Origin of the sequence: Bradyrhizobium sp. Arg237L (assembly GCF_029990105.1) — a bacterium.
Lineage (GTDB): Bacteria > Pseudomonadota > Alphaproteobacteria > Rhizobiales > Xanthobacteraceae > Bradyrhizobium.
The window spans coordinates 114,060-197,582 of sequence record NZ_JAQMIL010000004.1; the positions used below are offsets into that span (position 1 = coordinate 114,060).

79 protein-coding genes and 2 pseudogenes (1 of these 81 cut by a window edge) are annotated in these 83,523 nt (G+C 63.7%); 60 read left to right on the forward strand and 21 right to left on the reverse strand.

Annotated features, from left to right (window positions below):
- The 20 genes from OZ411_RS03615 to OZ411_RS03710 form a co-directional block, all read left to right on the forward strand.
- A protein-coding gene (locus tag OZ411_RS03615) for an SDR family oxidoreductase (RefSeq protein ID WP_282526841.1) crosses the window boundary here: on the forward strand, positions 1 to 148 show its 3' end. The gene continues 626 nt to the left of window position 1, outside the view; 148 of the gene's 774 nt are visible here — the last part of the coding sequence; the start codon falls outside the window, past its left edge; it ends in the stop codon at positions 146 to 148.
- Positions 149 to 176: 28 nt separating this feature from the next.
- Positions 177 to 1,826, forward strand: a complete 1,650-nt coding sequence (locus OZ411_RS03620; protein ID WP_282526842.1) for an FGGY-family carbohydrate kinase — start codon at positions 177 to 179, stop codon at positions 1,824 to 1,826.
- A gap of 19 nt (positions 1,827 to 1,845) precedes the next feature.
- The gene (locus tag OZ411_RS03625) at positions 1,846 to 2,781 is read left to right on the forward strand and encodes a carbohydrate kinase (RefSeq protein ID WP_282526843.1); all 936 of its coding nucleotides are present in this window, start codon (positions 1,846 to 1,848) and stop codon (positions 2,779 to 2,781) included.
- A gap of 508 nt (positions 2,782 to 3,289) precedes the next feature.
- Positions 3,290 to 4,477, forward strand: coding sequence for an ABC transporter substrate-binding protein (locus OZ411_RS03630; RefSeq protein WP_282526844.1), 1,188 nt, complete (start codon positions 3,290 to 3,292; stop codon positions 4,475 to 4,477).
- Between the two features lie 10 nt (positions 4,478 to 4,487).
- Positions 4,488 to 5,354 carry a branched-chain amino acid ABC transporter permease gene (locus OZ411_RS03635; protein ID WP_282526845.1) on the forward strand — a complete coding sequence of 289 codons (867 nt, stop codon included), beginning with the start codon at positions 4,488 to 4,490 and terminating at the stop codon, positions 5,352 to 5,354.
- Between the two features lie 3 nt (positions 5,355 to 5,357).
- Entirely contained in the window at positions 5,358 to 6,398 is a 1,041-nt protein-coding gene (locus OZ411_RS03640; RefSeq protein ID WP_282526846.1) for a branched-chain amino acid ABC transporter permease, read from the forward strand.
- The gene (locus OZ411_RS03645) at positions 6,395 to 7,273 is read left to right on the forward strand and encodes an ABC transporter ATP-binding protein (protein WP_282526847.1); all 879 of its coding nucleotides are present in this window, start codon (positions 6,395 to 6,397) and stop codon (positions 7,271 to 7,273) included. Before OZ411_RS03640 ends, OZ411_RS03645 begins: the two co-directional genes overlap by 4 nt.
- Entirely contained in the window at positions 7,270 to 7,965 is a 696-nt protein-coding gene (locus tag OZ411_RS03650) for an ABC transporter ATP-binding protein (RefSeq protein ID WP_282526848.1), read from the forward strand. Before OZ411_RS03645 ends, OZ411_RS03650 begins: the two co-directional genes overlap by 4 nt.
- On the forward strand, positions 7,965 to 9,353 hold the full coding sequence (locus tag OZ411_RS03655; protein WP_282526849.1) for an MmgE/PrpD family protein: 1,389 nt from the start codon (positions 7,965 to 7,967) through the stop codon (positions 9,351 to 9,353). The genes OZ411_RS03650 and OZ411_RS03655 overlap by 1 nt, the downstream gene beginning before the upstream one ends.
- Complete coding sequence (locus tag OZ411_RS03660) at positions 9,350 to 10,159, forward strand: SDR family NAD(P)-dependent oxidoreductase (RefSeq protein WP_282526850.1); 810 nt, start codon at positions 9,350 to 9,352, stop codon at positions 10,157 to 10,159. Before OZ411_RS03655 ends, OZ411_RS03660 begins: the two co-directional genes overlap by 4 nt.
- Positions 10,160 to 10,235: 76 nt before the next feature.
- Entirely contained in the window at positions 10,236 to 11,402 is a 1,167-nt protein-coding gene (locus tag OZ411_RS03665; protein WP_282526851.1) for a CoA transferase, read from the forward strand.
- Complete coding sequence (locus OZ411_RS03670; protein WP_282526852.1) at positions 11,392 to 12,186, forward strand: enoyl-CoA hydratase-related protein; 795 nt, start codon at positions 11,392 to 11,394, stop codon at positions 12,184 to 12,186. The genes OZ411_RS03665 and OZ411_RS03670 overlap by 11 nt, the downstream gene beginning before the upstream one ends.
- Before the next feature lie 12 nt (positions 12,187 to 12,198).
- A complete protein-coding gene (locus tag OZ411_RS03675) occupies positions 12,199 to 13,134 on the forward strand; it encodes a hydroxymethylglutaryl-CoA lyase (protein ID WP_282526853.1) in 936 nt (311 codons plus the stop codon).
- Positions 13,135 to 13,145: 11 nt separating this feature from the next.
- Positions 13,146 to 14,348, forward strand: a complete 1,203-nt coding sequence (locus OZ411_RS03680) for an acyl-CoA dehydrogenase family protein (RefSeq protein WP_282526854.1) — start codon at positions 13,146 to 13,148, stop codon at positions 14,346 to 14,348.
- A 10-nt stretch (positions 14,349 to 14,358) separates the two neighbouring features.
- Positions 14,359 to 15,732: an MmgE/PrpD family protein gene (locus tag OZ411_RS03685; protein WP_282526855.1), complete on the forward strand. Its 1,374-nt coding sequence runs from the start codon at positions 14,359 to 14,361 to the stop codon at positions 15,730 to 15,732.
- Positions 15,729 to 16,553, forward strand: coding sequence for an aspartate/glutamate racemase family protein (locus OZ411_RS03690; RefSeq protein WP_282526856.1), 825 nt, complete (start codon positions 15,729 to 15,731; stop codon positions 16,551 to 16,553). Before OZ411_RS03685 ends, OZ411_RS03690 begins: the two co-directional genes overlap by 4 nt.
- Positions 16,550 to 17,437: an MBL fold metallo-hydrolase gene (locus OZ411_RS03695; protein ID WP_282526857.1), complete on the forward strand. Its 888-nt coding sequence runs from the start codon at positions 16,550 to 16,552 to the stop codon at positions 17,435 to 17,437. The genes OZ411_RS03690 and OZ411_RS03695 overlap by 4 nt, the downstream gene beginning before the upstream one ends.
- 82 nt (positions 17,438 to 17,519) lie before the next feature.
- Positions 17,520 to 18,566, forward strand: a complete 1,047-nt coding sequence (locus tag OZ411_RS03700) for a LacI family DNA-binding transcriptional regulator (protein ID WP_282526858.1) — start codon at positions 17,520 to 17,522, stop codon at positions 18,564 to 18,566.
- 369 nt (positions 18,567 to 18,935) lie between these two features.
- Positions 18,936 to 20,561, forward strand: coding sequence for a DUF1521 domain-containing protein (locus tag OZ411_RS03705; RefSeq protein WP_282526859.1), 1,626 nt, complete (start codon positions 18,936 to 18,938; stop codon positions 20,559 to 20,561).
- An 82-nt stretch (positions 20,562 to 20,643) separates the two neighbouring features.
- Positions 20,644 to 21,240 (forward strand): hypothetical protein, encoded by a 597-nt coding sequence (locus OZ411_RS03710; RefSeq protein ID WP_282526860.1) that lies wholly within the window; start codon positions 20,644 to 20,646, stop codon positions 21,238 to 21,240.
- Between the two features lie 132 nt (positions 21,241 to 21,372).
- Here the strand turns inward: OZ411_RS03710 and OZ411_RS03715 are convergent, their stop codons facing one another.
- Together OZ411_RS03715 and OZ411_RS03720 are read right to left on the reverse strand one after the other, a co-directional pair.
- A complete protein-coding gene (locus OZ411_RS03715; RefSeq protein WP_282526861.1) occupies positions 21,373 to 24,717 on the reverse strand; it encodes a LysM domain-containing protein in 3,345 nt (1,114 codons plus the stop codon).
- 138 nt (positions 24,718 to 24,855) lie between these two features.
- Positions 24,856 to 25,590 carry a hypothetical protein gene (locus tag OZ411_RS03720; RefSeq protein WP_282526862.1) on the reverse strand — a complete coding sequence of 245 codons (735 nt, stop codon included), beginning with the start codon at positions 25,588 to 25,590 and terminating at the stop codon, positions 24,856 to 24,858.
- Between the two features lie 346 nt (positions 25,591 to 25,936).
- On the opposite strand from OZ411_RS03720, the gene OZ411_RS03725 reads away from it, so the two are divergent.
- The 3 genes from OZ411_RS03725 (at position 25,937) to OZ411_RS03735 (ending at position 28,903) form a co-directional block, all read left to right on the forward strand.
- Positions 25,937 to 26,695 (forward strand): response regulator transcription factor, encoded by a 759-nt coding sequence (locus tag OZ411_RS03725; RefSeq protein ID WP_282526863.1) that lies wholly within the window; start codon positions 25,937 to 25,939, stop codon positions 26,693 to 26,695.
- Between the two features lie 175 nt (positions 26,696 to 26,870).
- On the forward strand, positions 26,871 to 28,214 hold the full coding sequence (locus tag OZ411_RS03730; RefSeq protein WP_282526916.1) for a type II and III secretion system protein family protein: 1,344 nt from the start codon (positions 26,871 to 26,873) through the stop codon (positions 28,212 to 28,214).
- 14 nt (positions 28,215 to 28,228) lie between these two features.
- Positions 28,229 to 28,903, forward strand: a complete 675-nt coding sequence (locus tag OZ411_RS03735; RefSeq protein ID WP_282526864.1) for a CpaD family pilus assembly lipoprotein — start codon at positions 28,229 to 28,231, stop codon at positions 28,901 to 28,903.
- A 3-nt stretch (positions 28,904 to 28,906) separates the two neighbouring features.
- Here OZ411_RS03735 and OZ411_RS03740 read toward each other — a convergent pair whose 3' ends face one another.
- The 11 genes from OZ411_RS03740 to OZ411_RS03790 form a co-directional block, all read right to left on the reverse strand.
- Entirely contained in the window at positions 28,907 to 29,953 is a 1,047-nt protein-coding gene (locus OZ411_RS03740; protein ID WP_282526865.1) for an EscU/YscU/HrcU family type III secretion system export apparatus switch protein, read from the reverse strand.
- Positions 29,950 to 30,777, reverse strand: a complete 828-nt coding sequence (gene sctT / locus OZ411_RS03745; RefSeq protein ID WP_282526866.1) for a type III secretion system export apparatus subunit SctT — start codon at positions 30,775 to 30,777, stop codon at positions 29,950 to 29,952. The genes OZ411_RS03740 and sctT overlap by 4 nt, the downstream gene beginning before the upstream one ends.
- Before the next feature lie 5 nt (positions 30,778 to 30,782).
- Positions 30,783 to 31,058, reverse strand: a complete 276-nt coding sequence (locus tag OZ411_RS03750) for a flagellar biosynthetic protein FliQ (RefSeq protein ID WP_282526867.1) — start codon at positions 31,056 to 31,058, stop codon at positions 30,783 to 30,785.
- Between the two features lie 17 nt (positions 31,059 to 31,075).
- Positions 31,076 to 31,735, reverse strand: coding sequence for a type III secretion system export apparatus subunit SctR (gene sctR, locus OZ411_RS03755; RefSeq protein WP_282526868.1), 660 nt, complete (start codon positions 31,733 to 31,735; stop codon positions 31,076 to 31,078).
- Positions 31,728 to 32,804, reverse strand: a complete 1,077-nt coding sequence (gene sctQ / locus OZ411_RS03760; protein ID WP_282526869.1) for a type III secretion system cytoplasmic ring protein SctQ — start codon at positions 32,802 to 32,804, stop codon at positions 31,728 to 31,730. The genes sctR and sctQ overlap by 8 nt, the downstream gene beginning before the upstream one ends.
- Positions 32,801 to 33,307 carry a hypothetical protein gene (locus OZ411_RS03765; RefSeq protein ID WP_282526870.1) on the reverse strand — a complete coding sequence of 169 codons (507 nt, stop codon included), beginning with the start codon at positions 33,305 to 33,307 and terminating at the stop codon, positions 32,801 to 32,803. The genes sctQ and OZ411_RS03765 overlap by 4 nt, the downstream gene beginning before the upstream one ends.
- Positions 33,283 to 34,644: a type III secretion system ATPase SctN gene (sctN, locus tag OZ411_RS03770; protein WP_282526871.1), complete on the reverse strand. Its 1,362-nt coding sequence runs from the start codon at positions 34,642 to 34,644 to the stop codon at positions 33,283 to 33,285. The genes OZ411_RS03765 and sctN overlap by 25 nt, the downstream gene beginning before the upstream one ends.
- Before the next feature lie 8 nt (positions 34,645 to 34,652).
- The gene (gene sctL / locus OZ411_RS03775; RefSeq protein WP_282526872.1) at positions 34,653 to 35,294 is read right to left on the reverse strand and encodes a type III secretion system stator protein SctL; all 642 of its coding nucleotides are present in this window, start codon (positions 35,292 to 35,294) and stop codon (positions 34,653 to 34,655) included.
- Positions 35,294 to 35,908, reverse strand: coding sequence for a nodulation protein NolU (locus tag OZ411_RS03780; protein ID WP_282526873.1), 615 nt, complete (start codon positions 35,906 to 35,908; stop codon positions 35,294 to 35,296). The genes sctL and OZ411_RS03780 overlap by 1 nt, the downstream gene beginning before the upstream one ends.
- Before the next feature lie 12 nt (positions 35,909 to 35,920).
- On the reverse strand, positions 35,921 to 36,760 hold the full coding sequence (sctJ, locus tag OZ411_RS03785; protein WP_282526874.1) for a type III secretion inner membrane ring lipoprotein SctJ: 840 nt from the start codon (positions 36,758 to 36,760) through the stop codon (positions 35,921 to 35,923).
- A gap of 78 nt (positions 36,761 to 36,838) precedes the next feature.
- Complete coding sequence (locus tag OZ411_RS03790; RefSeq protein WP_282526875.1) at positions 36,839 to 37,378, reverse strand: nodulation protein NolB; 540 nt, start codon at positions 37,376 to 37,378, stop codon at positions 36,839 to 36,841.
- A 195-nt stretch (positions 37,379 to 37,573) separates the two neighbouring features.
- Between OZ411_RS03790 and OZ411_RS03795 the strand changes: the two genes are divergently transcribed.
- From OZ411_RS03795 to OZ411_RS03860, 14 genes are all read left to right on the forward strand, one after another.
- Positions 37,574 to 38,290 (forward strand): nodulation protein NolW, encoded by a 717-nt coding sequence (locus tag OZ411_RS03795; RefSeq protein ID WP_282526876.1) that lies wholly within the window; start codon positions 37,574 to 37,576, stop codon positions 38,288 to 38,290.
- Between the two features lie 102 nt (positions 38,291 to 38,392).
- On the forward strand, positions 38,393 to 38,611 hold the full coding sequence (locus OZ411_RS03800; RefSeq protein ID WP_282526877.1) for a hypothetical protein: 219 nt from the start codon (positions 38,393 to 38,395) through the stop codon (positions 38,609 to 38,611).
- A 127-nt stretch (positions 38,612 to 38,738) separates the two neighbouring features.
- Entirely contained in the window at positions 38,739 to 38,951 is a 213-nt protein-coding gene (locus OZ411_RS03805; RefSeq protein ID WP_282526878.1) for a hypothetical protein, read from the forward strand.
- Between the two features lie 78 nt (positions 38,952 to 39,029).
- Entirely contained in the window at positions 39,030 to 39,980 is a 951-nt protein-coding gene (locus tag OZ411_RS03810) for a hypothetical protein (RefSeq protein ID WP_282526879.1), read from the forward strand.
- A gap of 10 nt (positions 39,981 to 39,990) precedes the next feature.
- Positions 39,991 to 40,524: a hypothetical protein gene (locus OZ411_RS03815; protein ID WP_282526880.1), complete on the forward strand. Its 534-nt coding sequence runs from the start codon at positions 39,991 to 39,993 to the stop codon at positions 40,522 to 40,524.
- A gap of 3 nt (positions 40,525 to 40,527) precedes the next feature.
- Positions 40,528 to 40,950: a histidine kinase gene (locus OZ411_RS03820; protein WP_282526881.1), complete on the forward strand. Its 423-nt coding sequence runs from the start codon at positions 40,528 to 40,530 to the stop codon at positions 40,948 to 40,950.
- The gene (gene sctV, locus OZ411_RS03825) at positions 40,947 to 43,073 is read left to right on the forward strand and encodes a type III secretion system export apparatus subunit SctV (RefSeq protein WP_282526882.1); all 2,127 of its coding nucleotides are present in this window, start codon (positions 40,947 to 40,949) and stop codon (positions 43,071 to 43,073) included. Before OZ411_RS03820 ends, sctV begins: the two co-directional genes overlap by 4 nt.
- Before the next feature lie 21 nt (positions 43,074 to 43,094).
- Positions 43,095 to 43,826, forward strand: a complete 732-nt coding sequence (locus OZ411_RS03830) for a tetratricopeptide repeat protein (RefSeq protein WP_282526917.1) — start codon at positions 43,095 to 43,097, stop codon at positions 43,824 to 43,826.
- A 106-nt stretch (positions 43,827 to 43,932) separates the two neighbouring features.
- Positions 43,933 to 47,166 (forward strand): DUF4781 domain-containing protein, encoded by a 3,234-nt coding sequence (locus tag OZ411_RS03835; RefSeq protein ID WP_282526883.1) that lies wholly within the window; start codon positions 43,933 to 43,935, stop codon positions 47,164 to 47,166.
- 2 nt (positions 47,167 to 47,168) lie between these two features.
- Positions 47,169 to 47,561: a hypothetical protein gene (locus OZ411_RS03840; RefSeq protein WP_282526884.1), complete on the forward strand. Its 393-nt coding sequence runs from the start codon at positions 47,169 to 47,171 to the stop codon at positions 47,559 to 47,561.
- Positions 47,562 to 47,644: 83 nt separating this feature from the next.
- Complete coding sequence (locus OZ411_RS03845; RefSeq protein WP_282526885.1) at positions 47,645 to 48,001, forward strand: sigma factor; 357 nt, start codon at positions 47,645 to 47,647, stop codon at positions 47,999 to 48,001.
- A 4-nt stretch (positions 48,002 to 48,005) separates the two neighbouring features.
- Positions 48,006 to 48,386 carry a hypothetical protein gene (locus OZ411_RS03850; protein ID WP_282526886.1) on the forward strand — a complete coding sequence of 127 codons (381 nt, stop codon included), beginning with the start codon at positions 48,006 to 48,008 and terminating at the stop codon, positions 48,384 to 48,386.
- Between the two features lie 142 nt (positions 48,387 to 48,528).
- Entirely contained in the window at positions 48,529 to 48,984 is a 456-nt protein-coding gene (locus tag OZ411_RS03855) for a type II 3-dehydroquinate dehydratase (RefSeq protein WP_282526887.1), read from the forward strand.
- Complete coding sequence (locus OZ411_RS03860) at positions 48,981 to 49,910, forward strand: glyoxylate/hydroxypyruvate reductase A (RefSeq protein WP_282526888.1); 930 nt, start codon at positions 48,981 to 48,983, stop codon at positions 49,908 to 49,910. Before OZ411_RS03855 ends, OZ411_RS03860 begins: the two co-directional genes overlap by 4 nt.
- On the opposite strand, the gene OZ411_RS03865 is transcribed toward OZ411_RS03860, so the two are convergent.
- Entirely contained in the window at positions 49,878 to 50,825 is a 948-nt protein-coding gene (locus OZ411_RS03865) for a LysR family transcriptional regulator (RefSeq protein WP_130578103.1), read from the reverse strand. The two genes, OZ411_RS03860 and OZ411_RS03865, sit on opposite strands and share 33 nt — an antisense overlap.
- A 91-nt stretch (positions 50,826 to 50,916) precedes the next feature.
- On the opposite strand from OZ411_RS03865, the gene OZ411_RS03870 reads away from it, so the two are divergent.
- From OZ411_RS03870 to OZ411_RS03900, 7 genes are all read left to right on the forward strand, one after another.
- Positions 50,917 to 52,371: a 4-hydroxyphenylacetate 3-hydroxylase family protein gene (locus tag OZ411_RS03870; protein WP_282526889.1), complete on the forward strand. Its 1,455-nt coding sequence runs from the start codon at positions 50,917 to 50,919 to the stop codon at positions 52,369 to 52,371.
- A complete protein-coding gene (locus OZ411_RS03875; protein WP_282526890.1) occupies positions 52,368 to 52,874 on the forward strand; it encodes a flavin reductase family protein in 507 nt (168 codons plus the stop codon). The genes OZ411_RS03870 and OZ411_RS03875 overlap by 4 nt, the downstream gene beginning before the upstream one ends.
- Positions 52,875 to 52,885: 11 nt before the next feature.
- Positions 52,886 to 53,293 carry a RidA family protein gene (locus tag OZ411_RS03880; RefSeq protein ID WP_282526891.1) on the forward strand — a complete coding sequence of 136 codons (408 nt, stop codon included), beginning with the start codon at positions 52,886 to 52,888 and terminating at the stop codon, positions 53,291 to 53,293.
- Between the two features lie 189 nt (positions 53,294 to 53,482).
- Positions 53,483 to 54,508 (forward strand): ABC transporter substrate-binding protein, encoded by a 1,026-nt coding sequence (locus OZ411_RS03885; RefSeq protein ID WP_282526892.1) that lies wholly within the window; start codon positions 53,483 to 53,485, stop codon positions 54,506 to 54,508.
- A 78-nt stretch (positions 54,509 to 54,586) separates the two neighbouring features.
- A complete protein-coding gene (locus OZ411_RS03890) occupies positions 54,587 to 55,441 on the forward strand; it encodes an ABC transporter permease (RefSeq protein ID WP_282526893.1) in 855 nt (284 codons plus the stop codon).
- Positions 55,438 to 56,253 (forward strand): ABC transporter permease, encoded by an 816-nt coding sequence (locus OZ411_RS03895; protein WP_282526894.1) that lies wholly within the window; start codon positions 55,438 to 55,440, stop codon positions 56,251 to 56,253. Before OZ411_RS03890 ends, OZ411_RS03895 begins: the two co-directional genes overlap by 4 nt.
- On the forward strand, positions 56,237 to 57,385 hold the full coding sequence (locus OZ411_RS03900) for an ABC transporter ATP-binding protein (RefSeq protein WP_282526895.1): 1,149 nt from the start codon (positions 56,237 to 56,239) through the stop codon (positions 57,383 to 57,385). Before OZ411_RS03895 ends, OZ411_RS03900 begins: the two co-directional genes overlap by 17 nt.
- Positions 57,386 to 57,396: 11 nt before the next feature.
- Here the strand turns inward: OZ411_RS03900 and OZ411_RS03905 are convergent, their stop codons facing one another.
- Positions 57,397 to 58,050 (reverse strand): DUF1028 domain-containing protein, encoded by a 654-nt coding sequence (locus OZ411_RS03905; protein WP_282526896.1) that lies wholly within the window; start codon positions 58,048 to 58,050, stop codon positions 57,397 to 57,399.
- Positions 58,051 to 58,089: 39 nt separating this feature from the next.
- Between OZ411_RS03905 and argE the strand changes: the two genes are divergently transcribed.
- The 4 genes from argE (at position 58,090) to OZ411_RS03925 (ending at position 61,481) form a co-directional block, all read left to right on the forward strand.
- Positions 58,090 to 59,265 carry an acetylornithine deacetylase gene (gene argE, locus OZ411_RS03910; RefSeq protein WP_282526897.1) on the forward strand — a complete coding sequence of 392 codons (1,176 nt, stop codon included), beginning with the start codon at positions 58,090 to 58,092 and terminating at the stop codon, positions 59,263 to 59,265.
- Positions 59,262 to 60,275 carry an NAD(P)H-quinone oxidoreductase gene (locus tag OZ411_RS03915; protein WP_282526898.1) on the forward strand — a complete coding sequence of 338 codons (1,014 nt, stop codon included), beginning with the start codon at positions 59,262 to 59,264 and terminating at the stop codon, positions 60,273 to 60,275. The genes argE and OZ411_RS03915 overlap by 4 nt, the downstream gene beginning before the upstream one ends.
- Complete coding sequence (locus OZ411_RS03920) at positions 60,268 to 60,888, forward strand: glutathione S-transferase family protein (RefSeq protein ID WP_282526899.1); 621 nt, start codon at positions 60,268 to 60,270, stop codon at positions 60,886 to 60,888. Before OZ411_RS03915 ends, OZ411_RS03920 begins: the two co-directional genes overlap by 8 nt.
- Before the next feature lie 167 nt (positions 60,889 to 61,055).
- A complete protein-coding gene (locus OZ411_RS03925) occupies positions 61,056 to 61,481 on the forward strand; it encodes a heme-binding protein (protein WP_282526900.1) in 426 nt (141 codons plus the stop codon).
- 274 nt (positions 61,482 to 61,755) lie between these two features.
- Here the strand turns inward: OZ411_RS03925 and OZ411_RS03930 are convergent, their stop codons facing one another.
- Together OZ411_RS03930 and OZ411_RS03935 are read right to left on the reverse strand one after the other, a co-directional pair.
- A complete protein-coding gene (locus OZ411_RS03930; protein ID WP_282526901.1) occupies positions 61,756 to 62,130 on the reverse strand; it encodes a LysR substrate-binding domain-containing protein in 375 nt (124 codons plus the stop codon).
- A complete protein-coding gene (locus tag OZ411_RS03935; RefSeq protein WP_282526902.1) occupies positions 62,051 to 62,491 on the reverse strand; it encodes a LysR substrate-binding domain-containing protein in 441 nt (146 codons plus the stop codon). The genes OZ411_RS03930 and OZ411_RS03935 overlap by 80 nt, the downstream gene beginning before the upstream one ends.
- Positions 62,492 to 63,185: 694 nt before the next feature.
- Between OZ411_RS03935 and OZ411_RS03940 the strand changes: the two genes are divergently transcribed.
- The 4 genes from OZ411_RS03940 to OZ411_RS03955 all read left to right on the forward strand — a co-directional run bounded on the left by OZ411_RS03940 (position 63,186) and on the right by OZ411_RS03955 (position 70,941).
- Positions 63,186 to 63,713 (forward strand): STN domain-containing protein, encoded by a 528-nt coding sequence (locus OZ411_RS03940; RefSeq protein WP_282526903.1) that lies wholly within the window; start codon positions 63,186 to 63,188, stop codon positions 63,711 to 63,713.
- A 98-nt stretch (positions 63,714 to 63,811) separates the two neighbouring features.
- Positions 63,812 to 64,426 carry an RNA polymerase sigma factor gene (locus OZ411_RS03945; RefSeq protein WP_282526904.1) on the forward strand — a complete coding sequence of 205 codons (615 nt, stop codon included), beginning with the start codon at positions 63,812 to 63,814 and terminating at the stop codon, positions 64,424 to 64,426.
- Entirely contained in the window at positions 64,423 to 65,454 is a 1,032-nt protein-coding gene (locus OZ411_RS03950) for a FecR domain-containing protein (RefSeq protein ID WP_282526905.1), read from the forward strand. The genes OZ411_RS03945 and OZ411_RS03950 overlap by 4 nt, the downstream gene beginning before the upstream one ends.
- Before the next feature lie 177 nt (positions 65,455 to 65,631).
- Positions 65,632 to 70,941 carry a filamentous hemagglutinin N-terminal domain-containing protein gene (locus OZ411_RS03955; RefSeq protein ID WP_282526906.1) on the forward strand — a complete coding sequence of 1,770 codons (5,310 nt, stop codon included), beginning with the start codon at positions 65,632 to 65,634 and terminating at the stop codon, positions 70,939 to 70,941.
- A gap of 24 nt (positions 70,942 to 70,965) precedes the next feature.
- Here the strand turns inward: OZ411_RS03955 and OZ411_RS03960 are convergent, their stop codons facing one another.
- Positions 70,966 to 71,205, reverse strand: a complete 240-nt coding sequence (locus OZ411_RS03960) for a hypothetical protein (RefSeq protein ID WP_282526907.1) — start codon at positions 71,203 to 71,205, stop codon at positions 70,966 to 70,968.
- Between the two features lie 173 nt (positions 71,206 to 71,378).
- On the opposite strand from OZ411_RS03960, the gene OZ411_RS03965 reads away from it, so the two are divergent.
- The 3 genes from OZ411_RS03965 (at position 71,379) to OZ411_RS03975 (ending at position 77,805) form a co-directional block, all read left to right on the forward strand.
- Positions 71,379 to 74,126, forward strand: coding sequence for a hypothetical protein (locus OZ411_RS03965; RefSeq protein WP_282526908.1), 2,748 nt, complete (start codon positions 71,379 to 71,381; stop codon positions 74,124 to 74,126).
- Entirely contained in the window at positions 74,042 to 75,922 is a 1,881-nt protein-coding gene (locus OZ411_RS03970) for a hypothetical protein (protein ID WP_282526909.1), read from the forward strand. The genes OZ411_RS03965 and OZ411_RS03970 overlap by 85 nt, the downstream gene beginning before the upstream one ends.
- A 1,241-nt stretch (positions 75,923 to 77,163) precedes the next feature.
- Complete coding sequence (locus OZ411_RS03975; protein ID WP_282526918.1) at positions 77,164 to 77,805, forward strand: filamentous haemagglutinin family protein; 642 nt, start codon at positions 77,164 to 77,166, stop codon at positions 77,803 to 77,805.
- 679 nt (positions 77,806 to 78,484) lie between these two features.
- On the opposite strand, the gene OZ411_RS03980 is transcribed toward OZ411_RS03975, so the two are convergent.
- Positions 78,485 to 79,006 carry an integrase core domain-containing protein gene (locus OZ411_RS03980; protein ID WP_282526910.1) on the reverse strand — a complete coding sequence of 174 codons (522 nt, stop codon included), beginning with the start codon at positions 79,004 to 79,006 and terminating at the stop codon, positions 78,485 to 78,487.
- Between the two features lie 169 nt (positions 79,007 to 79,175).
- Positions 79,176 to 79,499, reverse strand: a complete 324-nt coding sequence (locus tag OZ411_RS03985; protein WP_282526911.1) for a hypothetical protein — start codon at positions 79,497 to 79,499, stop codon at positions 79,176 to 79,178.
- Between the two features lie 80 nt (positions 79,500 to 79,579).
- On the opposite strand from OZ411_RS03985, the gene OZ411_RS03990 reads away from it, so the two are divergent.
- The 3 genes and pseudogenes from OZ411_RS03990 to OZ411_RS04000 all read left to right on the forward strand — a co-directional run.
- On the forward strand, positions 79,580 to 80,119 hold the full coding sequence (locus tag OZ411_RS03990; protein ID WP_282526919.1) for a sulfite exporter TauE/SafE family protein: 540 nt from the start codon (positions 79,580 to 79,582) through the stop codon (positions 80,117 to 80,119).
- Positions 80,120 to 80,343: 224 nt separating this feature from the next.
- Complete coding sequence (locus tag OZ411_RS03995; protein WP_282526912.1) at positions 80,344 to 80,871, forward strand: Fe-Mn family superoxide dismutase; 528 nt, start codon at positions 80,344 to 80,346, stop codon at positions 80,869 to 80,871.
- 615 nt (positions 80,872 to 81,486) lie between these two features.
- Positions 81,487 to 81,828, forward strand: a pseudogene (locus OZ411_RS04000) (alpha/beta hydrolase); the annotation flags it as partial.
- A 92-nt stretch (positions 81,829 to 81,920) separates the two neighbouring features.
- On the opposite strand, the gene OZ411_RS04005 reads toward OZ411_RS04000, so the two are convergent.
- The gene (locus tag OZ411_RS04005; protein WP_282526920.1) at positions 81,921 to 82,181 is read right to left on the reverse strand and encodes a hypothetical protein; all 261 of its coding nucleotides are present in this window, start codon (positions 82,179 to 82,181) and stop codon (positions 81,921 to 81,923) included.
- A gap of 119 nt (positions 82,182 to 82,300) precedes the next feature.
- On the opposite strand from OZ411_RS04005, the gene OZ411_RS04010 reads away from it, so the two are divergent.
- Both OZ411_RS04010 and OZ411_RS04015 read left to right on the forward strand, forming a co-directional pair.
- Complete coding sequence (locus OZ411_RS04010; RefSeq protein ID WP_282526913.1) at positions 82,301 to 82,699, forward strand: adenylate/guanylate cyclase domain-containing protein; 399 nt, start codon at positions 82,301 to 82,303, stop codon at positions 82,697 to 82,699.
- A gap of 442 nt (positions 82,700 to 83,141) precedes the next feature.
- Positions 83,142 to 83,523 (forward strand): annotated as a pseudogene (locus OZ411_RS04015) (hypothetical protein); the annotation flags it as partial.

The window sequence follows — 83,523 nt, forward strand, 5'->3', positions numbered from 1 at the left end:
GTACGACGCCTGGATCGGCGGCACCCCGATGGCGCGGATGGGGCAGGTGGAGGAGATCGCCTCGGTGGTCCTGTTCCTGTCATCGGAGGCGGCCAGCCTCATGACGGGAAGCATCGTTCTTGTCGATGGTGGCTATACTTGCTGGTAAGCTTGCGTCAAAACTGACGGGAGCGAACATGCGGCAAGCCTTCATCGGCATCGACGTCGGAACCTCCAGCACGCGCGCGGGCATCTTCGACGAAAACGGAGCCCTGCTCGCAACTGCAAAACAGCCGATCGCGGTCTGGCACGAGGCAGGCGACATTGTCGAGCAGTCGTCGTCGGATATCTGGGCGGCCAGCGTTTCGGCCGTCCGCAGCGCGATGGCGGAAGCCGCGATATCGTCCGAGCTCGTGAAGGGCATCGGCTTCGACGCGACCTGCTCGCTGGTCGCGCTCGATCGGCATGGCGAACCACTGACGGTGAGTACATCCGGCGACAAGCAGCGCAATGTCATCGTCTGGATGGATCATCGCGCGATCGAGGAAGCACGGCTGATCAACGATACGCAGGATGAGGTGCTGCGCTATGTCGGCGGCTCCATCTCGCCCGAGATGGAGATGCCGAAGCTGCTCTGGCTGAAGCGGCACTTGCGCGATAGTTTTGATCGCGCCGGGCATTTCTTCGACCTGGCCGACTTCCTCTCGTGGCGCGCGACAGGGTCGCTCGCGCGCTCGACCTGCACGGTGACTTGCAAGTGGAACTACCTCGCGCATGAGGAGCGCTGGAGCGCGCCATATTTTCAGCGCGTGGGCTTGAAGGAATTCGTCGAGGACGAATATCGCAGGATCGGCACCGAGATCGTCGCCCCTGGAACACCGCTGGGGTTTGGCCTGACGGAACAGGCGGCGCGGGATTTCGGGTTGAGACCGGGGACGCCGGTCGGCGCCTCGCTGATCGATGCACACGCCGGCGGCCTCGGCGCGATCGGCGGTCGGGACGCATCGGGGGCTGAGGTCGATGTCTGCAATCGCCTCGCCTACATCATGGGGACCTCCGCCTGCATCATGGCGACAACGGTCGACCCCTGCTTCGTGCCCGGCGTCTGGGGGCCCTATTACTCCGGCATGGTGCCCGGCTTTTGGCTCAACGAAGGCGGGCAATCGGCGGCAGGTGCTGCGATCGATTATTTGATCCGCTCCCATCCGGCCCACGCCGAGGCGAGCGACGCGGCAAGGCGCAACGGCGTGGAGATCATCCAGGTCCTCGAGGAGCGGATCATGGCCCGTGCGGGGCAGGCGAGCAGGGCGGCGCTGCTGGCGCGCGACGTTCATGTGCTGCCGGAATTCCTCGGCAACCGCTCGCCCTATGCCGATCCCGACACGCGCGCCGTCATTGCCGGCCTCGATCTCGATACGGATATCTGCGCGATGGAGCGTCTGTTCGTGGCGGGATTGTGCGGGCTCGCCTATGGCCTCGCCGACGTCATCGATGCCTTCAGGGCGCAGGGGGTCAACAGCAAGCTGATCGTCATGGGCGGCGGCGCAGGAAGGAGCCCGCTGGTGCGGCAGATCATGGCGGATACGACGGGCCTCACGGTGGCGCTGCCGCAAACGGCGGAGCCGGTCCTGCTCGGGGCGGCCATGCTCGGCGCCGTCGCCGCTGGTGCCTATGCCTCACTCGGCGAGACCATGGCCGCAATGTCGGCGCTCGGTCGCCAGACTGAGCCGGCCGCGCCGGGCATGGAAGAATTCCACCACCGAAAGCGGGAGGTGTACAGGCTGCTGCGTCGGCTTGATCGCGGAAGCCGTGAGGCGATGCGCGGTTTTGAGATCAACCGCGGCTAATCTCGAAAGGCTGAAAACGATGTTGCTGAGCTGTGGCGATGCGCTGATCGACTTCGTGCCCGTTGCGGCCGCGGACGGGCGCGAGGCAGTGCGGCCGGCGGTCGGAGGCTCTTGTCTCAACGTCGCGGTCGGACTGGCGCGGCTTGGTGCGCCGACGGGCTTTGTCGGTGGCGTCTCGACCGACCTGTTCGGCCGCATGATCGCCGACCACGCCGTGGCGTCCGGCGTCGACCTTCGCTATGCCACCCGCAGCGACCGCCAGACCACGCTCGCTTTCGTCCGAATGGTCGCAGGCGAGTCGCAATATGCTTTCTATGACGCGGAAACGGCGACGCGGGAATGGACCTATGCGCAGGGCAAAATTCCGTTCGAGACGATCGAGGCCGTCCACATCGGCTCAACGACGCTGGTCAACCAGAGCGGAGCCGTGGAAACCGCCGCGATGGTCGCCGATGCCAAATCATCGGCGACGATCTCGTTCGACCCGAACTGCAGGCCCAATCTGGTCAAAGACAAGACAGCCTATCTCGCGCGCATGGACAGGTTTATCGACAGCGCGGACATCGTTCGCATGTCGGACGTAGACTTCGACTATCTCTACGGGAAAGAGGCTTACGCCGCGAAGGCGGAAGAGTTCCTGGCTGGCGGTGGCAGCCTGTTTGTCATTACGCGCGGAATGAAAGGAGCCCAGGCCTGGCATCCGGCGGCCGGTGCCATTGAAGTCGGGGCACCCGCGGTCACGGTTGTGGACACGATCGGCGCCGGCGACAGCTTTCAGGCCGCGCTGCTGTTCGCTCTGCATAAGCAGGGCAGGCTCGGCAGGAGCGGTCTGAAGGACACCAAGGCCAACGAGCTTCGCTCCGCGCTATCGTTTGCGTGCAGTTGCGCCGCGCTGACCTGCACGCGGGTTGGGGCAGATCCGCCCCGCAGCAACGAAGTTGCTTGGAAGTGTTAGAGGCATTGGTCGCCGCGACGCTCGACTATTCTTCGCGGTGAAGGCGGAAAAATAAGCGCAGCCAATAATCGACGTTACGCTGACGGTGCGTCGTCTACGACGGCGCCGCCGCGTGCCTTGTTGCCGATTTCAATACGCCGGCTTGCCGGGCCGCATGCCGTCCGTTTGGCGGCAAGCTCGTCCGCGCTCCGCGCATCCGAAACGACACCCTCACGATTTCATTAAATCGTTTCATTGACAGGCCGACCATAACGGCACATAGTCTCTAACCAAGTGCTGAAACAATAATCATAGGGAAGGGACGCCAACGCTCGGGCTAGGTGCGGACTTCGCTCAAGCGGTCCGACTGAATAAATTACAACGTCAAATCAATGTGTTGCTTGCATGTTGCGTCCGCCCTCTGATGGGATGACGCGACCGCGCGAAGCCAGATGTCGCGTGCCTCGCAGCAGGCGTCAACAGTAAGACAATCAAAATAAATGAAACGATCCATAATGGGAGGGTGCGAATGAAGATAACGCGTCGTGATTTGCTGTTGGCCGGCGCCGCAATCAGCGCTTCGAGTGTCGTGTCCGGGCCGTCCGCGCTGGCCGCCGGACCGGAGCTCAAACTCGGCGTCGTCGGCGTGCTTTCCGGGCCGGCTGCGCAGTGGGGGCTCGCGCTCAAGGGCGCGGCGGAGTTCGCCGCTGCAGAGGCCAATCGCGACGGCCTGGTCAAGATCGACGGCGCGCCCTGTCAAGTCAGTGTCGTCGCGATCGATAGCAAATACACGGCAGAGGGCGCCGCCGCGGCAGCAAATACGCTCGCGGCGCAGGGCGTAAAATTCATCATCGGTCCCATCGGTTCACCCGAACTCACCGGGCTGAAGCCCATCGCCAAACGCAATTCGATGTTGGTGATGGGCAATGGTTACGCCAAGGACGCGCTGGGTCCGCAATGGCCCCTGGTGTTCCATGTCGGCCCTGGTCCGTCAGGATGGGCCGATCCGATTATCAAGATCGCCAAGCAAAAATTCGGCATCAAGAGCGTTGTCCTCGTCGCTCCGAACGATCAGGGCGGCACGGATATCGCAAGCGTCGATGCGGACGCCTACAAGAAGAACGGTATCGCTGCGACCGAGGAGTACTACCAGCGCGGCACCACCAATTTTGCGCCGATCGTGACGCGCATCATGAACGCAAAACCGGAGGCTGTGGATCTCGCGTCCTCGCCGCCCGGCGACGCCGGCATCATGGTCAAGCAATTGCGCCAAGCCGGGTTCGAAGGACCGATCGGGCGCCTCGGTGGTCCAGGCTATGGCGAAATCTCCCGGGTTGCCGGCGGCGACGCCGTGCTGAAGGACTTCTATTGGTACGAGCCGGTTCTGGTCGACGAGAAGGTCCAATTGATCGCCGACGAATACAAGAAGCTGTTCGGCACCGAGCGGCCTGAGAACAATCTGTTTTTCCAGTGGGTGTCCGGCGCCCGCATGGTCGTAAAGGCGATCGCAAAAGCGGGCACGACCACCGACACCGAAAAGGTGGCTCAGGCTCTCCGTGCATTGCCCGTGGACGATCCAAATGTCGGTTCAGGACATTGGATCGGCAAGGAATTCTTCGGCATCAACCAGGAGCTATCGTTCCCCTTCGGCGTGGGACTGGTCACCGACGGAAAATTGCAGCCGATCGTTCCGGTCGAAGCGGCCACAGGCAAATAGCGGAGTTCCTGTGGAAGGCATCGTTGCCACCGGCCTCATTGGCATCAGCCTGGGCGCGCAGTATGCGCTGCTCGCCCTCGGCTTCACCCTGATCTTCGGCATTCTCGGCGTGGTCAATTTCGCCCATGGCGGATTCTATGTGCTCGGAGGCTACCTCGCTTATTCGGCGGTGACCTATCTCGGTCTGCCCTATGCGCTGGCAGTGATCGCGGCCGCACTCGGCACGACGGCGCTGGGTTATCTCTTCGAGCGTCTCATCCTCGATCACGTGATCGACGATCACTTGGCGACACTGATGCTGACGCTCGGTCTCTATTTGATGATGTCGAGCGGCCTTCTGGTGATGTTCGGACCGCAGTCGCCTGCATTCAGCTTTCCCCTGACGGGCGTCCTTCGCGGGCACGGCTTCTATGTCCCGATCGAGAATCTCGTGGTCCTTGTCGTCTGTCTGGTGGGTATCCTCTCGATCTATGCCCTGATTTACTACACCGATTTCGGCCGCGCCTTGCGCGCGCTCGCTGACGACCGTGCCGTCGCCACGGCGCAGGGACTGCGTCCAAAGCTTCTGTTCCCGACCGCGTTTGCGCTGGCCACCGGGCTTGCGGGTCTCACTGGCGCGCTGGTCACGCCTATCCTGTCACTTGCACCGCATGTCGGCGACCCCGTGCTGGCGACCTCGTTCCTCATTGTCATTCTTGGTGGCCTCGGAAGCATTGGCGGCGCAACCGTTGCGGCCTTTCTCGTCGGCATGGTGGAAGCGTTCTCGGCGGTCTATCTCGGAGGATCGAAAGGCGCCCTCGCATTGTTCGTGCTCGTCCTGATCATGTTGGTGGTCAGGCCGTCCGGCCTGTTCGGCCATCGAGTACGTGGAGCCTGAGCCATGGCAAGCATTGACCTTGGCGCCACACGTGGCGGCTCCATTGCCGAGACGGCAAGCGTTGTTGTCATCGCCGCAGCCTTCGTCATCCCCTGGATCAGCCAGAACCCCGCAGTCTACTCGCTGGCCAATCAGATCCTGATTGGGGTCACCGCTGCGTTGAGCGTCTACATCATGCTGCGCATGAACCTGATGACGTTTGCGGTGCCCACGTTCATGGCGATCGGAGGCTATACCGCGGCGATCCTCGGTCTCCGCCATGGTGTGACGGACGTTCTGCTGCTCGGCATCGCCAGTTTCGTGGTGCCGGCGCTGTTTGCATTGCCGCTCGGCGCGTTGGTGCTCCGTCTCACCGGCGTCTACTTCGTGCTGGTCACCTTCGTCCTCACCGAGATCACGCAGCTCGTGCTGTTCGAGATGCCGGGCTGGACCGGAGGGGCCAACGGTCTGGTCGGCATGCCCGCAGTGACCATCTTCGGGATCGAACTCGGCGACAATCGCGCGGTGCTCCTGGTCACGACCGGCCTGGCGCTCGCCGGTGCGCTGATCACGGCCGCAGTTACTCGCGGCTTGCGCCAGCATTTTGCGGCGATCGAAGAGAACGAGTTGCTGGCGCAATCTCTCGGGCTTGTTGTCTGGCACTACAAGGCGTTCGGCTTCGCGATCGCCGGCGGTGTTTCCGGGCTCGCTGGCTTTGCGTTGGTCAACATGCTGCTCACCGCGCATCCGACCTCGTTCAGTCCACTCTCATCGGTGAACTACATTGCCTACACGATCATCGGTGGGAAGGGCACCATGCTCGGGCCGCTCGTCGGCGGAGCCTTGCTGATATGGGCGGGAGAAATCTTTGCGCTACGCGGTGAATTTTCCCAGCTCCTGTTCGGATTCCTCATCGTGGTCGTGGTGCTCGCGGCGCGAGAGGGCATCGTTGGCTCCGTCACTCGGTTTCTCCTGTTCCTAAGTTCGCGCGTTCTCCGCCGGTCCACCATCAACCCTGGGTCCGGCGCCCTGGGGGCCCCGGCCGCCACGGAGTCGCAGCCATGACGAGGAGCAGAGAGCCGCTTCCCAGAGAAGCGGCACGGACCGAGAGCAGTTTTGGCGAAGGGTTTGTGATGCCCCCAGGCGACGTCCTCGGTGTCATGGGACCGCGGTTCGACCGACGTGAAGCTGTCGTCGGCATCGCGAACTCATCGATGCGTCTCGAGGTCACCGGTATCTGCAAGCGTTTCGGCGGTCTGCACGTCTTCAATGACGTGAGCTTCTCGATCTCGCCGGGAGAAGTGCTCGGCGTGATCGGCCCCAACGGTGCCGGCAAGACCACCTTGATCAACGTGATCTGCGGCATGCTTGCGCCAACCAGCGGCCGCGTCTTGCTCGGCAGCCGCGACATGACGGGAAAGTCGCTCCACGCCGTGAGCCGCGCGGGCATCGTCCGCAGCTTTCAGCAGACCAATACGTTCCGCACTGCCACGGTGCGCGAGAATATCTCGCGCGCGGTGCGCTTCAGCAATGGCGGAGAGGGCGTGTGGCAGGCCATCACGCCGCTGATCGACGAATTCGAGCTTGCCGCGCACCTCGACGAGCAAAGCGACAAGCTGCCTTACGGATTGCAGAAGATGCTCGGCCTCGTGCTTGCCTGCGCGGTGCGGCCGAAAGTGCTGTTGCTGGATGAGCCGGCGGCTGGCCTTGAACGGCGCGAGCGCCTGCGCGTCGACGCGTTTGTCCGTCACGCCGTGACGGAATTGGGGTGCGGTGTTCTGATCGTTGAGCATGACATGGAGCTCGTGCGTCGGCTCTGCCCAAAGATCCTGGTGCTCGATTCCGGCCGCGTGCTCGCCGAAGGCTCGCCTGCGGAAGTGCTGTCACGCAACGACGTCATCGACGCCTATCTCGGGACGATGGACGAGGCAGAAGCATGATGCTCGTGGTGCAAAATCTCGAAGTCCGCTATGGCGGCATCACCGCCCTGCGGGGTGTCTCGATCGAAGTTGCAGAGGGCGAGACAGTCCTGCTGGTCGGCGCCAACGGGGCAGGCAAATCAAGCCTGATCAATGCCGTCATCGGCCTTGCCGGCGCTGCGCGCGGCACGGTGCGTTTTGCCGGCCGGGACATCAGCGCGCTCGCATGCGACGGCAGGGCGCGGGCCGGCATGGGTTATTCGCCGGAAGGCCGCCACGTGTTTCCGACCATGTCGGTCGCCGACAACGTTCTGAGCGGTGCCTGCGGGCGAGGCCGTGCCCCACAACGCGAAGCCTGGGACTGGCTCTGCAGCCTCTTTCCGATGCTGCGGGAGCGCGCCAGTCAGCCGGCGGGACAGTTGTCCGGCGGTCAGCAGCAGATCGTGGCTCTGGCCCGGGCCATGAGCTCGTTTCCCAAGCTGCTGCTGTTGGATGAGCCTTTCCTCGGGCTTGCCCCGGTGTGGATCGCGCGGATCAGCGAGGCGATCCGCCATATGCAGGCGCGTGGCACCACGATCCTCATGACCGAGCAAATGGCCCGGCCGGCGCTCAAGCTTGCCTCGCGCGGCTATGTGATGCGCGGCGGCGAGATCAGGCGAAGCGGTTCGGTGACTGAAATACGCGATGTCGCGTTGGCCGAGGAGTATCTGTGATGGCTCAAATCAACGCAACAACGCGTCTTGGCGCCTTTGTCGCGGCGGCGGCTGAAGCAGAGCTCGCCGCCGAGATCGCGGTGAAGGCGGCGATCTGTCTGCTCGATTCACTTGGACTTGCGTTAGCGTCACGTGACGAACCGACGGCCACGGCTGCGCGGGCGATGACGACGGATGCCGCTCCGAGCCCGCGAAGTGCGCGGATCTGGGCCAGCGGCACACACGTGCCATTGTCCGAAGCGGTGCTTGCCAATGGCATTGCCGTTCATGCGCATTTCCAGGACGATACCGACCACGATTCATGGACCCATCCCGGATCGTTGATCTCGCCGGTCGTCGTGTGCTTGGGCGAGGCGCGCGACGCGCCGTTGCGCCTCGTCCTCAATGCGCTCGTGGCTGGATATGCCACGCTGAAATGGCTCGGCGCCGGCGAGGCCGTTGCCCGCGGTCTGATCGGGCGAGGCGTGCGCACCAGTCCGACGTTTGGCACCATCGCGGCGGCCGCTGCCGGTGCCGCAGCGCTTGGTCTCGATCCGTCGAAGGCCATGAATGCAGTCGCTATCGCGGCCTCCACGACAGGAGGAACGTTGGAGCCGGTGCGCTGCGGGTCCGACGAATGGCGTGTGCAGAACGGGCGCGCCGCTCACGGCGGGTTCGTCGCCGCTGAGCTCGCTGCGCGCGGCGTGCGAGGGGCGCCCGATGCGCTGGAAGGGCCGAAGGGTTTTCTGCGCTCACTTGCCGGCCTTGACCGCACGCCTGAGACCTGGCTGAAAAATCCCGATCCCGCGACGATGATCGGCATCATGGCCAAACCGTTCGCCACCCTCGGCGACAACATGTCTGCCGTGATTGCAGCCAGCCTGCTCAACCGCGACGGCATCGACCTTGCGCACGTCAAGCGGATCACCGTGACGATCTGGCGTCCCTACACGGAGTATCCCGGAACATCCTTCAAGGGACCATTCACGAGCATCGTCCAGACGCAGGCGAGTACCGCCTTCGCGGTTGCTGCCATGCTTCGCTACGGCCGGCTTGATTACGAGATGGGTGCCGAGCACCAGCGGGATCCAGAGATCCTGGCGCTGGTCGAGAAGACAACGGTGCTGCCCGACGATGTCGGGACGCATCTTGATGCAATCGTCGAGGTCGAGATGGATGACGGCGGCCGCTATCGCCGCACCGCGCGCGAAGCGCCCAGGACACTGGTCTTCCAGGACGAGGCACGCGCCACCGAAGTATTCGAAGCCCGGATGGCGCGATCGGGATCCCCATCCGGTGCCGCAGGCCGGCTGGCTGCGGAGGTGTTCGCCTCCGCGCGCAATGGCGGAACGATGTCGATCCGCGCGCTGCTCGATCGTGTCACCTCGTTTCAGGGAGAAAACAGATGAAACTCGGATTGGAAGGCAAGACGGCCATCGTCACCGGCGGCAGCAAAGGCATCGGACTCGAGACGTGCCGGCTGCTGGCCGAGGAGGGGGTGAAGGTGCTCATCTGTGCACGGCGCGAGGATGCGCTCGCCGAAGCACGCGCCGACATCGAGAGGACCACGGGCGCGAAGGTCGAGACCTTGTCGGTCGACGTGACCGATTTGAAGCAGATCGAGCAACTGCCGATGGTCGCCCGCGACCGTCTCGGCCGCATCGATATCCTCGTCAACAATGCCGGCACCGGCACCTACAAGCCGTTCCTCGAGGTGACCGACGAGGAATTGCAGTACGGCATGGCGATCAACTTCTTCGCCCAGTTTCGCATTTGCCAGCGCATCATTCCGGTCATGATCCAGCAGAAGGGTGGCAGCATCGTCAACGTCTCGGGCGAGACCGGCATCATGGTGACGATGCCGCCCTTCCTGTCGTCCTGTACCGGGCCGGCCAAGTCGGCTGAGATCAGATTCTCCAAGATCCTCGCCAACGAGTTTGGGCCGCACAATATCCGCATCAACTGCGTGGTTCCCGGCTTCGTCAACACGCCGGAGCGCTTCGCGAAATGGGAGCGCGAACTCGCCAAGCGCAATCTGAGCGCCGACGACGCCGAGGCTGAACGGCGGCGCTGGTCCGAGAACAATTCGATGCGCAACACGCGCTGGGGCACGCCACAGGAGCTCGCCAATCTGATCGTGTTCGCGCTGTCGGACCGGGCGAGCTTTGTCAATGGCGCGGTGCTCGTGGCCGACAACGCGATGGATAAGTCCTGAAGCGTGGGTCGGAAAGCTTGGACGGAATGATGACGATGGCGAAACGGGGATGCAGCACCCCATCGAGGAGAATGTAATGGCCGAGATCGACAAGCCGCTGAAAGGCATCACCGTCGTGGAGCTCGGTCACAGCGTGGCCGCGCCCTATGCCGGGCTGATCCTGGCTGATCTCGGTGCGCGCGTGATCAAAGTCGAGAACCCGAAGAGTGGCGACTATGCGCGGGGCTGGGGGCCTCCATTCTGGAACGAGACCGCCAGCGCCTTCCACTGTCTCAACCGCGGCAAGGAGGATGTTACGGTCGACTTTGGCGATGCGCGTGAATGCCGCGAGCTGAAGGCGCTCATTCTTTCGCAAGCCGACGCCGTGATACAGAATCTGCGGCCGGGCATTCTTGGCAAGTTCGGGCTCACGGCCGAGGCGCTGCTTGCCGAGAAGCCTGCGCTGATCTGGTGTGACATTGGGGCGTTCGGCACCAAGGGGCCGCTCGCGAGCAAGCCGGGTTATGATCCGCTGGCGCAGGCCAGCACGGGGATCATGAGTGTCACGGGCGAAGGTGGACGGCCGCCGGTGCGGGTCGGCGTTTCCCTGATCGACATGGGGTCTGGTATGTGGGCCGTGATTGGCTTGCTCGCCTCGCTGGTTGCGCGCAAGAGCGGCGCCGAGGGACGGATCGTCTCGACGTCGCTTTACGAGACCGGCCTTGCCTGGATGACCGTGCCGCTTGCCGGTTACGCGGCATCCGGAGAAGTGCGCAAGCCCTACGGTTCGGGCACGGCGGAGATCGTGCCGTATCAGGCTTTCGAGGCGTCCGATGGCTGGCTGATGATTGCCGCCGGCAACGACAATCTGTTCCGCAAACTCTGCGGCGCATTGAGACTCGAGGCGCTTGCGTCCGATCCGGCCTTCGCCACCAACGCGGCCCGGGTCGTCAACCGCGGGCGGCTCTTGCCGCAGATCGAAGACGCGGTGCGGCAATATACGGGCGAGGCGCTCGGCAAGCTGCTTGACGAGGCCGGGGTGCCCAATGCGCCGCTGCTCGGCATCGATGAAGTCGCCAAGCATCCGCAGACGCGCGCGCTCGATATGACGGTGCGTTGCGATGACGACGACATCGAGCTGGTCGGCATTCCCCTTGCTTTCAACGGGGCGCGCCCCCGGGCGCGCACGCCGGCTCCGACGTTAGGTCAGCACAACGCCATCCTTCGGACATCCGCCAGCAGGGAGACCGCCAATGCGAAGTGATTTCGAGACGATCACCGCGGAACGGCGGGACAATCATATCCTGCTGGTTACCTTAAACCGGCCGGACGCCGCCAATGCCATGAACACCCAGATGGGTCTCGACCTGATGGAGCTGTTCGAGGGGCTCACCATCGATCTCGAAGGCCTCCGCGTTGCGATTCTGACCGGCAGCGGCGCGAAGGCGTTTTGCGCCGGCGGCGATCTCAAGCAGCGCAACGGGATGACCGATGAGGCGTGGCAGGCCCAGCATCTCGTGTTCGAGCGTATGCTGCGCGCGATCCTGGCCTGCCCGATTCCCATCATTGCAGCGGTGAACGGCGCCGCATATGGCGGCGGCTGCGAGATCGCGGCGGCGGCCGATTTCGTCTACGCCGCGACCAACGCACGCTTTGCGCTCACGGAGGTGACGCTCGGCATCATGCCCGGGGCGGGCGGTACGCAGAACCTGCCGCGCGCCATCGGCGAACGCCGCGCCAAGGAAGTCATCCTCTCCGGCCTGCCGTTCTCGGCCGAGGCGGCGGAGCGCTGGGGACTGGTCAATCGCGTGCTGCCGCCGGAGGAACTGCTGGAAGCAACGCTGGCCATCGCCGAGCGGATCGCCGGCAATGGTCCGGTCTCGGTGCGCCAGGCCAAGCAGGCGATCCACCGTGGTCTGCAGATGTCTCTTGCCGACGGCCTTGCGTTCGAAATCGAGGCCTACAACCGGCTGGTCCCGACTTCGGACCGCCGCGAAGGCGTGCTCGCCTTCAACGAGCGTCGCAAGCCGAACTTCCAGGGCAAATAGCGGAGGCGCGAGATGCGTGAGAAAGCTCATGTTCGCGAGGTCGGGCCGAGGGATGGATTGCAGCTCGTGAAGACGATCCTGCCAAGCGCGCGCAAGCTCGCCTGGTGTCGCGGCATGGTCCGGGCGGGCATCAACGACATCGAGGTGACGTCCTTCGTGCCGCCAAAGGTGATTCCCCAGTTTGCCGATGCGGAGGAGGTGGCCCGTGGTGCGGCCGCGATCACCGGCTGCCGGCCTTCGGTGCTGGTGCCGAACCTGCGCGGTGCGGAGCGCGCGTTTGCGCTGGATCTGGCGCAGGTCAACTATGTGCTGTCGGCGAGCGAGGAGCACAACCTCGCCAATGTCCGGCGCAGCACCGAGGAATCGTTGCAGGATTTCGCGCGCATCGTCGCAGCGCGTGATCAACGCGCCGGCGCGCGCATTGCGCTCGGCGCCGGGATTGCCACGGCCTTCGGTTGCACCATTTCCGAATCGGTGTCGGAGGCGCGGGTCGTTGAGATCGCGGTGCGGCTTGCCGAAATGGGAGCCGATGAGATCATCGTCGCCGACACCGTCGGCTACGGCGATCCGGGTCAGGTCCGCCGGTTGATGAAGGCGGTGATCGCCGCCGTCAGTCGCGTTCCCGTCGCGTGCCATTTCCACGATACCCGCGGGCTCGGTCTTGCCAATGTCACCGCCGCGCTTGAAGCCGGCGTTCGCGCCTTCGATGCGTCGCTCGCGGGACTTGGCGGCTGTCCCTTCGCGCCCGGCGCGACCGGCAACATCGACACTGAAGACACCGCGTTCCTGCTGGAGCAACTCGGCTTCGATACCGGCGCCGATGTCGAAGCGCTGATTGCATTGCGCGAGGAGGTCGAAAGTTGGCTGCCGGGCGAGCGGTTCTCCGGCGCCATCGCCCGCGCCGGATTGCCGAAGACCTATCGCGGCGCTGCCCGGGTTGCCGTCTGAAAGGATACTGCATGAACTATCACGACACTTCCCACCAGGCTGAGGCCGACGTCACCGTCGTCGTAGGCGAGGATTTTCCGGAGCTGCGCAGCACGGTCCGAAAAATCTGCGAAAGATTCCCCGGCGAATACTGGCGCGCGCTCGATGAGCGCAGCGGCTATCCGGCCGAATTCGTCGCCGCCCTGACCGAGGCGGGGTTTCTCGGCGCCCTCATTCCGGAGGAATACGGCGGCTCGGGCCTGCCGCTGCGCGCGGCGGCTGTGATCCTCGAAGAGATCAATGCCAATGGCTGCACGGCGAGCCCGGCGCATGCGCAGATGTACATCATGGGCACGCTGTTGCGCCACGGCAGCGAAAAGCAAAAGCGCACCTATCTTCCGGATATCGCCGCCGGAAAGTTACGGCTGCAGGCCTTTGGCGTGACCGAGCCCAATACCGGCTCCGACACCACCCAGCTCAAGACGCGGGCGGAGCGCCAGGGCGACGTCTACGTGATCAATGGCCAAAAGATATGGACTTCGCGTGCGCTCTATTCCGATCTCATGCTGCTGCTCGCACGCACCACGCCGCTCGATCAGGCGAAGCGTCGTACCGAGGGACTTTCGGTGTTCCTCGTCGATCTGCGCGAGGCCAAGGGCAATGGCGTCGAGATCCGCCCGATCAAGGCGATGATCAACCACAACACCACCGAGGTCTTCATCGAGAACCTGCGGGTCCCGGCCGAGAATTTGATCGGCGAGGAGGGACAGGGCTTTCGCTACATCCTCGACGGCATGAACGCCGAGCGCATCCTGGTCGCTTCCGAATGCGTCGGCGATGGACGCTGGCTGCTCAACAAGGGTGTCGCCTACGCCAATCAGCGCAGCGTGTTTGGCCGCCCGATCGGACAGAACCAGGGCGTCCAGTTTCCGCTGGCGCGCGCCTACGCCGAGCTCGAGGCGGCCGACATGATGTGCCGGCGCGCCGCGGCGCTATTCCAGGCCGGACGCCCGTGCGGTGCTGATGCCAATATCGCCAAACTGCTTGCCTCCGAAGCGACGTGGAAGGCGGCCGATACGACGTTCCAGACCCATGGCGGCTTCGCCTTTGCGCAGGAATACGACGTCGAGCGCAAGTGGCGCGAGGTCAGACTTTACCAGACGGCCCCGATCTCGACCAACATGGTGCTCGCCTATGTGGCGCAGCACGTGCTCGGTCTTCCCCGATCCTATTGAGGAGGCGACCATGCTTGATATCACACGCGAGACCGCAAATTTCGTCGCGGGCCTGAGGCCCGCAGACTTGCCTGATCGGTGCAAGGAGGCCGCGCGCACCGGCATCATCGATTGTGTCGGCGTCATGATTGCAGGCGCGGCCGAGCAACCGGTGCGCATCGTCTCGGCGATGCTCGCACCTTCCACACAGAACGACGGGGCGCCAGAAATTCCCTCGGGCCGCAACCTCGCGGCGTCAGATGCCGCGCTCGTCAACGGCGTCGCGGCGCATGTGCTCGACTATGACGACGTGGCGCTTGCCGGTCATCCGAGCGCAGTGCTCGTTCCAGCCATCCTGGCCGAAGGCTGGTCGCTCGATTCGAGTGGCACTGATGCGGTTGCCGCCTATGTTGCAGGATATGAGCTGTGGGCCCAGCTCGCAGATCTCGAACCAGGGCACCTGCACGAGCGTGGCTTCCATCCGACAGCGGTGATGGGTGCGCTCGCAACCGCAGCAGCATGTGCCCGCCTGCGCGGGCTCGGCCCCGAGAAGACGGCGCACGCCGTCGCCATCGCGGCCTCGCTGGCCTCAGGTCTTGTCGCCAATTTCGGTACGATGACGAAATCGCTGCACGCCGGCCGCACGGCGCAATCGGGCGTGCTCGCCGCGCGGCTGGCGGACCAGGGATTCACGGCTTCGCTGGATGTGCTGGAACACCGAACCGGGTTCCTGCGTGCCCATTCCCCGTCCGGCACCCCAAGAATCGAGGACGGTACTCTCGACATCGGCAGGCACTGGCGGCTGGCCGAGCTTGGAATCAACGTGAAGCGCTATCCGACCTGCTATGCCACGCATCGCTCGATCGACGCAATGCTCGGCCTGGTCGACTTGCACAAGCTGAACCCATCTGAAGTCAGCGAGATTCGGGTTCATACCGGCGTCACGCAAAAGCTGATGTTGCGCAACAGCAATCCGCAGACGGGGCTCGAAGCAAAATTCAGCATGGAATTCGCGATGGCCGCCGCACTCATCGCGCGCCGGGTCGGTCTTGCCGAATTGACCGATGAATTCGTCACGCGGCCGGACGTCGGTGCCACCCTCGCGAAGGTGCGCTGCACGACGACCGACGAGATCATGCCCGGCGACCAACCTTTTGCGCCGTCGGACCGGGTGAGCGTTGTGCTCGCGTCAGGCGAGGTGCTGGAACACGCACCCGTAGTGCATGCCAAGGGCAGTTGGCAGACGCCACTCACGCGCGAGGAGCTGAGGGAAAAGTTCCTGGACTGCGGGACGCGCGTGTTCAGCCGCGCCCACGCCAGCGACTTGTTCGAGCAGCTCTGGCGCTTGGAAGAGATCGGCTCTTTGCGCTCGCTTCGCCTGACAAGGGACCGGACCGACGCATGACAGGAGCAGGAGACGGCGGAGGCTCGAAGCCCCGCATCTGGCACCAGTCGGTCAACGAACTCGACCACCTGGCGGTCTACAAGCGTGCGCTGGAAGCGCACGCGGCGGAAATCCTCGGCAATGACGCCGAGCTTATCGTGCATGGTCTTCCCTCGGGGAGCTATGGCGGAGCGTCGGCCACGGCGGTGCTAGGCAATGCCTATGCCTATCACCGCATTCTCGGCCGAGTGATCGATAACGCGATCAAAGCGGAACGGGAGGGCTATGAGGCCTTTGTGATCGGCTCCTTCAGCGAGCCGTTCTTGCGCGAGATCCGTTCGGCTGTCGACATTCCTGTCGCCTCGCTCACGGAGAGCGGCCTTCTCGTCGGTTGCTCGCTCGGACGCTACGTTGCGCTAGTGTCAAATGCGCCGGCGGTGCAATGGATGACGAAGGTTGCGGTCGACAAGCATGGGCTTGCTGCACGTGTGCTTGATGTCGTCGCCCTTGATCCGCCGCTTGATGAGCCGGCGCTGGCCGCCGCCTATGCCGACCCGGCACCTGTGATCGGCAATTTTGCGGCCGCAGCCGAACGCCTGGTGGCGCGCGGCGCCGATGTGATCATTCCGGCTGAAGGCGTGCTTGCCGAGCTTCTCGTCCGTCACGGCGTGCGCGAGATCGCCGGCGCACCGGTGATTGACGTGTTCGCGGTCGCCTGGGCTTACGCGCTCATGGAAGTTCGACTTTGGTCGAGGGCCGGGCTTCGCGTCGGCCGAAGCTGGCATCACAGACGCGACGATCCCGCGGTCGTCGCCCGACTTTGGGAGGAGAGTGTCCGATGAGCAGGTTTCCCGAGACGCAAGTCGCTGGCGTCTACCACCGCAGACTGGGAGACGTGCTGGTCACGGGCTTAAGTGACGGTTACGTCGACATGGGGTACTCGATCTTCCGCAACATTCCGGAGCAGGAGACCAAGGCCATTCTCGCCCGCGATCACCGGATCTCGCCGCCGCGCATTTCAGTAAATGCCTTCGCGTTGCGGGTGGACGGACGGACCTACCTGATCGATTGCGGTTCAGCAGATCTGATGGGACCGACCTGCGGTCGCCTGCCTGACAATCTTGCGGCTGCGGGCATCGAGCCGGCCTCCGTCGATGGCGTGCTGCTCACCCATGTCCATCCCGACCATTCCAACGGGCTGACCGATGCGGCGACCGGCACGAGACTGTTTCCCAACGCCGAGGTCATCGTGCATGAAAACGAGATCAATCATTGGTTCAACGACGAGGCGATGGCGAAGGCAGCGGAGCGACCCCGCCGCCGCTATTTTGAAGCCGGTCGGACTCAGCTCAAGCCTTATATGGCTGCCGACCGCGTCCGCACCTTCCGCAACGGCGAGGTGCTGCCGGGCGTCACCGCGATTCCGATCCCCGGTCATACGCCCGGCCACACCGCTTACGTCGTCTCCTCCGGCGGCCGGTCGATGGTGGTGTGGGGCGACACCGTGCATGTACCGGAAATCCAGGTGGCACTCCCGCATGTCACCATGGAGTTCGACACCGACCCCGAAGCGGCGGCCAAGGCGCGGCAGATGATTTTCGACATGGTGGTGACCGACGACATGCTGATCGGCGGAATGCATTTGCATTTCCCTGGCTTTGGCCGTATGCGACGCGAGGGCGGACATTATAGCTTGGTGGCAGAGCAGTGGGCCTTCGAGATCTGATCGGTGCGTCCGACGGTTGAGGCCGCGGAATTCACTTCAGCGCCGCATGCGCTAAAGTGAATTCGGACCTCAGGTGGAGACGATGACAAATCGGCAGATAGCGGGCCGTGGAAGCAAGCTGACGATCCGCGACGTGGCGACCGCGGCCGGCGTTTCGACAGGCACCGTTTCGCGCGTCCTGAATGCCAATGCCACGGTTCGTCCCGATGTCCGCCGAAAGGTCCAGCGCGCGATCGACGAACTCGGCTATGCGCCGAACGCGGTTGCGCGCAGCATGCGGATCCGCTCGACGCACACGATCGGCTGCATCCTGCGTGAGATCAATATCCCGCAGCTCGCCGGCTTCGTGAAGGCGGCGCACGACGTGCTCGACGATGAGGGATTCTCGTTGGTCATCTCCAACTCGGAGGGCCGGGAGGAGCGCGAGCGCGAACTGCTCAGCCGCCTGTCAAGCCGACAGGCCGACGGCGTCATGATGGGCCCTTACACGCCGATCGAAGGCGAGTTCGAAGCATTCCTGCGCGAGCTCGACATCCCAATCGTGCTGATCGATCGCGCTCAACCGCCGTGGGCCGACGCGGTCATGGCGGATCACGCAGGCGGCATGCGTGCCGCTGTCGGTCATTTGCTCGATCTTGGCCATCGCCGTGTGGCGTTGATCACAGGTGAGCGCGGGCTATATCCGGCCAGTGAACGCATCCGCGGGTATCAGGAGGCCTATGCGGCGCGTGGCCTGCAGCCCGATCCGTCTCTGATCCAGGCAGGCAGTTTCTTACCCGGTGCAGGATTCCGTATCACTTCGGCGCTGCTCGGCCAGCGCAATCCGCCGACCGCGGTGATCTCCGGCGGCATCGACATGCTGTCGGGCGTCCTGCGCGCGGTGCGGGGAAGGGGCTTGCGGATTCCTGAGGATGTCTCGGTAATCGCGTCCGGCCATTCCGAACTCGCGGAGCTTGTCACTCCGCCGATTGCCGTCATCGGATGGGATCAAGGAGAAATCGGCCGGATTGCCGCCGGCATGCTTCTCGATCGAATCCGGAACCGCGACGTGCAGGAGGCCCATCAGGTGCTGGTGCCAAGCGAATTCATTCCTCGTGCGTCGGTCGGGCCGCCGAGACGGGCGCCCTAGGCTGATGTGAAAGTGAGTAGGTAGCCTCGCGCGAGGGATTGGCCTTTAGTCCTTTAAGAAACGCGCGCCGCGGCGACACGGCGATCTGGTCGCGCCGTCAGCTTTTCGAAAGCTACCCTCGATAGGTTTTCTACGCATTCGATAGCGGCAGCATGCGAGCTGTCGGACCGTGGACGAGCAACGATGGAATTGCTTCGCCATCGAGGCCTGTTGTCGTCCTCTCGACAAAGAGCGAGCGCTCGCCAGGGCCGGTGAGCAAGTTGGTTTTGAAGGGCTTCGGCGCGGCGAGCAGCGTGCCAGGGCTCGCGTTGATCATGCGGGCTGGCCTGGCCGGTCTCGCCGTCTTCGAGACAACAGGAGTGAATGGAAATGACGTCTCTTTCCCTGGTAGGCGGGTTTAATTTGTCGCTGAATGGCCTGTCGCCGCAAGGCGCAGTCGATGGTGCTATGTTCAATACGCTGTTCGGCCAGATCGCCGGCGGCGGTTCCTTTGCGAGCGAGGTGCACGCGGCGCCGACATCAGCGGAAAAATGCGCGCTGATCAATGCCTATGCTCAGGGTTTTGCCGCAGCGAGCGGGCAGGGCAGCTCTTCCTCGGCGGTTCCGGCGCAGCTTTACCAGGCCAATCAGGCCCCTGTGCTTTCGGCGAACCTTTCGGCTGGCCTTGCGTATCCGTCGCAGGGTGCCGGGTTGCCCGAGGTGATGCAGGGGTTCGCCTCGCTCGCCAATCTCATCGACCAGTCGCAGTTGCCTGAGCCGATCCAGCGTCAGTCGCTCGACGGCATCGCGAGCCAGATGTCGCAGCTTCAGGGATTGTCGCAATCCTATCCGCCCGCGCCGAGCTGGAGCAATCCTCCTTCAATCTTGCCGGCTTCGGTCAACCAGAGCCCGGCGCAATCGGCGGATCCGGTGTGGACGCACGAGACCGGTGACGGAAAGGCCACAATCCGTCTCGGCGACAAGTACACGATCACCCTCGACGAGAAGGACGCAAGCTGGACCGTTCGCAACAACGAGACCGGCCATGTCACCAGGGTCCATGGCGACCCTCACGTCGATGACGACAACGACGGCAAGAACGATTTCGACTTCAAGAAGGACATGACCTTCCAGCTCGAGGATGGCACCAAGATCACCGTCAACACTGTGCCGTTCGGCAACGGCCAGACCCTGTCGTCGAAGCTGACGATCACCAACGGCAACAACGCCATCACAGTCGAAGGCCTTGGCGACGACAAGGACGGCGCCAACAATCTGAAGGTGACGCAGTCCAACGCCGGTGCGACGCTCGATCAGCTCACCGCGGATGGCGCACAGACCATCTACGAGCGGGGCCAGGATTGGGTCAACGCCTCCGGAGAAAAGGTCAGCCAGGGGCTGATCAACGCCGGCGAGGCCGGAGAGCCGAGCGGCGCCGCGCCCGCCAATCAGAATCCCGGCACGTCGTTCAACATCCCGACCTACATCCTGCCGCCGGCTCCCGTGACTGCCGATGCCTGGTCGCACGAACAGCAGAACGGCCAGGCCACGATCCGTCTCGGCGACAAATACACGATCACGCTTGACGAGAAGGATGCGAGCTGGACCGTCCGCAACAACCAGACCGGCCATACCACCAAGATCAGCGGCGATCCCCATGTCGATGATGACAATGACGGCAAGAACGACTTCGACTTCAAGAAGGACATGACCTTCCAACTCGAGGACGGCACCAAGATCACCGTCAGCACGGTTCCCTACGGGAACGGCGAGACTTTGTCGTCCAAGCTCACGATCACCAACGGCAGCAACGCCATCACCGTCGAAGGTCTCGGTGAGGACAAGGACGGCGCCAATAACCTGAAGGTGACGCAATCCAACGCCGGCGTGACGCTCGATCAGTTGGCTCAGGACGGCGCGCAGACGATCTACGAACGGGGTCAGGATTGGGTCGATCGCTCTGGCCGTGCCATGACTCAGGCGACAATCGACGCCGCCGAGCAGGCCGCGGCCTGAGACCGAACCCGAACTTGGTCTCACAGAACCTCGAAAGCGGGCGCCATGCGCCCGCTTTCTCGTGCTTTGAGGAATGCGGCGAATGATGAAACCAATGCCGATGCTCATGACCGTGACGATCGTCGCCTTGATGCTCGTGGCAATCCCGGCTTACAGCGCTGAGATGGTTAGGGACGAAGCGACAGGGCTCACAGTGACGCCGCCGCATGGCTATGTTGTCGAGCGCGAGACGCCGTCGATCGTGATCCACGCCGGCGCGCGCTTCTCGCTCAGAAAGCCGCTCGATCCGCCGTCGACCGGCTGCACGGTCGAGGCGCAACTCTTGCCGCCGATCGACGAGACGAGCGCAGCGCTGGGACGCGCGCTCTCAGCGCGGTCGCGGGAGGGAACGACCACCTGGCGCGACAAGGCGCTGCTGCAGATCATGTCGGAGGTCGCGGTGCGGTCGAGCCGGCCCTATTCCCGGGACGGGATTGAAGCATTGGAGGTCGAAGGATGGCCGCGCCAGGGCGCGGATGCCGCCGGATCCAGGATCGACCGATCGACACGGATGCGCATTGTCGTGCTGAAACTGGGTAACGGCTACACGAACGTGACGTGCCGCGCCGCGGTGGCCGATTTCCCCGGCAAGCGCGACGAATTCGACGCAGTGGTTCACGGAGTGAAGCTGTCGCGCTGAGCGGACCAGGCACATGACCGGCGCTCGATTAGTCAATTGGCCTTGCTGCGCGATCAAAGAAAACCCCGATCTGTCCTTTCCGGATCAGATCAGGGCTTACGCGACGATCAGACGGAAGGCGCTGAGGCTGTGTTAGCCGAGCACCGGCTGGTCGAACAGCGCGCGTGCATAGTCGCGCAGGGCTGTCAGGCTGTGAACGTTCGGATCCTCGTTCCGATAGACGCCGCCGCTATTGACGCCAAAGCCGCCGCGGTAGCGTGTATCCTGCGGATCGTAGAGATAGTGTCCGCCAAATTGCGGGTCTTTGCTGCCCGGTGCCCAGACGTTTCGATCGTTGGATGCGGTGAGCGGATAGTTGCCGTTCTTGTCGGGCTCGACCGTCCAGGCCGCCTTGATGAGGTCGTGGATCTTGTCCGGATCCTGCTTGTTGAGGCGCTGCATCAGCTCATCGCCGCTGATGCCAAACTGGCGGGCCGCGGCGGCGAGCGCCGGACCGGAGCCGTTGCCGTCGTTGTTGTCATAGTCGGCGAGCTGCTTTGCAATCTCCGGCTTGTAGCCAGCCGCTTCGAGGAATTCGCGGCTCGGCTTTTCGAAACGCGCCTTGTCCTTGGCGTCGTTGTAGAGATAGAGGCCGACGGCGGAAGCCAGCACGACTCCCGCGCCGACCGGGGCGCCGAACGTAGCGAGCCAGCTCTCGCTTGCCGCGACCGATCCGGCCGCCGCAAGAAAGCCGCCGCCTGCGCTGGTGCCGTAGAGCAGCGCCGCCGGCATGTCGCCTTTGGAGGCCGCGTCGACGGCATAGGCCGTGTCGATCAGGCCGCCGCCGACCTTGAAGTACGTGCTGAACTTGACCCACCCCGGCTCGGTCGACAGGCCGGTGCGATTGGCCTTTTCGAGCAGCGTGCCGGACAATTGCTGCGCGTTGGGAATGCGGTCCAGTCCGAGCCAGCCGCGCTGCGCCATCACGGACAGTCCCTCGGCTGTCTCCTTCAGCGTGCCGACGGCGTAGTAGACCGCTTTCGTTTTGTCCAACATCGTGGTGCCGCCCTTGGCGAGCTTCTCGTAGGACAGGTAGGTCTGGTAACCGCTGAAGGCTGCGCCAAGGCCGTTCATGGCGCCGCCGAACATCGACACCTTCTTCGGATCGACCGTGACGGTCTGACGGGTGAAGAGGTCGACGACCTGACGCGGCGTTTCAGTATTGCTGGCGCCGAGCGCGCCGAGCGACGAAGGCTGGCTCTGCATCGCAGCATTGCCGAGCTCCTTGACGAAGTTGCGCGAACCGCCGATCGAGGAGTTCGGATTGGCGTGGGGGCCGCTCGCTACTTCATTGGCGAGCACCTGCCGCAGCACCTCGTCGCTTGCCTTGTCGCTGATCCCGGCGGCGAATTGCCCCTCCTTGCTTTCGCCCAGTTCCTTCTTGGCCTTGCCGAGTTCGTCGGTCTGCTTCAATCCCTGAAGTTGCGGAAGCGCGGCGTTGATCGCAAGGTTGGTGCGCACGATGGCGTAGCCGTCGCCATCGAGCGCATTGTAGCTCTGATCGAATTTCGGCAGGATGTCGGGATTGCGGTTGAGATAGTCGATGGTCGCAGAATCGAGTTTCTCCTTCGACATGATTCCCGACCAGTCGGCCCGGAGGCGGGTGATGTCGCTGGATGCCTCGCTGAATGTCTTGACGTCGTTCTCCACACGGCCTTGCAGTCCCTGGACGCCGACGGAGATTGCGCTGACCAGGCTATCGGCTTCCGATGTCCGGCCCGACGCCTTGAGCTGGGTTGCGGAGGCGAGCTGGAGCGACGCGCCTTTGCCGTCGAGCACGCTCTTCATCACCGCCTGCTGATAGGGCTGCAGCGGATAGGAGGGGCTGTCCTTGAAGTGCGGCTGGAATTTCTCGCTCGGCAAGTGCTTGATCATCGCGGCCGCGACGTCATCGACGACCTTTTGCCCGTCGGTTCCCCGGGCCGCCATGTCGGTGGCCGCCGCGAGATTGCCGTAGACCGAATTGTAGTCCTTGTACGAGATCGGCCCGTCGCCGTTGCGCATGCTCTTGTCGAGGTCGGACGCAATCGCGTCGATGGTCGGCATGCTGGCCGCCACGATCTGCTTGGCCGTCTCCGGCGAGCCGGCAGCCGTCTGCGCATTCAGCGCATCCGCCGCGGCTTTCGCGCCACCCTTTTGGTAGGCGGCCTGAACGGCATCGACGCCCGGCTTCACGGTCTTGTTGTAGGCGGCCTGATCGACCAGCGACGAGAAGCTCGCTTCCTGCGGTCCGTTGTTCTGGATCAGCGCTGCGCGCGCGGCGATTGCGAGCTCGCGCTTTTCTTTCGGAACCTTGCCGGCGACATCGTCGAGCTGACGTTCGATCTCCTGGCGTACCGCGTTCTGCGTGTTTGTCAGGTTCTGCTGCAGTTGTGGAAGATTGGCGGCGCCGGTCTTCTTCGCGTCGTCGACCGCGGACTGCGCTTTGCGGACGTCGTCATATTTGTTGACGACGCCGCCGAGCGTGTCGCGGGTCCATCCCTGATCGTGCCACTCGCCGGTCACCGTCTTATATGCGTCATCCACTTCCGAGGCGACCTTCGGATCCTTGGCGAAGTGCTGCTTGATCTCGTCGAGCTGCGGCTTCACGCGTTCCTCGGGATACGCCTGGCCGTTGCCGAGATCGCGCAGGCGATTCTCGATCGCGCCGCGCACATCCTTCCAGGCCGCGTCGGCCTCTGAACCGGTCGCCTTGTTGGCCTTGTCCACCAGGCCCTGGAAGTGGGACAGGCTGACGCCATCCTTGTCCCATTCGGCTTTGACGGTGGACCGTGCACGGTCGACGGCGCCCTGATAGGCCTGATCCTTCGGCACGCGGCTGCGTATTTCAGAAAGCGCCTGGTTGGCGCCGTCGTCCGGGAAGAACGAGCTCTTCCCCGCATTGCGTAGATCGGTCTCGATGGTCTTCTGTACGTCGTTCCAGCGGCGATCCACCTCGGCACGCGCGCCGGAGAGCTGCGAAGCCGCTACCGAGCGTGACTGGTGAGTGCCCTTCGGATCGTGGGCGAGGCGCTCCAGCGATGCGACAGAATCTTCGGCGCGATGAGCGGCATCGACCTGCTGCTTCGCGGTGACGACACGCTGATCGGCATTCGGTACCGTGACATGGTCGCCGGGATGTACGAGGTTCGGGTTCTTGAGGTCTTTGTTGGCGTTGAGGACGTCCCTGTAAGATGTCCTGTAATATTTCGCAATCCGCGCCAGCGATTCATCCTGCTCGACTTTGTGGTCGACAGTTGTGCGAGGAACGTTGTCCGTTGCTTTCGGATCCGATGTCGGCGCGCCGGAGTTGGGTTGCTTGTCGTGCTCGGTCTTGGCCGCTGCTAGAGACGCATCGAAATCCTTCTTCTCGAGCGTTTTCGGTTGAGCGACCGGCGTATCGGTCGGTTGAATGCGGTTTTTGCGGGACGCGGCATCTGCGACGGCGGCAACGGCCATGACTGTTCCTCTCTCATGGTCGGCGCGGCACATCACACGGACGCCAGGTCCGAGGCGCGTTATCCTGCCCAGCCCGAATGGTCCGCACCTTCAGGCAAAAACTAGAAGTGCAAGCTGATTGAAACCTGACGATGAAGTTTAGAGCCTCGGCGGCTGTACTCCGTGCACCACGTCCAGGAAGGCGGCGCGTCGGTTTTCGAACTGCTCCTTCTCGGCGGTGCAGACGACGGTCGTACGGCCCTTTGGTGTCTCGAGAATGGCCATGAAATTGCGCAAGGCCTTGGCGCGGTCCGGAGCGGCGAATGTCGGCTTCATCTCTGCGATCAGCGACACACCGACGATGCCGGATTGAAGATAAGGCTGCTCTTCACTGACGTCGGAGAAGGTTGCGATCGACCAGCGCGCGCGTTCGCGCCAATCAGGTTCGCTCGCGATCCGATTGATCTCCGCTTGGCTGAGACGCGCATTCTGCGGCAGCGGCTCGAACGCCACCTGACATCCGGTGTCGCGATCGCCAGGTTCCCTGACTGCGACGCGCACCGTGAAAGGTGTGGCCAAGCTCATTGGCTGCACCGCGTAGCCCGGCGGTGGCTTGATGTGTAATCCAGACTCAGCATCCGACCATGGTTCACCTGCGGTGGCCTCGCACGATGCGAAGTGCACGCTGACGAGCATAAGAGCAGCCAGTTGTAAGCGAGCTGAGATCATCAATGACATCCTTGATTGCAGTTCGGATCGAATGCGCGTGTCATGAAAGCGCGTGGTATCGTGGTATATGGAAGGCAGTTCCAGGACTGCGAACAGTCTGCGAATGAACAGACACGCGTGCATGCCTGCTTTGCTGCAGAAGCTGATGTTGCGCGAACGACGCAAGCGGAACACTCAAGCGCGTGAGCCCTGCGCGAGAATCGAATCTTGTTTCCACGTCAGAGCGCCGCGCAGCACGCTTATGAAAATAGATCATGCAAAACATGGGTTTTCGGCGTTGATGCGCTACGGATATAGCGACGCGATGAAAGAGTAGCTCTAAGTGATGATCGCGATCGCCGTGAATGACGTGTGACAGAAGCAAGGAATATGTAAGGAAAGCGCTCGCTTGAGAATTTTTGCTGTAAGAAAACTTTCGCGTGATTTCCGACTTAACCGTCCCTAACGTCTGTCGATACAACGGATAACCAACAGGAAGGCAGGCGCCATTATATTAAGAGGATGGAGCCCTATGCGCATTTTGCTCATTGAAGATATGAAAGTACTTGCATCAATGATGGAGGAGGCCCTGATCAGTGATGGATTTGTGGTGGATGTTGCAGGATCGCTCGAAGAGGCGACAGCCGCAACTGGCTGCGCGCCCTACGACATCGTGCTGCTCGACCGCAAACTTCCGGATGGAGATGGACTGAGCTGGTTGAGAGCGCGCCGTCGCTCCGGCTTTTCGTGCCCCGCAATCATCATGACGGCAGTGGCGGGCGTGAATGATCGTATCGAAGGCTTGAATGCGGGGGCAGATGATTACGTCGCAAAGCCGTTCAGCGTCGAGGAACTGATCGCCCGGATCCGCGCGATCCTGCGCAGGCCGCCGTCAATACAGGATGCGAGTCTTCGCGCCGGCAATATCGAGTTCGACACCGTGAGCCGCCAAGTGTGGGTCGACGGCTGCGAGGTCCGCATTCCGCGTCGCGATCTCTGCCTCTTGGAGGTGTTGATCAGGCGCTTCGAACGAGTGGTCACGCGGGGCGCGCTCGAGGAAAGCCTCTACAGCTTCAATGACGAAGTCTCCTCCAATGCTATCGAGGTGGGCGTCTACCGTTTGCGTGCGCACCTCTCGGAGGCGGGTGCGAACGTCCGCGTCCGCACTGTCCGAGGCGTCGGCTACCTCTTGGAATCGGTGGTTCGCGAGGCAAGCGAGAATGCAGCGAGCGGCGGGCTGGTTGCCCGCCGCGAGACGTCGCGCGGTCTGCTCGATACCGGCGCCGGCTAGGCGAAGGCGGGTCGTCGGTTGGGGATGGCCGATCGCCGCCAGGCGATCGGTGGGAGGAGAAGAACCTTTGATCGCGAGTGGAGCGCGTCAAGCTGCTGCGGCCATTCTCAGTGTTTTCGTAGTACTTGCATCGACGGGGCCGCTCGATGCGCAGACAGTTCAGAGCGGGCGGGGGCTGCCGGCGCAACAGGCCGGTGCGGTCGCGACGGCACGTCCGCGCGCGCCGGCAAATGTTCCAAGCAATGCGCCAGGCAAAATGTCGGGACGACTAGACATCACCATCTCGCGCGGGGAGACCATCCATCTGCCGGGCCCGGCTACCAACATGTTCGTCGCCGATCCGACGATTGCGGATATCCAGACGCCTTCGAACGAAACCATTTTCGTATTCGGCAAGAAGGCTGGCAGGACCAGCCTGTTTGCGCTGGATTCCCGCGGCGAGGCGCTTGCCGAATTCCAGGTCGTCGTGACCCAGCCGATCGAGGATTTACGTGCCTTGTTGCGCGGCGAGGTCGGTGATTATCCGATCTCCGTCAGCTATACGCCAAGCGGCGCCGTGCTGAGCGGGGTCGTGCCGAATGCCGCGGTGGCGGAGAGTGCCAAGTCAGTCGCGCTGCAGTTTCTCGGCAACGGCGCGATCGTCAGCAACCGCCTCAAGGTGGCCGGCGCGACGCAGGTCAATCTCAATGTGCGCGTGGCGGAAGTCTCGCGCAGTGCGATGAAGGCGCTCGGCATCAATCTCAATGCCTTTGTTAGGGCCGGCAACTTCACCTTCGGCCTAGTGAACCCGAGCCCTCCGTCGGGAGGTGGGCAATTCGGTATCGGCTATGTGACCAACGATGTCGGAATCGGCGCGGTGCTCGATGCGCTGGCCCAGGAGAAGCTAGTCACCATCCTTGCCGAGCCGAATCTGACGACCGTCTCCGGCGAGCCCGCGAGTTTCCTCGCGGGCGGCGAGTTTCCGATTCCCGTCTCCCAGGGCCTCAACCAGATCTCGGTCGAATTCCGCAAATTCGGCGCAAGCCTGGAATTCGTGCCGACGGTGCTGTCGGGCAATTTGATTAACATCCGCGTCAAGCCGGAGGTCAGCGAGCTGTCCTCGCAGGGGGCCATCGTCATCAATAACTTTTCGGTTCCCGCACTGTCGACGCGCCGTGCCGAAACGGTGGTCGAACTCGCGAGCGGTCAGAGCTTCGCCATCGGCGGCCTGATCCGGCGCAATTTCAACACCAACATCCAGACCTTCCCCTGGCTTGGCGATGTGCCGATCGTCGGAGCGCTGTTCCGCTCGAGCCAATTCCAGAAGGAAGAGACCGAGCTCGTCATCATCGTCACGCCCTATCTGGTGCGACCGTCTCTCGCGGCGACCGCGATGCAGGCGCCGACCGATCGGGTCGGCCCGCCAAGCGACGCGGGGCGGATCCTGCTCAACACGTTGACCAAGCCGCCCAGGGGACGCGTCGCACCCGCGACCAGCGTGCCGGGCCTGACCGGCGAAGCTGGTTTCCTGATCGAATAATGGGGCTGTTCGTCATGATCGTTATGTCTTCTCGCCTTGTTCCGCTTGTGATTGCAGGCTTCGTACTGTCCGGCTGCTACTCGGCGCCGGTCTTCGTCGAACCGACTGCGCAGGCGATCATGGTGCAGCCGGAGGTGAATGTGCTGGTCCTGCACGGCGGGTCGGCGGGCAGGCTCGCTTCGTCCGAACGCAACCGCCTCGTCGACTTTCTCCGCGTTGCCGGCCACGGCCGGATCGATGCCCTGCATCTGAAAGTGATCGGCCTCAGTCCATATGCGCGCCGCGCGGTGGCAGCTTCCGCCACCTCGGTCGGAGTGCAGCCCTGGAGCATCGTCGAAGTCGCCGAGCCGGCCGATGACCGCGGGCGATACACGGTGCGCGTGCTGGCCGACTATGCCAGTGCGGTCCCTCCGGTCTGCCCCTCGCTCTCGATTGTCGGACCGTCAGGCAACGACAATGATTTCGATCAGACGCTCGGCTGTTCGAACCGAGCCAATCTGGCGCTGATGGTCAATGATGGGCACGACCTGTTCGGCAATCCCGCCGTTGCCGCCAGCGATGGCGAGCGCGCCGCCATACCGATCGAGCGCTACCGCGGCTTCAATACCCAGGGCACTGCAGGACGTGCGCCCCAGCCGGTCGGAGGGCCGGCTCTCACGCGCTCCGTGCTCGGAGGCGCGCCTCAGTAAAGCTCAGCCCGCCAAGCCCGCGGCAAAGATCACTTTGGCGACCCGATTGAAGAGCCGGGAGGGAATGGCGGCGCCAAGCCTGGCGCGGCGCATCAACAGCCTGGCAAGCTCGGGATCCTCGACAATGAGTTTGGCAAGATCTCTTGCCTCAGTAAGGATGCGGTCAGCCGCTGGGCCCGATCCGCGGCAGACGACGACCGGAACGCCGGTCTCGCCCGCGACATAGCGCAGGCCGACGACGGCGCTTCGGCCGCGAATGATGAGTGTTGCCTGCTTCACGCCAAGCCGCGGCTCGCTGGCGCTCTCCCGTCGCAGGCGCTGATGGGCGCTACGTATGTGCGGATTGCCCTCCAGCTCCTGCATTTCGCGTTTTGCCTCTGATGGCGTCATGCGCATTTCGCGCAGGAACAGCCAACGCTGGATGAACAGGTCGGCGATCGCGGCGGCAAGGAAGCAGCCTCCGGCGATCGCGAGCAGGAGCTTCGTCTCCATACCCACCACGAAGCCGAAACAGCCCATGCCGCAAGCCGGCAAGAGCACGAGTGTCTTCCAGGTGCCGAGCATCACCAGCAGGAACACGGCGGTCAGCGCAGACGTCTTGACCAGCGTCTTGGCAAGCTCGATCCAGCCCCTCAGTCCGAACATTCGCGCAAGGCCGCTGAAGGGGTTGATGTTTTGCAGCTTCGGCTTGATCGGCTCGAGTGAAAACAGCACGCCACGGTTGACGGCAACATTGGCGACCAGGCTCGCTCCCACCACCAGGCCGAGAAGCGGGGCGATCGTGCGGAAACTTGCCACCAGCAGCACGGACGCAAGTTGGCGCAGGCCGGTATAGAAATCTCCGGCCTCGACTTGGCTCGCGAAGGTCAGTGCCTGGCGCCAGTCCTCGACGATGGTCTCCGACCAGATCCAAAGATAGAGGATGGCGGCGACGCCGCCGGCCGCGCTGACCAGATCGGAGCTGTGCGCGATCTGCCCCTTCTTGCGTGCATCCTCCAACTTCTTGGAGGAGGGCGGAAGGGTTTTCTCCTCGCTGGTTTCCCCGCTCATTTCACGAAGCCCTCGAGCAACTGGATGACGCTCGGGACCGTCGCGATCTCCGCCCGCATGTAGTCGAACAAGAAGGTCGCGTAGACTGCGATGAACAGGGCGAAGCCGACATTCTTGATGGCCGGTGCAAGATCGAACGGTTTGAATTGCGGCGCAAAGCGCCCGACCAGGAGGACGCTGATGTCGATCAGGAGCAGAAAGATGACTGCCGGCCCTCCGACCAAGAGGCCAAATCGCATCAGGCGATCGAGCAAGGCCAATGACGCGAGCGCGCTGTTGGTGTCGATCTGCGGTATGTAACTGCGCAATGGCCAGATCGCGTAGCTGCGATAGAGCATGTCGACGACGGTTTGCAGGCCGTCTGCGGCGACGAACAAGGCAATCCCGCAGAGGCTGAGGAAAAGCCCCATCGCGGATGCCGGCGAGCGGCTCGACGGATCCACCGGCGCCACCTCGCTGGAGACGCCGCGCTGCACGTCGATGATCTCGCCGACGATCTGGATCGCCCAGAACGGGATGCTCATCATGAAGCCGATCGTTACGCCGACGAAGAGCTCCTTCAGCGCGATCAAGCAAAGCTGGATGGTCCGCATCGGGCGCTGGAGATCGGCGAGGCTGTCCGTGGCGTAGCCGACGATCGGGGCAGCGAGCGCCAGCGTCAGCGCGGTGCGGAGCAGGCCGCCGAAACTGATCCGGCTGAACACCGGCAGGATGAGGACGATCCCGACTGCGCGCGTCGTTGCCAGCGCCAGGTCCGGCAGCATGCCAATGAGGTCGACGATCAGCCGGTGCAGCTCCGGCAGCAGGAGGAGCCCTGGATCCATGTCGGCTAGCCGGAGGCGGTGAGCGCCGGGAAATCCGTGAAGAGCTGCTTGGCGTGTTCGATCAATGGTCCCGCCAGGACCGGCGACAGCAGGCCAAGCACCGCGACGATGACCAGAAGCTTCACCATCAGCGGCAAGGTTTGGTCCTGGATCTGGGTCGCAGCCTGGATGATGCCGATCACGACACCGACCACCAGCGCCGCGCCGAGCGGCGGCACCACCAGCGTGAGAAACAGCATGAGCGACGTGCTCATGTGGGTCAGGATGCTTGCCTCCCCCAAGTCCGCCTCCTTTGGGCTCAACTCTGGCCGTAGCTGAGCACCAACCCGTGCATCAGGCGGGACCAGCCATCGATGGCAATGAACAGGAACAGCTTGAAGGGAACCGAGATCACCGTCGGTGACACCATCGACATGCCCATCGCCATCAGGATCGTGGTGACGACAAGATCGATGGTGATGAACGGCAGATAGAGCAGGAAGCCGATCTCGAAGGCGCGCTTCAATTCGGAGATAAGAAACGCGGGGACGAGGATGCTGAGATCGTCGATGTTGGTGCGCTGGCGCATGTGCTCCGGCCAGACCCGCTCGGTCGCGGACAGGAAGAACTGCCGCTCCTGGACGCTGGTGAAACGGTTGAGATGGTCGCGCAAGGGCTCCTGGCCGCGGATGAACGCGGTCTTGAAGTCGTCGAAGCTTCGGTATTGCAACTGTGGATCATTCAGACGCTGTGAAATCTGCTCGATCACGGGAGCACTGATGAAAACGGTGAGGATCAGTGCGGCGCCGTAGATAACGATGGTCGGCGGCACCTGCTGCGCGCCGAGCGCGTTGCGCACCAGGAACAGCACCACCGAAATCTTCATGAAGGCGGTGGTTGTGACCACAACGAAGGCCAAAAGGCCGAGCCCGACCGAGACCGCGATGAGGGCGAGGATACCTGGCTGAAGATCAGTCATGAAGGAAGAGCCGCGTCGCGCGTACTCCGATCGTATCGCCGATACGCACGATCTCGCCGCCGCCGATCGTCTTTCCATTGGCGAGGATATCGACAGGCCCCGCGGGATCGCGGCCGAGATCGAAGACGTATCCGGGCACCATCGCGCGCAGGGTGCGCAGATCGACCGTGCGTCGTCCAAACTCGAAGGTCAGCGTCACCTCGATCTGGTCGAGCGTCGCGTTGGCATCCGCCGACGAAGCTTTGCCGCCATCGGCCTTGTTCATGCTCATCTCCATTGCAAGCGCGGGGTGGGGGCCGAATTGGCCACGCAGGGTTGCGGCGCGGCCCGCCAGTGCGGCGTCGGCCGCGGTATGGCCGAGTGCGACAAGAACTTTCCCGCTGGCGGGATAGTAGGTTTGCAGCAGGACAACGTCGCCCGGCCTCCAATTGGAGAGCAGTGCGATTTCCAGGCGGCTTGCGCCGATCTCAAACGCCAAAGAGAGCGGAAGCTGGTCCATTGCAGCCGGTGCCTGGGGCATCCGGCCGAGCAGGTCGGCAACGGCGGCGAGCGACGCGCCGTCGTCCGAGCGCGGCAGATGCAGACAGGCGTGGCCGCGCCAGTCGCCCCATTGGATAGCAAGCGCCACGCGGTTGAAATCCCAACCTGGTGGGCCCGCCGGCTCGAGCCGGCTTGGCATGGTGACCTCTGCATCGAGGGCATCTAGCAGGCCGGCAAGCGCAAGCTCGACCATGAGGCTGCGCAGCGGTTCGTCGGGCAGGCCGAGGCCATCCTGGATGCTGCTGATGAGGCGTTCGACAAGCGACTCCGGCAGCGACAAAATGGGGCGCACCTGCGCGGATCCCAGGCCGAAATGACATGACGGCTCGGAATCCGGAACCGTCTGCTCGAGGCCGATCGCGGCGATCGCAAGCGGCTTTCCGGCAAGTTCGGTGACGAAAGGAAGCCGCCGCGTCGCTACCCTGTTCAGCGACGAGAGCTGCGCGCGCGTCAGCCATATCCGCGGTTCGTAGCCGATCACCACCTGCACTGGGTGCGCCGCCGGCACGTCTTGGTAGCGGACATTCATCGCAACCGTCCGTATCGGAGTTCGACGTCGTCTTCGCTCTCGCGCTCATGCTCCATCTGCAAGCGCACGATATCGGCGGTTTGCGCGCGGGTTTCGATCTGCTCCCATTTGCGCCTGTCGCGCGTTTGCACGGTCAGGCGCGCCCGTCCCGCTTCCACCGCCTTGCTGGCTTCGAGCAGAGAGGCGGCTGCGGCGTCCAGGCGATGGGCAGCCTCGTCGACCCGCACGCCCAATCTGCCGATAGCTTCGCGGTGGCGCTCGAGGCCGGCGCGCTGCAGCGGCCCCGCCTCCGGCAGCGAGCGATAGATGTGATCCTCACCGGCGCGCTGCCCGTGCTTTTCAGATTCGAGATTTCGATCGGCCGCGTCGCGCGCGAGCTCCGTCTCGGCTTCGCGTTGACGAAGCGCAGCCAGTTCCTGCAGCGCACGCCGCTCGCGTTCCCGCCGCAGCCGCGCGAGAGCTGCCACCTGCAAGAGATTCACCCCGCCAGCCGCGTCAGCCATGCCAACGTCTCCTGGATGCCGATGCGCTCGGTGCTCGATTGGCGCAGGAAGCTTCGTATTTCGTTGATCTTCGCCACCGCTTCGTCGGCGACCGGATCGGCACCGCTCTTGTATTCGCCGACCTGCAGCAGGAACTCGATCTCCGTGTAGCGGGACAACAGCTCGCGCAGGCGCGCAGCGGCACGCTGGTGCGCGGGGTGGGTGACCGCGCTCATGACTCGGCTGCGGCTCGCCAGGATATCGATCGCCGGATAATGGCCGGCGCTCGCCAACTGGCGCGATAGGATCACGTGGCCGTCGAGGATGCCGCGGGTCTCTTCCGCGATCGGATCGCCGTTGCCATCGCCTTCGACTAGCACCGTGTAGAACGCGGTGATCGAGCCGGTGGCGCCGGGGCCGGCTCGCTCCATCAGGCTCGGCAATTGCGCGAAGACGGACGGCGGAAAGCCTCGCCGGGTCGGCGGTTCGCCAGCGGCAAGCCCGATCTCGCGCAGCGCGCGTGCAAACCGCGTGATGCTGTCCATCACCAGCAGCACGCGCTTGCCGCCGTCGCGGAAATGCTCGGCGATCGCGGTCGCCACATAGGCGGCTTTCACCCGCTCCATCGCCGAGCGATCGGACGTCGACACGACGAGCACGGCGCAGCGCATGCCGTCCTCGCCGAGTTGAACTTCGACCAATTCGCGCACCTCGCGGCCGCGCTCGCCGATCAGGGCGATGACCGCGACGTCGGCCTCTGCACCGCGCACGATCTGCGCAAGCAGGGTCGACTTGCCGCCGCCCGGCTCGCCATAGATGCCCATGCGCTGCCCTTCGCCGCAGGTCAGGACCCCGTCGATGGCACGCAGGCCGAGCACCAGCGGGCGATGGACCAGCGACCGGGTGAGAGGGCTCGGCGCCGGTCCGTGCAACGGACGAGCGGCGTCCGTATGGATCGGCCCCTTGCCGTCGAGCGGATGGCCGGCGCTGTCGATCACGCGCCCGAGCAAGGCGTCGCCCACCGGCGCCTCCATCACGCGTCCGGTCGGGATCACTTCCGTCCGCGCCGATAGCCCGGCAAGATCGCCGATCGGCGTCAACAGAGCGTGGCCGCCATCGAGGCCGACGACTTCTGCGTCGCGCATCCACCCGGTGTGAGGATTGCGCAGGCGGCACAATTCGCCGATCCGCACGTCGGGCACGACGGCATGGATCATGGTGCCGACCGCGCGCGTCACGCGCCCGCGCAACGGGCGGGTTTCCGTCTCCCTGATGCGCTCGCGGATGTGCGACAGCGTGTTGTCCAGACGTCGCTCCGGCGCCTCCTCGTCGGGCGACGCTGTTGCAGGAGGTGCCATCACGTCCATCATCGTGATGCCTCGTTGCCGGCTTCGCCGTTTTCGTGCTGCGCGAGCAGGCCCTTGCGCAGGGCGGAGAGTTGCGCTTCGAGGCCGAGCTCGATATTGCCGAACTCGCTCCACAGCACGCATTGACCGAGCGCGAGCGTCGGGTCGACCTCGATCTCGACCATGGCCGCTCCGCCGTGGTCGCCGAGCTCGGCCAGCGCTGCGCGCAGACGCGTGGACTGTTCGGGCGCGACGCGCAGGCGCATCTCGCCGCCCGCCTGCAGCTTGGTCAGCGCATGGCGTACGGCGTGTGCCAGGAGATCGCCGGGATCGAAGCGGCCGAGCAGATTTTCGATCACATCGAGAACAAGGTTCGGAACATCCTGTTCGAGGCGCCGCAGATAGGAATTGGCGCGCGCGGATGTCGTCGCGATGAGCTGGGCGGCCTCCTCGCGTCCGATCGCAAGTCCTTCTTCCCTGCCGCGCTGGCGCTCGCGCCGGTAGATCGCACGCGTCCAGTCGCGCATGTGCGCGTGGTGGCGTTCGGCGGCGTCGAGGGCCGCCTGCGCTTCGCCCCAGATATTGAATTCTTCCTGCCGCACCAGCGGATCGAGCGGCCGCAATCGCGGAGCAGTGGGGGCCTCTGTCTGTTCGACAGGCATCAGCTAGTCTCTCCCTCTGCCATCACGATCGTCATCACCGACTGGCAGGCGGTCATGTGCTCGGGGCTGAATTGGCGTGCTTGCTCGGTGTCCTCCGGCGACAATCTGAGCAGCACCGCGTCACGGCGCGGTTTGGCCTCGCCCGCAAGCCATGCGCCAAGACAAGCGAGGCCATCGCGGTCGATCGCGTGGGCAAGTTCGGACGGCCCGATCGCCTGCGCCGGGCCAACTGACGCTGCGGCGTGACGGAGCCCAAAGGCAAAGGCCTTCTCGCCAATCGTCGCGACAAGTTCAGCAGCCGCTTTCCCGGTCACCACGAGGCGCAGCGAGGCTGCATGCCAGATCGCGCCCGCAAGTCTCGCCACGGCTTGGGGATTCGCGGGGCAAGCGAGAAAGTCAGCAGACGCGGGGATCGGCCACAGGTCTTGTGCTACGAGACCAGGCTTCATCTGCGCAGCCAGTCGTTGCTCCAGCCGGCGACAATTCTGCAGCTTGCGAATAGTCTCGGCGGTGAGGCGCTGATCAAGGGCTGCCGCGATGCGCGACGGATGCAGGAACGACAACGCGTTCGTCGTCGTGGTCTGTGGGCTGGCACCAATCCCCGTCCTGGACATGGGTCGGCGTCATCAAGCAGCCTGACGCGGCGTGCCCCGCGGCAGTTTTGGCTGATTGGAAGACTGGACGCCGGTTTGGAAACTCCCCGGCGGAAGACGCTCCACGGTTGCGTGTACAGGCTGCACTTGCGCGGGGTTCGACTGGGCTGCAGCCGACCGGCGGCGGCTGAACCAGTAGACGCCGCCTGCGCCGATGAGGAGGCCGCCGAACATCGCCGCCGCCCATTGCACTGTCTCGAGCATCGGGCCGGCCGCGGTGGCACCGGTTGCAGCGGTCGTAATCACCGGCTGCACCTCATTGCGTTCGACCGGAACGAGCACAACCGAGACTTTCTCGTAGGAAAGCCCTTCGATGCTGTTGGCCACCAGCATCTTGATCTGCTGCAACAGCGCCTTCACCGGCGCGCGTGTATCGTAGCGGATGAAGACGGAGGCCGAGGAGGGCGTCGCATCCTGCCGCAACAGATCGTTCTTCGGCAGCACGACATGGATGCGCGCCGACAGCACGCCGTCGATATCGGAAATCGTCTTCGACAGCTCCTCACTCAACGCATAGACGTAACGCGCGCGTTCTTCGGTCGGCGAAGCGATCAGGCCGCCGCCTTTGAACACTTCGCCCATGTTGGTGAAGGTCTGGCGCGGATAGCCGTTGGCCTTGAGCAGCTCGACGGCCTGGGCGAACTGCTTCTGCTCGACGATGACAGTGCTGGTGCCGTCCTTGGATTGCGTGCGCCCGGCATCGAAGCCGTTGCCGAGAAGCAGCGCGACCATTTCGTTGGCTTCGCGCTCCTGCAATTTCGTATAGAGATCGGCCTTGCAGCCGCCGAGCGCCGTCGCCAGCAGACAGGCCATGAGCGCGGCACGCTTTCGGCATACCGCGCTGGTTCGATCGCGAAGATTGGATGGAGATGCCATCTTTGTTGCAAACCTTCAGCTCGATGACATCAGCCGGTTCATCGAAGAGGTGAAGCTGCCGCTGCTCTTGGACACGACGGACACTTGAATCACCTGTCCGTAAGTCTTCTGTAGTTGCTCGAGCATGTGGCTGAACTGGCCGGTGCGTGTGTCCTTGGCTGTCAGATCCGGGGCACCGCTGGGGACCTCGCGCAGCGCGCTCGCAGCGGGCCCAGGCTCGGCGGAGGCGACCTTGAGCAGGGGAGCGGAGGGCGCCTTCTTTACATCGGCATTGCCGAGCTTGTCGTTGCGATGGATCGCTTCCAAGCGGTCAAGAATGCGCTCGCCGAGCGAATCGTTGCGCGTCGTGGGGCGGCTGATCTCGCGCTGTGGTTCTGCAGGGGGAACCGCCGCGGCAGATGGCGCAGCAGCTTCCCGCGCCGCGGCATAGGACCGGGCAAATTCCTGGCCTTGGGCCGCTGTCGGCGTCATGGTTTGCGGTTGACCGCTATCCATGACTCCACCGGTTCCGATACAGTTGATCGCGGCACCGGAAGAGATCGCTCCGACCGTCATCTTGCCTCCGCTCTTGCCCGATCGATCGCCGCAGGGCCGGCGGACCATAGGAACGCCACCTGACGGCAAGGTGACGAGATCGGTGCATGGCGCTGACCGAAGTCTGTCGCAATGTCGGACTAAGGTCGGCGGATTGGAAATACTTCGAGAAATCAGTTGATGATCACTGAGCCCAATGCCGCCTCCAGGCGAGGAATGTCAGCGCACACTGGAATAGTCCTGTTCGGCCTCGCTTTCCTGGTTGCTGCGAGCGCAGGCGCCGCGCCACTGACGCTGCCCGACACTTCTTATAGCTATACCGTGGTGGATCAGGATCTGCCGGCGGCCTTGCAGGAATTCGGCACCAACCTCGGCATCAAGGTCAACGTCAGTCCGGAAGTGCGCGGCCGTATCCAGGGGCGCTTGCCGGAATTGCGTCCACGAGCCTTTCTCGATCGACTGGCCGCGATGTTCAATTTCGAATGGTACTACGATGGTCAGGTCCTCTACATCAGCGCGGTCAAGGAATCGCAGAGCCGGCTGTTGGTGCTTGCCCCAATCGGATTCGATCAGTTCAAGATCGCGCTCGACGCCTTGAAGGTCGCCGACGACCGCTTTGCGGTTGTGCCGGCGCCCGGCAATGGGCTCGTACTGGTCTCTGGGCCGCCGCGCTTTATTGCGCTCACTGAGCAGACGCTTGCGGGATTGATCGCCGAGGAACAGGCAAAGCCGAAGCCCGGTGTTCCAGCGCCGGCTAAGGAAAACGTTCTGAATGTTTTCCGCGGAACGCAGGTGAGCATCTGGCGCAACGGTCGATTGGAGCAGGTGATCGGTCCCGATCCGCGGATAGAGGCTTCGCGTCAGCCGCGTGGCGACGATGATCCGGGCCGCTCCTCGCATTCGCCGGTGCCGGCTTCCCTGCATCCGTTCTGACCGGGATCCGGCTCGTTATTGCTAGCCGTCAGGTTTTCGAAAGCTAGGCCGCTTACATATCGGTTCACGATCTGGAACGTGCAGCTAATGGAGCGACGTGAGATGTTCGGAGCGATCGGCAACATCGCCGGCGCCATGTTCGGAGGACCGGTTGGCGCCGCTGTCGGCGGTGCTATCGGCAATGCGATCGATGGCGGCGGCAATCAGCAGCAGGCGCAAGCCTTTCAGGCGGCGCTGCAGAGTTTCGCGATGCAGATCGCGAACGATGCGATGGGCGAGTTCGACGAAGCCATGGCGGATACCGAGGAGGATTTCGCCTGACATCGGGAGTTGGGCGGAGCCCAATCCCGACCAGGGGCCAGAGAGGCCCTTCAATCTCCGGCCCGCGGCGGAGGCCCGCGATCTGGATCAATCCAACCGACATCGAAGCAAAACATAGGAGAGCGACATGGGCGATATTCTTGGCGGCGTCACCAATGCCCTGGGCGGAGCTGCGGGAGCTGGCGGGGCCGGCGGCGCTGGCGACAGCGGCAATTTCCAGTCACAGCTTGCCGAACTGAAGCGCGTGAGCGAAGAGGCGCAGGCCAAGAGCATCGAGCTGCGCAAGCTTTCGACCGTGCTTAGCTCCGACAAGAAGGTTGCTGACGAGCGCGTGCAGTAATCCAGCAGGAAGGCGCGCGTTTCGACGCGCGCCTTTCCGCTTGTGGCGTAAGATTTTCAGTCGGGAAGGACCGCGGCATTGGCTCTGACGAACGATTACGTTCTCGCGATCGGGGCCGGGCTCTATGCCGGGACCTCGCAGGGCTTGCCGGCCGGCACCTATGTGATCGGCGGCGTCGTCGAAGCCGATGTGGTGCTCATCGGGGAAAATCTGGCTCCGCGCCATGCCATCGTGATCATCGACGACGACAAAGCGCGCGTCGAAGCGCTGGCGGACGGCGTTTCGCTTGCAGGCTATGGCGCCTTGAAGGTCGGGCATCCCGTCACGGTGACGCTGCCTTTCGAGCTTTCGATCGCGGGCGTGGTGATGTCGTGGACCAGGGCGGCCAGCAAATCCAATACGGCACTCGCCGCCGCACGCGACCTGCGTCTTCTTTCCGGCGGACGGTTGCGTTCGGCTGCCGTGCTCAGCGTGGCCGTGGTGATCGTTGCGGCGATCGCATCCAATCTTGCCGCGGTCGCAACCGGTTCGGCCGGCAGTTTCATCGATCTCAGCCTGCACCCGCCGATGAGCGCGGCGCCATCCGGCGGATCGGCGCGGCCGGAACGCGCCGCGCAACTGAGCGCGCAGCCGGCCGGCGCCATCAAGGATGCGGCGGAAGAGTTGACGCGGGAGGTCGAGAAGGTGGGGCTCCTCAACGTCACGGTCGAGGCCGGCAGCGGCGTCGTGATGGCGCGAGGCTCGGTCGAACCGGGTGTCGTTGGACAGTGGCAGAACGTGCAGCAATGGTTCGACCAGCGCTTCAAGGGAGAAGTGCTGCTGGTGAATGGTGTTGCAGTCAAGGCGGAGAAGCTGCCGTCATCGCTCGCCATCGAGGCTGTTTGGCGGGGGGCGCAATCGCACCTGGTCATTCGTGGCCAGAAATACCTGGAAGGCGCGATCCTCGACGATGGCTGGACGATCCAGCACATCGAGGCCGAACGGGTCGTGCTGAAGCGCGACGGACGGCTGGTGGCAGTTCGGTACTGACGGTGGAGCGATGGTCAAGGTGCCGCAACGGCTGTTGAACCGCCAGAGCGCCCCGCCGCAGGGCAGGGACGTCGCTCCGTCCTCGACCGAGATACGCCGCGATATCGCGACCGAGCTCAGTGTCACCAGCCTCAATGCCGATCGGCGCGGGGTCAGCGGGCATGCCGCGGCTGCTGCTGATGAGGGCATTGAACTCGATGCCGCGATTGAGGCTGCGCTTGCGGCATCCGATGTCGATCCGGTCACGCGCGCCCATCTCGGCGAGGCGCGCGGCGCGATCGGCGCGGTGGAGCAGCGTCGTGGGCTTGCAGGCTTTGAAGGACAAAATCTGGCGGAGGCCTTGTTTCGCTTCGTCATGCCGCGCTTGCGCCATCCGGATGTCCTGCACGCGGAGCGGAATCGTGCCATCCTGGAGCACCTGTCCTTCGAATTGGACCGCCTGCCGGCGGACAGGATCTTGCATGAAGGCGCCGTCGCCATTCATCGCGAGCTGCGCGACCTGGCGTTGCTGCGCCAGGGCCGCAACAGCCTCATCGAGGGCTGACCGGTGTCGTCGTTGCTGCAGGAGCTTCCACCTTCGGTTCGGCCTGCCAGTTCTGCCGCAGAGGTCACCGTTCCGCTCATCGCCGGGCCGCAACGCGATCTGCTCTGTACGCTTTCCTACATCTATCTCGCTTGTGGCCAGCCTGACCGTGCCCTCGCGCTGCTCCGCCTCGTCGAACGGGACGTCGAGAACGACATCGGCTTCCTGCGCGTGCTGGCCTACGCGCTGATCGCAGCCGAAGACGGCCTTGAGGCAATCCGCGTCATCGAGCGGCTTCAGGAACTCGACGGAAGCGCCAATGCGCGTGCGCCGCTGCTCCTGATGCGCAGCCACGCGCTGCGCTTGACCGGCCACCTCGGCGAGGCGCGGGAATGTTTCCGGGCCTTCACCGCCGCACGTCGGCAGGCAGAAGGAGACGCATCGTGACGGCTCAATTGCGCGCGCTGCTGCTTCGCCTGCCGGGCACTCCCGATCTGATGGTCGCGGCGGTCCTGCTCCTCGCCATCGCGATGATGATTTTGCCGATGCCGTTGTGGCTGGTCGATCTCTTCATCGGCTTCAATCTCGGCTTTGCGGTCCTGATGCTGATGGTGGCGCTCTACATCCTGACGCCGCTCGATTTCTCGTCGCTGCCCGGCATCATCCTGATCTCGACCGTGTTCCGACTGGCGCTCGCCATCACTACCACGCGACTGATCCTGTCGCAGGCGGAAGCCGGAGACATCATTCGCACCTTCGGCGAGTTCGTGATCGGCGGCAATGTGGTCGTTGGCCTCGTGGTTTTTCTGATCGTCACGCTAGTGCAGTTCATCGTCATCGCCAAGGGCGCTGAACGCGTGGCCGAAGTCGCGGCCCGCTTCACCCTCGACGCGCTGCCGGGTAAGCAGATGGCGATCGATGCCGAGATGCGCAACGGCGATATCGACCAGGCCGAAGCGCGGCGCCGGCGCGCCTCCTTAGAGAGCGAAAGCCAGCTCTATGGCGCCATGGACGGCGCCATGAAGTTTGTGAAGGGCGACGCCATCGCCGGGCTGGTCGTGATCGTGGTCAACCTGCTCGGCGGCATCTCGATCGGCACGCTGTCGCGCGGGCTGTCATTCAGCGCGGCCGTCCACGAATATTCGCTGCTGACGATCGGCGATGCACTGATCTCGCAGATTCCGGCGCTCTTGCTTTCGCTGACCGCCGGCACGGTGGTGACGCGGGTGACGGGAGACAAGCAGGTCAATCTCGGGCGCGATATCGTCGGGCAGCTCGGCGCGAGCTCGCGGGCGCTGCGACTGTCGGCCGTCGTCCTGCTCGGGATCGGCCTGATTCCGGGCTTTCCCACGCTGGTCTTCGTCGTGCTCGCGCTCATCTTCGGTGCGGCGAGCCTGGTGAGGCGGGACGCCTCGCACGAGAGCGAACGGGCATCGCCGGCCGCAGCCGCTTCGCCGTCGTCGCAGGTCGCCGGCATCCGCCGCGCCGCCGTGCCGTCGGAGGTGTCGGCGATCACGCTGAAACTGGCGCCGGCGCTCGCCGAGAGGCTGGATGAAAGCCAGCTTGCCGCTCATATCGATCGCCTGCGTACTCAATTATGCGCGCGGCTCGGCATTCTCATCCCCGAGGCGGTGGTCGCGCGGGACGATTCGCTGACAGGGGCCCGCTATCGCATCGACATCGAAGGTGTTCCGGTGGAAGAGTGCGAGGCGCGCGTGGACGAGCTTCTTGTGGTCGATGATCTCGCCAACCTGGAGCTGTTGAACCTGCCGTTCGAGCGCGAGCAGGACAGCCGGCGCATGGCCTGGGTAGACGTGGCACATGCGCAGGCCTTGCGCGATGCAGGGATCGGATGCCGGGCCGTCGAAGAGGTGATCGCCGTCAAGCTGCGCGACATCGTCGCCCGCTACGCCTCACGTTTCATCGGCATCCAGGAAACGCGCGCGCTGCTGGCGCGCATCGAATCCGGATACGCGGATCTGGTGAAGGAGACCCTCAGGACGGTTCCGGTGCCGCGCATCGCCGACGTGCTGCGCCGTCTCGTCGACGAGGGCGTGTGCGTCAACAACGCGCGTCTGGTGCTCGAAGCCCTCGCCGAATGGGGCGAGAAGGAGAGCAACGTCGTTCTGCTCACCGAGTATGTTCGCGCGGCGCTCAAGCGGCAGATCTGCTACAGCCATGCCAACGCGCATCGGGTGGTCATGGCCTATGTGCTCGAGCGCGAGGCGGAAGACGTGGTGCGCGGCGCGATCCGGGATACCGCCGTCGGTCCCTATCTCGTGCTTGACGAGCGCAGCGGCGAGCAATTGCTGTCGCAGTTCCGGAAAGTGGCCGCGGACGCAGCCGCAAGCGAGGTCAAGCCTGTCATTCTCTCGTCGATGGATGTGCGCCGCTATGTCCGCGGCTACATCGTGCGCAATGGCCTCGATCTCGCGGCTCTCTCCTACCAGGATCTCGCCGGTGATTTCATGGTGCAGCCGGTCGGCTCCATCAGTCTGAACAGCCAGCGCCAGGACCTGCCGGCGCGCAAACCGGCAAGACCTGGGCAGGACGTGCTCAGCGCAGCGTGAGGAAAGCCGGGACTCTTGACCATGAAGCAGGAGAGCTGTCGCCACGTGTTTGAACGTTGCCGGTCCGCGTGGCCGGTGGCGGCGATATTCGTCCTGGCGCTGCCGGCATCGGGCTGTATGCTGACCGATCAGGCCGCGCTGCCGTTGCAGCCGGAGGTCCGCCCGCCGCTTGCCGACGTCAAAGACCTCGATTCCGCCGCACTGAATCGTCTCGCCAAAGCGACCGCGCAAAATGGCGGCGATGCGGTCGACCCGGTCATTCTCTATCGTCAGCTCGCGGCGCGGGCGCCGTCCGATCCGGCGCCACGGATCGAACTCGGCCGCCTGCTGATCAAGCGCAATGACATTGACGGTGCGGACGCCGCATTCCGCGAGGCGCTGGCGTTGGCGCCGAACAATGTGGATGCACACGTGGGCGCGGCACAGGTACTGCTCGCGCGGCGACAGTCGGACGATGCGCTGGCGGGGTTCGAGACGGTGCTCGCCGACGCGCCCGACAATGTCCGCGCGTTGAATGGCCGCGGTCTCGCGCTGGATCAACTCGGGCGCCGCGACGAAGCACAGGCAAGTTACCGCCACGCGCTGACCATCGATCCGGACAACGCCGTTGCCCGCAACAATCTTGGCGTTTCCCTGACATTGGTCGGTCGTCGCAAGGAAGCCCGCGCGATCCTCGAGCCACGCGAAAGCGAGCGTATCACCTCGCCTCAGGGCGGCCGGTCTGCACGCGCGGAAACAGATGACGTCAATTGATCGCGGCGCAAGCGCGCTGTCAGGTTGATATCAGACAGCAGCCTTAGAGTGATGATCTCGAGACGCGGAGCCCGCCTCGCGGGATTGTCGCCGAAAGGAGTTGCTCATGGCTGCGCCGACGCCTGCCACGCCGTCATCTCGCGTCACGCCGGATGCCACAGGCTCCGCCTGGCGCGCCGAAGATGGCAACCGTTCGCAGCGCGTCTTCGACAATGCGATGACGGCCCAGCTCGCGCTGCAGGCGGAGCTTGCCGCATCCGCGCGCGGGCCTGCGCAGCCCAATCAGGATCGCCGCAAAGGGATCAGCGACTGGGTCGAGAAAAGATCGGATCGCAGCGGAGACTTTTTCGGAATCGGCGGCACGTCGGGCGTCGACAAGGTCAAGGACGCGCTGCGCGGTCAGAGCGAGCTTGGGCCACTGAACGCGGAGGAGCAGCGGTTTCTCCTGGACCGCGTGCTCGATCGCTGGACCGCCGGTCGCGGCGAGGGGATTTGCGGCACCGTGCAGCTCAGCCGTTCGCTCGATGATGCGCCACAGTTGCGGGGCGTGGTGGGCGAGCGGCTGGCGATCAGGGCGGCCGAGCTGTGGCGCGCTGCGCGCGTGGCCGGTGGCGTGGACGAAACCTGGCAGCAGGGCGCTGCGGCTTCATCGATCGCCATGGCCGCGGTGACGGCTCTGTCCGAGCCGCCCGGTGGCGGACAGGATGTCCTGCGATCGGTGATCTCCGCGCTTGATCCTCGCGATGCCGGCAGCTTTGCGCGGGCGCTCGCCGGCGACCGGCAAAATCCGATCCTTGGCTATGGCGGCAGCGCCATGAGCCAGGTGCTGGAATCGCTCGGCGACGCGCCGATGAGCGATGCGACCAGCGCCTTCGTGCAGAATGCGTTCGCCGGCACCTCCTCCTTTGACTACGCGTCCCGCCCGGCGCTGCGCCAAATGATGGCGGGAGCGCTGGCGCGGGAATGGTACCCCGGCGATAGCAATCGTCAGGCGCAAGAGCGCGAGCGTCTCGCCGGCATTCTCGACACGCGGCAGGGACGCGAATTGCTTGGGATCACGGACCGGAATGTGCCGCTTGAGGCGCGTGTTGGTGCGCTCGCCGCGATCAGAACCGATAGCGCGATCACGGGACAAAGCCTCGGCGAGGTGGACGATCCCTGGACGGCTCCCGCGATCGTTGCGCCGTTTGCGCAAGAGAGCGCCGGCCGCTATCTCGCCACGCGCGGCGATGCGCCGCTGGCGCTGCGCGGCAGCGATCTCGACAACACGGTCGGCTATGCCATGGGCCTGCGCCCGAGCGTGGCGCCGGGGGCCGATTTCACAGAGCTGCAGGCGGCTGCCGCCCGCGGCGAGCATTCGTTCTATGCAAGCGGCGAGGACGGCGAGGCGGTGCGCGCGGTGGCCGATCAGATCTGCGCGATTGCCGCCGACGGCAATGCGCAAGTGACGGTGCTGCCGATCACCTACTCCAGCAACGAGACCGGTCCGGTGCAGCTTCCGCTGTTTCGCGTGCTCGAGCCCGCAGGTCAAGAACGCTTCGTGGACAATATCGGCCGCCGTTACGACAGTTTCGAGGATTGGCGTACGAACAACCAGTTGCCGAGTGGAAGCGTGACCTATCCCGCCGACGGCCATCTGCGGACTAGTGCCGATGGCCGGGTCGCGCTCGGCCACGGCAATACGCCCCGCACCGTCGATACGCTCGGCGAGCACATCACAGAGTTTGTCGACAAGGCAGCCTTGGTCGGCGGCATCGTCGCGGGTGGCGTGCTGATTGTGGGATCGGGAGGACTTGCGACACCGATCGTGGCTGGCGCCGCCGGCGTGGCGGTCGGAGCGGGCGCCTGGGGAGCCTATCGCAGCGGCGATGCGCTGCTCGATCGGGCCCGGCACGGTCAGTCGCTCGATCCCATCCATGATGAGGAGGCGCGCGGCCTCTGGCTCAATCTCGGCGCCAGCGCCGCATCGGTGGGCGCGTTCGGCAGCGCGGCGCGGCTCGCCCAGCTTGGGCGGGCCGGCCGTGCCATCGCGCCGCTCGAAGCCTCCGCGCATGGTTACGTGCAGGCCGGCGCGGCTTTCCTCGACAGTGCCGCCATCGCCAATCAGGGTGTCGACCTCTCGCGCAACTGGTCACGGATGTCCGCGGGCGATCGCGTCGAGGCGCTGCTCTCCATGGGCTTCTGGGCGACAGCCACCGCCGTCGGTGCCCGCGGCGGAATGCGGCCGGGCGACATCTATAACCCCGTTCGCATCCGCGACAATCTGTTGCGCGATCTTGCCCCTCCGGTGACGCCGGATCCGGCTTTGCCGGGCAACGCTGTCAGCATCGACTACGATCCGGCCACTGGCGCGGCGCTGCGCATCCGGCATGGATTGCAGGCCAGTGCAGAGGACATCGACCTTCACGTCCGGACCGCGCAGAACATCCAGCGCAGCCTGACCCTCGAAGGCCAGCTTCGATCCTTGTTCACCGAGCATGGCGAGCCGCCTCCCGGCACGGTCGGCTGGGCCGCGCGCCTCGATATCGCCAAGCTCCGCGAGCGAATGCAATCGCGCGCCAGCGAACGCGCCGATCCGCAATTGACGGCGGCTCGGTGTACCGAGCTGGCCCAGGCGGACGCGATCGATGCGCGGCACATCGACGAATTGTCTGAGGAGGTCGCCTCTTTCGTGCGCGATCCCGCGCGGGCAACGATCGACGCCCGAAGCACGCCTCGCGTCGAGCGGGACACTGCAGCCGAACGGCAGGCCCTTCACATCGGCGAGACCTCTCGGAGTCTTGGCCGCAACGAGGCCACTTGGACGGTGAACGAGCGGCATGAGACCGTCAGGGTTCGATTCCATCTTCGCGAGATACCGCCCAAGAAAGAACGGCCGGCCGAGGAGAATGAGCTGACGTCGAACGTGGGCAAGGAAGGCGGCCGCACCGGCGAATTCCCGAAGCGGGATGACGGTGGCCACATGATCGGCTTCCAGTTCATGCACGATCAGGGATTGATCAATCTGTTCCCGCAGAACTCAGAGTTCAATCAACACGTCTACAACCAGTTCGAAACCGAGATGCGTCAATGGATCGAGGCCGGCGGCGAAGTGCGCGGCACGGTCGAGGTCGGCAGCGCAGGCGCAAATGGCGGACTGGCATGGGCCGGGGCGCGTCCTTCCGAGGTTGCCATCCGCTATGAAGTGGTCAATCCTCGAACCGGCCGCGTAGTCTACCGGAACCAGACGCTGTTCGACAACGAGCAGGGTCAGCGTTACAGGGGATTCGAGAGCGAGGCCGGTGCGGGCGGGCGCCAGCTTGCCGCGGCGATGCGCGCGCGCCTTCGGGACGAAAGATGAGGTTGGCCATGGTGGACCAAAGGCAGGCAGACGCGCTGTTGCACGAGATCGCCGGCATGGTCGCGCAAAGCGAAACCAAGGAGTCGCGCGATTGGGCCGGCATCTCGGTGGTGGCGATCGTCGACGAGGCGTCCGTTCAGGTCAGCAGCTACCGCTATGACGCCGACGGCCGGGCCGAGCCGGGAGACCCGGGGGACCTCTCGGTCAACCGGAAGTTTCGCGAGCTCAATAACGTCATGCGTCAACCGACTGGCCGGCAATGGAAATCAGCGCTGATGCAGATCCGCCGCGATACGGGCGAGGTCACGACCGACTTCGAATATGACGATGCATCGCGCTGGAAAGTGACCCCTCTCAACCTCGACACCATGCCGCAGCAGTTGCGACCGCGGTAGCACCGGCAGTGGCTGAGCCACTGACCTCACAACAGGCCGGCGGTCAGCGGACTGTCGACGCCAACCTCACTCCCGATGTGGCTTTGGCGACGCTGTTGTCCGGGACGGGACTGATTGCGATTCAAACCGGTGCCGGCGCGTTCGTGATCGTGCCTGCACCCGCGCCCCCGGGCGCCCTACAACGGTCGCCCGAGTTGACCCGCTGTTTATGGCCGGATCTCAGAGCACGGCTGACGCGCCAGTTGGGGTCTGAGGATTTCGCGGAAGAAGCCTTGCATGAGACCTGGCTGCATCTTCATCGCGACAGCGATCCCGGCCAGATCCAGAGCCCATCAGCCTTTCTGGCGCGTATCGCGGAGAACATAGCAAGGGACCGGCTCCGGGCGGAACGCCGCGCACGAAGGGTCGAGATCGAGGCGGCGCTTTCGGTTCCCGAATGAAAGCATGCCGCGCTTCATCGGCGGCGATCAAGTCGCTTGGCCGCTGGCCCAACTCTTGCTTCTGACAGATGACAACAAAGTTATAGCTGGAGTTGGATTTGAAGAAAGTCCTGATTCAAAATGTCAGCAATTGGTGCGCGAAGGTCTGGCGCGGGATCAAGGATTCCGTCAAGCACGCCCCAATGCACTAGCCGGAGGCGAACCAAAGCTGGCGGCTCGGGGCTGCGAGCGTTTCCGGCTGCAAATCGTGCGGTCCACTTGGCTGTTTACGGCTGATCGCCTTCGATTGGTCGTCTCGTGCTTCTCCGCGGCGATATTGGTGTTTGGTGACGGCTTCGCCGTCAGTTGGTCTCTGCGAAGAAGATCAATCCTTGTGCCATACTGAAATCCGTCGAAGCGCATAGTTTCTTTTGATTTCTGCTGCGAAGAAAGGCTCTCTAAGCTTTTGCTCGCGCGGGGGGGGGGGCGGCGTCATGTTTGCCCCGAGCGATGCCTGATTTCCCTGCGACAGCTAAGAAAGCGCGGTTATGACCTCTGCCATCGTTTATTTCCTGAATGGTCCCAATGCGAATCTCTACGGGCTCGATAAGAGCGGCACCTATGGCCGGGAGAGTTTCGTCTCCATCAAGAAGCGCTGTGAAGATCACGCGGCATCACTTGGCCTGACCGTCGATTTCCGTCAGTCCAATCACGAGGGCGTTTTGGTGGACTGGATCCAGGAGGCGAGGGAGAAGGCGGAGGGCATCGTCATCAATGCTGCCGGGCTGACTTATTCCTCCGTCCCGATCCTCGATGCCTTGCTCGCTTTCGAGGGCCCGATCATCGAGGCGCATATGAGCAATATCTGGAAGCGCGAGCCGTTTCGTCATCACTCCTATGTTTCGCGAGCGGCGACGGGCGTGATCGCAGGGTTCGGCGCGCTTGGCTATGAACTGGCATTGACGGCGGTGTCGCGCCTGATCGCCGAAAAGGCGGCCCAATGACATCGGAGGTCATGGCGTTCTACAGCGCCTTCGATGACTTCGAGACGTGGCGTGATGCGCTTGCCGCAGAGGGTATCGATCTGCGCCAGGCAGACGACATCGCAAATCCCCTCAAGGTCAGGCAGGCGCTGGTGTGGAAGCCGCCGCATGGCTTTTTCGCCCGTTACCCAAATCTCGGGCTCGTGGTCAATCTCGGCGCCGGCGTGGATGCGCTGGTCGGACGCGATGATCTGCCGGATGTGCCGATCACCCGCCTGTCCGATCCGAAGATGGCGCGGATGATGGCCGGCTATGTGCTATTCGCGGTGACGCGTCATGCGCGCGATATCCCGGCCTTCGAGCGCGCTCAACGTGAGCGTCGTTGGCGCTATATTCATCCGCGCGATCCTGAGACCATCAAGGTCGGCGTGCTTGGTCTCGGTGAGCTCGGGCTGACGGCGGCGTTGGAATGCGCGCGGCAGGGTTATCGGGTGCGCGGCTGGTCCAACACGCTGAAGTCGGTGGATGGCATCGAGACCTCTGCCGGCCTGTCCGCATTGCCGGACATTCTGGGCGATAGCGACATCCTGGTCTGCATGCTGCCCCAGACGCCGCAGACCCGCGGCCTTCTCGATGCCGAACGGCTAGCGCAGATGAAGCCGGGCGCCGTCTTCATCAATGTGTCGCGCGGCAACATCGTCGATGAGCCGGCTTTGATCGAAGCGCTTCGTTCGGCTCATATCGCGGAAGCGACGCTGGACGTCTTTGCCTCCGAACCATTGTCACCGGAGAGTCCTTTGTGGGCGATGGACAATGTTCTGGTGACGCCGCATCTGGCATCGGTGGCGCTGCCGCGGTCAGCGGCGCGGCAGATCGGCGAGAATGTGCGCCGGCTTCGGGCCGGCCAGGAGCTGCTAAGCCGCGTCGATCCCCGACGGGGCTATTGAGCCCGGCGCGAACTGGCCGCCAACGGCAAAGGCCTCGCGCGCGTAGTCGGCAAATGTCTGCACCGCCGGCCGCAGCGCATGACGCTTCAGGCGGAGCGCCATGACATGCGTCGGCGGCAGTTTCTCGGTGATGGGCACCACCGCGACGCGGCTGCCATCATAGCCGATAGTGGTGCGCGGAACGGCGTTATGGATCGAATATCCTTGGCCGTGCCCGATCAGTCCGCGGATCAATTCGAATGACCGGGTCCGGAACGAGATGCGCGGTTCGATGCCCGATGCCGTGAACAGGCTGGAGAAGTAATCGCGCGAATGCGGCAGATCCAGCAGGATGAACGGTTCGTCGCGCATTTCGGTCAGGCTGATCGAAGACCGGGTCGCCAAAGGATGACTGGCCGACAGGACGATATAAGGCGGCAATTCGCAGAACTTTTCGCCGATGATTTCATCGGGGACGGCAAAGGAATAGGACAGCGCCAATTCCGTCCGCCCAGAGATCAAGCCGTCGATGATCTCCTGCTGGTCGCCTTCCTCCAGTTTCACCGAGATGCCTGGCTGGCACACGCGAAAGCCGGCCAGCAGCCCAGGCATGAAGCGCGTCGCAAGCGTCAGGAAGCTGCCGACCACGATCTCGCCATGCAGGGTACTGCCAAGCGATTGAGCGCTTTGGGCAAAATCGCGAGCATGGTTGAGCAGCAGCCTCGCGTCATTCACCAGCCGCTGGCCTGCCGGTGAGAGCGTCACACCCTTCGCGAGGTGACGGACGAATATCTGGATACCGAGTTCCGCCTCCATCTGGCTCACCGCGGCGGAGATCGAGGGCTGAGAGACGTTCAGGCGCTTGGCCGCCTCCGTCACGCTGCCCGCGTCGGCTGTCTCAACAACGTAGCGTAGCGCCCGGAGCGAGAACTTCATCGCATTTTCCTATGCATCTCCAAACATAAAAATATTTTTCTTATGATAGGCCCTCCGGCACCTTGTCGTCCAGTCGAACAGGAGCCGATCAATGATCCGCACGGGTGAAGAGTACAAACAGGGCATTCGCGATGGTCGCGAGGTCTGGGTCGATGGCGATCGCGTCAACGATGTGACCACTCATCCCGCGCTGAAGCCGATCATCGATATCAAGGCCCGCATGTACGATATGGCGCATGAAGAGCGCTACAGCGGCGATCTGACCTATGTCGAAGGCAATGAGAAGCATTCGATCTTCTACCGGCCGCCGACGGAACAGAAGGACTGGCACGACAAGATCAAGGCTGTCGACCATGTGATGAAGGATATCGGTGGCGTCGTCACCCGCGTGGGCGACGAGACGATCGGCGAGATGTGGTCGCTCACCGACGGGCGCGACGTGCTGGCCGAGATTGATCCGCGCTTCGCCGCCAATATCGACCGGCATATCCGCGCCGTGATCGAGAAGGACGTCTTCCACGTCTCGGCCAATACCGACCCGAAGGGCGATCGCTCGCTGCCGCCGCAGCAGCAGGATCCCGACCTTATGGTTCACGTTGCCCGCGAGACCGATGCGGGCATCATCATTCGCGGCGCGAAATACGAAACCGCGGCCGCCTATGCCGATCAGGCCTATCTGAAGCCGACCGTCGGTGCCTGGGCGAATGAAAAGCTGTCCGACTACGCGGTGGGCTGCATCGTCAAGATGGGCGCGCCGGGCGTCAAGCATATTTGCCGCTCTGGCTTCGCCAATCGCAGCAGCGCCAAGGATTATCCGCTCGCCAACCGCTTCGACGAAGTCGAGGCGCTGGTTGTCTTCGACGACGTTCTGATCCCGTGGGAGGATGTATTCTTCTATCGTCATACCCGTGCGGCGCAGTTTGTGCGCTCGACACTGCACCGTTATTCGGCATTCCCCTATGTGCTGCGGTTGCTCTACACGGCCGACATGATGATCGGCGCGGCGATGTGGAACGCCAAGCAGACCGGTCTGGACAAACTGCAATCGGTGCGTGAGAAGCTCGCCGATCTCGTTTGCTATCGCGAAGGCATCAACGCGCATCTCACCGCCTCGATCGCTATGGCGGAGAAGAGCCCCGGCGGTCTTCTGATGCCGCAGCAATCGATGCTCTATGCCGGCCGCGTATTTGCCTGTTCGCAGCTTCCGGCGATGATGCACGTCGCCCGCGAGCTGTGCGGCGGCCAGATCTGCATCACGCCGAATGCCGATGCGTTTGAGGCCGAGGGTAGCGGTAAGTGGCTGAACAAGTTCTATTCGCTCAATGAGCAGTGGCAGGCCGACGATCGCCGCAAGCTGCTCGCTTTCGCGCGCGATCTGCTGAACTCCGACTATGCCGGCCACCGCCTGACCTTCGTGCAGTTCGCGCAGGCGCCGCACTTCAATCATCTGGCGGCCGTCTACAACAGCTTCGACTTCGCCGGACCGCTCGACTTCGTGAAGAAGTCGGCGGGTCTGTCGGACCGTATCAACGGGGGACAATCGTGAGCCGTGCGTCTCACGACGTCGTCGCCGTCGATGAATTTCGCGACGCGATGCGGACGACCGCGTCGGGCGTCGCGGTGGTGACGACGGATGGTGAGGCCGGCCGGGCCGGTGTCACGGTCTCGTCGTTGTGCTCGCTATCGATGGAGCCGCCGTCGGTGGTGTTCAGCGTTCACCGCGACAATCGCAGCCTCGCTCTGCTGCTTGCCAATGGCGTGTTCGTCGCCAATGTTCTGTCCGATGCGCAGGAGCGTGTCGCCAGCAGCTTCGCCGGGCTGATCCCCGAATTGCGCGACAACCGCTTTCTCGCCGGCGAATGGTCAGAACTGCTCACCGGAGCGCCAGCGCTCGATGGTGCGTTGTGCAATTTCGATTGCCGCGTGGCCAGCCTGTTCGATTTCGGCTCGCATCGCATCGTCACCGGCGAGGTGCTGAATGTCCGCAAACAAGCCGCGCTGCCCTTGCTCTTCTGCGATCGCACATTCCGTCGTCTCGCTGCCGCCTGAGGATTTGGTTCATGACCCATCAGCGTTTCCGCAAGTTCAATACCAAAGACGCCTATCCCGAGCAGAGCCTCGACAACGATGTCTGCATGGTGGTGCGTGCCAACAACACCGTTTATGTGCGTGGCCAGACGGCGATGGATCTCGACGGCAAGATCGTCGGCATCGGCGATGCCGCTGCGCAGACTGAGAATGCCATGTTTTGCGCCAAGGTGCTGCTTGAAGAGGCAGGTTCGAGTCTGCAGGACGTGGTGAAGATCGTCATCTACATCACCGATCGCGCCTATCGCGAGCCGGTCTACCGGGTTGTCGGCAAGTGGTTGAAGGGCGTCTACCCGGTTTCGACCGGAATTATCGTTCAGGGACTCGCCAAGCCCGAATACATGATGGAAATCGACATCATCGCGGAAATTCCGACGTAGCACTGTGTCGATCTTCGACGCGGAAGTATAGCTACGATCATTCTGAAATCAGATCTTTCGAATGAAAGGTCAACGGAGTCTTTTGCGCTGGAAATACTTGAAAATATTGCCGAATTCGCTCGCTTGGCATGGTGTTTGCTTTTCTCTCGGGGTCATAATTCTTGTGAGGGTCCCGAGATGAAGCGCGCCTTGAAGTTTACTGCATTGATGTTGCTGTCGACGCTCGCGATCGGCGCGCAGGCATCCGCCCAGGAGAAGCTGGTCGTCAGCACCTGGGGTGGAAGTTTCCGCGATCTGATCGATGAGGCGATCGCGAAGAAGTTTACCGCCGAGACCGGGGTCAAGGTCGAATACATCACCGGCGGCACGATCGACCGGCTGAATCAGGCCAAGCTCGCCGCAGCCAAGCCCGAGAGCGACGTCACCTTCACGACGGCCCATGTCGGCTGGCTCTATGCCAACGACAATCTGTTCGAGAAGCTCGACATGGCGAAGATTCCGAATGCCAGCCATTTGGTCGAGCAGGCCAGGATCAGCCCGTACCACATCGGCGCCTGGGCCTATGTCTACACCATCGGCTATTTGCCTGACCGGCTACCCAAGGGCGTCAGCTTCGACAGCTGGGAAGGCCTGTGGAATCCCGCGCTCAAGGGCATGATCTCGTCGCCCGATTTCGACCCGAGTCATGTGATGGTCGTTGCGGCCAAGCTGTCGGGCGGTGATGCTGCGAATTGGGAAGTCGGCGAAGCCAAGATGAAGGCGCTGAAGCCGAACTACAAGGCATTCTACACCAATGACGCCAACAGCCAGCAGCTGTTCGCCACCGGTGAGACGCCAGTCCAGGTCGTGCTGTCGATGAATGCCTATTACATGCAGAACCAGGGCGTGCCGATCAAGCTCGTGATCCCGAAGGAGGGCGCGGTGCTCGGTGTCGACACCATGGCCATCACCAAGGGTTCGACTAAGGCGGAGCTGGCCTACAAGTTCATGAACATCGCCCTCGATCCGGAAGTTCAGGCCAAGATCGCCGAACTGAAGAAGGGCAGCCCGGTGGTCGACAATGCCAAGCTCAAGCCCGAGATCGCCTCTTTGACCGGCGTCTTCTCCACGCCGGATCAGTGGGCGAAACAGACCCTGTTGATCGACGCCAAGCTGCGCGCCGAAAAGACCGGTACCTGGCGCAAGTGGTTCACCGAGAACATCATGGCGCCATAACATGGTCCTGGTCGCGATCCGGCTGATACCGCCGGATCGCGGTCCATCGCTTTGTGTTTGCCCACGTCGAGTTTGTCCATGAACACACGTCCGTTTCTGGGTTGGTTCGTTTCGCCGGCCGGCCTCGTCGCTGTGGCCCTGGTCGCGGCGATGCTGGCCGTCTTTCAATATAGCGTCCGGGCCTATATTCCCGGCTCGCTCGAAGTCGGTGGGTTCACGTGGCAGAATTTCGCGGCCATGCTGCGGCCGCTCTATGCTTTGGCATTCTGGAATACAGTGTTGCTGTGTTTCGAGACGGCGGTGTTCACGCTGATCCTGGCCTATCCGCTGGCTTATGCGCTGGTGCGCACCAATAGCTCGGCGCTGCGCTCCCTTATTCTGATCGTGTCGGTCACGCCGCTGTTTCTCGGCGAGGTAGTGCGGACCTATTCTTGGATGATCGTGCTCGGCAACAACGGCTTTCTGAATACGCTGCTGCTCAAGCTCGGTCTGCTGGATCGTCCGGTGCAGATGATGTTCACCGCTGGCGGCGTGGTCGCTGCGCTGGTGCATGTGACCATGCCGATCATGGTGATCATGCTGGCCGCAGCGCTCTCTCATATCGACCGCAACTACGAGAAGGCCGCCGAAAGTCTCGGCGCCGGTCCGGTCCGCGTTTTCCTCACCATTACCCTGCCGCTGTCGATGCCCGGAATCGTCGCCGGCTTCTCCACGGCCTTCGCATGGACGTTCAGTGCTTTCGCGACGCCGCAGCTGATCGGCGGCGGGCGTGTCAGTACGGTGTCGACGCTGATCTATCAGCTCGGCTTCTCGTCCTTCAATTTCCCCTTTGCCGCGAGTCTCTCCATCATTGGCCTCGCATTGTCGCTGGCCGTGATCACCTTGCTGAAGAAGGCGGCGAGCCCACTCGAACGTATGGCGGGCACGACATGAAGCGATCTCCCGGCACCCTGCTGCTTCGATGGTCGGGACGCATCCTCGTCGCCGCCGTTCTCCTGTTCGTGCTGCTGCCGGGCATCGTGGTGGCGATTTCGGCCTTCAACGACCGTGCGATCCTGGCGTTTCCTCCGCAATCATGGTCGCTGCGCTGGTTCTGGCGCGCGTTCTCTTATGCCGATTTCGCCAAGGGCTTCTGGAACGGCCTGACGGTGACGGTGTGGGCGTCGAGCATTGCGCTGGTGGTCGGCTCGGCCTTCGCCTTCGCCATTCACCGCTACAAATTCGCGCTCAGGAATCTTCTCGAAGGCATTTTGCTGTCGCCGCTGATCATCCCGCACTACACAATCGGCCTCGGCGTTCTCATCCTCGCCTCGCAGACCAATGTCGGGCGCGGCTTTCCACTCGTCATCTTCGCCCATGTGGTCATGGTGCTGCCTTTCGTGATGCGCAGCACTTACATCTCGCTGGAGAATCTCGACAGCCGGCTCGAACTGGCGGCGTCCAGCCTTGGTGCCACGCCGCTGCGGATCCTGTTCACCGTGACGATCCCGCTTTTGATTCCGGGCTTGCTGAGCGGCTGGCTATTCGCAGCAATTCTATCCTTCAACGAATTCACGGCGACTCTGTTCGTCAGCAGCCAGGCCACGCAGACGCTGCCGGTCGCCATGTACAATTACGTCCGCGAATTCGCGGATCCCACACTGGCCGCCCTGTCGGTCATCTACATCGTCGTGACCGCGACCTTGCTCACGATCGCCAATTCCTTCCTGGGCCTCGGAAAAATCCTGAATGTTGATGCGCACTAATCAGATGGCTGCGAACACGTCAGTCGCCGGAAGCGACAAAGGCCGTCCGGCCGTGCAGCTCGACGGCGTCACCAAGCGCTTCGGCGATTCCATCGCGCTGCACGAAGCCTGGCTGAAGATCGGGTCGAGCGAGTTCATGACCTTGCTGGGACCGTCGGGTTGCGGAAAGACCACGCTGCTCAATCTTGTTGCGGGCTTTCTCGAAGCGGATGGTGGCGAGATCTTTATTGAAGGTGCCCTGGTCACCGAAACGCCTCCGCACATGCGAGAGATCGGCATCGTGTTTCAGAATTATGCGTTGTTTCCGCATATGAGCGTCGCGAAGAACGTCGCTTATGGACTGAGGACCCGCGGCGTCGACAAGAATGAGATGGCGCGCCGTGTCGACGAGGCGCTGGCGCTGGTCAAGCTCTCCGGTTTCTCAGACCGCAAGCCCCGGCAGTTGTCGGGTGGTCAGCAGCAACGTGTTGCGCTCGCGCGTGCGCTCGTGATCAGGCCGAAGGTGCTGCTGCTGGATGAGCCGTTCTCGGCGCTCGACAAGAATCTGCGTGGTTCCATGCAGGTCGAGCTCAAGCAGATTCAGCGCGAGCTCGGCGTCACCACGATCTTTGTTACCCATGACCAGGGCGAGGCGCTGTCGATGTCGGATCGCATCGCGGTGATGTCGGCCGGACGCATCCGCCAGATCGCCGCGCCTGATGATATCTATCGTCGTCCCGCCGATCGCTTCGTCGCGTCCTTCGTCGGTGATGCCAACGTTCTCAACGGTCGGCTCGTCGAGCGGAGCGGCGACGCAGCGGTGGTCTCGATTGGTGATGTGCGCGCGAGCGTTCCTGCAGCATCCATTGCTGAAGTATCGATTGGCGGTTCCGTGGACGTCTTCGTACGGCCGGAACATCTTTCCGTGACGTCGCGAGGGGCATCGGGATCGCTGCCTGGCACTGTGATGACGCAGGTGTTCCAGGGCGGCCATGTCGATCTCTATATCAACGCGCCGGGTAGCGCGCGCGATCATATTTTGCTGCGGTCGCCGGGTATTGCGGCGCTGTCGTCCTGTCCGGTCGGAGCCGAGATCGGATTGTCGATCGGCTCCGACGACATCGTGGCGTTTCCGCCGGGCGAGGCGCCGTGAGGCGTCTGCGTCTAGAACGACGGCGCCGCGCCCGGATTCTTCGCGCGTGCGACATAGTCTTTCTGCTGCGGCCGATAGCGCTCCCACAACGCGCGCAACTCACCGATCGGCGCGTCGTGCCAGTCGACACGCAGGTCGACGACCGGCCAGTCGAAGAGGTGAGCGACATGCAGGCCCGCGGCATGCTCGTCGTCAGTCTCACCGCCGGCATCGAGGCCGGCTTCGAGCGCCGACATCAACCGCTCCGCCAGTGGCTGGCCAGCGGTCGCCTCGAACCGCGCGATCATCGTGCCGGGCACCTTGTCGTCGGCGAGCAGATTGCCAAGCGCGAGGCAGCCAGCGCCTTCGGCAATTGCCGTCGTGGCCAATGCCTGAGCGCCGGAATGCCAAGCCACCTGACCGTAACGATCGATCACGCCGACCTGTCGCCATGCTGGCTGCGGTGTGCCGAGCGTGAGGCTGTTGAGGACGGCAGCGGCACCGAGGCCCTGACGCAGCAGCGCAAGTCCGGTCGGGCCGAGCGCCGGGTCGGTCACATTCTGCGACACGACGAGGCCCAGAGGTCCGACCCACGCGCAGCGCGCCGGCACCGCGATACTGGACGACGTGATGGCGATGCCGAATGCGCCGGTCTCCGGACAGCGCGCCGAGATAGAATAGGTCATCGTGATGCTCCTGTATTCGTAAAAGTAATGGAAGTATAGATGATCGAAAAAATAGCTCAAATACTTTGCGAGCTAATCAGCATTGAAAGTATAAGCTCGAATTCCAATCTCGATATCATCGAGTATATCGAACAGATACTTGCGTCATCGGACGTGACGGCGTGTCGCGTGCCGTCGCCTGACGGACGCAAGGCGTCGCTGCTCGCGACCATCGGTCCGGCGGACCGAGCCGGTGTCGTTCTGTCGGCACATACGGACGTCGTGCCGGTGGAGGGGCAGGCCTGGACGGTGCCGCCATTTGCCGGCGTCATCCGTGATCAGCGCGTCTATGGTCGCGGCGCGACTGACATGAAGGGCTTTCTGGCTGTCGTTCTCTCCGCCGTGCCGCGTCTCAAGGCGGCGGCTCAGGCTGTTCCGGTGCATTTGGCGTTTTCCTATGACGAGGAAATCGGATGCCGTGGCGCGCCGGATCTGGTGCGTGCACTGATGCAGTCCGTCGCGCCGCCGGCGCTCGCCATCGTCGGAGAGCCGACCACGATGCGCGTCGTTCGCGCGCACAAGGGCAAGGTGGCGCGTCGCTTGACGGTGATCGGGCGCACTGGCCACTCGGCGATGCCGCATCGCGCCACCAATGCCGTCGATTCCGCGGTGGCGATCGCTCATGCGTTGCGCGGTTTCGCCGATCGGGAGGTCGCACGCGGCGGCGATGCGGCCTTCGACCCGCCATTCACCACCATTCATGTCGGATCGCTGCATGGCGGCAGCATGGTCAATCTCGTGCCCGAACGCGCCACGCTGGAATATGAGATCCGCACCATGCCGGGCCGTGACGCCGGCGAAATCCTTGCACGGATCGATGAACTGGTTGCGCGCGAGCGTGATCGACTTCGTGACAGCGCGCCAGAGGCCGACATTATCTCCGAAGAACTGTCGGCCTATCCCGGCCTGGATACCGGTGCCGATGCGCCTGCGACACGTCTGGTTGCGCGACTTGCAAGCGATACGCAGCCCGCGACGACAGTAGCATTCGGCACCGAGGCTGGCCTCTACGCGGAAGCGGGCATCCCGACGCTGGTTTGCGGACCCGGCGATATGGCGCGCGGGCACAAGGCCGACGAATGGATCGGCTTTGATGAACTCGCCGCTGCGAGCGCGATGATCGACAGGCTGGCCGTTCTGCTGGGTCGGCCGAGTGCAGACTGGATGCGGGAATGAACAACGGAGTTTCGACAGTGACACCCACCATGCAGGCCATCATCGCAACGCAGGCGGGTGGTCCCGACGTGCTGATGCAGGTCGCGCGACCCGCGCCCGTGCCCGGTCCCGGCGAAGTCCTGATCGAGGTCGCCGCGGCCGGCGTCAATCGCCCCGATCTGATGCAGCGGAGCGGCGCCGTCCCGCTGCCGGCAGGTGTCACCGATGTGCTCGGGCTCGAAGTTGCAGGGCGCGTGGTCGATGGCGACGCCGACTTGCGCGGTCAGGCGGTTATGGCACTGGTCAAGGGCGGCGGCTATGCGCGCTATTGCCTTGCCAAGGCATCGCATTGTCTCGCTGTGCCCGAGGGCCTGACGATGGAAGAGGCGGCAGCCCTGCCCGAGGCGCTCTTCACCGTCTGGCACAATCTGTTCGAGCGCGGTCGGCTGTCGAAGGGGGAGGCCGTACTGGTGCATGGCGGCGCCAGCGGCATCGGCACGGTTGCGATACGCATGGCCATCGCCCGCGGCGCCACGGCCATCGCGACGGTCGGCAGCGACGCCAAGAAGAAGGCAGTCGAAGCGCTGGGCGCCACCGCGATCAATTATCGTACCGACGATTTCGTTGCCGCAGCGCGCGATGCTGCCGGCGAGCGCGGCGTCGATGTCGTGCTCGATATCGTCGGCGGTTCTTACGTTGCACGTAATCTCGACGTGCTGGCGCCGGGCGGACGCCATGTCAGCCTGTCCTTCATGGAGGGTGGTGTTGTCCCGATTGATCTCGGGCTGGTGATGCGGAAGGGATTGTATCTGACATCGTCGACGCTGCGACCGAAGTCGGATGAGGAGAAGACGGCGATCGCCGCCGTGCTCCGCGCCGAGGTGTTGCCGCTGGTCGCGTCTGGCGTGGTGAGGCCGCTGATCTGGCGGCAATTGCCACTCAGTGACGCCGCACAAGCCCATCGCATTCTCGAAGCCAACGAGAACATCGGCAAGGTGTTGCTGCTGCCGACGGGAGACGCTCATGAGTGATGCCATCGAACTGTTTTATGCGCCGACATCGCCCTATGTCCGCAAGGTCATGGCCTGCGCGATCGAACTCGGCATTGCTGATCGCATCGTGCGGCTGCCGAGCGCCGCGCATCCGTTGAAGCGCGATGAGAGGATCGCCATTTTCAATCCGCTCGCCAAGGTCCCGGCCGCAAAACTGGCGGATGGAACGCTGCTATTCGACAGCCGCGTGATCTGCGAGTATCTCGATGATCTCGGAAAAGGTTCGCTGTTTCCGCGCGGGCCCCAACGCTGGCAGGTCCTCACCGAACAGGCCCTCGGTGACGGCCTCCTCGATGCCGCCCTGCTGACCCGCTACGAGAACATCTGCAGAAGTGATGAGCATCGATCGGCCGACTGGATAGACGGCCAGATGACCAAGATCGCCGCAGCACTCGATCAGATGGAAAACACGGTCGCTGAATTCGGCGCACGCATCAGCATCGGCAGCCTCACCATTGCCTGCGCGCTTGGCTATCTGGATTTCCGTTTCGCGTCATTCGACTGGCGTGCAACGCGGCCGGCGTTGGCCGTTTGGTTCGAAACCATGTCGTTGCGTCCGTCTTTGCGAGACACGTTTCCAACGGATGGATGATTGAGACATTCGTCGGGAGTATGCCTCCGCACGCTTCACCGAGCCGTACGGCTAGCCTGGCACGATGCAGGAGATTCAGGCGGCGGCATAAGCTGACCCATTACGATTACAATGAAATGACGGCGCGTCCGTCTTGCGCGCAAGGCATGATACCGGAGCTATCGAAAATGGCGACGACCAAACCCTCTCTCAAATTGACACATGACGGCGCGCTCAAGGCGTTGGCTGGCGCGATAGCCAAAGCGGAAGAGCTTAACGCAGCGCAGAACATTTCGATCGTCGATGACGGCGGCAACCTTCTGGCATTTGTTCGGATGGATGGCGCCAAACTGCTGTCACGGGAGACCTCGATGTCCAAGGCCATCACCGCGGCTTCACATCGTCAACCGACGTCGCGACTCGATCCGGCCAACGAGATCAAGCTTGCCATTGCGGGTGGGGGCCGGCTCACCAACCTCGAAGGTGGACTGCCAATCATTATAGCGGGCCAATGTGTCGGTGCGGTCGGCGTGGGGTCAGGCACCGGTGCACAAGACGTCGAAGTAGCCCGCGCCGCGTTGGCGGCGATCGGTGCGGAGGATCAAAAGCCATGAGCGAGTGCTCTTCTGGCGGCGCAAAGCGGACGTCTCCTGACCGCATGTCGGGACAAAAGCGAATCGATCCGTCTCCAGCGCAATGAATCGCGCGGGTTATTTTGTTCTGCGGCCTCCCGATATTGGCGCAACATATCGCGAAATGTGAACGGCTCACATTTGCGAAACGTGAGATGAACCGCCGAGCCAGCCTTAGGAGAATGGCTGCCAGTGTTAGCCGCAGATGCGGAAGCCGTGTTTGCCTACACGTCGGTTCCAGACAGTATGTCGAAGATCAGGTCGATTGATAGACCCTCCTGGCGATTTCACGCAACAGGTTGCGAAACCACCCAAGCGCGGGGTCCCCCGACCGGACGTGGTCCCAGACAAGAGTTAACGTCATCGGCTCGGCAATGAGTTGGCTCGGGGTCAGCACGAGGTCGAACTCGGGCGCAAAACGGCGCGCGAGCGCTTCCGACACTGTTGCTACGTGATCGGTTTCAGCCACCGTCGCCAGCGCCAGCATGAAATACGGCGTCGTCAGTCCGACGTGTCGTGAAAGCCCCCGGGCGGCCAGCATCGTGTTCATCTCAGACTGCCCGTCTCCGAAGATCGAAATGGCAACGTGCGGAAAGCGCTCGAGATCTTCCAGCTTCAGCGGCTTGCCCAAAAGAGGATGACGCGCGCCGCGTCACCAGAACCATGCGGTCCTGTCCGAGTACGAAGCTTTCCACTCCCGGCGGCAATGGACTCGTGGCAAGAGCCAGGACGAAGTCGAGCTCGCCCTTCTTCATGCGGGCAACGAGGCTGGGGCCATAGCCTTCCAGTTTGATCTGCGCCGCCGGCGCCTCCTTGGCGAGGCGGGCCATGAGCGGCGGCATCAGCCGGATGCAGTTCGCATCGGATATCACGAGGCGAATGAGGCGGTGTTCCTGCGCGGGATCGAATTCGTGCTCGCGAAACAGGCCGCGCACGTCACGCAGAGCATCTGCAAGCTGCGGCGCTAACCGCTCGGCCTTCGGCGTCAGCACGAGCTGCCCCGCGGAACGAACTAGAAGAGGATCCTCAAACAGGTGCCGCAAGCGGCCGAGCGCTTTGGGCGACATTTCGCAGAGGTCGGGTGTTGCGCCTCCCCGCAACCAACTGGAAAAATCGTCGGTTGAATTCGATCCAGCTTCAGGAGGGCCAACCCCAGAATAACCCCGGCTACGCCAGAAACGAACGGGGACAATCGCTAACGTACGGAATTAAAAATATTGGTTTTTCAACGTTATACGCAGCAATAACCGGGTTCGGGACGCAATGCGTGGTCAGGCTACCGCCTGAAAAAGCAATGAGATGGTTGCACGTCCCGCGACTTGAACCTATTCGGGACCACTTCGATGGCGATAGTTCGCGCGAACGGAGGCTTTCGGGTCGCGAATAGACGGCGGAGTTTCTGAGAGCTGGCTGATTTTTGCCAACGAGGCTCCAAAGGATCGGGCCAGGCGTGCGGGAGCGGCAGCTCCTGGCGCAAAGCGGACGTTGGCGTCAATTCTGCTGAGGCTTTCGAATTTCCTCGAAGGATCAGAAGTTGAGCCGTCACGGCATTGTCACACGTCACCGATACCTACGGTCCGGATAGCCGCACGAATGCAAATGGTCGGACCCCGCCATTTGTAAAGGTTGTGCTTTGACGACGACGCCATGGCAGGGCGGCGGTGTGGTACGTGTAACTGCGGGCTCATGATGCGCGTCTTCCTGCTACTGAATAGCGCAATGCTGGCGATTTCGCTCGCGTCTCCTGCTCATGCTGCCGAAGGGTTTGTGGATTTCAACATCCCCGTGGCTCCGCTCGATCGGGCCTTGGAGGCATTCGGCAGGATATCAAAAGAACAGTTGTTGCTGGACGCATCGATAGCGGACGGCCGGCTATCAAAGGCGGTTGTGGGAAAATTCACACCCGAGGCGGCGCTCCGTCAGATGTTGTCCGGCAGCGGGCTCACTGTTCGTGCCGTCGATGGCCAAGGATTTGCAATTGTTCCTGCTGCAATTGCGGCTTCATCGACTGCCCAGCAAGAGGCACATTCTTCGTCCGCGCATCGATTCGAATCTTATTCTGCGACGATCCAGACCGCATTAGGGAGAGCACTGTGCGGGCGGGCCGACACCATGCCGGGAGCTTATCGCACCATGGCACGGTTGTGGATCGGAATCGGTGGCACGGTCGGACGGAGCCGAATTGCTGACCTCCTCGGGCGATGCGGACCGTGACGCACAACTGACGGCCCGGTTCCGCGGCCTTGCCATCGGCGCGCCGCCCGCCGGTCTGCCGCAGCCGATTACGCTGCTGGTGACTTCAGAAGGCACGAGTGCAGATTATTGCGCCAAACTCGGCGCCGGCCCGAGCGCTGCCGCTGTTCCCGATGACAGATAACTTCTTCGCGGCGCTGCGCCGGCTCCTGGTGGATGATTATCATAACCTGCGGGAGCGATTGGCGCGGCGCTACGGATCGGCCGATTTCGCCAGCGAACTGCTGCACGAAGCGTGGCTTAAGCTCGACCGTGCGCAGGCCGGGGGCTCGGCGATGGTCGTGCGCAATCCCCGTGCTTATCTTTATCGCGTCGCCATCAATCTGGCTGCGGATCGCGGTCGCACCGAACGTGCGCAGGTCACCGTCGCTGAACTCGACGCATTGCATCGACGGGCCCAAGACGATCTCGATCCCGGCAGGATCGCCGAAGCGCGGATGGAAGTGCAGTCCCTCTCGGCCGCGATCAACGAACTGCCGCCGCGCCGCCGCGCGATTTTCATCGCGGCGCGGCTGGAGGAGTTGCCCTACAAGGAGATCGCCACCCGCCATGGCGTCACCGTGCGGGTCGTCGATCGCGAATTGAGCCTTGCTCTGGACTATCTCGGCGATGTCCTGAACAAAAATCGTAATGTCGGGGGCGGAACCGGCGCTCGAGAACCGTCTTCGACATGATGAAAGACCTGGAAGCCACCCACTCCGATCCAAAACCGCCGGCGCTAATTCGTGGCGCGTCGGATCCATCGCTGCGTGCCGAGGCGCTCGGATGGCTGCGTTTGCTCCATAGCGGCCAGGCGACTGCAGGGGACGTGGTGGCATTCGAGCATTGGCGCGCCATCAGTCCAGCCCATGCCGCCGAATTTGCCGAGGCGTCGCTGCTATGGACTGTGTTGCGCGATGCCGCGCATCAGGCCGAGCGGGCTTCCGCTACCACACCTGTAGGCGCGACGGTGATGCGACCGAATTTCCGGCCGAGTCGGCGCGGTTTCCTGATCGGCGGCGCCGCTTTGGCTGCATCGGCAGCCGGCGTGGCGGTAGTCAGGCCGCCGCTCGATCTGTGGCCGTCGGCGATGGAATTGGCGGCCGATTATCGCACCGGTATCGGTGAGCGGCGCCAGGTCGATCTTCACGACAAGGTAGCGGTCGAGCTCAATACACGGACCAGTCTCGACGTCCGATCGCCACGCGACGGCGACGTGCAACTGGAATTGCTGGCAGGCGAGGCAGCCATCGCCAACCGGCCCGGGCAGGCGGCTTACATCACCGTGCTGGCAGGTTCCGGACGCGTGATGACGGGCAGCGCGTCGTTCGTCATCCGCAAGACCGGCTCGGATGTTCGTGTCAATTGTATCGAAGGCCACGTCGACGTCATGTGTCACGACAAGGCATTCACGCTCGCTTCCGGGCAACAGGTCAAATACGACGCGAACAGCAACGGCGATGTCGCAGCGGCTGATCCGGAACTCGTTACCGCCTGGCAGCGCGGCTTGTTGGTGTTCCGGCGTGCGCCTTTGGCTGATGTCATCGACGAGGTCAATCGTTATCGCGCCGGCCGCGTCGTATTGCTTGACGCGGCGCTTGCGCGGCGCCAGGTGGTGGCCAACTTCCGGCTCGACCGGATCGATGACGTCATCGATTTTATATCCAAGGCGATGGATTTGCGCGTCCGCACGCTCCCTGGTGGTGTCGTGCTAGTCGGCTGACCATCAGAAGCATCCTGCGATACGGAACGCACGAAAAAAAAGTCGTCGTTTCGGTGGAAACTGCATCCGGCATCCGTCTTCTCAACGAAACCGATATTTGTTTCCGCGAAAGGACCCGAGATGCCCGCCCGCAAAACTCACCGCAGCATGCAATCCCGATCGATGCGCGAGCCGCGGATGGTGTCGATTTTGCTTGGTGCCGCCGGTACGCCAGTGCCGCGCCGGTTGATGCTGGCCAGCGTCAGTGTCGTCAGCGTCCTGCTGGGATCGGCTGATGTTCGCGCCCGTCCGCTGAATGGCAGCGGCGGCGGCGCGCTGGCGGCACCGAATATCGCCTCGGATGCGGCGACGCAGGCGGCGCAGCAGGCGGTGGTGGCGGCACGGCAGACGCAGAGCTCGCTGGCGCGGGCGGCGAAGGCGATGCAGGACATGCAGGCGGTGCAGGCCGCGGCGCGGGCCGCGGCTGCCGCGCGGCAGACCTCGCTGACGGCACCGATCGCGGTGCCCGATGGGTTGGGCGCGGGCGGTCTGGTGCCGAACGTGCCGGTGGGCTGGAGTGGGGCGGGGACGCCGACGCAGAGCGTTGATGGTTCGGGTCAGACCCAGGTCGGCATCCGGCAGACGCAGGCACAAGCGATCCTGAACTGGACCTCGTTCAACGTCGGTGCGCGGACGACGCTGACGTACGACCAGCAGGGCAATCGCAACTGGGTCGCGCTCAACCGCGTCAATGGCGCCACGGCGCCGAGCCAGATCCTCGGCAATATCAAGGCCGACGGACAGGTCTATGTCATCAACCAGAGCGGCATCATCTTCGGCGGCAATTCGCAAATCAACGTCGGCGCGCTGATCGCCTCCACGGCGGGTATCACCGACGCTCAGTTCCGCAACAACGGCATCTATAGCGCGCAAAGCGGCGCGATCTATCTGCCGAGTTTCACCGCAGCGGGCGGCAAGGTCGTGGTCGAGGCCGGCGCTTCCATCAATACCCTTGCGCCGGCATCGGTCACCTCGGGCGGCGGCTATGTGCTGCTGCTCGGCTCCGAGGTCGGCAATGCCGGTTCGATCGCGACGCCCAAGGGCCAAACCATCCTCGCCGCCGGCGACGACTTCGTGCTGCGCCGCGGCTTCTCTACCGACGTCAACACTGTCTCCACCACCCGCGGCATTGAGATCGCGCCGGTGATCGCCGCGGGCAGCACGAATGGCCGCGTCGGCAACAGCGGCCTCGTCGTGTCCCAGCAGGGCGACATCACGCTGGCCGGCCGCAGCATTGCGCAGGACGGCGCGCTGATCGCCACCACCACGGTCAACACCCGCGGCACCATCCATCTGCTCAATTCGGCGTCCGATACGGCCGGCAGCATCACCCTCAGCGGCAGCGGTATCACCGTTGTCCTGCCGGAATTGGACAGCACCGAGACTGCGCTCGACAGCCAGCGCGACGCGCTGATTGCCGCCTCCACCGTGGCCAATCTGGCGCGCGCCGGTAGCGCGATCGGCGTCTTCGACAATCTGTCCTTGCTGGCCGACCGCCAGGACCAGTCGCGTATCGAGATCGTCTCGGGTGGCACCGTGACCTTCAAGGGCGGTTCTTACACGGCGGCGCAAGGCGGCCAGATCGCGGTCTCGGCGACGAAGCGCATCGCCGCCGAGGATGGCGCCACGCTGGATGCCTCCGGCGTCCGCAATGTCGCGCTGGCGATGGCGTCGAACAACGTCGAGGTCAATGTGCAGGGCAACGAACTCAGGGATTCGCCGCAGAACCGCGATTCCGACGTGCTGAAGAACAACGACGTCTGGATCGACGCCCGCGACCTCACGCTGGTTCCGGCCGGTACCGGTGGTTACGCTAGCGACCGCTATTACACCGCCGGCGGTCTGCTCGAAGTCGGCGGCTATCTGGGCACCACCGCTCATACGATCGGGGAATGGACGGCGGTCGGCGGCAGCATCACGCTCAATGCGCCGGAAGTCATCGCGCAGAAGGGGGCCACCTTCGACATCTCCGGCGGTTCGCTGGATTATGCCGCCGGCTGGATTCGTTCCACCAATCTGATCGGCAGCGACGGCCGCCGCTACAGCGTGGACAATGCGCCGGCGGATCTCGATTTCGTCAATTTCGCCGGGGGCTTCTCGCGCACGCATAATATCCAGGGCCAGGTCGATAAGCGCCTGACCGAGATCTGGACCTCGGTGTTCAACCGCGGCCGCACCTCGCTGCGCTGGGAGGAAGCCTATAGCGTCGGCCGCGATGCCGGCCGCCTGATTTTATCGACGCCGACCTCGGTGTTCGAAGGGACCATCCTGGCCGACACCATCAATGGCGAGCGCCAGAGCACCAAGCGCGCCGCCACGGCGACCGACGGCTACAAGCAGACCCAGACCACGGTGGCGCAGAACGGCACGCTGGCGCTCGGTCAATATGATGGGCGCGGGCTGGCCAGCGGCGCCGACAGCGACGTGGTGTTCGGCAAGATCGAGGACGTCACCACCGGCAGAAATCCCGAAACCGCAGGCTTCACCGAACGCAAGAACACGGCGTGGTTCGATGCCGATGCGATCAACAAGGCCGGGCTCGGCGGACTCGATATCACCAGTACAAGATCCATCACCGTGAGCGCGCCGCTTGCGCTCGCCGACGGTGGTGTCGTCAGTTTCAAGACGCCCAATGTCACCATTGCGCGCGATCTCACCGCGCATGGCGGCAATGGCAAGCTGGCCGTCATTAACGGCGGCACACTATCAGTCGCGACCACCGGCGGCATCACGTTGGCGGAGGGAGGCCTTATCGACGTGTCGTCGGGCGTAGCGCGCAGCATCACCGGCAAACTCACCGGCGGCCGCGGCGGCGATGTCAGCCTGATCACCAACGACTTCGACAATCTAGCCGATGCGGGGTTCTATACCACGCCGCGCGATGCCAAGCTGATCCTCGACGGCAGCATCTCCGGCTACGGCTTCACCGGCGGCGGCACGCTGACGCTCAATGCGTCGCAGAAGATCGTGATCGGCGGCGGCGCGGCGGCGGGCGATCTGCAACTCGATCCCGCGCTGTTCGCCTCGGGCTTCAGCGCATACGACATCACCGGCATCGGCGGCATCGCGATCGGTGAGGGCACGCAGATCGCGCCGGTCGTGCCGGTCTATCGCATGGTCGATGCGCAGAACGCCGAGGTCTGGCTGCCACCCGTTACCACTGCCGATGCAGTCGGGCAGAACATCACGCGCCGCGCCGGGGCCGATATTACCCTCGCTGCAACGAAAGGCGACTTCACGCTCGGGCAGGGCGCGTCGATATCCGTCGATCCCGGCCACGCTGTGAACATCTATGCCTACGGCCAGACCACGATCGACGGCCGTATCACCGCGCAGGGCGGCCGCATCCTGATGGCCAGCGCACAACTCTTTCCGGGCAAGTCGCGCCAACTCGGCGGCAATGGCGTATTCTCGCTGACGCGCTCGATCTGGATCGGGGACACTGCGGTGCTGGACGTGTCAGGCTACGCATCCACCGTGACCGACACAAGCGGTCGTAGTTCCGGCACCGTCACCGATGGCGGCACCATCGCACTCGGCGGCGCCGATGGCGCGGCCAGCGATGCGTTCGTGATCATCAGGCCGGGCGCGGTGCTCGATGCATCGGGCGCTTCAGCCACGATCGACATCATCGACGGCAATACGGCAACGCCCGTGCTGGTCGCAAGCGATGGCGGCACGATCGCGCTGAACTCCAATAACGGCATCTATATCGACGGCACCTTGCGCGCTGCGGCCGGCGGCGCAGGTGCCTCGGGCGGCACGCTGAGCATGAACCTCGTCAGCCGCATCTATGCGCCGAATGTGGTGGCGGGGCCGCAGTCGGACATCATCGGTCCCGTGCCGGAGGCGCTGCGCAAGTTGCGCAATATCGCCATTACCCAGCAGCGCGAGGCGAGCGGTCTCGGCAGTGGCGCGCAGGCGGGGCAGGCCGATGCGGGCCTCATGATCGGCAATGCCGCGATCAGCGTCGACCAGATCACGCAAGGTGGCTTCGGATCACTGTCGCTCAAGACCGCCGACATGTTCGTGTTCAAGGGCGACCTCAGTTTGTCTCTGCCGCGCAGCCTGACGCTGTCGGGCGGCCTCCTCGTGGTCGCCGACGCGACACCGAACATCGCGGTCGCGCTCGCCGCGCCTTATGTGAAGATCGACGGCTTCACCGAGAGCGATGCGGGCGACGGGTACTACAGGGCGAGTCTCCACGCCGTTCTTTCGAGCAATAAGCCCAGCGTCAGCAGTTTCTCGGTCGCCGCCGATCTGCTCGACATCACCGGCGGTGTCCGCTTCGGCGCCTATGGCGATCAGGGCAGCGGCTGGTTGAGCTGGGGTCCAAACGTTTCTGACCATAGCCAGGAGCCGAACGACAACATCGTCGATTATGCTGGCTTCGCGCAGGTCAGTCTGACAAGCCGCGGCGATATCCGGCTCGGCAACGGGAAGCTCTGGTCGGATAGTCAAAAAGCACCCGGCGGGTGGATCAAGACCGGCGGCGATCTCACTTTGACCGCCGCGCAAATCTATCCGATGAGCGGTGCCGCTGTGCAGGTCTTTGCCGGGCTGGTCTCACCGTTCAGCGGGCGTGGGACATCCCCGTCGGCGGATTCCTTCGATACCACGACGCCCTGGGCGATCACGATTCGCCGCAGCAGCGCTAACTTGCCGCAAACGCCTGCGTCGGTGTTCGGCAACCTTGTCCTGAGTGCGCCGGTGATCGGTCAGGGCGGTGTGCTGCGCGCTCCGCTCGGCACTATAGGCTTCAACGGCATTGACGCAATGACTCTGACCACCAGCGCGGTCACCTTCCGCGCCGGCAGCATCACGTCGGCAAGCGCCAATGGCCTGATCATGCCGTTCGGCGGCACCTCGGACGGCATCAGCTACCAGGGCGCCGACGGCACGCTGCACGATCTCGCTGCCATGCTGGTCCCGATCAACATCGTCACCGGCGTCTCCGTGGCGGGCACCTCCGTCGTCGCCGAACCCGGTTCGCTGCTGGATGTGTCCGGCGGCGGCACGCTGACCGGCGCCGGTTTCGTCTCCGGCCGCGGCGGCTCGGTGGACGTGCTGAAGACGGCGCTGGTCAATGCCAATCCGGCCTATGCGAATATCAGCGCCAAGACCGATCAGGTTTATGCGATCCTGCCGGGCTATGCCTCGGCCTATGCGCCCCTGGTTGCGACCAACGGCGCCGGTGATCCGGTTATCGGCCGCCAGATCACCATCCCGGCCGGTGTGCCGGGTCTGCCGGCCGGCACCTATACGCTATGCGCTGCTGCCCGGCGCGTTCCGCGTCGAACTCGGCGCACAGGGGACGCGCAGCATCGCGCCCAACGCGATGCCGAACGGCAGCTATGTCGCATCGGGCATCATGGGCGTCGCCAACACTGGCATCCGCGATGCGCTGCCGACGCAATTGCTGCTCACGCCCGGCCAGACGGTGCGTAGCTATTCGCAATATAACGAGACCAGTTATGCCGATTTCGCGCGCAGCCAGGCGGCGCTGTTCGGCAATGTCCGGCCCCGACTGCCGGACGATGGCGGGATCCTGCAATTCAGCATCGGCGCCTCCACCGGCGCGCCGGCGCTGACCTTCGCCGGCACGGCGAATTTCGATCCGGTCAATGACGGCGTCGCCGGCAGCCTGATGATCACGTCGTCTGCGCAGAACGGCATCATCGACATCACCGCGCCGGGGGCCGCGCCGATCATCGGCCATGCCACCGTCTCCGCCGGCGACCTCAACGCGTTCCACGCGGCGTCCCTGTTCGTCGGAGGCGGGTTCGTTTATTACGAGCCGGGCACGACCGTGGGCACGGTTGCCGGCGGAAGTGTCACGCTGAGCCCCCGGATTGTCGGGGTCGACTCGGCGATTAATGTTCTGGATGGCAGCGGAGCTGCATGCGGGGCAGGTATTCCTGATCGGCGCTTCGATCAGCGTCGCGAGCGGGGCCGTGATCGACACCCGCGGCCAGAGCAAGGCCGGGCTCAATTCCAGCCTCGGCTATATCTTCCAGGGCTCCAGCTTCCTCGCGGTCGCCAATGGCTGGCTCAATTTCCTTCCGGCGACCGGCACCGGAAACATGACCATCGCCAGCGGCGCGTCGCTGCTGACCGAAGGCAGCATCGTGCTCGGCGCGCCGGGCTCGCTGAACATGGGCGACGTCAATTTCGGCGCCCGCTATCTCACCGTGACGCAGGACACCATCAATGCCAGCGATGCGGCGGCGCTGGCTGCCGCGCAGGCCGCGGGCGTGCTGCCGACCGGCTGGACGCTCAGCCAGACCTCGCTCGACCGGCTGCTGCGGCCGTCATCGACCGCCGGCGTGCCAGCGCTGGAGCGGCTTACATTGACCGTCGGCGGCTCGATCAATCTGTTCGGCAGCGTGACGCTCGATGCGCGCAGCCAGTCGGCGAGCGGCGTCGAATTCGTGCTCAACACGCCCGCCATCTACGGCCTCGGCACATCGGCGGACACTGCCACCATCGTCGCGGACCGCCTGGTCTGGAACGGCATCCGCACCGGCTATTTCGATAATTCTGGCAGCGGCACGCCGCATTATGGTGTGCAGCCGCCGGCGGCCATCAGGCCCAATGGCGCCGGGACCGGCGCAGGCAATCTCGTCCTGCAGGCGCAGGACATCACCTTCGGCTATGACAAGGACAGCCGCCCGACCGACGGCGTCACGCTGGACCGGATCGCGGTCGGCTTCGCCAATGTCGCGCTCACCGCGGCCGGCCGCATCACTGGCTACAGCGACGGCACGCTGTCGATCGGCCAGAGCAAAGACTCGTCCGGCAAGCTGATCGGCGGCAATCTCACGCTGACCGCGCCGCTGCTCACCGCCGAAGCCGGCGCCACCATCGACTACACCGCCGGCGGCGCCGTCCGCGTCACCACGCCGGCCGGTGTCACACCGACCGATACGTCAGTTGTTGCCGATCAGGGCGGCACCTTGTCGTTCAAGAGCGACAGCGTGTTCGTCGATACGGCCTTCGCGCTGCCAAGCGGCAAGCTGACGCTGACGGCCACCAACGATATCGTGCTCGGCGCCAATGCGCGGGTCGATCTCGCCGGCCGCACCATCGCCTTCTACGACGTCAACAAATATGGCTGGGGCGGCGACCTGGTGATGCAGAGCGCCAATGGCAGCATCACGCAGACGGCCGGATCGCTGATCGATGTCTCGGCGACCTATAACCAGGCCGGCTCGATCGCCGCGGTGGCCGATGGCGGCCAGATCGCACTGAACGGCACGCTGCGCGGCAGCGCCGTCGATGAGGCGCAGAGCGGCACGATCGGCCCGCGCGCCGCGAGCCTCGGCGATTTCGCCGCGCTGAATGCGATGCTGAATCAGACCGGTTTCTTCGCCAGCCGCGCCTTCGTGCTCAAGCAGGGCGACCTCACGGTTGGCGACGGGGTGAGGGCGCATACGGTGTCGATCTCGGTCGATAATGGCAGCCTCACCGTGAACGGCACGATCGACGCGTCGGGCGCAAAGCCGGGCAGCATCCGGCTCGCCGCGCGTGACGATCTTACGCTGGCTTCGACGGCTGTTCTCGATACGCATAGCACCGTGCTGCAGACCGATAGCTATGGCGCGCCGATCGAGGCCAACAACACCGCACATGTCGATCTGACCTCGTCGCAAGGCTGGGTCTATTTGAACGCGGGCGCGACCATCGACATGCGGTCGGCGGATGGCATCGCGCGCGGCAAGCTCGAGATCAATGCGCCGCGTCTCGGCACCGGCAGCAGCGCGACCGGCCCGGATGCGCCGGCCAATGCCACCGGCGACGATATCGCGATCTCCGCAGCCGGCCCGCTGAACATCCGCGGTGCCGCCAGCATCGTCGTCAACGGCTTCGCCACTTACACCAATGCGCCGGCCGATCCCGACGACGCCAATGGACAGATCATCGATCAGGCCTGGCTCGATCTGATCAACCAGGATTCGATCGCATTCTACGATGGCGCGCTCGCCAATGCGGACCTGCAGAACCGTCTCGCAGGGTTGAAGGCATATGCCAGCGCCTATCACCTGCGTCCCGGCGTCACCATCGCGAGCGCCACGCTCAACGGCAATCTCACCACCAAGGGCGATCTCGACTTCTCGAACTATCGCTACGGACCGGGGGCCGATACCCTCAACCACACCGGCCTCGGCGAAGTCGGTGTCATCAACTTCCGCGCCGGCGGCACGCTCACGGTCAAGGGCAGCATCAATGACGGCTTCACCCCGCCGCCGGTTTCGCCCGATGCATTGACCACGTTGTTCTCGGGCACGCTGGGCGCGGACTATACGGTCACGACGGCCGGCGTGACGCTGGGTGCGGGCTGGATGATTGGCGGGACCTTCGACGACTCGGCTCCCGCCTTCACGCTCCCCGTCGCGCTGCCGCTTCCACAAGTGGGGGGACTTTCTACTTCTCCTGGTATGCGACTGAGAACCATCCGCTCCCGATCGACATCCCGCTTGGGTCGAATTTCACGATCCCGTGGAATCTCACGCTGCTCGGCGGCGACATTCGAGCCGCCGACGGGCATGTGCTGTATCCCGCCGGAACCGCGCTCGCGGGCGGCACGGTCATTCCCGCGGGCAGCGTGCTTGGCGCAGGTATTCATGACATAGGCACAGAGACAGGGGTCTACACGGCATTGACGCAATGGCCGGCCAATACCGACCTCACGCTATTGGCCGCCACCACGATCATGCAGCCGATCACGCTACCGGTCGGCACCGTCTTGCCGTACTATATCTCGCTCACCGATATAACGCTGACCGGACCCGGCGATCGCAAGGTCTGGGCGACCTCGGCCATGCAGACGCCGGGCGCGCAATCCTGGTCGATGCGGCTGGTCGGCGGCGCCGATCTCACCGGCGCCGACAGCCGCGCGCTGCAACCCGTGACCCAGCTCGCCACCGGCACAGGCAATGTCGTGCTCAGCGATCCGTTCACCATCAATCTGACCGGGACGGGAACGTCGAGCGCGGGCGTCAGCGTGGTTCGCACCGGCACCGGCAATCTGGAAATCCTGGCCGGCGGCAGCTACCGGCAGGATTCGCCCTATGGCGTCTACACGGCTGGCACGGCGATCGCCGTCGACAGTGCCTACAACACCGGCCGGGCGCTCGCATCGGACGGCACCGTGCTCGGCAGCATCGATAATTCCCTGAATGCCGGCTACGAGGACACGCTGAAAGACGCGGCCGGCAACTATCTGCCGCGGATGTATTACACCGAAAACGGCGGCGATTTCCTGCTGACCGCGCAAGGCGACATCGGCGGCAACCTGAAGCCGGCCGCCACCGGGAAGGGAAGTGACTCCGCCGCGATCGGAAACTGGCTGTGGCGCCAGGGCGGCGCAGGGCTCGATCAGGCCACCGCCTGGGGCATCAATTTTGGCAGCTATGTCGGCAATATCGATTGGACAGGACCGCAACTCGGGCTCGATGCCTTCTCCGGCATGGGCACGCTCGGCGGCGGTAATGTCACGCTGAAGGCTGGCGGCGATATCGGCAAGGCCGGGCAGGGCGTGGTGGTCGCGATCGGCGGCAGCGGCCGGGTGAAGGCGGATGGCGGACTGATCCAGACCGGCGGCGGCACGCTGTCGGTCGCGGCCGGCCGCAATGTCGGCACCGGCGGCAACCAGTTCGTCAATCTGCGCGGTGACACCCAGGTCGCGGCCGGCGACTTCGGCGGCCTCGTCGGCAAGGACTATGGCTACAATAGCGGCCTCGACCCGCGGCCGCTCGACCAGTTGAAGAACTTCGGCATCGCCGCCGTCGCCGGCGGCTCCTTTGCGCCGGGTGACGGCGCGATCACGGTGCGCGCCCGCGGCGATCTGGCGATGGGCGCCATCGACGATCCCGGCCGTGTCAATCTCGGTCAGCAAACCGATGGTGGAACGGATGGTGTTCAGGGAACGACCTGGTTCACGCTCTGGACCGGCCGCACCACGGTCGATCTGATTGCCGCCGGCGGCGACGCCGTGCCGCTGTCGCCCGATCAGTCGACTCCTATCCTGCCGTCGGTGATGCGGGTCGCTGCGAACAGCGGCAATATTTTCCTAACGCCGGGCAATGCCGGCGCATCGCTGATGATGCCGTCGCCGGATGGCGAGTTGCAATTGCTGGCGCAAGGTTCGGTCATCGAGAATTCCACGGCGTTTTCATTCGGCCGTTGTCGACCTCGCTCGCGAGTATTGCGACGCCGTTCAGACCCGCCTGGGTGCTGCAATCCCTCGTCGGCCAGACCTACGTCGTGCAGGATTCCAATCTTTGGGCGCAGCGAGACCAACTGCGCGATCAGGGCGCCACTGCGTCCGGCACCAATGCCATCGGCCGGTTGTTCGCATTCGGGCCGGACACCATCAGTGATGCCAGTGCCGCCAGCGATGGCGTCAAGTCGCTCATCTATGCAGTGAATGGCGACGTCACCGGCCTGCGCTACGGCGAGGTCTATCACGATGTTCAGTTCCTCGGCGCAGGCTATGTCGGCACCGACTTTTACCGTGCCGCCAAGCCGGTCGATATCATCGCCAGCGGCGACATCGTCAATATCGGCGGGCTGATCCTGCACAATGACCCGACCGACGTCTCGACCATCGCGGCGGGCGGCAGTGTGATCTATGCCGGAACGAATGTGGGCTACACTGTCGGTCCCACGGTCAAATTCCCGGCCGGCCTGCAGATCGCAGGTCCGGGCACACTGGAGATCACCGCCGGGAAGAATATCTATCAGGGCTCTCGCGCAAGCATCGAGAGCATCGGCGCGAAGATCTCCGGCGATACGCGGTCAGGCGCCAGCGTCGTGCTGCAGGCCGGTGTCGGTGCAGGCGAGATCGGGGTTGGGCAGGTCGATTGGGCCGGCTTCGCCAAACTCTATCTCGATCCGGCCAATCGCGCCGGCGCGGGCCCGCTCGCGGACCAGCCGGGCAAGGCGGTGCAGACCGCCGATGCGCTGGCTTCGCGTCACGAGCTTGCGAGCTGGCTGAAAACCAAATTTGGCTATGGCGGCGACGAGGCGGGTGCGGTCGATTATTTCAACACGCAACTGACGGCGGAGCAGCGCTCGACCTATCCGTCCAATCTGCTGCTGGTCACTTGGCTCAGGAGCCAGGGCTATAACGGCGATCAGGGCAATGCGCTCGCTTACTACCTCGATCGCAACACGAAGGACGGCCTGACATTCACCTATGACGGCATGCTGATGGCGTGGCTGCAGCAGAACTATCGTTATGCCGGCGACGAGGCTGGCGCATTGGCGCGGTTCGGCACCCTGTCGGGCGCACAGCAGCGCGTGTTCCTGCGCCAGGTCTATTACGCCGAACTCACCGCTGGTGGCCGTGAATACAACGAGAAGGGCGGTCCACGCGAAGGAAGCTATCTGCGTGGTCGCGATGCCATCGCGGCATTGTTCCCGGCGAAGGACTATTCCGGCGACATCACCATGTTCAGCGCCGGCGATACGAACAAAACCAATGTGCTCAGCGGCTCGGTGCATACCGATTTCGGCGGTGACATCCAGTTCCTGGCGCCGGGCGGGCAGGTCACGGTCGGTACCGAAGGCCTCGCGCCAGGCGCCGATGCCGGTCTGATCACGCAGGGCGCGGGTAACATCCAGGTCTATGCGCAGGGCAGTATGCTGCTCGGCCTATCGCGCGTGATGACAACCTTCGGCGGCGACATCCTGGTGTGGTCGGCCACCGGCGACATCAATGCCGGCCGCGGCTCGAAGACCACGATCGTCTACACGCCGCCAAAGCGGACCTACGACATTTACGGGAATGTCACGCTCGCGCCGCAGGTGCCATCGACCGGCGCGGGCATCGCTACGCTCAATCCGATCCCGAGCGTGCCGCCCGGCGATATCGACCTGATCGCGCCGCTCGGCACCATCGACGCCGGCGAAGCGGGCATCCGCGTCTCGGGCAATGTCAACCTGGCGGCGCTGCAGATCCTTAACGCAGCCAACATCACGGTGCAGGGCGCGTCGTCGGGCATCCCGACCGTGCAGGCGCCGAGCATCAGCGCCGCGCTTTCGACACAGAACGCGACCGCGGCGACCCAGCAGACGGCGGCGCCGACCCAGGGCAGCGCCAACGCCCAGCCATCGGTGATCATCGTCGAGTTTCTGGGTTATGGCGGTGGGAGCGATGATGGCGAGCAGCCGTCAAAGAAGCGGGAGCGCGACGACAAGCAGACCTACAATGAGTCTGCACCGATCAGGGTGGTTGGATATGGGCCGATCAAGCCGGCGGATACCAAAGATCTCACAGCAGAGGAAAAACGGGCTCTGAGCCAATAACACAGCGAAATGGCCGCGGACTGAAACTCGTCCGTAGCCATTTGCGCAGGGTTCGCCGTTCATGCTCACTTTCCAAAAGTCGAAGAAGGCGAGGGCGCAGACAATATGTCCGCTTTTGTGAAGGGTTTCGGATGCCGGTCGCTTGGGGACAGCGCCGCGTATTCGGCGGCCGGCGTCCGAAAGCCTCCAAGGGAGGAAACCGCGCTCAAGGAACGTAAGGCGGTGCCGCAGGCGCTACGGGGATTTGAGTGCCGCAGGCGAACCGGCTGATTTGGGTCGCGCCGATGCAGCGGCTTGTGCGACGGTGAAGCGGCTGAGAAATGAGCGGCGGACGGCGTCGAGCTCTACAAATTGTCGGACGATTTGTGGCGGGTGGTGGATATCTTGGCGCGCTCTGCCTTGGCCGGTCGAGAGCCAGCGAGCGCGAAAAGCAGATTTGCAGGACTGTGACGCGGTCATGAGGTGTCGATCCTGATGCGGTTCGTTGGAGCTGTCAGCCGATGCCGTGGCGTTGCTCCGCGCGCGAACACTTCAATGATGATCATGCGACCGCCACAGCATGGACAAGCGGGCTTTTTGGGATCGACAGCGGCGGCGGTGGGGTGGCCCTCAGGTTTTGCAACGGCGAGCAGCTCGCGCGCGGGCGATGTTGTCGGTGCAAGCATGTGCCTACCGTAAATCACATCCGGCCATATTGATGGTGCAGTCCGCCCAGGATGGGGCGGCAGACGATATTGCCGGCCCACTCAACGGCGCGAGGAACCGGGGCATCCTTGTTCAATGACAAATGAGTGCGCGTGGCGTTGTAGTAATCTGTGTACGACAGCAGGACATGGCGCAGATGGCGTTCGCCAAAGACTACGACATGATCCATGCATTCCCTCCGGATTGAACCGATCAACCGCTCTGCATGGGCGTTTTGCCAGGGTGAACGAGGAGACGTCGGGCGATCTCGGATACCGATGGATCTAACCCGGCGTGTGAATATCTCGGCGTAGGCACCATCGCGGTCCCTGATCAGGTAACGAGGGATTTGCTCCCAGCCACACGCCTCCGTCAGTTGATTGGCAAGCCATTCGGCCGTCGGGTGGGCGGTCACGCCGCACCACAGGATCTGCCGCTGGCCATGGCGTATGATCAGCAAACTATAGAGCAGTCGGAACGAAATTGTCGGCACGACTAAGAGGTCCATTGCGCCCATGCCATCCGCATGGTTGCGAAGGAACGTCTTCCATCCCTGCGAGGGAGGCCCCCTCCTCCGCGCCATATACTTGGCGACGCTGGTCTGGCCGACCTCGATGCCGAGCTTGAGAAGCTCACCATGGATTCTCGGCGCTCCCTACAGCGGTTGGCGATGCTCATCTCGCGGATCAGCCGGCGAATTTCCAACGGTACAGCTGGTCGGCCGCCGCGGTGCCGCGATTTCCAGCGCCAATACGCTCTGAAACCGGCACGGTGCCACGGATGACGGTATCCGGCTTCACAATCGTCAGCGCCTTGATGCTATTTGGCACCAAACGAGACAGCCCAACAAAAATCAGGCGATCTATGGCACTGAAGGCCACTCTCTTCGGCACATGCCGTCGCTGGATGTTAAGTTGATGACGAAGGATCAGGATCTCAGCTTCCAACGAGACCCGCGACCGGAAGAATAAGACCAGCACGGACCAGACCAGGCTGTAAGCTTCTCTCATGAGACAGAAGCATTGCGCGATTCGGCCTCACCTACCAGCCGGATTAGGTTTCCGACAGGGACAGCTATTCGGTCTGGAAACTGCGCGGCGCGCTCGATTGGCGCAAGCTCCTGCCGTTCGTGACCGGCGCTGCCGTCGGCGTGCCGGCCGGTGTCGCGCTATTGACTTGGTCCGATCCCCGGAGCATCCGAACTGCAGTCGGAGTTTTCCTCGTCGCCCACTGTGTTTACGGGTTCATCCGTCCAAAGCTTGGGCCAATCTCCGAAGGAAGAAATGCGGCCGACGCCGCGGTCGGGTTCCTCAATGGCGTGCTTGGAGGGCTCACTGGTCTCGCGGGCATCGTTGTGACGGTCTGGTGCAATCTGCGCGGTTGGTCGAAGGAAGTTCAGCGAACGATCTTCCAGCCGGTCGCGGTTGCCGTCTTTCTCATGAGCGCGTTCTGGCTCGGCGCGAAGGGAACCATCACGGCCGAGACCGCTAAACTGTTCGTAATGGGCTTGCCATGTGTGATGGCAGGAACATGGCTTGGCCTGAGGCCGTTTGAGCATATTGACGAAGCAATGTTCCGAAGGATCATCCTCGCTTTGTTGCTGATCTCCGGAGCCCTGCTGGTCATCTGAGAAGCGATTGACAGAATAGTTGCGATCGGTTTACTCAGAGCGCTGGGGAAGCGATCTCCCCACGAGGCGACATGCTCAAGAATCGCGTCCCGTTTTCACCAAGGGCGCATCATGTCTGCCGTTATTCGGGTCCCGTCCCGCAAGCTTTCTGATCTGACTGTGCCTTTGGCCGCCGGCGTTCCCAGCGCCCGGTTAGTTGCCGGTGCATGCGTCAGGAGGCTGCCATGACCTACACCATGAAACCCCTTTCCTGCGATCCGAGCCGCGTGCGCGGCATGTCGGAGCGGATGATCATCAGCCACTACGAGAACAACTATGGCGGCGCGGTAAAGCGCCTCAACCTGATCGATGAGAAGCTCGCCGAACTCGACTACGCGACCGCACCAGGCTTCCTGCTCAACGGATTGAAGCGTGAGCAGCTCATCGCGACCAATTCGATGATCCTGCACGAGGTGTTCTTTGACGGTCTCGGCGATGAGAGCGAGCCCGCAACAAGCCTGACTGAAGTGCTCACACGCGATTTCGGTTCCTATGAACGCTGGCGTGCCGAGTTCGTTGCCATGGGCAAGGCGCTCGGTGGCGGCTCCGGCTGGGTACTGGTGACGTGGTCGCCGCGTGACCGGCAGCTCCTCAATCAATGGGCATCCGATCACTGCCATACGCTTGCCGGGAGAGGCCTTCGTCGCGCTGAAGAGAATTGGAGAGGACGGAAACAGCGGGATTTCACGAGGAGCGTCGAGGCGCCGGCGTGATTGATCGTATTCTCGAAGTAGGTGTATTCCAGGCAATTGTGGCTTGCGAGGTCGTCGGGCGTCTGCGGCACGCCGTGACGCGCGAGGTATTTACCCGGCTTCAGCGGTACTACAAACCTCTCCGCCACCCCAAGGCGCCCGGCCTGTCCCTCGCGGGCGTCCGGTTGATCATCCCTGACCACGCCTTGGGGCCTCCCGTGTTGCGTACGCTTTCCTTGTGTACATGCCGTCGCCACTACCCCGGCACAGCGACTGGAGGTATTGCTTCGCTCACGCCGTCCCAGTCGTGTCAGCCTTCCCTGATATGGCCGTCAGGTCGGCCTGTGCATCGTCCTTTTCGAGGCTTGCTCGGCGTTCACTCGCGTTACGGCCTGCACACTCGCGCGGGCACCGTATATCGTGACACGCTATCCGAAGGCTTCAGCCACTTCGTCACCTCCTAGCTGCTCCGGTTGCTTCCGGCTGGAGCGTTTGCCGGGTGGGACTTGCACCCACTGGAAAGCGCCGCCTTATCACGGCGCCCGCCAACAGGGGACATTGAGCCGTTCCCGACAATCAAAGCTGTTGCTATAATTCCGGGCCGGCTGGAAAGTCCCGGCAAGGGTGGGCTCGTCGATGCAGCTAGACACCCAGTACGCCAAGAGCGGCGACGTTCACATCGCCTATCAAGTGTTCGGCGAGGGTCCGCTCAATGTCGTCTTCGCTCCGCCGGGCTTTACCAACGTCGAGCATTGGTGGGACGAACCGGAGGTGAGTCGTTGGCTGCTCCGCTTGGCGCGCTACGCCCGGGTGGTGATATTCGACAAGCGCGGCACGGGCCTGTCGGATCGGGTCGCTGACTTCCCCGGCCTAGACCAGGGCATGGACGACCTGCGTGCGGTCACGGACGCCACCGGCAGGGAACAGGCGGCGCTTCTGGGCCTTTCTGAAGGCGGCACGATGTCTGCGCTGTTCGCCGCGACCTATCCCAGTCGCTGCCGCGCGCTGGTGCTCTGCAATGCCTATCCGGCATCGACATTTGTTCTGTCGACGCTGGGGCAATCTCTCGACTATATCGAACGCAACTGGGGCAGCGGCGGCAGCGTGGCAAGGTTTGCGCCCTCCCGCGTGAACGACTCGGCGTTCAAACGCTGGTGGAGCAAGAACGAGCGAGTATCCATGAGCCCTGCTGGCGCCGCCGCGTACGCGCGCATGAACCATCTGATGACATCAGCGACATCGTCTCGACGATCCGGGTCCCGACCCTCGTCATCCACCGGACGGACGACAGGAACATCAGCGTCGAGGGCGGCCGGTTTCTCGCCACGCATATTCCCGGCTCCCGCTATCTCGAGTTTCAGGGGTCGACCACCTCCCCTTCGTCGGCGACAATGCCGGCGACATCGCCGATGCGATCGAGGAGTTTCTGACTGGCTCGCGTGCGCCCGCCGTGGTCGACCGCGTGCTTGCCACGGTGCTCTTCACCGACCTCGTCGGCTCGACCGAGAAAGCCGCCGCGCTCGGCGACCATCGCTGGTGCGATCTCCTTGACACTCATCACACCGCGATACGGCGCACCCTCTCACGCTTCGGCGGTCACGAAATCAAGACGACCGGCGACGTCGGCGAGCTTCTAAAGCTCGTCCTGGTCGAGCGCCTGCTCAGTCTTACCCGGGACAAGCTGATGACAATTCCTGCCTTTGCTTGGGCGTACACAAAATTCCGCGAGGCCAAGGCATGGCTGAAAAACACCGAGGCCTGGCAAGCCATTCGCGCAATAAGCAAGGCTGCCCGTCAGTATCTAACCGAGATGAAAAACTCCGCTGCAGTGGCGTTTCGGCGGCCTTGAGAGACTGCGAAAGGTCTGTAACCGAGCCGGGCAGGCCTGAGCGAGTCGCGTTGCCGCCGGGCTTCGCGCGCCAGCACCCGCTCGGCCTGCGCGTAGAGGTCACCGAAAGCGGCAGCTCCAGCCGCCAAGGTTGCACCACATTGCCAAACCGATTGTGAAAAATGGGGAAGATGATGTGACTCACCTTCGAGTGGCACCATGGAATTGATTTCGCATTTGGGTCAAAAGCGCCGGTCGAAGATCGTGGCAGATGAGTCCGTTTCACCCCGCGATAGCGGACCTCAGCGAGCCACTGAGCGAGTTCGCCCTGGGGCCAATAGCTGCCCTCCCTCCAGGTCGCACTTTGACCCGAAACGGTCATTTTGTTGGATTGAAATAACGGGTTCCGGTTGGGAGCAGGCGAGGTGACCGTGGTTGCGTGGGAGGGGCCATGAGGACTTCCATGTTGAAGCTCAGCTCGAAGTTCACCGCATGCGCTGCCGTGCTGGCTTGCGCGATGGTCCTGTCGGTCGCGGCATACGCCAGAGGCGGCGGTGGCCATGGTGGGGGTGGTGGCCATGGTGGCGGCGGTGGCTTTCACGGTGGCGGTGGCTTTCGCGGCGGCGGCTTCCATGGGGGAGGCTTTCGTGGTGGCGGCTCCCACATCGGCGGAAGACAGTTCGGTGGCGGCCGAGCGTTCGCCGCGAGACCTCATTTTGCCCCGCGGATAGGCCGTTCGTTTGCGCGGGCGAGCTTCCATGGCGGCCGTCCGTCCAGCCAGCGATCGTTCGCGCCGCACAACAGAGCCGCGGCGGTCGGCGCCTCCGCGCTTGCGGCGAGGCACG

Bases quoted from the DNA above. Each gene is read 5' to 3' on its own strand.
- OZ411_RS03620 (WP_282526842.1), top strand. From the start codon at position 177: ATGCGGCAAGCCTTCATCGGCATCGACGTCGGAACCTCCAGCACGCGC.
- OZ411_RS03625 (WP_282526843.1), top strand. From the start codon at position 1,846: ATGTTGCTGAGCTGTGGCGATGCGCTGATCGACTTCGTGCCCGTTGCG.
- OZ411_RS03630 (WP_282526844.1), top strand. From the start codon at position 3,290: ATGAAGATAACGCGTCGTGATTTGCTGTTGGCCGGCGCCGCAATCAGC.
- OZ411_RS03640 (WP_282526846.1), top strand. From the start codon at position 5,358: ATGGCAAGCATTGACCTTGGCGCCACACGTGGCGGCTCCATTGCCGAG.
- OZ411_RS03645 (WP_282526847.1), top strand. From the start codon at position 6,395: ATGACGAGGAGCAGAGAGCCGCTTCCCAGAGAAGCGGCACGGACCGAG.
- OZ411_RS03650 (WP_282526848.1), top strand. From the start codon at position 7,270: ATGATGCTCGTGGTGCAAAATCTCGAAGTCCGCTATGGCGGCATCACC.
- OZ411_RS03655 (WP_282526849.1), top strand. From the start codon at position 7,965: ATGGCTCAAATCAACGCAACAACGCGTCTTGGCGCCTTTGTCGCGGCG.
- OZ411_RS03660 (WP_282526850.1), top strand. From the start codon at position 9,350: ATGAAACTCGGATTGGAAGGCAAGACGGCCATCGTCACCGGCGGCAGC.
- OZ411_RS03665 (WP_282526851.1), top strand. From the start codon at position 10,236: ATGGCCGAGATCGACAAGCCGCTGAAAGGCATCACCGTCGTGGAGCTC.
- OZ411_RS03670 (WP_282526852.1), top strand. From the start codon at position 11,392: ATGCGAAGTGATTTCGAGACGATCACCGCGGAACGGCGGGACAATCAT.
- OZ411_RS03675 (WP_282526853.1), top strand. From the start codon at position 12,199: ATGCGTGAGAAAGCTCATGTTCGCGAGGTCGGGCCGAGGGATGGATTG.
- OZ411_RS03680 (WP_282526854.1), top strand. From the start codon at position 13,146: ATGAACTATCACGACACTTCCCACCAGGCTGAGGCCGACGTCACCGTC.
- OZ411_RS03685 (WP_282526855.1), top strand. From the start codon at position 14,359: ATGCTTGATATCACACGCGAGACCGCAAATTTCGTCGCGGGCCTGAGG.
- OZ411_RS03690 (WP_282526856.1), top strand. From the start codon at position 15,729: ATGACAGGAGCAGGAGACGGCGGAGGCTCGAAGCCCCGCATCTGGCAC.
- OZ411_RS03695 (WP_282526857.1), top strand. From the start codon at position 16,550: ATGAGCAGGTTTCCCGAGACGCAAGTCGCTGGCGTCTACCACCGCAGA.
- OZ411_RS03700 (WP_282526858.1), top strand. From the start codon at position 17,520: ATGACAAATCGGCAGATAGCGGGCCGTGGAAGCAAGCTGACGATCCGC.
- OZ411_RS03705 (WP_282526859.1), top strand. From the start codon at position 18,936: ATGACGTCTCTTTCCCTGGTAGGCGGGTTTAATTTGTCGCTGAATGGC.
- OZ411_RS03710 (WP_282526860.1), top strand. From the start codon at position 20,644: ATGATGAAACCAATGCCGATGCTCATGACCGTGACGATCGTCGCCTTG.
- OZ411_RS03715 (WP_282526861.1), bottom strand. From the start codon at position 24,717: ATGGCCGTTGCCGCCGTCGCAGATGCCGCGTCCCGCAAAAACCGCATT.
- OZ411_RS03725 (WP_282526863.1), top strand. From the start codon at position 25,937: ATGCGCATTTTGCTCATTGAAGATATGAAAGTACTTGCATCAATGATG.
- OZ411_RS03735 (WP_282526864.1), top strand. From the start codon at position 28,229: ATGATCGTTATGTCTTCTCGCCTTGTTCCGCTTGTGATTGCAGGCTTC.
- OZ411_RS03740 (WP_282526865.1), bottom strand. From the start codon at position 29,953: ATGAGCGGGGAAACCAGCGAGGAGAAAACCCTTCCGCCCTCCTCCAAG.
- sctT (WP_282526866.1), bottom strand. From the start codon at position 30,777: ATGGATCCAGGGCTCCTCCTGCTGCCGGAGCTGCACCGGCTGATCGTC.
- sctR (WP_282526868.1), bottom strand. From the start codon at position 31,735: ATGACTGATCTTCAGCCAGGTATCCTCGCCCTCATCGCGGTCTCGGTC.
- sctQ (WP_282526869.1), bottom strand. From the start codon at position 32,804: ATGAATGTCCGCTACCAAGACGTGCCGGCGGCGCACCCAGTGCAGGTG.
- OZ411_RS03765 (WP_282526870.1), bottom strand. From the start codon at position 33,307: ATGGCTGACGCGGCTGGCGGGGTGAATCTCTTGCAGGTGGCAGCTCTC.
- sctN (WP_282526871.1), bottom strand. From the start codon at position 34,644: ATGGCACCTCCTGCAACAGCGTCGCCCGACGAGGAGGCGCCGGAGCGA.
- sctL (WP_282526872.1), bottom strand. From the start codon at position 35,294: ATGCCTGTCGAACAGACAGAGGCCCCCACTGCTCCGCGATTGCGGCCG.
- OZ411_RS03780 (WP_282526873.1), bottom strand. From the start codon at position 35,908: ATGTCCAGGACGGGGATTGGTGCCAGCCCACAGACCACGACGACGAAC.
- sctJ (WP_282526874.1), bottom strand. From the start codon at position 36,760: ATGGCCTGTCTGCTGGCGACGGCGCTCGGCGGCTGCAAGGCCGATCTC.
- OZ411_RS03790 (WP_282526875.1), bottom strand. From the start codon at position 37,378: ATGACGGTCGGAGCGATCTCTTCCGGTGCCGCGATCAACTGTATCGGA.
- OZ411_RS03795 (WP_282526876.1), top strand. From the start codon at position 37,574: ATGTCAGCGCACACTGGAATAGTCCTGTTCGGCCTCGCTTTCCTGGTT.
- OZ411_RS03800 (WP_282526877.1), top strand. From the start codon at position 38,393: ATGTTCGGAGCGATCGGCAACATCGCCGGCGCCATGTTCGGAGGACCG.
- OZ411_RS03805 (WP_282526878.1), top strand. From the start codon at position 38,739: ATGGGCGATATTCTTGGCGGCGTCACCAATGCCCTGGGCGGAGCTGCG.
- OZ411_RS03815 (WP_282526880.1), top strand. From the start codon at position 39,991: ATGGTCAAGGTGCCGCAACGGCTGTTGAACCGCCAGAGCGCCCCGCCG.
- OZ411_RS03830 (WP_282526917.1), top strand. From the start codon at position 43,095: ATGAAGCAGGAGAGCTGTCGCCACGTGTTTGAACGTTGCCGGTCCGCG.
- OZ411_RS03835 (WP_282526883.1), top strand. From the start codon at position 43,933: ATGGCTGCGCCGACGCCTGCCACGCCGTCATCTCGCGTCACGCCGGAT.
- OZ411_RS03850 (WP_282526886.1), top strand. From the start codon at position 48,006: ATGCCGCGCTTCATCGGCGGCGATCAAGTCGCTTGGCCGCTGGCCCAA.
- OZ411_RS03855 (WP_282526887.1), top strand. From the start codon at position 48,529: ATGACCTCTGCCATCGTTTATTTCCTGAATGGTCCCAATGCGAATCTC.
- OZ411_RS03860 (WP_282526888.1), top strand. From the start codon at position 48,981: ATGACATCGGAGGTCATGGCGTTCTACAGCGCCTTCGATGACTTCGAG.
- OZ411_RS03865 (WP_130578103.1), bottom strand. From the start codon at position 50,825: ATGAAGTTCTCGCTCCGGGCGCTACGCTACGTTGTTGAGACAGCCGAC.
- OZ411_RS03870 (WP_282526889.1), top strand. From the start codon at position 50,917: ATGATCCGCACGGGTGAAGAGTACAAACAGGGCATTCGCGATGGTCGC.
- OZ411_RS03880 (WP_282526891.1), top strand. From the start codon at position 52,886: ATGACCCATCAGCGTTTCCGCAAGTTCAATACCAAAGACGCCTATCCC.
- OZ411_RS03890 (WP_282526893.1), top strand. From the start codon at position 54,587: ATGAACACACGTCCGTTTCTGGGTTGGTTCGTTTCGCCGGCCGGCCTC.
- OZ411_RS03895 (WP_282526894.1), top strand. From the start codon at position 55,438: ATGAAGCGATCTCCCGGCACCCTGCTGCTTCGATGGTCGGGACGCATC.
- OZ411_RS03900 (WP_282526895.1), top strand. From the start codon at position 56,237: ATGTTGATGCGCACTAATCAGATGGCTGCGAACACGTCAGTCGCCGGA.
- OZ411_RS03905 (WP_282526896.1), bottom strand. From the start codon at position 58,050: ATGACCTATTCTATCTCGGCGCGCTGTCCGGAGACCGGCGCATTCGGC.
- argE (WP_282526897.1), top strand. From the start codon at position 58,090: ATGATCGAAAAAATAGCTCAAATACTTTGCGAGCTAATCAGCATTGAA.
- OZ411_RS03915 (WP_282526898.1), top strand. From the start codon at position 59,262: ATGAACAACGGAGTTTCGACAGTGACACCCACCATGCAGGCCATCATC.
- OZ411_RS03920 (WP_282526899.1), top strand. From the start codon at position 60,268: ATGAGTGATGCCATCGAACTGTTTTATGCGCCGACATCGCCCTATGTC.
- OZ411_RS03925 (WP_282526900.1), top strand. From the start codon at position 61,056: ATGGCGACGACCAAACCCTCTCTCAAATTGACACATGACGGCGCGCTC.
- OZ411_RS03940 (WP_282526903.1), top strand. From the start codon at position 63,186: ATGATGCGCGTCTTCCTGCTACTGAATAGCGCAATGCTGGCGATTTCG.
- OZ411_RS03950 (WP_282526905.1), top strand. From the start codon at position 64,423: ATGATGAAAGACCTGGAAGCCACCCACTCCGATCCAAAACCGCCGGCG.
- OZ411_RS03955 (WP_282526906.1), top strand. From the start codon at position 65,632: ATGGTGTCGATTTTGCTTGGTGCCGCCGGTACGCCAGTGCCGCGCCGG.
- OZ411_RS03960 (WP_282526907.1), bottom strand. From the start codon at position 71,205: ATGATCGGCGCGGCCCCCGGCGCGGTGATGTCGATGATGCCGTTCTGC.
- OZ411_RS03965 (WP_282526908.1), top strand. From the start codon at position 71,379: ATGGCAGCGGAGCTGCATGCGGGGCAGGTATTCCTGATCGGCGCTTCG.
- OZ411_RS03975 (WP_282526918.1), top strand. From the start codon at position 77,164: ATGACAACCTTCGGCGGCGACATCCTGGTGTGGTCGGCCACCGGCGAC.
- OZ411_RS03980 (WP_282526910.1), bottom strand. From the start codon at position 79,006: ATGGGCGCAATGGACCTCTTAGTCGTGCCGACAATTTCGTTCCGACTG.
- OZ411_RS03985 (WP_282526911.1), bottom strand. From the start codon at position 79,499: ATGAGAGAAGCTTACAGCCTGGTCTGGTCCGTGCTGGTCTTATTCTTC.
- OZ411_RS03995 (WP_282526912.1), top strand. From the start codon at position 80,344: ATGACCTACACCATGAAACCCCTTTCCTGCGATCCGAGCCGCGTGCGC.
- OZ411_RS04005 (WP_282526920.1), bottom strand. From the start codon at position 82,181: ATGCGTGGCGAGAAACCGGCCGCCCTCGACGCTGATGTTCCTGTCGTC.